The sequence below is a fragment of the Amycolatopsis ruanii genome, assembly GCF_003385175.1.
In the GTDB taxonomy this organism is placed as follows: domain Bacteria; phylum Actinomycetota; class Actinomycetes; order Mycobacteriales; family Pseudonocardiaceae; genus Amycolatopsis_E; species Amycolatopsis_E thermalba.
Window position 1 is genome coordinate 1 of the sequence record NZ_PQHY01000018.1, and the last position, 108,335, is coordinate 108,335.

Annotated in this window: 102 protein-coding genes and 1 tRNA gene; 53 read left to right on the top strand and 50 right to left on the bottom strand. The window is 71.4% G+C overall.

Features of this window, described 5'->3' with window-relative positions; all coding sequences use genetic code 11:
* Together D0D28_RS12420 and D0D28_RS12425 are read left to right on the top strand one after the other, a co-directional pair.
* The coding region (locus D0D28_RS12420; protein WP_430732385.1) for an LCP family protein at nt 1-1,641 on the top strand (1,641 nt) is incomplete at its 5' end.
* Between the two features lie 190 nt (nt 1,642-1,831).
* On the top strand, nt 1,832-2,305 hold the full coding sequence (locus tag D0D28_RS12425) for a helix-turn-helix domain-containing protein (RefSeq protein WP_094006079.1): 474 nt from the start codon (nt 1,832-1,834) through the stop codon (nt 2,303-2,305).
* Nucleotides 2,306-2,670: 365 nt separating this feature from the next.
* On the opposite strand, the gene D0D28_RS12430 is transcribed toward D0D28_RS12425, so the two are convergent.
* On the bottom strand, nt 2,671-4,146 hold the full coding sequence (locus tag D0D28_RS12430) for a flavin-containing monooxygenase (RefSeq protein ID WP_094006078.1): 1,476 nt from the start codon (nt 4,144-4,146) through the stop codon (nt 2,671-2,673).
* 136 nt (nt 4,147-4,282) lie between these two features.
* Here D0D28_RS12430 and D0D28_RS12435 point away from each other — a divergent pair, with 136 nt between their 5' ends.
* Nucleotides 4,283-4,837 (top strand): TetR/AcrR family transcriptional regulator, encoded by a 555-nt coding sequence (locus D0D28_RS12435; protein WP_094006192.1) that lies wholly within the window; start codon nt 4,283-4,285, stop codon nt 4,835-4,837.
* 230 nt (nt 4,838-5,067) lie between these two features.
* Nucleotides 5,068-5,547 carry a hypothetical protein gene (locus tag D0D28_RS12440; protein WP_094006077.1) on the top strand — a complete coding sequence of 160 codons (480 nt, stop codon included), beginning with the start codon at nt 5,068-5,070 and terminating at the stop codon, nt 5,545-5,547.
* Between the two features lie 273 nt (nt 5,548-5,820).
* On the opposite strand, the gene D0D28_RS36725 is transcribed toward D0D28_RS12440, so the two are convergent.
* Both D0D28_RS36725 and D0D28_RS12455 read right to left on the bottom strand, forming a co-directional pair.
* Nucleotides 5,821-6,057, bottom strand: coding sequence for a hypothetical protein (locus tag D0D28_RS36725; protein ID WP_240323188.1), 237 nt, complete (start codon nt 6,055-6,057; stop codon nt 5,821-5,823).
* A gap of 33 nt (nt 6,058-6,090) precedes the next feature.
* The gene (locus D0D28_RS12455; protein ID WP_094006076.1) at nt 6,091-6,312 is read right to left on the bottom strand and encodes a DUF3618 domain-containing protein; all 222 of its coding nucleotides are present in this window, start codon (nt 6,310-6,312) and stop codon (nt 6,091-6,093) included.
* Between the two features lie 101 nt (nt 6,313-6,413).
* Here D0D28_RS12455 and D0D28_RS12460 point away from each other — a divergent pair.
* Nucleotides 6,414-6,487: transfer RNA gene (locus D0D28_RS12460), tRNA-Leu, on the top strand.
* A 22-nt stretch (nt 6,488-6,509) separates the two neighbouring features.
* On the opposite strand, the gene D0D28_RS12465 is transcribed toward D0D28_RS12460, so the two are convergent.
* From D0D28_RS12465 to D0D28_RS12490, 6 genes are all read right to left on the bottom strand, one after another.
* Nucleotides 6,510-6,707 (bottom strand): nuclear transport factor 2 family protein, encoded by a 198-nt coding sequence (locus tag D0D28_RS12465; RefSeq protein WP_240323189.1) that lies wholly within the window; start codon nt 6,705-6,707, stop codon nt 6,510-6,512.
* A gap of 261 nt (nt 6,708-6,968) precedes the next feature.
* The gene (locus D0D28_RS12470; RefSeq protein WP_116110688.1) at nt 6,969-7,760 is read right to left on the bottom strand and encodes an aminotransferase class IV family protein; all 792 of its coding nucleotides are present in this window, start codon (nt 7,758-7,760) and stop codon (nt 6,969-6,971) included.
* 39 nt (nt 7,761-7,799) lie between these two features.
* On the bottom strand, nt 7,800-9,182 hold the full coding sequence (locus tag D0D28_RS12475) for an alkaline phosphatase PhoX (RefSeq protein ID WP_116110689.1): 1,383 nt from the start codon (nt 9,180-9,182) through the stop codon (nt 7,800-7,802).
* 101 nt (nt 9,183-9,283) lie between these two features.
* The gene (locus D0D28_RS12480; RefSeq protein WP_094006072.1) at nt 9,284-9,496 is read right to left on the bottom strand and encodes a KTSC domain-containing protein; all 213 of its coding nucleotides are present in this window, start codon (nt 9,494-9,496) and stop codon (nt 9,284-9,286) included.
* Nucleotides 9,496-9,942 (bottom strand): SRPBCC family protein, encoded by a 447-nt coding sequence (locus tag D0D28_RS12485; RefSeq protein WP_116110690.1) that lies wholly within the window; start codon nt 9,940-9,942, stop codon nt 9,496-9,498. Before D0D28_RS12485 ends, D0D28_RS12480 begins: the two co-directional genes overlap by 1 nt.
* A 15-nt stretch (nt 9,943-9,957) precedes the next feature.
* Nucleotides 9,958-10,446, bottom strand: coding sequence for a GNAT family N-acetyltransferase (locus tag D0D28_RS12490; RefSeq protein ID WP_116110691.1), 489 nt, complete (start codon nt 10,444-10,446; stop codon nt 9,958-9,960).
* Between D0D28_RS12490 and D0D28_RS12495 the strand changes: the two genes are divergently transcribed.
* Nucleotides 10,439-10,858 carry a nuclear transport factor 2 family protein gene (locus D0D28_RS12495; protein ID WP_240323190.1) on the top strand — a complete coding sequence of 140 codons (420 nt, stop codon included), beginning with the start codon at nt 10,439-10,441 and terminating at the stop codon, nt 10,856-10,858. The two genes, D0D28_RS12490 and D0D28_RS12495, sit on opposite strands and share 8 nt — an antisense overlap.
* A gap of 37 nt (nt 10,859-10,895) precedes the next feature.
* Here D0D28_RS12495 and D0D28_RS12500 read toward each other — a convergent pair whose 3' ends face one another.
* On the bottom strand, nt 10,896-11,618 hold the full coding sequence (locus D0D28_RS12500) for an anti-sigma factor (RefSeq protein WP_116110692.1): 723 nt from the start codon (nt 11,616-11,618) through the stop codon (nt 10,896-10,898).
* Nucleotides 11,615-12,208 (bottom strand): ECF RNA polymerase sigma factor SigK, encoded by a 594-nt coding sequence (gene sigK, locus D0D28_RS12505; protein WP_116110693.1) that lies wholly within the window; start codon nt 12,206-12,208, stop codon nt 11,615-11,617. The genes D0D28_RS12500 and sigK overlap by 4 nt, the downstream gene beginning before the upstream one ends.
* Before the next feature lie 83 nt (nt 12,209-12,291).
* On the opposite strand from sigK, the gene D0D28_RS12510 reads away from it, so the two are divergent.
* Entirely contained in the window at nt 12,292-12,633 is a 342-nt protein-coding gene (locus D0D28_RS12510; protein ID WP_116110694.1) for an antibiotic biosynthesis monooxygenase family protein, read from the top strand.
* Here the strand turns inward: D0D28_RS12510 and D0D28_RS12515 are convergent.
* Nucleotides 12,621-14,408, bottom strand: a complete 1,788-nt coding sequence (locus D0D28_RS12515) for a bifunctional sugar phosphate isomerase/epimerase/4-hydroxyphenylpyruvate dioxygenase family protein (protein ID WP_116110695.1) — start codon at nt 14,406-14,408, stop codon at nt 12,621-12,623. The two genes, D0D28_RS12510 and D0D28_RS12515, sit on opposite strands and share 13 nt — an antisense overlap.
* 65 nt (nt 14,409-14,473) lie before the next feature.
* Here D0D28_RS12515 and D0D28_RS12520 point away from each other — a divergent pair, with 65 nt between their 5' ends.
* Nucleotides 14,474-15,112: a TetR/AcrR family transcriptional regulator gene (locus D0D28_RS12520; RefSeq protein ID WP_094006064.1), complete on the top strand. Its 639-nt coding sequence runs from the start codon at nt 14,474-14,476 to the stop codon at nt 15,110-15,112.
* A 112-nt stretch (nt 15,113-15,224) separates the two neighbouring features.
* The gene (locus tag D0D28_RS12525) at nt 15,225-16,562 is read left to right on the top strand and encodes an MFS transporter (protein WP_094006191.1); all 1,338 of its coding nucleotides are present in this window, start codon (nt 15,225-15,227) and stop codon (nt 16,560-16,562) included.
* On the opposite strand, the gene D0D28_RS36730 is transcribed toward D0D28_RS12525, so the two are convergent.
* Nucleotides 16,559-16,837, bottom strand: a complete 279-nt coding sequence (locus D0D28_RS36730) for a hypothetical protein (RefSeq protein ID WP_240323191.1) — start codon at nt 16,835-16,837, stop codon at nt 16,559-16,561. The two genes, D0D28_RS12525 and D0D28_RS36730, sit on opposite strands and share 4 nt — an antisense overlap.
* A gap of 111 nt (nt 16,838-16,948) precedes the next feature.
* On the opposite strand from D0D28_RS36730, the gene D0D28_RS12535 reads away from it, so the two are divergent.
* Together D0D28_RS12535 and D0D28_RS12545 are read left to right on the top strand one after the other, a co-directional pair.
* Nucleotides 16,949-17,131, top strand: coding sequence for a hypothetical protein (locus tag D0D28_RS12535; protein WP_240323192.1), 183 nt, complete (start codon nt 16,949-16,951; stop codon nt 17,129-17,131).
* Nucleotides 17,132-17,384: 253 nt separating this feature from the next.
* Entirely contained in the window at nt 17,385-17,777 is a 393-nt protein-coding gene (locus tag D0D28_RS12545) for a DUF2237 family protein (RefSeq protein WP_094006063.1), read from the top strand.
* On the opposite strand, the gene D0D28_RS12550 is transcribed toward D0D28_RS12545, so the two are convergent.
* Nucleotides 17,761-18,333 (bottom strand): hypothetical protein, encoded by a 573-nt coding sequence (locus D0D28_RS12550; RefSeq protein WP_116110696.1) that lies wholly within the window; start codon nt 18,331-18,333, stop codon nt 17,761-17,763. The two genes, D0D28_RS12545 and D0D28_RS12550, sit on opposite strands and share 17 nt — an antisense overlap.
* Nucleotides 18,334-18,387: 54 nt before the next feature.
* Here D0D28_RS12550 and D0D28_RS12555 point away from each other — a divergent pair, with 54 nt between their 5' ends.
* A complete protein-coding gene (locus tag D0D28_RS12555) occupies nt 18,388-19,443 on the top strand; it encodes a J domain-containing protein (RefSeq protein WP_116110697.1) in 1,056 nt (351 codons plus the stop codon).
* Here D0D28_RS12555 and D0D28_RS12560 read toward each other — a convergent pair whose 3' ends face one another.
* Entirely contained in the window at nt 19,444-19,731 is a 288-nt protein-coding gene (locus D0D28_RS12560; RefSeq protein ID WP_094006060.1) for a winged helix-turn-helix domain-containing protein, read from the bottom strand.
* A 72-nt stretch (nt 19,732-19,803) separates the two neighbouring features.
* Here D0D28_RS12560 and D0D28_RS12565 point away from each other — a divergent pair, with 72 nt between their 5' ends.
* A complete protein-coding gene (locus D0D28_RS12565; RefSeq protein ID WP_094006059.1) occupies nt 19,804-20,061 on the top strand; it encodes a helix-turn-helix domain-containing protein in 258 nt (85 codons plus the stop codon).
* Between the two features lie 753 nt (nt 20,062-20,814).
* On the opposite strand, the gene D0D28_RS12570 is transcribed toward D0D28_RS12565, so the two are convergent.
* The gene (locus tag D0D28_RS12570; protein ID WP_116110698.1) at nt 20,815-21,246 is read right to left on the bottom strand and encodes a TIGR03667 family PPOX class F420-dependent oxidoreductase; all 432 of its coding nucleotides are present in this window, start codon (nt 21,244-21,246) and stop codon (nt 20,815-20,817) included.
* Nucleotides 21,247-21,339: 93 nt separating this feature from the next.
* Between D0D28_RS12570 and pepE the strand changes: the two genes are divergently transcribed.
* Nucleotides 21,340-22,050 carry a dipeptidase PepE gene (gene pepE / locus D0D28_RS12575; protein ID WP_094006055.1) on the top strand — a complete coding sequence of 237 codons (711 nt, stop codon included), beginning with the start codon at nt 21,340-21,342 and terminating at the stop codon, nt 22,048-22,050.
* Here pepE and def read toward each other — a convergent pair.
* Nucleotides 22,019-22,666 (bottom strand): peptide deformylase, encoded by a 648-nt coding sequence (gene def, locus D0D28_RS12580; RefSeq protein WP_205413245.1) that lies wholly within the window; start codon nt 22,664-22,666, stop codon nt 22,019-22,021. The genes pepE and def overlap by 32 nt on opposite strands.
* 46 nt (nt 22,667-22,712) lie before the next feature.
* On the opposite strand from def, the gene D0D28_RS12585 reads away from it, so the two are divergent.
* From D0D28_RS12585 to D0D28_RS36735, 4 genes are all read left to right on the top strand, one after another.
* Entirely contained in the window at nt 22,713-23,120 is a 408-nt protein-coding gene (locus D0D28_RS12585) for a winged helix-turn-helix domain-containing protein (RefSeq protein ID WP_116110699.1), read from the top strand.
* Between the two features lie 135 nt (nt 23,121-23,255).
* Nucleotides 23,256-23,483 (top strand): hypothetical protein, encoded by a 228-nt coding sequence (locus D0D28_RS12590; RefSeq protein ID WP_094006053.1) that lies wholly within the window; start codon nt 23,256-23,258, stop codon nt 23,481-23,483.
* Between the two features lie 50 nt (nt 23,484-23,533).
* A complete protein-coding gene (locus D0D28_RS12595) occupies nt 23,534-24,427 on the top strand; it encodes a PaaX family transcriptional regulator (RefSeq protein WP_094006052.1) in 894 nt (297 codons plus the stop codon).
* A gap of 195 nt (nt 24,428-24,622) precedes the next feature.
* Nucleotides 24,623-24,790, top strand: a complete 168-nt coding sequence (locus tag D0D28_RS36735; RefSeq protein WP_240323193.1) for a hypothetical protein — start codon at nt 24,623-24,625, stop codon at nt 24,788-24,790.
* A gap of 43 nt (nt 24,791-24,833) precedes the next feature.
* Here the strand turns inward: D0D28_RS36735 and D0D28_RS12610 are convergent, their stop codons facing one another.
* Entirely contained in the window at nt 24,834-25,403 is a 570-nt protein-coding gene (locus tag D0D28_RS12610) for a TetR/AcrR family transcriptional regulator (RefSeq protein WP_167481481.1), read from the bottom strand.
* A 154-nt stretch (nt 25,404-25,557) separates the two neighbouring features.
* Between D0D28_RS12610 and D0D28_RS12615 the strand changes: the two genes are divergently transcribed.
* On the top strand, nt 25,558-26,343 hold the full coding sequence (locus D0D28_RS12615) for an SDR family NAD(P)-dependent oxidoreductase (protein ID WP_094006057.1): 786 nt from the start codon (nt 25,558-25,560) through the stop codon (nt 26,341-26,343).
* A gap of 56 nt (nt 26,344-26,399) precedes the next feature.
* On the opposite strand, the gene D0D28_RS12620 is transcribed toward D0D28_RS12615, so the two are convergent.
* Nucleotides 26,400-26,609: a hypothetical protein gene (locus D0D28_RS12620; protein WP_116110701.1), complete on the bottom strand. Its 210-nt coding sequence runs from the start codon at nt 26,607-26,609 to the stop codon at nt 26,400-26,402.
* A gap of 88 nt (nt 26,610-26,697) precedes the next feature.
* Here D0D28_RS12620 and D0D28_RS12625 point away from each other — a divergent pair, with 88 nt between their 5' ends.
* Nucleotides 26,698-27,528, top strand: a complete 831-nt coding sequence (locus D0D28_RS12625; RefSeq protein ID WP_094006050.1) for an alpha/beta fold hydrolase — start codon at nt 26,698-26,700, stop codon at nt 27,526-27,528.
* A gap of 32 nt (nt 27,529-27,560) precedes the next feature.
* On the opposite strand, the gene D0D28_RS12630 is transcribed toward D0D28_RS12625, so the two are convergent.
* A complete protein-coding gene (locus tag D0D28_RS12630; RefSeq protein WP_158224440.1) occupies nt 27,561-28,244 on the bottom strand; it encodes a TetR/AcrR family transcriptional regulator C-terminal domain-containing protein in 684 nt (227 codons plus the stop codon).
* An 82-nt stretch (nt 28,245-28,326) separates the two neighbouring features.
* Between D0D28_RS12630 and D0D28_RS12635 the strand changes: the two genes are divergently transcribed.
* Nucleotides 28,327-29,709: an MFS transporter gene (locus D0D28_RS12635; protein WP_116110702.1), complete on the top strand. Its 1,383-nt coding sequence runs from the start codon at nt 28,327-28,329 to the stop codon at nt 29,707-29,709.
* Between the two features lie 54 nt (nt 29,710-29,763).
* On the opposite strand, the gene D0D28_RS12640 is transcribed toward D0D28_RS12635, so the two are convergent.
* Nucleotides 29,764-29,955: a DUF2795 domain-containing protein gene (locus tag D0D28_RS12640; protein ID WP_094006047.1), complete on the bottom strand. Its 192-nt coding sequence runs from the start codon at nt 29,953-29,955 to the stop codon at nt 29,764-29,766.
* 104 nt (nt 29,956-30,059) lie between these two features.
* Between D0D28_RS12640 and D0D28_RS12645 the strand changes: the two genes are divergently transcribed.
* Nucleotides 30,060-30,677, top strand: a complete 618-nt coding sequence (locus tag D0D28_RS12645) for a flavodoxin family protein (protein ID WP_116110703.1) — start codon at nt 30,060-30,062, stop codon at nt 30,675-30,677.
* A gap of 146 nt (nt 30,678-30,823) precedes the next feature.
* Nucleotides 30,824-31,795 (top strand): zinc-binding dehydrogenase, encoded by a 972-nt coding sequence (locus tag D0D28_RS12650; RefSeq protein WP_162831049.1) that lies wholly within the window; start codon nt 30,824-30,826, stop codon nt 31,793-31,795.
* Between the two features lie 523 nt (nt 31,796-32,318).
* Here D0D28_RS12650 and D0D28_RS12655 read toward each other — a convergent pair.
* Entirely contained in the window at nt 32,319-33,962 is a 1,644-nt protein-coding gene (locus D0D28_RS12655) for a thiamine pyrophosphate-binding protein (protein ID WP_116110705.1), read from the bottom strand.
* 22 nt (nt 33,963-33,984) lie between these two features.
* Nucleotides 33,985-34,986, bottom strand: coding sequence for a glutathione S-transferase family protein (locus tag D0D28_RS12660; protein ID WP_094008642.1), 1,002 nt, complete (start codon nt 34,984-34,986; stop codon nt 33,985-33,987).
* 95 nt (nt 34,987-35,081) lie between these two features.
* Here D0D28_RS12660 and D0D28_RS12665 point away from each other — a divergent pair, with 95 nt between their 5' ends.
* Nucleotides 35,082-36,446 carry a WS/DGAT/MGAT family O-acyltransferase gene (locus D0D28_RS12665; protein ID WP_116110706.1) on the top strand — a complete coding sequence of 455 codons (1,365 nt, stop codon included), beginning with the start codon at nt 35,082-35,084 and terminating at the stop codon, nt 36,444-36,446.
* A gap of 38 nt (nt 36,447-36,484) precedes the next feature.
* Here the strand turns inward: D0D28_RS12665 and D0D28_RS12670 are convergent, their stop codons facing one another.
* The 3 genes from D0D28_RS12670 to D0D28_RS12680 form a co-directional block, all read right to left on the bottom strand.
* On the bottom strand, nt 36,485-37,459 hold the full coding sequence (locus D0D28_RS12670) for an aldo/keto reductase (protein ID WP_116110707.1): 975 nt from the start codon (nt 37,457-37,459) through the stop codon (nt 36,485-36,487).
* A 396-nt stretch (nt 37,460-37,855) separates the two neighbouring features.
* Entirely contained in the window at nt 37,856-39,247 is a 1,392-nt protein-coding gene (locus tag D0D28_RS12675; RefSeq protein WP_116110708.1) for an amidase, read from the bottom strand.
* A gap of 9 nt (nt 39,248-39,256) precedes the next feature.
* Complete coding sequence (locus tag D0D28_RS12680) at nt 39,257-40,243, bottom strand: D-2-hydroxyacid dehydrogenase (protein ID WP_116110739.1); 987 nt, start codon at nt 40,241-40,243, stop codon at nt 39,257-39,259.
* 99 nt (nt 40,244-40,342) lie between these two features.
* Here D0D28_RS12680 and D0D28_RS12685 point away from each other — a divergent pair, with 99 nt between their 5' ends.
* The 4 genes from D0D28_RS12685 (at nt 40,343) to D0D28_RS12700 (ending at nt 43,255) form a co-directional block, all read left to right on the top strand.
* Nucleotides 40,343-41,083 carry a maleate cis-trans isomerase family protein gene (locus D0D28_RS12685; protein WP_116110709.1) on the top strand — a complete coding sequence of 247 codons (741 nt, stop codon included), beginning with the start codon at nt 40,343-40,345 and terminating at the stop codon, nt 41,081-41,083.
* 42 nt (nt 41,084-41,125) lie between these two features.
* Nucleotides 41,126-41,842 (top strand): maleate cis-trans isomerase family protein, encoded by a 717-nt coding sequence (locus D0D28_RS12690; protein WP_094008637.1) that lies wholly within the window; start codon nt 41,126-41,128, stop codon nt 41,840-41,842.
* 3 nt (nt 41,843-41,845) lie between these two features.
* Entirely contained in the window at nt 41,846-42,511 is a 666-nt protein-coding gene (locus tag D0D28_RS12695; protein ID WP_094008636.1) for a GntR family transcriptional regulator, read from the top strand.
* Between the two features lie 81 nt (nt 42,512-42,592).
* Nucleotides 42,593-43,255, top strand: a complete 663-nt coding sequence (locus D0D28_RS12700) for a hypothetical protein (protein ID WP_094008635.1) — start codon at nt 42,593-42,595, stop codon at nt 43,253-43,255.
* Between the two features lie 28 nt (nt 43,256-43,283).
* Here D0D28_RS12700 and D0D28_RS12705 read toward each other — a convergent pair whose 3' ends face one another.
* The 3 genes from D0D28_RS12705 to D0D28_RS12720 all read right to left on the bottom strand — a co-directional run bounded on the left by D0D28_RS12705 (nt 43,284) and on the right by D0D28_RS12720 (nt 50,862).
* Entirely contained in the window at nt 43,284-47,585 is a 4,302-nt protein-coding gene (locus tag D0D28_RS12705; protein ID WP_205413246.1) for an HAD-IC family P-type ATPase, read from the bottom strand.
* A 758-nt stretch (nt 47,586-48,343) separates the two neighbouring features.
* Nucleotides 48,344-49,402 (bottom strand): tartrate dehydrogenase, encoded by a 1,059-nt coding sequence (locus D0D28_RS12715; protein WP_094008633.1) that lies wholly within the window; start codon nt 49,400-49,402, stop codon nt 48,344-48,346.
* Entirely contained in the window at nt 49,399-50,862 is a 1,464-nt protein-coding gene (locus D0D28_RS12720) for an NAD-dependent succinate-semialdehyde dehydrogenase (protein WP_094008632.1), read from the bottom strand. The genes D0D28_RS12715 and D0D28_RS12720 overlap by 4 nt, the downstream gene beginning before the upstream one ends.
* A gap of 95 nt (nt 50,863-50,957) precedes the next feature.
* Between D0D28_RS12720 and D0D28_RS12725 the strand changes: the two genes are divergently transcribed.
* The 4 genes from D0D28_RS12725 (at nt 50,958) to D0D28_RS12740 (ending at nt 56,383) form a co-directional block, all read left to right on the top strand.
* Entirely contained in the window at nt 50,958-52,217 is a 1,260-nt protein-coding gene (locus D0D28_RS12725) for an aspartate aminotransferase family protein (RefSeq protein ID WP_094008631.1), read from the top strand.
* Between the two features lie 12 nt (nt 52,218-52,229).
* Nucleotides 52,230-52,730, top strand: coding sequence for a DUF3830 family protein (locus D0D28_RS12730; protein ID WP_094008630.1), 501 nt, complete (start codon nt 52,230-52,232; stop codon nt 52,728-52,730).
* A 717-nt stretch (nt 52,731-53,447) separates the two neighbouring features.
* Nucleotides 53,448-54,821 (top strand): FAD-binding oxidoreductase, encoded by a 1,374-nt coding sequence (locus tag D0D28_RS12735; protein WP_116110712.1) that lies wholly within the window; start codon nt 53,448-53,450, stop codon nt 54,819-54,821.
* 8 nt (nt 54,822-54,829) lie between these two features.
* On the top strand, nt 54,830-56,383 hold the full coding sequence (locus D0D28_RS12740) for an acetolactate synthase large subunit (RefSeq protein ID WP_116110713.1): 1,554 nt from the start codon (nt 54,830-54,832) through the stop codon (nt 56,381-56,383).
* Nucleotides 56,384-57,010: 627 nt separating this feature from the next.
* On the opposite strand, the gene D0D28_RS12745 is transcribed toward D0D28_RS12740, so the two are convergent.
* Both D0D28_RS12745 and D0D28_RS12750 read right to left on the bottom strand, forming a co-directional pair.
* Nucleotides 57,011-59,173, bottom strand: a complete 2,163-nt coding sequence (locus tag D0D28_RS12745; RefSeq protein WP_162831051.1) for a 3-hydroxyacyl-CoA dehydrogenase NAD-binding domain-containing protein — start codon at nt 59,171-59,173, stop codon at nt 57,011-57,013.
* 2 nt (nt 59,174-59,175) lie between these two features.
* On the bottom strand, nt 59,176-60,387 hold the full coding sequence (locus D0D28_RS12750) for an acetyl-CoA C-acetyltransferase (RefSeq protein ID WP_116110715.1): 1,212 nt from the start codon (nt 60,385-60,387) through the stop codon (nt 59,176-59,178).
* Between the two features lie 127 nt (nt 60,388-60,514).
* Here D0D28_RS12750 and D0D28_RS12755 point away from each other — a divergent pair, with 127 nt between their 5' ends.
* The gene (locus D0D28_RS12755; protein ID WP_094008620.1) at nt 60,515-61,690 is read left to right on the top strand and encodes a TetR/AcrR family transcriptional regulator; all 1,176 of its coding nucleotides are present in this window, start codon (nt 60,515-60,517) and stop codon (nt 61,688-61,690) included.
* 6 nt (nt 61,691-61,696) lie between these two features.
* On the opposite strand, the gene D0D28_RS12760 is transcribed toward D0D28_RS12755, so the two are convergent.
* A complete protein-coding gene (locus D0D28_RS12760) occupies nt 61,697-62,335 on the bottom strand; it encodes a TetR/AcrR family transcriptional regulator (RefSeq protein ID WP_240323194.1) in 639 nt (212 codons plus the stop codon).
* 81 nt (nt 62,336-62,416) lie between these two features.
* Here D0D28_RS12760 and D0D28_RS12765 point away from each other — a divergent pair, with 81 nt between their 5' ends.
* The 6 genes from D0D28_RS12765 (at nt 62,417) to D0D28_RS12790 (ending at nt 70,867) form a co-directional block, all read left to right on the top strand.
* Nucleotides 62,417-63,796 (top strand): MFS transporter, encoded by a 1,380-nt coding sequence (locus D0D28_RS12765; RefSeq protein ID WP_116110716.1) that lies wholly within the window; start codon nt 62,417-62,419, stop codon nt 63,794-63,796.
* Complete coding sequence (locus tag D0D28_RS12770; RefSeq protein WP_116110717.1) at nt 63,793-65,913, top strand: MMPL family transporter; 2,121 nt, start codon at nt 63,793-63,795, stop codon at nt 65,911-65,913. The genes D0D28_RS12765 and D0D28_RS12770 overlap by 4 nt, the downstream gene beginning before the upstream one ends.
* 115 nt (nt 65,914-66,028) lie before the next feature.
* The gene (locus D0D28_RS12775; RefSeq protein ID WP_116110741.1) at nt 66,029-67,327 is read left to right on the top strand and encodes an acyl-CoA dehydrogenase family protein; all 1,299 of its coding nucleotides are present in this window, start codon (nt 66,029-66,031) and stop codon (nt 67,325-67,327) included.
* 19 nt (nt 67,328-67,346) lie between these two features.
* A complete protein-coding gene (locus D0D28_RS12780) occupies nt 67,347-68,555 on the top strand; it encodes an acyl-CoA dehydrogenase family protein (RefSeq protein ID WP_094008617.1) in 1,209 nt (402 codons plus the stop codon).
* Between the two features lie 95 nt (nt 68,556-68,650).
* On the top strand, nt 68,651-69,424 hold the full coding sequence (locus D0D28_RS12785; RefSeq protein WP_116110718.1) for a sulfite exporter TauE/SafE family protein: 774 nt from the start codon (nt 68,651-68,653) through the stop codon (nt 69,422-69,424).
* Between the two features lie 63 nt (nt 69,425-69,487).
* On the top strand, nt 69,488-70,867 hold the full coding sequence (locus tag D0D28_RS12790; RefSeq protein ID WP_116110719.1) for an FAD-binding oxidoreductase: 1,380 nt from the start codon (nt 69,488-69,490) through the stop codon (nt 70,865-70,867).
* Here D0D28_RS12790 and D0D28_RS12795 read toward each other — a convergent pair.
* Together D0D28_RS12795 and D0D28_RS12800 are read right to left on the bottom strand one after the other, a co-directional pair.
* Nucleotides 70,854-71,711: an alpha/beta fold hydrolase gene (locus D0D28_RS12795; RefSeq protein ID WP_116110720.1), complete on the bottom strand. Its 858-nt coding sequence runs from the start codon at nt 71,709-71,711 to the stop codon at nt 70,854-70,856. The genes D0D28_RS12790 and D0D28_RS12795 overlap by 14 nt on opposite strands.
* 17 nt (nt 71,712-71,728) lie before the next feature.
* Nucleotides 71,729-72,301: a TetR/AcrR family transcriptional regulator gene (locus D0D28_RS12800; protein ID WP_116110721.1), complete on the bottom strand. Its 573-nt coding sequence runs from the start codon at nt 72,299-72,301 to the stop codon at nt 71,729-71,731.
* 88 nt (nt 72,302-72,389) lie between these two features.
* On the opposite strand from D0D28_RS12800, the gene D0D28_RS12805 reads away from it, so the two are divergent.
* Nucleotides 72,390-72,671, top strand: a complete 282-nt coding sequence (locus D0D28_RS12805) for an ArsR/SmtB family transcription factor (RefSeq protein ID WP_116110722.1) — start codon at nt 72,390-72,392, stop codon at nt 72,669-72,671.
* Entirely contained in the window at nt 72,668-73,057 is a 390-nt protein-coding gene (locus D0D28_RS12810; RefSeq protein WP_094008612.1) for a VOC family protein, read from the top strand. Before D0D28_RS12805 ends, D0D28_RS12810 begins: the two co-directional genes overlap by 4 nt.
* A gap of 629 nt (nt 73,058-73,686) precedes the next feature.
* Here the strand turns inward: D0D28_RS12810 and D0D28_RS12815 are convergent.
* The 8 genes from D0D28_RS12815 to D0D28_RS12850 all read right to left on the bottom strand — a co-directional run bounded on the left by D0D28_RS12815 (nt 73,687) and on the right by D0D28_RS12850 (nt 82,552).
* A complete protein-coding gene (locus D0D28_RS12815; RefSeq protein WP_116110723.1) occupies nt 73,687-74,727 on the bottom strand; it encodes an alpha/beta fold hydrolase in 1,041 nt (346 codons plus the stop codon).
* A gap of 53 nt (nt 74,728-74,780) precedes the next feature.
* Complete coding sequence (locus D0D28_RS12820; protein ID WP_116110724.1) at nt 74,781-75,614, bottom strand: SDR family oxidoreductase; 834 nt, start codon at nt 75,612-75,614, stop codon at nt 74,781-74,783.
* A 33-nt stretch (nt 75,615-75,647) separates the two neighbouring features.
* Nucleotides 75,648-76,142, bottom strand: coding sequence for a GNAT family N-acetyltransferase (locus tag D0D28_RS12825; RefSeq protein ID WP_116110742.1), 495 nt, complete (start codon nt 76,140-76,142; stop codon nt 75,648-75,650).
* A 283-nt stretch (nt 76,143-76,425) separates the two neighbouring features.
* Nucleotides 76,426-77,247, bottom strand: coding sequence for a hypothetical protein (locus tag D0D28_RS12830; RefSeq protein WP_240323195.1), 822 nt, complete (start codon nt 77,245-77,247; stop codon nt 76,426-76,428).
* Nucleotides 77,244-77,735: a SigE family RNA polymerase sigma factor gene (locus D0D28_RS12835; RefSeq protein ID WP_094008608.1), complete on the bottom strand. Its 492-nt coding sequence runs from the start codon at nt 77,733-77,735 to the stop codon at nt 77,244-77,246. Before D0D28_RS12835 ends, D0D28_RS12830 begins: the two co-directional genes overlap by 4 nt.
* A gap of 85 nt (nt 77,736-77,820) precedes the next feature.
* The gene (locus D0D28_RS12840) at nt 77,821-78,975 is read right to left on the bottom strand and encodes an acyl-CoA dehydrogenase family protein (RefSeq protein ID WP_116110726.1); all 1,155 of its coding nucleotides are present in this window, start codon (nt 78,973-78,975) and stop codon (nt 77,821-77,823) included.
* Nucleotides 78,972-80,933: an acetyl-CoA carboxylase biotin carboxylase subunit gene (locus D0D28_RS12845; protein ID WP_116110727.1), complete on the bottom strand. Its 1,962-nt coding sequence runs from the start codon at nt 80,931-80,933 to the stop codon at nt 78,972-78,974. The genes D0D28_RS12840 and D0D28_RS12845 overlap by 4 nt, the downstream gene beginning before the upstream one ends.
* Before the next feature lie 5 nt (nt 80,934-80,938).
* Nucleotides 80,939-82,552 carry a carboxyl transferase domain-containing protein gene (locus D0D28_RS12850; protein WP_116110728.1) on the bottom strand — a complete coding sequence of 538 codons (1,614 nt, stop codon included), beginning with the start codon at nt 82,550-82,552 and terminating at the stop codon, nt 80,939-80,941.
* A gap of 155 nt (nt 82,553-82,707) precedes the next feature.
* Between D0D28_RS12850 and D0D28_RS12855 the strand changes: the two genes are divergently transcribed.
* On the top strand, nt 82,708-83,286 hold the full coding sequence (locus tag D0D28_RS12855) for a dihydrofolate reductase family protein (RefSeq protein WP_094008604.1): 579 nt from the start codon (nt 82,708-82,710) through the stop codon (nt 83,284-83,286).
* 37 nt (nt 83,287-83,323) lie between these two features.
* On the opposite strand, the gene D0D28_RS12860 is transcribed toward D0D28_RS12855, so the two are convergent.
* Nucleotides 83,324-84,103, bottom strand: a complete 780-nt coding sequence (locus tag D0D28_RS12860) for an SGNH/GDSL hydrolase family protein (RefSeq protein ID WP_094008603.1) — start codon at nt 84,101-84,103, stop codon at nt 83,324-83,326.
* A 153-nt stretch (nt 84,104-84,256) separates the two neighbouring features.
* Between D0D28_RS12860 and D0D28_RS12865 the strand changes: the two genes are divergently transcribed.
* Entirely contained in the window at nt 84,257-84,847 is a 591-nt protein-coding gene (locus D0D28_RS12865; RefSeq protein WP_094008602.1) for an SACE_7040 family transcriptional regulator, read from the top strand.
* A gap of 116 nt (nt 84,848-84,963) precedes the next feature.
* Nucleotides 84,964-85,374, top strand: coding sequence for a hypothetical protein (locus D0D28_RS12870; protein ID WP_369806848.1), 411 nt, complete (start codon nt 84,964-84,966; stop codon nt 85,372-85,374).
* Between the two features lie 4 nt (nt 85,375-85,378).
* Here D0D28_RS12870 and D0D28_RS12875 read toward each other — a convergent pair whose 3' ends face one another.
* Nucleotides 85,379-85,801, bottom strand: coding sequence for a pyridoxamine 5'-phosphate oxidase family protein (locus D0D28_RS12875; protein WP_094008600.1), 423 nt, complete (start codon nt 85,799-85,801; stop codon nt 85,379-85,381).
* Nucleotides 85,802-85,883: 82 nt separating this feature from the next.
* On the opposite strand from D0D28_RS12875, the gene D0D28_RS12880 reads away from it, so the two are divergent.
* A complete protein-coding gene (locus D0D28_RS12880) occupies nt 85,884-86,888 on the top strand; it encodes an AraC family transcriptional regulator (RefSeq protein WP_116110729.1) in 1,005 nt (334 codons plus the stop codon).
* Here the strand turns inward: D0D28_RS12880 and metX are convergent.
* Both metX and D0D28_RS12890 read right to left on the bottom strand, forming a co-directional pair.
* Complete coding sequence (gene metX, locus D0D28_RS12885; protein WP_116110730.1) at nt 86,809-87,930, bottom strand: homoserine O-acetyltransferase MetX; 1,122 nt, start codon at nt 87,928-87,930, stop codon at nt 86,809-86,811. The genes D0D28_RS12880 and metX overlap by 80 nt on opposite strands.
* Nucleotides 87,931-87,944: 14 nt before the next feature.
* Entirely contained in the window at nt 87,945-89,249 is a 1,305-nt protein-coding gene (locus D0D28_RS12890; RefSeq protein ID WP_094008597.1) for a bifunctional o-acetylhomoserine/o-acetylserine sulfhydrylase, read from the bottom strand.
* A gap of 167 nt (nt 89,250-89,416) precedes the next feature.
* On the opposite strand from D0D28_RS12890, the gene rdmE reads away from it, so the two are divergent.
* The 3 genes from rdmE to D0D28_RS12905 all read left to right on the top strand — a co-directional run bounded on the left by rdmE (nt 89,417) and on the right by D0D28_RS12905 (nt 93,298).
* Entirely contained in the window at nt 89,417-90,946 is a 1,530-nt protein-coding gene (gene rdmE / locus D0D28_RS12895) for an aklavinone 12-hydroxylase RdmE (RefSeq protein WP_116110731.1), read from the top strand.
* Nucleotides 90,947-91,045: 99 nt separating this feature from the next.
* Complete coding sequence (locus tag D0D28_RS12900) at nt 91,046-92,563, top strand: PucR family transcriptional regulator (RefSeq protein ID WP_116110732.1); 1,518 nt, start codon at nt 91,046-91,048, stop codon at nt 92,561-92,563.
* Nucleotides 92,564-92,572: 9 nt separating this feature from the next.
* Nucleotides 92,573-93,298, top strand: coding sequence for an MOSC domain-containing protein (locus tag D0D28_RS12905; protein WP_116110733.1), 726 nt, complete (start codon nt 92,573-92,575; stop codon nt 93,296-93,298).
* Between the two features lie 222 nt (nt 93,299-93,520).
* Here the strand turns inward: D0D28_RS12905 and D0D28_RS12910 are convergent, their stop codons facing one another.
* The gene (locus tag D0D28_RS12910; RefSeq protein ID WP_116110743.1) at nt 93,521-94,453 is read right to left on the bottom strand and encodes a zinc-binding dehydrogenase; all 933 of its coding nucleotides are present in this window, start codon (nt 94,451-94,453) and stop codon (nt 93,521-93,523) included.
* A gap of 156 nt (nt 94,454-94,609) precedes the next feature.
* Here D0D28_RS12910 and ald point away from each other — a divergent pair, with 156 nt between their 5' ends.
* The 4 genes from ald to D0D28_RS12930 all read left to right on the top strand — a co-directional run bounded on the left by ald (nt 94,610) and on the right by D0D28_RS12930 (nt 101,700).
* A complete protein-coding gene (gene ald, locus D0D28_RS12915; protein WP_116110734.1) occupies nt 94,610-95,725 on the top strand; it encodes an alanine dehydrogenase in 1,116 nt (371 codons plus the stop codon).
* Between the two features lie 274 nt (nt 95,726-95,999).
* The gene (locus tag D0D28_RS12920) at nt 96,000-97,055 is read left to right on the top strand and encodes an ABC transporter ATP-binding protein (protein ID WP_116110744.1); all 1,056 of its coding nucleotides are present in this window, start codon (nt 96,000-96,002) and stop codon (nt 97,053-97,055) included.
* The gene (locus D0D28_RS12925; protein WP_094008591.1) at nt 97,055-97,936 is read left to right on the top strand and encodes an ABC transporter permease subunit; all 882 of its coding nucleotides are present in this window, start codon (nt 97,055-97,057) and stop codon (nt 97,934-97,936) included. Before D0D28_RS12920 ends, D0D28_RS12925 begins: the two co-directional genes overlap by 1 nt.
* A gap of 20 nt (nt 97,937-97,956) precedes the next feature.
* Nucleotides 97,957-101,700 carry an ABC transporter ATP-binding protein gene (locus tag D0D28_RS12930; RefSeq protein WP_162831052.1) on the top strand — a complete coding sequence of 1,248 codons (3,744 nt, stop codon included), beginning with the start codon at nt 97,957-97,959 and terminating at the stop codon, nt 101,698-101,700.
* 598 nt (nt 101,701-102,298) lie between these two features.
* Here D0D28_RS12930 and D0D28_RS12935 read toward each other — a convergent pair.
* The 3 genes from D0D28_RS12935 to D0D28_RS12945 form a co-directional block, all read right to left on the bottom strand.
* Nucleotides 102,299-103,678, bottom strand: a complete 1,380-nt coding sequence (locus D0D28_RS12935; protein WP_116110735.1) for an FAD-binding oxidoreductase — start codon at nt 103,676-103,678, stop codon at nt 102,299-102,301.
* Nucleotides 103,679-103,751: 73 nt separating this feature from the next.
* On the bottom strand, nt 103,752-104,228 hold the full coding sequence (locus D0D28_RS12940; RefSeq protein WP_116110736.1) for a hypothetical protein: 477 nt from the start codon (nt 104,226-104,228) through the stop codon (nt 103,752-103,754).
* Nucleotides 104,229-104,231: 3 nt separating this feature from the next.
* Nucleotides 104,232-108,008 carry a DUF6531 domain-containing protein gene (locus tag D0D28_RS12945; RefSeq protein ID WP_240323197.1) on the bottom strand — a complete coding sequence of 1,259 codons (3,777 nt, stop codon included), beginning with the start codon at nt 108,006-108,008 and terminating at the stop codon, nt 104,232-104,234.
* Between D0D28_RS12945 and D0D28_RS36740 the strand changes: the two genes are divergently transcribed.
* A complete protein-coding gene (locus D0D28_RS36740) occupies nt 107,983-108,300 on the top strand; it encodes a hypothetical protein (protein WP_240323084.1) in 318 nt (105 codons plus the stop codon). The two genes, D0D28_RS12945 and D0D28_RS36740, sit on opposite strands and share 26 nt — an antisense overlap.
* Nucleotides 108,301-108,335: the final 35 nt, after the last annotated feature.

The window sequence follows — 108,335 nt, forward strand, 5'->3', positions numbered from 1 at the left end:
AAGGCCCCGGCCGGCCCCACCCCCCCGGACCGGGCCGCCCGCCCCCCCGCCGGCCGCCCGCCAGTGGACCGCGCTGGGAAACCGGTCGGCGACCGGCCGTCGGCGGGGCGCCCGCCGGCAGGCCGGGCCGCACGGCCGCCCGCCGCCCGCGACCGCGCCGCACCGGCCCAGGTCCGACCGCGCCCGCCGCCACCGCGCCGCCACCAGTCGCACCGGGGCGCGAAGGTCGCGGTCGGGCTGGTGTCCCTGCTGGTCATGAGCCTCACCGGCTACGCGTGGGCGGCCATGCAGGGCCTGGTCAACGGGCTCACCACCACGGACGTAATCGACGCGAACCAGCCGGCCGACGGCGCCCGCGACATCCTCCTGGTCGGCATGGACAGCCGGACCGACGCGCAGGGCAACCCGCTGCCGGAGGACCTGCTCCCGCAGCTCCGCGCCGGGGTCGCGGACGGTGAGGAGAACACCGACACGCTGATCATGGTCCACATCCCCAACGACGGCAGCAAAGCGGTCGCGATCTCGCTGCCGCGCGACTCCTACGTCACCATCCCCGGCTTCGGCAAGCACAAGATCAACTCCGCCTACGCCAGGGCGAAGGCCGCGGAGCGCAAGAAGCTGCAGGACGAGGGCGAGACCGACGCCAAGTCCATCGAGGTGCAGAGCAACCAGGCCGGGGCGAAGACCCTCATCAAGACCGTCGAGCAGCTGACCGGCTCGACGATCGACAACTACGCCTCGGTCAACCTGCTCGGCTTCTCCGAGATCACGCAGGCGATCGGCGGCGTGGACGTGTGCCTCAAGGAGAACGTCAACGACCCGTACTCGGGCGCGAAGTTCACCAAGGGCCAGCACACGATCTCCGGTGTCGAGGCGCTGGAGTTCGTCCGCCAGCGGCACGGCCTGCCGCGCGGCGACCTGGACCGGGTCGTCCGCCAGCAGGTGTTCATGGCCGGCATGGCGCGCAAGGTGCTCTCCGCGGGCACCCTCGCCGACCCGGGCAAGCTGAACGGCCTCACCGAGGCGATCAAGAAGTCCGTCGTGCTCAACCAGGGCTGGGACATCATCGGCTTCGCCCAGCAGATGAAGGGCCTCACCGGCGGGCAGCTGGAGTTCCGCACCATTCCGGTGGTCAACATGGACTACAGCACCCCGGAGGACGGGCAGGCGATCCAGGTCGACCCGGACGAGATCCGCGAGTTCGTCCAGGGCCTCACCGCGCCGGCCGGGTCCACCCAGCCCGCCGAGACCGGGGCGGCGAAGTCGGCGATCACTGTGGACGTCCGAAACGGAACCGGCCGCGCGGGGCTCGCCTCGACGGTCCTGCAGAGCCTGACCGGCAAGGGCTTCACCGGCGGCCAGACGTCGAACACCACCTCGCGCAAGTCCACCGTGGTCCGCTACCCGGCAGGCGGCCAGGAGGCGGCCCAGCAGGTCGCCGACGCACTCGGCTCGGGCGCGACGATCGAACCGGACCCGACGGTCACCAGCGGGCACGTCGTCGTGCTGATCGGCAGCGACTACTCGACCACCCCGTCACGGGTCGTCCAGCAGGCGGCCGCGGCGCAGCCCACGACCCAGGCCCCGGCGCCGGGCAGCGACGAGCCGATCACCGCCGACGGCGTCACCTGCGTCAACTGACCACACCGTCCAGCCCACCCCGGGTTAGCCCGATCGGCCTAATAACGGCGGTCAAACGAAACGGTCTGGGCAAAGTCGCGTAAGGAACCCGCACTCAGCGACTTACATACCCGTGAACACCGCTGGAGTTCGACCGGACGTGCCAGAGCAGGGGTGCGGCACGACGCGTGGTCAAGGCAGGGGACGGGGAGTGCGCATCGACAATGACCTCTACCAGCGAATCCTGGGGGAGGAACTTCGCAAGCTGCGTCGGCGACGGGGCTGGACGCGCAAGGAACTGAACCAGCACCTGCAGAGCGACATCTCGCTGCAGACGCTGGCGACCTACGAACTGGGCACGCGGCAGTGCTCGGTGGTGCGGCTCGTGGAGCTGTGCATCGCGATGGACGAGCTGCCGCAGGACCTGCTCGCCCGCGTGCACCGCCGCGTGTTCGCCGACGAGCCGGGCAAGGTGCGGCTGGACCTGACGCGCATCGTCGCCGACGAGCGGGCCGAGCTGCTGCCGCTGCGCCGGTGGGCGGAAGACCGACTGCGCCAGCCCGGCGCCCCGGGCGAGGTGCGCCTCGACCGGTCGGCGATGTCGTGGATGGCGCAGCTGTGCGGCCTGACGGTCCCCGAGCTGCTGGACCGCCTGCGCGCAATCTCCGGCGTGGAGGACGACTGACCACGAAGGAGCGGCACACGATGCCACCTCGCCGGCGAGCGGAAGCCACGGACCGGGAGTGGTTGCTACGACGGAGATCCCGGGCAAGCGCCCCGGAGGAGATGGCCGCTCCCGCCGGGGCGGCAACGCCGCCGGGGTGACAAGCCGCCGGACCGGCAACCCGCCGGCCAGCCAACCGCCGGGGCGGCGAGTCGCCGGGGCGGCGCGTCGCCGGGCGATCCGGTGGCGATGAACCGTCACCGGCGCAGCCGGTGGCCTCCCGCCTCCGGCGCGGCCAAGCGTCGCGAAGCGCGGCCACACGCGGCGAACCGTGGCCAAACGCGACGAGGCGCGGCGCCCATCGGCACGCCGCGCCTCGCCACGAATCAGTGGTGTCCGACCAGCTCGAAGTCGGACGGGCGGAGCTTGCGCGTGTTCAGCCAGTACCGCCACGTGAAGCCGGGCCAGATGGTCCGGTTCACGCCCTTCGCGTCGAGGTACCAGCTCTTGCAGCCGCCCTGCGTCCACACGCCCTTGGCCAGCTTGTGCTGGATCTCGGCGTTGAACCGCTCCTGCACCTCCGCCCGCGGCTCCAGCGCACCGGCCCCGGTCCGCTCGACCAGCCGGATCGCCTCGGCGACGTACCGGATCTGCGACTCGATCATGAACACGACCGAGTTGTGCCCCAGCCCGGTGTTCGGCCCGAGCAGGAAGAACATGTTCGGGAACCCGTTCACCGTGATCCCCAGGTGCGTCCGCATGCCCTCGCTCGCCCACTCCTTGTTGAGCTTGCGGCCCTCCACCCCGATGATGTCGAGGTTGTCGAACGCGTCGGTGACGTGGAAGCCGGTGCCGAAGATGATCGCGTCGACCTCGTGCTCCACGCCGGCCGTGTCGATCACCCCGGTCTCGGTGACCTCGGCGACGCCGTCGGTGATCACGTCGACGTTGTCCCGGTTCAGCGCCGGGTAGTAGTCGTTGGAGATCAGGACCCGCTTGCAGCCCATCACGTAGTCCGGCGTCAGCTTCGCGCGCAGCGCCGGGTCGTCGATGTGCCGGTCGATGTTGGACTTCGCGAGCTTCTGCGCGACTTTCATCAGGCCCTGGTGCCCGTTGAACCCGATCGCGCGGGCCTCCAGCATCCAGTACAGGAGGTTGCGGTAGGCGCGCTGCGTGCCGGGGATCTTCGCGAACACCGCCTTGGCCCAGTCCGGCATCGCGTGGTCCGGCTTCGGCATGACCCAGGCCGGCGTGCGCTGGAAGACGTGCAGCCGCTCGACCTCGGGCGCGATGGCCGGGATGAACTGGATCGCGCTGGCACCCGTGCCGACGACCGCGACGCGCTTGCCGCGCAGGTCGTAGTCGTGGTCCCACTGCGCCGAGTGGAAGGTCCTGCCCCGGAACCGCTCGATGCCCTTGAGGTCGGGGATCTGCGGCAGGTGCAGCGCGCCGACGCCGTTGACCAGGAACTGGCCGCTGAACGTGTCACCGTTCTTCGTCGTAACGTGCCATCGGTTCTCGTCGGGGTCCCAGCGGGCGCCGGTCATCTCCTGGCCGAACCGGGTGCGGGCGTAGAGGTCGTACTTGCGGGCCACGCCGCGCAGGTAGTCCCAGATCTCCGGCTGCGGCGAGAACGAGCGGCTCCAGTTCGGGTTCTGCTCGAAGGAGAACGAGTACATGTGCGACTGGATGTCGCACGCGCAGCCCGGGTAGGTGTTGTCGCGCCAGGTGCCGCCGACGTCGTCCGCCTTCTCCAGGATGACGAAGTCCTCGCGGCCCTCCTTGCGCAGCTGGATCGCCATGCCCAGGCCGGAGAACCCGGTGCCGACGATGATCACGCCCGTTCGCGTGTGCTCTGCCATGTACCTTCCTCCACACTGAGCATTAGGTGTTACCGCGAGTCCATCTTACTCGGAGTAGGTTACCTCCGGTAGAGTCAGTTTCATGACCGGGCCGACCCGCCGCAAACGCATGCCGAGAGCCCAGCGCGAACGGCAGATGCTCGAGGTCGCGGAGGCGGTGTTCGCCGAGCGCGGGTTCGCCGCGGCGTCGATGGACGAGATCGCCGAGCGCGTCGGCGTGTCCAAGCCGATGCTCTACGAGTACTTCAACTCCAAGGAAGGCCTGCTGCTGGCGTGCGTCGCGCAGGCCAGGGCCGAGCTGCGCGAGGTGACCGAACGCGCGGTGGCCGGCGAAACGGACGCCCGCGAGGCGCTGCGCAGCGGGCTGCGGGCGTTCTTCGTGTTCGCCCGGGAACGCCGGCAGGGCTGGTCGCTGCTGCGCCACGAGCTGGCCCTGATCGGCACGTCGGCCTCCGACGCGCTGGAGGACACGAGGCGGCAGCAGACCGACCTCATCGCCAAGCTCATGGCGCAGTACTTCGACGCGGGCGAGACGGGGCACCTGCTGCTCGAGGCGACGGCGGAGCTGGTGGTCGGGGCGAGCGAGCGGCTGGCCATCTGGTGCGAGCAGCACGATGAGGTGACACCCGATATGGCTACCGACCTCGCCATGGAGGTGCTGTGGGCCGGACTGGGCCTTCGCGCTCAGTGATCGGACGTACTCGCAGCTCGTTGCTCCATATGGCCGTCACGCATCGCACATTTCCGCCCAGAACTTGTCACGCAGAGTTCTGTTGATGTATCGATAGAAGCTGACAGAGCGTTAAGCAAATGGCGGCAGAAGCACGCCCGATCGGATGAATGCGATCGGCGTCATGAAGAGGCTTCGGATTGCTCCCTCAGTGTGGAGTTGCAGCCGAGAGCGGCAGGGGTGTGAGACTCATGGCGGTACCGATCACGGCGATCTACGTGCCGGAGGACGACGACTGGGCGGTGACCGTGACCGGTCAGGGCAAGAGCCTGACGGCGCGGGCGCCCGGGATCATCGCGGCGCGGGACCGGGTCGACCAGTTCGTCGAGGAGCTGGGCGCGGAGGCGAAGGGGGCCACCGTCGTCCACCTGCTCAACGGGAGTGCGCTGGAGTTCACGGCGGCGTACATGACCGCGCGGCTGTCCCGGCCGGAGCCGGCGCCGATCGAGGTCCCGGAGCCGGCCGCGCCAGCGGAGGGGGCGGCGACGGCGGAGGCACCGGCTGAAGTACCAGAGCAGCCGGCGCCCAAGCCGGACAAGAAGCCGAAGGCGAAGCTGACGGCGAACATCGGGGACGCGCTGACGACCGCGAAGCCGGCGGCGCCGCAGCCCGCGGCCGCCTCGGCGATCAAGGTGACCGCGGCCGCGAGCACACCGGCCGCGCGGGCCTGAGCCCTCAGCGGAAGAGCTCGCGCACCAACGCGCCGCGAGGAGCACGCCAGCCGCGATCAGCGGAAACTTGACCTTGGGGTCGTCGAGCTCGGCGCGCAGGGTCGTCTTACGGCGCCGCGGCCCCTCGGCGTGACCGTGGCCGCGACAAGCACACCGGCCGCGATCAACGGCAACTTGACCCTGACCTTCGCTCACCGGGTCGTCGCGCGGTGCCGGAGCCGCGGCCACCTCGTCGAACAAGGTGACCGCGGCCGGTCGCCCGGGCCTGAGCCCTCAGCAGAACAGCTTGCGCACCAGCAGCGCCGCAACGAGCACGCCGGCCGCGATCAACGGAAACTTGACCTTGGGGTCGTCGAGCTCGGCGCGCAGGGTCGTCTTACGGCGCCGCGGCCCCTCGGCGTGACCGTGGCCGCGACAAGCACACCGGCCGCGATCAGCGGAAACTTGACCCTGACCTTCGCTCACCGGGTCGTCGCGCGGTGCCGGAGCCGCGGCCACCTCGTCGAACAAGGTGACCGCGGCCGGCCGCGCGGGCCTGAGCCCTCAGCGGAACAGCTTGCGCACCAGCAGCGCCGCAACGAGCACGCCGGCCCCGATCAGCGGAAACTTGACCTTGGGGTCGTCGAGCTTGGCGCGCAGGGTCGTCTTGGCGTTGTCGGCCAGCCGCTTGGGGCTGGCCTTCTCGCCCAGCTGGTCCAGCGTCGACGCGAGCGCTTCGCGGGCCTTCACGATCTCCCGCTCGATGGTGTCCGGGTCGCGAGCCACAGGTCCTCCTCACCTTCGCAGGGCACAACCGTAGATCACCGCCCCCGGCGGGCGGCACCGGCCACGCCGTACCGGGCCCGGGCGCTAGGCTGGGGGCGTCGGGGCCCGTAGCCCAATTGGCAGAGGCACATGGTTTAGGTCCATGCCAGTGAGAGTTCGAGTCTCTCCGGGCCCACTCACCGGCACCATCGCGCAGGTCACTCGTCCCCGGCGAGGGCTTGCGCGACGCTGAGGCTGTCCTCGTAGACGTGGTACCGGGTGATCAGCCCGTCCTCCACCGTGAGGTGCACGGCGCACCGCGCGGTGTAGGGCTGGTCCGTGGCCCGCACGGTGTGCTGGATCTCGCCCAGCACGACCGCGTCCCGCCCCTCGACGAGGACCTGGAACTCCGCCACCGCCGCACGGGTGCCCGCGTCGCCACCGGTGAACTGGTAGTCCCGCCGGATGCCGCCGTTCTCGCCCAGAACGAGGAAGACCAGACCGGATCACCGCCGTCCGCGGGCACCATGTGCGTGGGAACGTGACGGCGTCGTGGTGGGCCACCGCGTTCCGGGCGTGGACGAAGACGAACCCGCCCCCGGCGACGAACTGTTCGTGGGCGTCGGGGCCCGGAGCGCGGCAACGGCCGCGCGCCGCCGTCCGGGGTCGGACTCGTTCTACGGCGCGACGAGCGGCTCCGCCGCGTAAGCGCGGTGCAGTAGCTCCACAAAGGACTCCGGCGTGCCCAGCTCCACGTCCTCGATGCGGCTCACCGCCACGCCCGGTGTCCACGAGTTCATCACCACCGCTCCCCGCAGCGACGACAAATCAGGAACTGTCACGACCTGCGAGCGCTGCGCCACGCCGAGCCGGTCCAGCTGGCGTCGCAGGATTCCCATCGTGACGCCGCCCAACATCGGCCCCTCCGGCCACACCACCGCTTCCCCGTCCCAGAACGCCAGGTTCCAGATCGACGCCTCGGTGAGCCGGCCGTGGCGGTCGACGAACGCCGCGTCGTCGAAGCCGCGCTTGGTGGCCTGCTTCGGGTAGTACGTCTTGGCCACCTCGCCGACGTGCTTGATCGCCGGCAGGACCCGCTCGTACTCGAACGTCGCCAGGCTCAGCGGGCCCGCGGGGCCGTCGGTGGCCGGTCCGGTGCGGACCAGCACCCCGGGCTCGGCGTCGGCCGTCGAGAACTCCGGCGAGTACACCGTGGCGACCAGGGAGACGTCCGCCGGCCCCTCCGTCAACGCCGCCCGCAGGTAGGCGGTCACCGCCTCGTCGGGCAGTGCGGTGCCGAACATCTCGACTGAAGCGTTGCGCAGCCGGGCCAGGTGCAGGTCGAGGCCGCGGATCCGGCCGCCCCGCACCTGCATCGCGGTGAAGTGCGCGTATCCGGCGAAGGCGAGCGGCGCCAGGTCCTCGCTGGTCGCCGCTCGCCCGTTGCGATGAACGACGAAAGTGCTCATGCACCGCACGTTAGGCCTTCACACCGGTGTGAAGGTCAACTACCGGTCCCAGGGCCCGGTGATCGCGAACACGTGGCCGGGGCTCTGGATGCAGGCGAACAGGATCCGCCCGTCCTGGCTGAACACCGGACCGGTGAACTCGCTGTCGTTGAGGTCGTTGCGCGCCATCGGGTACGACTTGCCGTCCTTCGTGACACCCACCAGGTGGCTCAGCCCCTCGCCGTCCTCGGCGAGGATCAGGCCACCGTGCGGGGACACGGTGATGTTGTCCGGCCCGTCGTAGTTCGTGTCGGCCTCCGGGTCGGGGTTCACGCCGTAGATCGTCTTCAGCTCGATCGTCTCGGAGCGCGGGTCGTAGAACCACACCTGGCCGTCGTGCTCGTTGACGCTGCCGTCGCTGATCCGCGCGTAGCTGGCGACGAAGTACGCCCCGCCGTCGCCCCAGTAGGCGCCCTCCAGCTTGCGGCTGTGCGTCACCTGGCCGGGCGCGAACTGCTTGCGCACCGACACGGTCCGGGCGTCGCGATCGGGCACGTCGACCCACCGCACCTTGTACCGGGTGCCCGGCGTGGTCGCCTCGGACAGGTCGCCGATGTGCCTGCTGCCCTTGAACGCGCTCATCGCCTGCAGCTTGCCCGCCGTGTCGCCGCCCGCGGACAGCCCCTGCGCCCGCAGCGCGCCCTTGCCGCCGCGGAAGCCCTTCGGCGGCAGCCACCGGAAGTACAGGCCGTTCGGGCCGCTCGCGTCCTCGGTCAGGTAGATCTCGCTGGTCTTCGGGTCGACGGCGACGGCCTCGTGCGAGTAGCGGCCGAGGAACTTCAGCGGGACCGGTTCGAGGTTCGCGTCGCGGTCGAAGGCGTCCACCTCGAACACGTAACCGTGGTCCTTCTGGAACACGCCACCGGCGCGCTGCTCGGTCTCCTCGCAGGTCAGCCAGGTTCCCCAGGGGGTCTCGCCGCCGGCGCAGTTGTTGTGCGTGCCGGCCAGGCTGACGTACTCGCTCTTCCGGTTGCCCTCGTGGTCCACGACGATGGTCGTGGTGCCGCCGCCTGCGCCGGGGTCGTAGGTGAGGCCGGGCAGCGCGGGTGTGCGGTGCGGCTCGCTGCCGCCGATCTCGTGGTTGTTGATCAGCACGAAGTCCCGGCCGCGGCGGAAGCACGCCATGCCGTCGGGATCGCTCGGGGTGAACTGGCCGGTTTCCAGCTTGGTCACGCCGGACTGGGCGATCACCTGGTACCGGAAGCCCTCCGGCAGCGCCAGCAGGCCGGCCGGATCGTCGACGAGCGGGCCGTAGCCGGCGCCGCGGGTGACCTGCGCGGCCGCGGCAGGCGCCGCGATCGCGTCGACGCTGCCCGCGACGATGATGCCCAGACCGCTCGCCGCGCCGGTGCGCAGCAGATCACGCCGGGAAAGTGAAGCCATGCCGACCTCCTGTGGTGGGAACCGTGCCAAGGATCAAAACCGCCGATTCCGACCCCGGCGGGGCCCGCGGACGACACCCAGGCGAACGGAGGGCGAACGGTTCAGGCGAGCCGCTCGTGCGGGTAACGGTCGCGGATGCACGCCTGGAAGTAGCGGCCCTTGCTCTCCGCGGCCAGCAACGCGCGGTAGATAGCGCTTTCCACGCCCAGGTACCGGTAAATGCCGTGGTGCAGGAATTCCACCTCGAGAATGCGCCGCGCCGCGTCGTACCCGACCGACGCGAGCGCGCTCGAGGAAACCGGATGGCGGCGCACTAGGGGCGACCCGTTTCGAGCAGGTCCTTCAACCGGCGCAGATCGTGGCGGTTCGCGCGTGCCATCGCCGCGCGCAGCACGCGGGCGCCGGCTTTCGCGAAGCCGCTCGGCTCACCGCGGTTGCGCAGGACCATGCGCGTGTGGTCCTCGTCCACGGATTCCCAGGTGTAGGTGGTTTCCATCGGGAACGGGCCCTGCGCGGTGCGCATCACGAGCCGTTCGCCGGGCGCGAGTTCGACCACCTCGTAGGTGTACCGCAGGGTGCGGCCGAGAAACCGCGCCACGAAACCGATCCGGGAGCCCTCGTGCAGCGGCGGCCGGGTCTCCCATTCGATGTCCAGGATGTTGGCGTACCACTCGGGCGCGTTCGACGGATCGCCCGCGTAGGCAGCCACCGTTTCCCGCGGGCGCGCGATGACGATTTCAGTGCGCACGTCGACCGGCACGAATTCGAGGGTAGGTCATCCGAGCCGTTTTTCGAACCACAGACCGCTGTGCGGATCGTCGCCGTAGTGGGGAATTTCCGAGTAACCGCTCGTACGGTACATCTGGATGGCCTCGGACAGCTCGGGGTGCGTGCCGAGCCGGACCGCGGACATCCCACGGGCCAGCGCCGCGCCCTCGAGTTCGGCGAGCAGGCGGCGGCCGAGGCCGAGACAACGGACGTCGCGGTCGAGCCAGACGTGCCGGATCTCGCCGATCCCCGGTTCGAACGTACGCAGCGCGCCGCACCCCACGGCGCGGCCGTCCTCGCGGGCGAGGAGCAGGACTCCCCGGTCGCCGCGGATCTCGCCGGGCGCAACCAGATCCGCGGTGTCGAACCCCTCCGGGAACCGGGCGTCGAGTTCGGCCGCGTAGGCGTGCAGGCAGCGCCGGCCGTCCGAGGACTCCGGATCGGCCGGGCCGATCGTGATCGCGGCCAGGCGGAGCAGGCGGTCGGCGGTGCCCATCGCGTCGATCAGGCGCCGGCGCTGGTCGCCGTGGGACGCCCTGCTCGCCGAGGACGTCGAGCTGAACCAGCCGATGGTGCCGCCGACGCGAGGCAGGCGGGCGTGGGGACGGGAGGCCGAGCGGCTGCTGGGCTTCCTGCCGGACCTGCGCGGCGAGGTGCTGTCCTGGGCGGGCCGGGAGGACCGGCTGTTCATCGAGCTGCGGCTGAGCGGCACGCTGCGCGGCAAGCCGCTGGCCTTCCGCGCCGTCGACGAGCTGTGGCTGAACGCCGACGGCTGGGTGACCCGGCGGGACTCCTTCTTCGACTCGATGCCCGTCGCGCGGGCCGTCGCCGCGAGTCCCGGCGCGTGGCTCGCCTGGTGGCGCTCCGGGCTCGGCCCGCTCACCGGCCGGCGGCGGTTCCAGCGGTGATCCCGGTGGCCGGAGCACCCCGGCCACCGGGAACCCGTTACGCCGGCACCGTGAAGACCACCACCGGCGCCGACGTCGGCCGCTCGGAGCCGCCGGCCGGTTCGACGGTCACCGCGACCGTGCGCACCCCCGCCAGGCCGGTGAACATCAGCGGCGCCCCGGTGGTCCCGGCGTGCCCCATCACACCGGCCGAGCGCGGACCCGACGCGTCGATCGTCCACGCCTGGTAGGTCACGTCCGCCGGCTGGTCCGGCATGCCGGACATGGTCAGCATCGCCCGGTCCCGGCTGGGCGACACGACCAGCCGCGCCTCGCCGGCGATGCCCGCGTCCGTGCCGGACACCGTCCGCACGTCCGGCGCCGACAGCAGCTCCGTCAGCGCCGCGTACTGCGCCTGGGCGGTGTCGAGCTGCCGCTCGGCCCGCACCGCGAGGACTCCGCTGACCGCGGCGACCGCGATCGCGATCACGGCGGCCGCGGCGAGCAGGCGTGTCGTCCAGTTCCGGGAACGCGTCGCCGTCCGGCGGGCCGGTGGTTCCTGCCGGACCTGGCGCACCTGCTTCAGCACGCGATCCCGCAGCGCCGGGGGCGGTGTCTCGGACACCGCGGCACCCAGCCGCGCCGTCGTCGCGCGCAGCTCGGCCACCTCGCGCTCGCAGTCCGGGCACTCGGCCAGGTGCTCCTCGAACCGGCGCCGCTCCAGCTCGTCGAGCGCGTCGAGGGCGTAGGCGCCGGTCAGCATGTGGACGTCCGGGTTCACCGCGTCACCCCCAGGCAGTCGCGCAGGCGGATCAGGCCGTCCCGCATCCTCGTCTTGATCGTCCCCAGTGGACTCTGCAGCAGGTCCGCGACCTCGGGGTAGGTGTGGCCGCCGTAGTAGGCGAGCATGATCGACTCGCGCTGCAGCTCGGTGAGGCCGTCCAGGCAGCGGCGCACCTGCTCCCGCTCCAGGCGGGCGGTGACCGCCTCCAGCACCTCGTCGAACTCGCGTCCCGGCGCCGTCGCCCCGGCCCGCTGCTCGCGGTCGGTGCGCGCCTGGGCCGACCGCACCCGGTCGACCGCGCGGCGGTGCGCGAGGGTCAGCGCCCAGTTCAGCACGCTGCCCTGCGCGCTGTCGTAGCGCGCCGCGGTCCGCCACAACTCGACCAGGACCTCCTGCGCGACCTCCTCGGACTGGGCGACGTCGCGCACCACGCGCCGCACCACGCCGAAGACCGGGCCGGCGACCACCTCGTAGAGCTGCTCGAACGCGGCCTCACTCCCCCGCACGACCTGGGCCATCAGGTCCTCGGGCGACGGGCCCGCGGGGCCCTGGGCGGCCGGGCGTATCGCCCGGACCGAGTCGTCCATCCCGTCATCCTCCCTCACGCCGACAGATCGTGTTCGGAGCGAACGCGGGACCGGATGGGTCGGATCACTGGTTGGATGCGGGGATGAGCTTCTACGTGCGCGCCCGCTTCGAGGTCCACGACCAGCAGGAGTTCGAGGAGGTCGCCCGCGCGCTGCGCGACCAGGCCGCGACCGAACCGGGCACGCTCACCTACCGGTGGTTCTCCGGGGCGCCGGGCAGCTACGTCGTCATCGAGGAGTACACCGACGTGGACGCCGCCTTCGCGCACAACGACCGCGGGGCGGCCCTGCTCGCACGGGGCGGCGAGTGCGCGGACATGGTGGAAGCCGAGATCTACGGCGACATCACCGGTGAGCTGTGGGACTGGGTGGCGGCGAACCCGGTGTTCACCGCCTACGCCGAGGTCTTCGCTCAGCCGGACTGACGCGCGAGCCGCAACCGGCGGTGGGCGGCCATGCGCACCGGCGCGTTCGCCGCGCCGTAGCCGCGGTAGCCGCCGATCCGCTGGACCACCTCGAAGAACACCCGCGCCCCCAGCACCTCGGTGTAGAAGTGCAGGAACTCGCCGTGCTCGTCGCGGTCGTAGAGCACCGAATACTCGCGCAGGGCGGTGAGCAGATCCGGCGGCGGGGCCAGCCGGGCGTCCAGGTCGTCGTAGTAGTTGTCCGGGATCGCCAACAGGGGCGCGCCGGCCGCGTGCATCGCCTTGGCGGTGGCCAGCACGTCGTCGCTGGTGAAGGCGATGTGCTGCGGGTCGGGCACGCCGGGCGCCCACTCGCCGCGGCGCAGCAGCGCGACGTTCAGCGCGATCCGCACGGTGTTCGAGGGGTTGGTCACGGCGCGGCTGCGGATCAGGCCGAACGGCGCGGCGAACTCGGTCGGCATCTCCGGGTGCAGCCCGAGCACCGTGCGGTAGAACAACGCGGCCTCGTCGAAGTTGTCGAACGGCTGGCTCAGCGAGACGTGGTCGGTGCCCAGCAACCCGGCGCCCGTGGCGGTGTCGCCGGTCGGCGTGAAGTCCGACAGCCAGCCGTCGCGGCAGAAGAACACCGCCGTGCCGTCCGGGGCGGCCACCGCCGACAGGCCGGCCGCCACGGCGCGGTGCTCCCGCGGCAGCACCGGCGCGTGGAAGGACTCCGCCCGCCGCGCCGAGCGCGCCGGGTCCGCGCTCGCCACGGCCAGTGCGCTGATCTCGGCCGGCCCGCCGGTCGCGTTCAGCAGGACCCGCGCCTCGCCCTGGGTCCACAGCTGCACCGGCTTCGACCGGTGCTGCCCGGTGTGCGCGAACCCCATCGCGCTCAGCGCCGCGGCCAGCCGCGGCCCGGTGGCCTCGTCCACGGCCAGTTCGGTGAACGCGTGCCCGGTCAGTTCCGGCGCGGCGATCGCGGGCTCGCCCAGCGACTCCTCCAGCCCGAGCAGCGACCGCATCGCGTCGACCGCCGCGCGGCCCGGATCGGCCTGCCGGAACACGTCGTTGAAGACCTCCAGCGACAGCGGCCCGGAGTAGCCGGTCGCCAGCACGTGCCCGACGAACGCGGTCAGGTCGAACGCGCCCTGCCCGGGGAACAGCCGGTGGTGCCGGCTCCACTGCAGGACGTCCATGTGCAGCCGGGGCGCGTCGGCCAGCTGGAGGAAGAAGATCTTCTCGCCCGGGATCGTCCGGATCAGCGCGAGGTCGCTGCCGCGGGAGAGCACGTGGAAGCTGTCCAGGCACAGCCCCACTGCCGGGTGATCGGCCCGCCGCACGATGCGCCACGAGTGGTCGTAGGTGTCGACGAACCGGCCCCACGCCAGCGCCTCGTATGCGATGCGCATACCGCGCCGAGCTGCACGTACACCGAGTGTATGCAATTGTTCAGCGGCCAGGTCGTCGTCGTCCACGGCGTCCGGCGACACCGACGAGCACACCAGCATGGTGTCGGCGCCGAGCTGCTCCATCACGTCGAACTTGCGCTCGGCGCGGCGCAGGTTCGCCTCGAACACCGGCGGCGGCACCGCCTCGAAATCCCGGAACGGCTGGTACAGGTCCACCGACAGCCCGAGGTCGTCGCAGCGGCGCCGCACCTCGGCCGGCGACAGCGGCGAGACGATCAGGTCGTTCTCGAAGATCTCGACCCCGTCGAAGCCGGCGGCGGCCGCCGCGGTCAGCTTGTCCTCCAGCGTGCCGGACAGGCACACGGTCGCGATCCCTCGCCTCATGGCCGGGACTCCTCTCGCACGGACCGGTGTTGGTTGAACCAGTCGGTGAGTCCTACGGTGCGCATATGCCGACCGAAAGCGCCGAACGCCTGCGCGACGCCGAGCGCACCCGCGCCGAAATCCTCGACGTGGCGACCCGCGAGTTCGCCGACCAGGGCTACGCCGGGGCGCGCGTCAACGAGATCGCCGCGAAGACCCGCACCACCAAGCGGATGCTCTACTACTACTTCGGCAGCAAGGAAGGCCTCTACGTCGCGGTGCTCGAACGCGCCTACGCCGGCATCCGCGCCCGCGAGCAGGAACTCGACGTCGACCACCTCGACCCGGTCGAGGCCCTGCGGCAGCTGGCCGAGCTGACCTTCGACCACCACGAGTCCCACCCGGACTTCATCCGGCTGGTCAGCATCGAGAACATCCACAACGCCGAGCACATCGGCCGCTCCGAGGTGCTGTCGACGCTCGCGAACCCCGCGCTGGACGTGCTGACCCGCATCCTCCAGCGCGGCCGGGCCGCCGGGACGTTCCGCGCGGACGTGGACGCGCTGGACGTGCACATGATGATCAGCGCGTTCTGCGTCTTCCGCACCGCCAACCGGCACACGTTCAACGCCATCTTCAAGCGCGACATGCTCGACCCCGGCCGGCGCGAGCACTACCGCACGATGCTCGGCGACCTGCTGGTCGAGTACCTGACCGCGCACTGAGCGTTTCGTCCCCTTCTCCGGGTTGACAAGCCGTGGACCACTAACTCACCATCTGGTACGTAACCAAACGGTACATTAATCCGGCACGCAACGGAGCGACAGGAGCGTGGACGTGGTCGAGCACGGAAAGCCCCGGAAGGCCGCGGTGGCTGCCTGGGTGGGCAGCGCACTGGAGTACTACGACTTCTTCATCTACGGCACCGCCGCGGCACTCGTCTTCGGCAAGATCTTCTTCCCCAGTTCGGACCCGGCGGCGGGCACGCTGCTGGCGCTGGCCACGTTCGGCGTCGGCTACGTCGCCCGCCCGATCGGCGCGTTCATCCTGGGCCACGTCGGTGACCGGTTCGGCCGCAAGAAGGTCCTGGTCTTCACCGTGCTGCTGATGGGTGTCTCGACGTTCCTGGTCGGCTGCCTGCCGACCTACGAGCAGGTCGGCGTGCTCGCCCCGGTGCTGCTGGTGATCCTGCGCCTGCTGCAGGGCCTGTCCGCGGCCGGTGAGCAGGCCGGCGCCAACTCGATGTCGCTGGAGCACGCGCCGGAGCACCGCCGCTCGTACTACACGAGCTGGACGCTGTCCGGCACGCAGGCCGGGCAGATCCTGGCGACCGCGGTGTTCCTGCCGGTCGCGGCGATGCCGACGGCCGCGCTGCAGAGCTGGGGCTGGCGGATGCCGTTCTGGGCCAGCGCGCTGGTCGTCGTCGCCGCGTTCGTCATCCGGCGCAAGCTGGACGAGACCCCGGTGTTCGAGCGCGAGGTCGCCGGCCAGGAGCAGGCGAAGCTGCCGGTCGCGGTGCTGTTCCGGGACCACTGGGCCGACGTGCTGCGGGTCGTGTTCGCGGCCGTGATCGCCGCGGTCAGCACGATCTTCACGGTGTACGCGCTGTCCTACGCGGTCAACTCCGCCGGGCTCGCGCGCACTCCGATGCTGTGGGTCGGCGTGCTCGCCAACATCGTCGCGCTGGGCGCCATCCCGCTGTGGGCGATGCTGGCGGACCGGGTCGGGCGCAAGCCGGTGTTCATCGGCGGGTCGCTGGGCTGCGCCCTGTTGATCTTCGCCTACCTGGGCGCGATCTCGGCTGGCAACTACGTGCTCGTGTTCGTCGTGGGAATCCTGATGTTCGGTGTCGTCTACAGCGCGACCAACGCGGTGTGGCCGGCGTTCTACGGCGAGATGTTCCCCGCGCGGGTGCGGCTGTCCGGTATGGCGATCGGCACGCAGATCGGGTTCGCGATCGCCGGGTTCACGCCGAGCATCGCCGCCGCGATCGCCGGTGACAAGAGCGCGAACTGGGTCGGCGTCGCGATCTTCACCGCGGGCCTGTGCCTGGTCAACGTGATCGCGGTGCTCACCGGCCGGGACAACTACCGGGTCCCGACCGCCGACCTGGGCCGCAAGGACCTGGACGGCGGCCGGGTGCCGATGACCTCCGCGGGCGGGGCGACCGCCTAGGACTTCGCGGCTTCGGCGGAGCGGCTCGGAAAACCGGCGCGGTGCGGGCCGCCTCCGTCGACCGGCAGGACCGCGCCCGACACCCATCGCTGGACGTCCTGTTTGGACATCCCGTTCTTCGCCAGCAGCTGGGTGTGCTCCGGGCCGAGCACCAGGCCGTAGGAGGCTTCGCGGAAGATCAGCGCGCCGGTGCGGGACATCGTGTCGGCCAGGTCCCACAGCACCTGCTCGTGGTCGTGGGTGTGCCGGTTGTCGACGTACTCGACGGTGCGCAACAGCACGACGGTGACCGCGCTGTTGTCCGGCGCCAGGCCCGCGGAGACCGACAGCGGCTCGCCCGCGCGAGCGGCGGTTCGCTGGCGGGCGGGCTCGGGCAGACCGGCGGGGTGCTGCAGTCGGTGGTGCTGGTGGCGGTCGCCGCGGCGGGCCCGCACGTGTCGATGCTGGTGCTCGCCGCCGGGTACGTGTTCGCCGCGCTGATCATCTTCTACCTGGCCATCCCCACCACCGGCCGCTCGCTGACGGCGATCAGCGCCGGCCACGACGCCGTCGAGCGGGTACGGGCATGATCGGGGTGTGTGCGTTCAGCGGCCGAGCGAGCGGTGCGGCGACGCACAGCTTCGGTCGGGTGGCCGTGATGCCAGAGCACCGGCGGAGCCAGGAGCCTAGTTGCAAGTCGCCTCCAACGGCGCGGGACTCGACCAGCCCGACCTACCCGAACCACCCCTGACAGCGTCGAGCGGGTCGAGGCATCGGCGCCGAACACGGTGACGTCGAGTACGCTCTGTGCGAGGACGATTGGAAACGACAGCACGGACTGCCATGACGACCGATCGCAATGTTCTGGGCGGCGAACTCGAGCCCTGCGGCACCGATCCGATGACCGGGTACTACCGGGACGGGTGCTGCACCACCGGTGACGACGACCTCGGCAGCCACACCGTGTGCACCGTGGTGACCAAGGAGTTCCTGGAGTACCAGCGCGGGGTCGGCAACGACCTGTCCACGCCCCGCCCCGAGTACGGCTTCCCCGGGTTGCGGCCCGGCGACCGCTGGTGCGTCGTGGCCGCCCGGTGGCTGCAGGCCTACGAGGCGGGTGTGGCCGCGCCGGTGGTGCTGGCCTCGACGCACGAGCGGGCGCTGGACGTCGTCCCGTTGGAGGCCCTGCAGCGGCACGCGGTGGACGTGCCCGCGGACCCTAGCTCGCTGACCTGACCGAGCGCCGCACGAGCACGACGGTCAGGGCGATTGACCCGAGCACGGCGGGCACCTCGAACAGGAGCGGGTGCCGGTCGGCGAAGTCCGGTTCGAGGACGTCGCTGGTCAGGATCGTCACCGCGGTCCCGACCGGCACGCGGTCGCCCGGGTCGGTGCGGATGGTGAGGGTTTCGCCGCCGCAGGCGAGGGTGTGCACGAAGCCGTAGTGGTGGTAGCGGGCGCCGGTCTCGATCATGACCCGGTCGGTGACCGTGCAGGTCTCGGTGTGGCCGAAGGCGTGCAGCGCGACGACGCGGCCGGCGACCGTGAGCGCCGCGAAGAGCAGGGCCGCGCTGATGAGCCCGGCGACGAGCGCCCACCAGCGGCCGTGCGCGCGGCGGGCGGTGCCCAGTGCGAAGGCCGCCCCGCCCGCGAGTCCGAGCGCGATCGCGGCGAGGGTGCTGTGCGGTGGGAGGACGAAGAGGGCGGCCCCGAGGACGATCGCCGCGAGCCCGGCGGGCGCGACGTAGCGGCCGGTGCGGATGCCCAGCCTGTCCGTGATGTCGAGGACCATCGGCTGACTCTAGCCACATGTGGCGCGAAAACGGAGACCACATAAAGTAACCGCGTGCGCGGCGAGGGCTACTACGACCTGCTCGGGGTGGACCGGCATGCCTCGACGGCGGAGATCAAGTCCGCCTACCGCCAGAAGGCGCGGACCGTGCACCCGGACGCCGGTGGTTCCCCCGACGAGTTCCAGGCGTTGCGGCAGGCCTACGAGGTGCTGGTCGACCCGTTGCAGCGCGCGGCGTACGACCGGGCGCTGGACCGCGCGGCGGCGACCGCCACCCCGGTCCGGGCGCGGCGGCCGGGGCGGAAGCTGGGTGAGGACCCGAGTTTCACGGCCGAGTTGCCGGTGCTGGACCCGGACGCGCTGGAGTGGTGGGACGCGGCGCGGGAGAAGGCGCGGACGGCGGACCGGGCCGCGCCCGGGCACGCTCCGGCGGTGTTGCTGCTGGCGTGGTTGCTGCTGGTGGTGCTGCCGATCATGGCGGGTGCGCTGGCGGTCGCGGTGTGGCTGGTCCTGGCGTCGGCGGTGGCGATCTGGCTGGTGTGCCAGCATCTGGAGGTGGCGCGGGCCGAGCGCGCGGTGGACGACGAGTTCGGCGGCACGGTCGTGTTCGGCTCGCCGGGCTCGGAGCCGGACCAGTGGGGCGAGCGGCTGACGGCCGAGTTGCTGGAGCGGTACCTGACGCGTCTGCCGGGGGCGCGGATCTTCCACGGGTTGGCGTGGCCGGGTTCGGTGTTCGCCGACATCGACCACGCGGTGCTCGCCGGGCGGCGGCTGGTGCTGATCGAGTCGAAGACGTGGCTGCCCGGGCACTACGCGGCGGACGAGCACGGCGAGCTGTGGCGGGACGAGCGTCGTTTCCGCGGCGGCGCGACACAGCTGCCGGAGGCGATCGAGGCCTTCCGCGCGCTGCTGCCCGGGGCGGAGATCCGCGGCGCGCTGATCGTGTACCCGAGCCGCACGGGCGAGATCACCACCGACGAGGACTTCGACGTGCCCGCCCCGCCGATGACGCCGGACCAGTTCGTGCAGGTGATCGGCGACTGGCTGGCCGCGGAGGCCGCGCGCGTGGACGTGCGGCTGCTGCGGAAGGTGCGCGCGCAGGTCGTCTAGTCAGGCCACGTCCAGGAACGGTTCGAGGCAGTAGATCGCCACGCGATCGGGCCGCCCGGCGACGAACGTCCCCTTCGAGGGGATGGTCCGCACCAGCCCACGGTCGCGGAGGACTTTCGTGGCGTGGCGGCACGTGCCCAGCGAGACGCCGTACTGCCGGGCCAGCGTCTGCTCCGCGGGAAGCGGCGTGTTGACCGCGAGCTCACCCGACTCGATGCGCCGGGCGAGATCGTCGGCGACGAGGTCGTAGAGGTAGGCGGGACCGGTGGCGGGAAGTTCTCTGCTCACCCCTCCAAGGTAGCATAGAAAAGACAAAAAGTAGGGCACGAGCGACCATTGGTAGGCTGCGCAGTTGTGACGATGGAGGAGGTCCTGGACGCCCGGCTGCGCGCCCTGGCAACCCGCGTGCGGCGGCTGCGGCGGGACCGGGACCTGAGCCAGGCCGACCTGGCGGACCGGGCCGGGGTGTCCCGATCGGTGGTCGCCGAACTGGAACGATCACGACTCGCACAAGGCGCGCCACGGCCCACACGCAACATCACGCTGGACACGCTGTTCCGCCTCGCCGAGGCGATGGGGGTGCACCCAGCGGAGCTGCTGGATGAGGGGAAGGGTTAGACGGGGAGGCGGCGGTCGGCAAGGCGAGTGGGGCGGCAGCGGCGGGCCGTGCGGCAACCCTGCAACCGGCGGCCGGCAACGCAAGCGGCCCGGCAATCAACCGGACCGCGCGGCAGCCCAACAAGCCGCAAGCCGGCAACGCAAGCGGCCCGGCACTCGGCTGACCGCGCGGCAGCCCTGCGAACCGGCGCCCGGCAACGCAAGCGGCCCGGCACTCGGCTGACCGCGCGGCAGCCCTGCGAACCGGCGCCCGGCAACGCAAGTGGACCGACTACCCCAACCAGACCTCCCCCGCCCCCGATCCACAGCCGATCTTTGGTCGCCGATCAGGCGTGTCAAGGTACTCTTTCCCGCCTTGACACGCCTGCTCGGCGACCGAAACACAATCAGGCATCGGGGGCGGGGGAGGTCGGAAGGTGACCTTTTGGCGCCGTGAGGCGCTTTCCGCCCGTAGGGCGGGCTCTCCGCCTGCCCAACGTCACCTCTAAAGATCAAAAGATGTCCTCGCCGGACGGGCAGGCTCCGGGATGACGGGGGAATGCAGGCACCTCACCTCGGGCAGGTGGTCGCCGGGTGGTCATCCCGTCGCCTTCCGGTTTGTGCATATCACCTTGAGCCAGGGCCGCAAGGTTGCGTAGCTCGGCCGCCGGTTGGCGGCCCGGGTTGCGGCCCTGGCTCAAGGTGATCGTTGCATGTCAGGCGACGGGATGACCACCCAGCTACCTTGGGTGCAAAGCACGGCGCTGCGCGCCGTCAGTATCCCCGTACCGCGTTGATCCTCACCCGCAATACCTGGGGATACTGCTCCGAAAACCCCGCCAGGCTTCCGCTTACCCGCTCCATCGCCTTGCCGTACTTCGCCACGTACGAGGCGTCCTCGTGTGCCGGGGGTTGTGTGTCGGCCGGTCGGGCCAGTCCGCGGAACACCACGACGTCCGAACCCTGCCCGTCGCTGTTGAAGTGGAGCGCCACCTGCGGCCGGTCCCGGATGTGGTCCAGCCGCTTGGCGCGCGCGGCGTTGTACACCAGGAACTCGCCGTCCCGCCACACGAACCACACCGGGTTCGGCTGCGGGGTGCCGTCCGCGCCCGTCGTGGTGAGCCAGACGACCTGCTCGGTCTCGAGCCGTTCGCGGACCCGCCGTCCGAACGGGCTCGACGGGTCGGGGAGCACGTCGCCTGCCATGCCGCCAGCGTAGTGGCCGGGCTCACTTCCGGCGCAACTTCACCGACCGCCCGTGATAGGCATTCGGGGATCGAGCGCCGGAAAGGATCATCGATGCGTCTGCTGCTGCTGTCCAACTCGACCGCGCCCGGACGCGGCTACCTGGAGCACGCTACCGACGCGCTGGGCGAAGTGCTCCAGGACGTGCGCCGCCTGGTGTTCGTGCCGTTCGCGCTCGCCGATCACGACGGTTACACGGCGATCGTCGCCAAGGCGCTCGCCCCGTTCGGCATCGAGGTCGCCGGCGCCCACCAGGATGACCCGATCAGGTTGCTCAACTCCGCGCAGGCCGTGTTCACCGGCGGCGGCAACACCTTCCGGCTCCTGCGCGAGCTCTACCGCCGCGAGCTCCTCGCCCCGATCCGCGACCGCGTCGCGCACGGGACCGTCTACATCGGATCGAGCGCGGGCACGAACGTCGCCTGCCCCACCATCCGCACCACCAACGACATGCCGATCGTGCAGCCGCCCGCGTTCGACGCGGCCGGGTTCGTGCCGTTCCAGATCAACCCGCACTACCTCGACCCGCAGCCGGAATCCACCCACATGGGCGAAACCCGCGAGGAGCGGATCGACCAGTTCCTGGAGGAGAACGACGTGCCGGTGCTGGGGATGCGCGAAGGCACCTGGCTGCGCCGCGAGGACGACACCCTCACCCTCGGCGGTGACGAAGCCGGCGCCCGCCTGTTCCGCCGCGGCGCCGGCCCGGCGGAGCTGCGGCCGGGCGCGGACCTCAGCGACCTTCTGGCGAGCGAGATCGCCTGAGCTCGTCCGCCAGCTCGGCGTGTCGGGCCAGAACCTCGTCCCGCGACCTGGCCATGTCGCGCAGCACCGACTTGCGCTTGCGCAGTGGCAACCGGTCCACGTACAGGCCGCCGCCGAGGTGGTCGGTCTCGTGCTGCAGGCACCGCGCGAAGTAGCCCCGCCCCTCGACGACCAGCGGCTCCCCGAACTGGTCCACCCCGCGCACCACAGCGTGGTCGGCGCGCGGCAGCTTCGCGTACGGGCCGGGGACGGACAGGCAGCCTTCCGGCGCCTCGATCAGCCGCCGGTCGCCGACCGGCTCCTCGTCGAGCACCGGGTTGAGGATGTGGCCGATGTGCCGGTCGCCGTACTCGTCCCAGCAGTCCCACACGAACAACCGCAGGTCGACGTCCACCTGGTTGGCCGCCAGTCCGGCGCCCTCGGCCACGTACAGGGTGGCGAACATGTCGTCGATCAGGGCCGACAGCTCCGGCGTGCCGAACTCGGCCGCCGGGCGGCACGGACGAGCGAGGATCTCCTCGCCGATCTCGGTGATCCGCCGCGGCGAGCCACGGCGCGCTTCCGGCAGCACCCGCGGGCAGTCCCCGACCGGCTGCCCCTGCACGTAGACGGCCATTCCGCCTCCCTTGCCAACGACTTTGCAAACTAGCACACTTTGCAAAGTGGAGAACCGACCCGAGTCGAAGCTGCCCGACCACCCCGTCCGCCTCGCGCTGCTGGACCTGCTCGCCGAACTGGGCACCGTGACCGCGAACGAGGCGAGCCGCCGCCTCGGGTACAGCTCCGGCCTGTGTTCGTTCCACCTGCGACAGCTGGCGCGGGCGGGCCTGATCGAAGAGGCGCCGCGCGGCCGGGGGCGAATCAAACCGTGGCGGCTGCGGTGGGATTCCGCGGAATCCCACGCGCCAGATGATCAAACCTTTTCGGCCGTCCTGCACCTGACTCCGCGCGAGCTGGCCGAACTCACCGCATCCGTGCGGGAATTGATCAAGCGTTTTCCCGAACGGGCATCCGGACACGCCGAATCCCGGCCGGTCGAAGTCAATTTCTCCGCGTTTCCGCACCCGTGAACCACGCCGGCCAATAACCGGTTCAACGGAGTTTCAGCAGCCGAGACACACGTTTGCTACGTTCGGATGACGACGCTTCATGACCGCTCCGACCCGTGCCTACCATGGTTCAACTGCGACCCACGGGATGCGATCATGACAACGCACATGGATTTCCGCCCCGCGGACAGCTGCTTCGGCTGCCTGGTCCCCCACGAGCAGACCCCCGCCGACGAGGAATGGTGTTTCGACGCGCAGGGCCACCCGCTTTGCGGGCAATGCGCCCGCGACGAGCAGATCATTCACGAACCGTGGACCGGCCCGCCGGACGGGCATCGCGCCGAATGGGATTTGGTGCAGGACCTGTCCTATTTCCTCCATTGACCCGCCGCGCACGGCACGCGACTCCGCGTGGGCTAACCTGAGCAACGCCAATGGCGTCGAGGTCAGCTTCGCGGGAGGTGAGCGCGATCGCGGACACCACGGCCCGCCCCACCGTGAGCAGGCGGCGCGAGGTGAGCCACACGAGCGCGCGGTCGGTCCTGATGACCGTGCTCGGTGAGTTCGTGCTGCCCCGTGACCGGCCGGTGTGGACCTCCACCCTCGTCGACGTCCTCGCGATGTTCGGCATCGAGGAGAAGTCGGCGCGCCAGGCGCTGGCCCGCACCGCCGCCGAGGGCTGGCTGGTGTCGCAACGCCACGGCCGTCGCGTGCGGTGGTCGCTGACCACGCCGGGCCGGCGGCTGCTGAGCGAGGGCGCGGAACGCATCTACGGTTTCGGCCGCGACCACACGCCGTGGGACGGCACGTGGCTGATGCTGCTGGTGTCGGTGCCGGAGACGAAGCGGGACCTGCGGCACAGCCTGCGCACGCGGCTGACCTGGGCCGGGTTCGGTTCGCCGACGCCCGGTGTGTGGATCTGCCCGGACCCCAGCCGTCACGACGAGGCGAACTCGATCGTGCGCGAACTGGGGCTGGACGCCGAAGCGATGTCGTTCGTCGCCTCGTACGGCCGGATCGGCGACGAGGACGCGATGGTCGCGCGGGCCTGGGATCTGACCGCGCTGGAAGAGCGCTACGAGGACTTCATCGACGAGTTCGCCGCGCTGGCGCCCGCTTCGGGCGAGGCGGTGCTGCACGCACAGACCCGCCTCGTGCACGAGTGGCGCCGCTTCCCGTTCCTCGACCCGCGCCTGCCGGGCCGCCTGCTGCCCGACGGCTGGAGCGGCGCCAAGGCGGCGGAGCTGTTCCACCGCCGGCACGTCGAGTGGCGCCCGGTCGCGCAGCGGCACTGGGACCAGCTGGTCGGCGCGGAGGAAGCGGCCTAGGTGTACTAGGCGCTGTTTCGGTGCTGGCAGCGGGCTGGTGTCCGGCAGCGGATCCGCACCGCGCTGCAAACCGTCGCCGACGCGGCCGGGCCGGCCACCTGGGATGTCAGCGTGGACTCCACCATCGCCAGAGCGCACCTCTTCCGGGCCGGGTGATCACGCGTGGGTTCGTCCCGGTCTTGGCGGGTATCCGGGGTGCCCCGGCTGACTGGGGGCCGGCCCAGAACCCGGCCTGACCCGGATCAAGGCGGCGATCCCAGCAACCGGCACAAACGCAACCGGGCCGTGGCCACGCGCTACGACGAGCTGGCCGTGCGCTACGAAGCCACCGGCCAGATCGCCGCGATCAACGAATGGCTCTGACCGGCTTCGATACAGGCCCTGGCGGGCCGGCAGGTTGTCTTTTCTAGACGCTGGGCTTCAGCGACTGCTGGCCGACGCCGGTCAGCAGTGTGTCCACGACGAGCGTCGCCAGTTCGTCCACGTCTCGGGCGTCGGCGGGCTGGGGCTGCGCGGCTTCGTGGATCAGCGCGTAGTAAGTGCGCCGAGCCCAGGTCAGGTCGGTGTCGGGCCGTAGGACACCTGTGTGCTGGAGCCTCCGGAAGAGGCGGTCGCACTGGTCGAGCACGTCCGCATGTACGCGTGCAGTCTCGGAATCCTCGGGCTTGACGGCGTTCATGGCGAACCCCCAGCCGATCTTGACTCGAAGCACGTTCGCGGTCACCTGATACAGCGCGACCAACGGCGGGGCAGTCTCAGGCCGAGCACTGGTGACGGCGTCGTGGAACTGCTGAGTGGCCCAGGCTGTCATGGCATCGACGAGGGCCTCGCGGCTGGTGAACCGGCGATGCACCGTCGTCCGGGCGACACCCGCGGCTTCCGCGATCTGTTCCATGGTGGCCGCGGGATTGGCGCTCAGCACGCGTTCCGCGGCCTCGAGGATCGCCTTCGCTGTCCGTTCGGCGTCTGCGCGCATCGGCCGTCCTCGCCTCTCCTGCTCCACGTGATCTTCTCGTACCCCGCCCCCAGGCTACAGGACAGTCGCCATTCATCCACAACTTGCAACATCTGTGTTGCATGTACTAGCCTAGTCGCATCACTGATGACGTCAATCGAACGTGGAGGACCTCATGGATTTGCAGCTGGACGGCAAGGTCGCTGTCGTGACCGGCGCAAGCCGAGGAATCGGATTGGCCACGGTTTCGGCCTTGCTCCGCGAAGGAATGCGGGTGCTGGCAGCAGCACGGACCATCACACCCGAGCTCCAGGCCACAGGGGCGCTCAGCATGTCCGTCGACCTGTCCACCCCCGACGGCCCTGCTCAGCTCATCGAACGGGCAGAGGCCGAGCTTGGGCGGCTCGACGTGCTGGTCAACAACGTCGGGGGCGGTGACGGCGGTGGCCAGACCGGCGGGTTCCTCACCTTCACCGATGAGCAGTGGAGCAGCGCGTTCGACTTGAACTTCCTGGCGGCAGTCCGCACCACGCGGGCCGCGCTCCCTCATCTTTCGAAGAGCCGCGGCGCGATCGTCAACATCTCCTCCAACGGTGCGCGAATCCCGCATGCCGGTCCGATCACCTATACCACCGCCAAAGCTGCGCTCACCGCCTTCGGGAAGGCGGTAGCGGAAGAGTTCGGCCCGCGAGGAGTGCGCGTCAACACCGTCTCACCCGGCCCGGTCCGGACCCACATGTGGGAATCCCCGGACGGCTATGGAGCTGAGCTCGCCGAATCCCTGGGCCTGAGCCGGGAGCAACTGATGGACAACCTCCCCGCGACCATGGGGATGGTCACCGGCAGGCTCGTGAATCCCGCGGAGGTCGCCGACCTTGTTGCGTACCTCGCTTCACCGCTCGCGGGCAGCACCACCGGGGCGGACCACCTCATCGACGGGGGCGCGATCAAGTCCGTGTGACGCGCCGACGTCTCCCATCCAGCCGTCCGCCCGATGCTGTGCGTGGCCTCCGGCACCTAGTCCGGCAGGTTCCCGTCGCCACCGAGGCTCGCCACCATGCGGCGCAAGACGTTGACGGTGGTCACGAAGTCGGCGGGGTCACCCCTGGTGCGTCCGCTCGTGGACCCGCGCGTTGCGCGTCCACTCGCCCGGCGCCGGTACGCCTCACCGCTGCCCGCGCCGATCGGCTGGGCGGCCAGTTCCACGTCGGGGTACTCCTCGATCATGAGCCGACGGTAGAAACTCCAGCAAACTTGAGGTCGACGCACGGGATGTGCGGCGGGATTGTCGGTGGCGGGTCGTAGGGTTTCGGGCGTGATGGATTACCTGAGCATCCCGACCGCGAACGGCACGTTCGACGCGATCGCGGCCGGGCCGGCCGACGGCAGGCCCGTGCTGCTGCTGCACGGTTTCCCGGAGGCGGCGATCTCGTGGGAGTACCAGGTCGCGGTGCTGGGCGACCGGGGTTTCCGCGCGGTGGCGCCGGACCAGCGCGGTTACTCGCCCGGGGTGCGGCCGGAGCAGGCGGCCGAGTACGGCGTGGACGAGCTGGTGGGGGACGTCCTGGCGATCGCCGGGGCGCTGGAGTGGTCCCGGTTCGACCTGGTGGGCCACGACTGGGGCGGCGCGGTGGCGTGGTGGACGGCGTCGGAGCACCCGGAGCGCCTGCGGACGCTGACGGCGGTGTCGACGCCGCACCCCGGGGCGTTGAGCCACGCCATGCGCACGGACGAGGACCAGCAGATGCGGTCGCAGTACATGCGGGACTGGCGGTCGAGTTCCACGGAACGCCAGATGCTGGCCAACAACGCCGAGGCGTTGCGGCGGATGTTCGAGTGGAAGGTGCCACCGAGCCGCGTCGACGAGTACATCCGGCGGCTGTCCGAGCCGGGCGCCCTGACCGCGGCGCTGAACTGGTACCGCGCGAGCCGCCCGAGGGCCACCATCGAGAAGGTGTCGGTGCCGACGCTGTACGTGTGGAGCACGGAGGACGTCGCGTTCGGCTCGACGCCCGCCCTGGAGACCGAGAACTGGGTCACCGGGCCGTACTCGTTCCAGATGCTGGAGGACGTGACGCACTGGATCCCGGAGGAGGTGCCCGAGGTGCTGACGGCGTTGCTGCTGGAGCACCTGAACGCCTTCTGACCGGTCCACCCGCCCCGGGGCGAACAGCGTGGTCAGCCGGCTTCCCGCTCGGTGTCCAGCCGGTCCAGGATGGCGCCGAGCCCGAGGTCGAACCGGGACGTGAACCGCCCGGCGGTGAGTTCGCCCGCCACCGCCACCAGGTCCGGGTACTGGTCCGCGGGCAAACCGGCCAAAAACGCGTCCACCTGGTCCAGCCGCTCGCGCCCACCGGGCCCCTTGCCGAACGCGGTCTCCTGGATGGCGAAGCCGACGACGTAGTTGAGGAAGACGATGTAGCCGTGGCTCGCGAGCCGGTCGCCGAAGCCGTGGTCGCGCAGCGCGCCGATGACGTGGTCGGCGAGCCGCAGCCCGTTCGGGCCGAACAGCGGCTGACCCAACAGCAGCCGCGGGGCCGCCGGATGCGTGACCAGGGCGCTGCGCAGCCCGTGGCCGATGTCCTCGAGCTGCTGGCGCCACCCAGCCCGGCGGGACGGCAACCGGCATTCGCCCACCACGTGGTCGACGACGAGCGCGAACAGCTCCTCCTTGCCCTTCACGTGCCAGTACAGCGACGGTGACTTGATCCCCAGCCGGGCCGCCAGCTTGCGCGTGCTGAACTGCTCCACGCCGTCGGTGTCCAGGAGTTCCAGCGCTGCCCGGACTATCCCGGCCCGGTCCAGACGTCCCTCACCGGTGGCGTGCTCCGGCCACGGATAGTGCCAACCCTGCGCGGTCATCATCCCTCCTCGCCGGAGCCTACCATTGCAAGACCACGTCTATCAGTGATAGATAGTCCCTATCGGCGATAGGGAGGGTCTCGTGGTGGAACGACAAGCGGAACGGACGGACGGGCGGGTTGACTGGCTGCCGCTGGCCGGGATCGTGCTCGCGGTGTTCATGCTCATGCTGGACGCGACCGTGGTGACGGTCGCCCTCCCGGCGATGGGCCGGGACCTGGACGGCGGGCTCGGTGACCTGCAATGGGTGGTGAACGCGTACACGATCGCCATGGCCGCCGTGCAGCTCACCGCGGGAGCGCTCGCGGACCGCTACGGGCGGCGCAGGCTGTTCCTGCTCTCGGTGACCGCTTTCGCCGTGGCGTCACTGGCCTGCGGACTCGCGCCCACGGTCGGGGTCCTCGTCGCCGCGCGCGTCACGCAGGGACTGGCCGGCGCGGTCATCTTCGCGACCACGCTCGCCCTGATCGGGCAGTGCTACACGGGCGCGGCACGCGGCACGGCCTTCGCGGTCCGCGGCACGGCCGCCGGCGTCGCCGTCGTGCTCGGTCCCGTTGCCGGGGGCCTGCTGACCGAAGGGCTGGGCTGGCGGTGGATCTTCTTCCTCAACCTGCCGGTCGCGCTCGCCGCCGTGGTCATCGGCTGGATCCGCTTGCCGAGCGTGGAAGAACTCGCCCGGGGACGCCGGATCGACGTCCGCGGACCCGTGCTGTGGGCCGTCTCGCTGGTCTCGCTGGTCTACGCCCTGCTGCACGCCGGTGAACGGGGCTGGGCCGACCCGGAGGTGCTGATCTGCCTCACGGTCGCCGCCGTCAGCCTGGCGGTGTTCCTCGCCGTCGAGCACCGGCATGCCCACCCGATGCTCGACCTGAGCCTGTTCGGCAGCCGCCGGTTCGTGGGCACCCAGATCGGGCCCTTCGCGGTCCAGGGCAGCGTGTTCGCCCTGTTCGTCTACTTCTCCGTCTACTTCACGGATCAGCTGGGCTACAGCGTCGTCGAGACGGGCCTGGCGTTCCTGCCCGTCGTGGCCCCGATCATGGTCGCCGGAGCGGTCGTCGGGGCGGTTCTGGAGCGCATCCCGCCGTGGCTCGGCGTCGGCGGCGCACTCGGGCTCATCGGCCTCGGTTTGCTGCTCATGCTGGGGATCACACGGGACACCGGGTCGGCACACCTGGTCGCCGGCATGATCGTCGCCGGGTTCGGTTGCGGCGTCGCACTTCCCGCGCTCGGCTCGCTGGCGGTCGACGTGCCGCCGAGGCGGATCGGCGTCGCCGCCGGTGTCAACAACACCGCGCTCCAGCTCGGGTTCGCCCTCGGGGTCGCGGTGTACGGCGCGGTGCTGGGTGCCTTCCCGGCCACCGCCTTCGCCGACGGTCTCGACCACCTCATCACCCTCGGCGCCGCGGTCGCGCTGGCCGGAGCCGCCACCACCGCGGCCCTGCTCCGGCGGCCGCGCGCGGCATGAGAGCGGCAGTGCGGCGCCGCGGGTGTGCACGGCGCCGCATCGACACGTCCGGCGTCAGGTCTTGGAGAACTCCGCACTCACGGCGTTCGGGCCGTCGTACTCGCGGTCCGGCAACTGCCGCAGGTGGTCCAGCACGTCGTCCGGCGCACCCTGGCTCTGCGCGTGGTCGACCAGCGCGTCGCGCGTGCACGGGTAGTCCACGCCCGACAGGAACTTCTGCATCTGAATCGGATTCGGGGCCGACACGGTCGAACTCCTTCCTCTGGTGGTTCGTTCGCCCCGGGGGCTACCCACACGCCGGGCCGTCAGTCGTCCTGTTTCGCGGATCGACCGGACGGGAAGCCCGTCCCATGCGCGCGACCATCCTGAACTGCACGTTGAAGCCCTCGCCGGAGCCGTCGAACACCGACGCGCTGGCCGAGGTCGTGGCCGCCGGCCTGCGTGAGCTGGGCACCGACGTCCGGAGCATCCGCCTGGTCGACCACGACATCAAGCCCGGCGTCAGCAGCGACATGGGCGACGGCGACGAGTGGCCCCGCATCCGCGAGGAGATCCTGCGCTCGGAGATCCTCATCATGGCCTCGCCGACCTGGGTCGGGCACCCCTCGTCCCTCGCGCAGCGCGCGATCGAGCGCATGGACGCGATGCTGTCCGAGACGGGCGAGGACGGTACACCGGTTGCATACAATCGCGTCGCGGGCGTGGTCGTGACCGGTAACGAGGACGGCGCGCACCACGTCATCAGCGAGATCAACGGCGCGCTCGGCGACATCGGCTTCACCATCCCCGGCCAGGCCTGGGTGTACTGGAACATGGGTCCCGGACCGGGCCCGAGCTACAGCGACACCGACCACGGCCACCAGTACGTCCACCAGGTGGCCGGCCTGATGGCGAAGAACCTCTACGCGGTGGCCGTCGCCCTGCGCGAGCGTCCGATCCCGGCGGAGATCTCCCGCGGCGAAGACTGACGGCCGCTCTCCCCACACCGTCCAAACGGGACGAATAGTCCGTGACGCAGCTCGCGCGTTACGCCGCTCGGGTGAACGCCGTTCGTGACGCCCCCGGAATTGTCGGACCCCCTGATTAACGTGGCGTTGTCTGAAGGGGGACGAACATGCGAGCAGTCGTGGTGGACGGTCCGGGCGGACCGGAGGTGTTGCGGGTACGGGAGATTCCCACGCCCGAGGTGCGGGACGGCTGGGCCCTGGTGCGGGTCGAGGGGTTCGGGCTGAACCGGTCGGAGCTGATGACCCGGCAGGGGCTTTCGCCGAACGTGCGGTTCCCGCGGGTCCTGGGCATCGAGTGCGTCGGCGTCGTCGTGGACTCCGTGCGGCTGGCGCCGGGAACCACGGTGGCCGCGGTGATGGGCGAGATGGGCCGGGAGTTCGATGGCGGGTACGCGGAATACGCGCTGCTGCCGGAGGATCTGCTGATCCCGGTGGAGACCGATCTGCCGTGGGACGTCTTCGCCGCGCTGCCGGAGACCTACCTGACGGCGTGGGGATCGCTGGCCACGTTCGGCGCGACTTCGCCGGGGCAGAGCCTGTTGGTCCGCGGTGGCACGTCGTCGGTGGGGATGGCGATGTTGTCGCTGGCGCGGGAGCGCGGGCTGGTGACGATCGCGACCACGCGCAACCGGGAGAAGGTGGCGGCACTGGAGAAGGCCGGGGCGTCACACGTCGTGGTGGACGGCGGGGACATCGCCGCCGGTGTTCGCGCACTGTGCCCGGAGGGCCCGGACTACGTGCTGGACCTGATCGGAGCGCCGACGGTGGCGGACTCGCTGCGGCTCGCCGCGCGCGGCGGAACGGTGTGCGTCACCGGCATGCTGAGCGGCGAGTGGTCGATCCCGGACTTCCAGCCGACGGCCGTGATCCCCTCCGGCACGAAGCTGACGGCGTTCCAGAGCAACGACATCCAGGGCAAATCCGGCGGCGAGGCACTACAGGCCATCGTCGACGGCGTGGCGCGCGGCGTGTACCAGCCGAACCTCGACCGGGTCTTCCGGCTGGACGAGATCGTCGAGGCCCACACCTACATGGAGAACAACCAGGCCACCGGCAAGGTGGTGGTCCGCAATGCCTGACCGGACACGCACCGCACGAAACCACCTCCACCGATGGCCCCGGTGGCGAGATTGCTTCCGCCTGCCCGGATCCACGACCAGCGGGGCCCGGCGACCCTCACCGCGACCGCATCGCCCGATACCACCGCGGCGACGTATTCACCGGTGGCTTCAACGACGCCCGCACCACCAGCACATTCGGCTCATCACTGCGCACGAACTCCCCCAGCAACCGCCAACGCCCACACCCAACGGAGAACAACCAGACCACCGGAAAGGTGGCGGTCCCCGGCAGCCCGGATCCACGACCAACCGGGCCCAGCAACCACCCTCACCGCGACCGCATCGCCCGATACCACCGCGGCGACGTATTCACCGGTGGCTTCAACGACGCCCGCACCACCAACACATTCGGCTCATCACTGCGCACGAACTCCCCCAGCAACCGCCAACGCCCACACCCAACGGAGAACAACCAGACCACCGGAAAGGTGGCGGACCGCGGCAGCCCGGATCCACGACCAACCGGGCCCAGCAACCACCCTCACCGCGACCGCATCGCCCGATACCACCGCGGCGACGTATTCACCGGTGGCTTCAACGACGCCCGCACCACCAACACATTCGGCTCATCACTGCGCACGAACTCCCCCAGCAACCGCCGGAACGCACGGCCGAAACCCTCCACCCGGCCGGCGTCCACGCCGAACGACCGCGCCAGACCGACGAAGTCCGGCGTGTGCAGGTTGACCCCGCGGTGCGGCAGGCCCTCCCGGTCCTGGTCGAACCGCAGCATGCCGTAACCACCGTCGTCGACGATGATGACCGTCACCGGCAGCGACTCCTGCGCCAGCGTGGCCAGATCGCCGCACCCGTACAGGAACCCGCCGTCGCCGCTGATGCACACCACCCGGCCCGCCCCGGTGGCCGCCGCACCCAGCGCGGCCGGGAAGCCGAACCCGAGCGTGCCCCAGCCCATGGGGTAGGCGAACCGGTGCGGCGCCGCCACGCGGTGGAACCCGCCCGCCCAGTAGCCGGCGATGCACATGTCAGCCACCAGCATCGCGCGGTCGGGCAGGGTCTCTTCCAGCGTGCGCAGGAAATCCGCGGCCTGCGGCTCCTCGCTGCGGATCCGACGGCGCACCTGGTCCGACACCCGCTGCAGTCGCTCGGTCAGCTCCGCCAGCCCGGGCCGCGCCGGCAGGCCCTGCAGCAACTGGGGCACCACGTCTCGTGCGTCGCCGACCAGGGTGATGTCGGGCGGGTAGTTCTTGGCCGCGTCCTTGGGGTCGACGTTGATCACGATGAGCTTCGGCGGCTTGGGCATCAGCCAGTTCTGCGTCATCAGGCCGTCGAAATCCGTGCCGATGCCGAGCACCACGTCGGCCTCGTCCCACAGCGCGCCCACCTCCGGGGCGTGCACGGGGGTCGGCGCGGCACAAGGGTGCGCCGGCGGCAGCAACCCGCGCGCGGCGAACGCGGCCAGCACCGGCGCGGCGAGCTTCTCCGCCAGCTGCCCGATCACGGCGCCGGCCTCGGCTCGCACCGCGCCGCCACCGGCCCAGATCAGCGGCCTCGACGCCATCGCCAGCATGCGCCGGGCAGCGTCCAGATCCGCCAGTGCCAGCGCCGGGAAAGCGTCCGTCGGCTCCGGGTCGGCGCCGCGGGAACCGTTGTGCCGCAGGAAATCCGTGGGGATCCCGACGTACACCGGACCGCTCTGCGGCCGCATCGCCAGCCGGGCGGCGCGCAGGACCGTGGGCGCCAGGTCCTCGGGTGTCTCGACGGTGACCGCCGCCTTGGTGACCGGCGCGAACAGCGCGGCCTGGTCGCTGGTCTCGTGCAGCACACCGCGCACCATGCCGGGCCGCCGCAGTCCCGCCGGGATGTCGGTGGCGATCACCAGCACCGGCGAACCCGAGGCCATCGCCTCCCCGACCGCGGCGATCGTGTTCGCCGCGCCCGGCCCGGTCGTCACGATCGCGACGCCGAGCTTGCCGGTCGCCCGCGCGAACCCGTCCGCGGCGTACCCGGCGGTCTGTTCGTGCCGGACGCCGATCAGCCGGAGCGGGCTGTCGGCCAGCGCCTCCCAGATCGGCAGGTTGTGCACGCCCGGAAGACCGAACGCGACCTCGGCCCCGAGCTCGAGCAGCGCGTCCACGAGGTGCTGGGCGCCGGTCTTCGTCACGCCGTCAGAGTATGGCACCCCGTCACCACTGCGGGGGCACGACCTCGTCCTGGGGCGGTGGCCCCGGTGGTGTGCCGTCGCCGAACGGCCGTCCGCCCAGGTCGGCGCGCCCGTGCGGCTCGGCCCACGCGGAAAGGTCCGGACCACCGGGCACGATCCGCGTCGGGTTGACCTGCTCGTGCACCTGGTAATAGTGCCGCTTGATGTGGTCGAAGTCCACGGTGTCGCCGAAACCGGGGGTGGTGAACAGATCCCGCGCATACGCCCACAACACCGGCATCTCGGTCAGCTTGTGCCGGTTGCACTTGAAGTGCCCGTGGTAGACCGGGTCGAACCGGACGAGGGTGGTGAACAGCCGGATGTCGGCCTCGGTGATCGTGTCCCCGACCAGATAACGCTGCCGCGACAACCGGTCCGACAGCTCGTCGAGCCGGGCGAACAGCCGCCGGTAGGCGTCGTCGTAGGCGGGCTGCTTCGTGGCGAAGCCCGCCTCGTACACGGCGGCGTTGACGTCCCGGTGCACCGCGCGGTTGATCTCGTCGATCTCGTCGCGCAGCTTCTCCGGGTACAGATCGGGCGCGCCGTCGCGGTAGTGGGCGACCCACTCGGTGTCCAGGTCGAGCGTGATCTGCGGGTAGTCGTTGGTCACCAGCTTGCCGCTGGGGATGTCCACGATCGCCGGCACGCTGATACCGCCGTCGTAGTCCGGGTCGGCGGCGCGGTAGGCCTCGCCGAGGAACTCGATGCCCAGCACGGGATCGCGCCCACCGGGGTCGAGCGTGAACCGCCAGCTGCGCTCGTCCTGGATCGGGTCGGCGATCGCGACGGACAGCGCTTCCTCCAGTCCCATCAACCGGCGCACGATCAGTGCGCGGCTGGCCCACGGGCACGCGCGGCTGACGACCAGCCGGTAGCGGCCCGCCTCGACGGGCCAGCCATCCGCGCCGTCGGCCGTGATCCGTGCCGTGAAGCGGTTCGGCGATCGCTTGAACTCGCCCCTTTCCGGGTCCGTCGGGATGGTCATTCCCTCAGCGTAGATTGTGCTCCGGGCCGTAGCAGTGCGCGTAGACTCCATGACCCTGGGCACGCAAGCGCCCCGGACCGGAGAGGTGGTCACCGATGCCGTTGATGCCCTTCACCGACTCGATGTTCCTGCTGGTGGAAAGCCGCGAGCACCCGATGCACGTCGGTGGCCTGCAGCTGTTCCAGACCCCCGACGGCGCCGACCACACCTATCTGCGCAGCCTGCGTGAGGACCTGGTCAAGAACACCGACGTCCGCCCGCTGTTCCGGCAGCGGGTGGCCCGCCCGGTGAACACGCTCGGTTACGCGGCCTGGGCGCGCGACGACGATCTCGACCTCGACTACCACTTCCGGCATTCCGCGCTGCCGTATCCGGGCCGGGTCCGCGAGTTGCTGGAGCTGACCTCGCGCTGGCACAGCACGCTGCTCGACCGGCACCGTCCGCTGTGGGAGATCCACCTGGTCGAAGGCCTGCAGGACGGCCGGTTCGCGATGTACAGCAAGGTGCACCACGCGCTGATGGACGGCGTTTCGGCGCTGCGGCACCTGCAGGGCACGTTGTCCGACGATCCGGACGACCGCAGCTGCCCGCCGCCGTGGGGCTCGCGTCAGATGCCGCGCGGCAAGCCGCCGCGTAACGCACGGTCACTGCTGCGCATGGGCACCGGCTCGCTGAAGCAGATCGCGGGAATCGCGCCGGCGGCGGCGAAGGTGGCGCGGGAGGCGTTCCGCGAGCACACGCTGCTGCTGCCGATGCAGGCCCCGAAGACGATCTTCAACGTCCCGATCGGCGGCGCACGCCGGTTCGCCGCGCAGTCGTGGCCGCTCAAGCGGGTGCGCGCGATCGCCACCGCCACCGGGACCTCCCGCAACGACGTGGTGCTCGCGATGTGCTCCGGCGCGCTGCGGGACTACCTCATCGAACAGCGCGCGCTGCCGTACGCGCCGCTGATCGCGATGGTGCCGGTGTCGATGCGCAAGCCGACCGACACCGGTGAGGCGGCGGGCAACCAGATCGGCGCGGTGCTGTGCAACCTCGGCACGGACAAGCCGGATCCGGCGTCGCGGCTGATGACGATCCACCAGTCGATGCGCGAGGCGAAGCGGATCTTCAAGGAGCTGACGCCGCTGCAGGCGCTGCTGCTGTCCGGCATCAACGTGGCGCAGCTGGGCATTTCGCCGGTGCCCGGGGTCGTGACCAACACGCGACCGCCGTTCAACCTGGTGATCTCGAACGTGCCCGGGCCGCGCAAGCAGATGTACTGGAACGGCGCGAAGCTCGACGGCATCTACCCGGCGTCGGTGCTGCTGGACGGGCAGGCGCTCAACATCACGCTGACCAACAACGGGGACAACCTGGATTTCGGGATCACCGGTTGCCGCCGGTCGGTGCCGCACCTGCAGCGGATCCTGACGCACCTGGACACCGCGCTGGAGGAACTGGAGTTCGCCGCGCGCTGACGGTGGCGGGGGCCGTGGGCCGGCCCCCGCCTCTCGCGTCAGGCGACGCCCTCCGGGCTGGCGCCCTCGACCTGGACGCCGCGCGAGGTGATCTCCTCGATGCGGGCGAGGTCGTCACGGGTGAGGTCGAGGTCCGCCGCGGCGACGCTGTCCTCGATGTTGCGGGCCCGCCGCGCGCCGACGATCGCCACGTGGACGCCCGGCTGGTGCAGGGTCCACGCGATGGCGAGCTGGCTGACGGTGGCGCCCTTCTCGGCCGCGAGGTTCTTCAGCTGCTCGACGACCTCGAGGTTCTTCTGGAGGTTCGCGCCCTGGAACGCACCGGACTTGGCGCGCCAGTCGCCGGGCTCGAACGTGGTGTGCGGCGTGAGGGCGCCGGTGAGGAGGCCGCTGCCGAGCGGGCTGTAGACGAGGACGCCGATGTTGTGTTCGCGGCAGTACGGGAGCGGGTCGTCCTCGATGGCTCGGCGGAACAGGTGGTAGGGCGGCTGCAGGGTCTCGACCGGGCGGGTGCGGTCGAACGCGGCCAGTTGTTCGGTGTCGTAGTTGGACACGCCGACGTGGCGGATCTTGCCCTGGTCGACGAGTTCCTGCAGGGCCGAGGCGGTTTCGTCGGCCGGGGTGTCCGGGTCGGGCCAGTGGACCTGGTACAGGTCGATGTGGTCGAGGGCGAGGTGGCGCAGGCTTTCCTCGACGCCCTTGCGCAGCCAGTCGCGGCGGGCGTCGCGGGGCCGGTCGCTGCCCGGGTTGATGCCGCCCTTGGTGGCGATGACCAGGTTGTCGCGGTCGCGCTTCAGCTCGTCGCGCAGGGCACGGCCGAGGAGGGCTTCCGACTTGCCGAAGCCGTACGCCTGGGCGGTGTCGAAGAAGTTGACGCCCAGCTCGCGGGCGTGCTGGATGGCCTGGACGGCCGCGTCCTCGTCGAAGGAGCCCCAGTCGCCGCCGAGCTGCCAGGTCCCGAAGGCGATCCGGGAGACGTCGAGTCCGCTCTTGCCCAAAGTCGTTCTCCGCATGGGTCCAGCACAACACACGGCGAACGAAGCCGCATCGCGGAGCGGGGGAGGTCCTTTGTGGAGCGGGTGGCGGCGGTGGGTGGATGACGGGACCGTTCATCACCCAGCGAGGTTCCCACTCACGCAGGCCCTCCCCAAGCCGGCCGAAGCACCCACCTCACGCGGCGGTGAATGGAGCATTCATCGCCGCGCGAGGTGCACGTCTCATCGGGTTGTTAGTGGCGTGCCAGAGTGGGCTTCTCGTCGGTGGTCCGTTCACTCGACACCGACTGGAACACCCGCCAACACACCGCGAAGGATCGGCCCCCCTCATCCCGAAGCAGCAACGCCCACCTCACCGCGAAGCAGCAACAGACGCCCCACCCCGGAGCACCAAGCCAGCCCACGCGGCAAACCTCAACGCCCCGCCGGCCGATCCGTCGGCCACGGGCGAACCTCCTCGACCAGCCGCGCGACCGCAAGTACCAGATCATCCGAGTGCCGCGGCCCCACGATCTGCAACCCCACCGGCAGCCCGTCCGCCGTGAAACCCGCCGGTACGCTGATCGCCGGTTGTTGGGTCATGTTGAACGGGTACGTGAACGGCGTCCAGTCCGGCCAGCCGCTCATCCCGCTCCCCGGCGGCACCTCGAAACCCGCCTCGAAGGGCGGGATCGCGACCGTCGGGGTGATCAGCACGTCGAACCGGCTGTGGAACTCGCCCATCAGGATTCCCAGCGACGCCCGCTCCGCGTTGGCCGCCAGGTAGTCCGCCGCCGAGTACGTCTTCCCCTGCTCCCACACCCGCCGCAGGCCCGGGTCCACCTTCGCCTCGGAACCGGGCGGGAACGTGTCCAGCCACTGCGCCGCGCCGGTCGACCAGAGCACGTCGAACGCCTCCCGCGGGTCGGCGAAGCCCGGGTCCGTCTCCTCGACCCGCAACCCGGCCTCGTCCAGCGTCGCGACCGCCGACGTGACGATCCGCCGCACCTCCGGATCCACCGAAGCCCACCCCAGCGTCGGCGAGAAAGCCGCGAACAACCCCCGCACGTCCCGCCGCACCGCCTCCCGGTACGCGCCCGCCGGCGGCTCCAGCGCGTTCGGGTCCCGGTGGTCCGGCAACGCGAGCACGTCCAGCAACAACGCCACGTCCGACACCGACCGCGCCATCGGCCCGGCGTGCGACAACGCCCCGAACGGGCTCGCCGGCCACAACGGGATACGACCGTATGTCGGCTTCAGCCCGACGATCCCGCAGAACGACGCCGGGATCCGCACCGACCCGCCACCGTCGGTGCCCACCGACAGCTCACCCATCCCGGCCGCCACCGCCGCGCCGCTGGCGCCACTCGACCCGCCGGGGGTCTTCGCCGGGTTCCACGGGTTGCGGGTCACGCCGGTCAGCGGGTTGTCGGTCACGCCCTTCCACGCCAGCTCCGGCGTGGTCGTCTTGCCGAGCAGGACCAGCCCGTTCTCCCGCAGCCGCGCGGTGACCGGGCTGTCCACGTCCCACGGCTGGTCCGGATCGATGCACGTCGAACCGCGCAGGGTCGGCCAGCCCTGGGTCAGGAACATGTCCTTGATCGAGGTCGGCACCCCGTCCAGCGAGCCGATCGGATTGCCCTCGCGCCACCGCGCCTCCGACGCCTTGGCGCCCTCGCGGGCCACCTCCGGGTCGACCAGGCAGAACGCGTTGCACTCCCTGTCCCGCTCCTCGATCGAGCGCAGCGCGGCCTCGGTCGCTTCGACCGGGCTGATCTCGCCGGTCGAATACGCGGCGACCAGCTCACTCGCCGTCAACAGGGTCATCGGAACTCCTCACCGATCGGACGGCACGTACCCCAGCTGCTTGTCCACGACATTACGAAGAGGGGCGCCAGTCTGCCAGCGGTGGAAGTTGTCCGCGAACACCTCGACCAGCGTGTCCCGCCACCCGATGAAGTCACCGGACATGTGCGGCGAGACCAGCACGTTCCGCATCGTCCACAGCGGACTGTCCACCGGCAGCGGCTCGGTGTCGAACACGTCCGGCGCGGCACCGGCGATCCCGCCGGTCCGCAGCGCCTCGACCAGGTCAGCGGTGACGACCAGCTCACCCCGGCCGACGTTGACGAACCGCGCGGACGGCTTCATCGCGGCGAACGCGGCCGCGTCGAACAGGCCCTTCGTCTGCTCGGTCAGCGGCGCCACGGCGGCGACGTAGTCGTACCCGGGCAGGTGGTCCACCAGCCGGCCGGAGGCGTGCACGTCGCCGAAGTCGGGGTCTCCCGAGCGCGCCCGCCGTCCGGCACCCGCGACGCGCATCCCGACCGCGCGCAGCATCCGCGCGATCGCCCTGCCGATCGGCCCGGTGCCCACGACCAGCACCGACCGCCCGGCGATCCGCTCGGTCTCGCGGTGCTGCCAGCGGCTCGCGCGCTGCAGGTCGAGCGAGGTGTGCAGGTCCTTGGCGAAGGTGAGGATCACCCCCAGCACGTACTCGGCGATCGAATCGTCGAAGACGCCCCGCGAGTTGGTGAGCACGACGTCGCTGTCCCGCATCCCGGGGAACATCACCGGGTCGACCCCCGCGCTGGCGATGTGCAGCCACCGCAGCCGGTTCGCGGCGTGCCACGCGTCGGGCACCGCACGGGAGAGGAAGTCGTAGACGAACAGGGCGTCGGCGTCCCGCAGCGCGTCGGCCAGGCCGGCCTCGCCGGTGTAACGCACCACGGCCGCGGATTCGATGGGCTGCATGGCTGGCGATTCGGTGAGGTTCCGGGCCTGGTCGTCACCGCACAGCACCGCCAGCACCGGTTTCTCCATGCCGATCACCGTTGACACGGTAAGAGCCGGTCGTATGATTGTCAACAATCCGAGGAGCCACCCCGGAGGCTTCCTTCAGAACGTCCCGGAGGCTGAGCCTTGGATTTCGACTTCCCTGTCTTCGACGGGCCACTGGCGCAGCGAGGCATCGGAGTCATCGCACCCTTCGACCTGGCCCTCGAGCGCGAGCTCTGGCGCTGGATCCCGATGGAGGTGTCGCTGCACCTCGCCCGCACCCCGTACGAGCCGGTGCCGGTCAGCATGGAGATGGCGCAGCTGGTCAGCAACCACCAGCACCTGGCCGCCGCGACCCGCGACGTCCTGCACGTCGAGCCGGAGGTGGTCGCCTACCTGTGCACGTCGGGCAGCTTCGTCAACGGCCTCGACTACGAGCGGTCGTTATGCAAGGCGATCTGCGACGCCGGCGCCCCGGACTCGGTCACCACGTCGGGCGCGCTGGCCGAGGTGCTGCACCTGCTGGACGTCCACCGCGTCGCGGTCATCACCCCGTACGACGCGGACCTGACGCAGAGCCTGCACGACTTCCTCGCCGAGCTGAACGTGGACACCGTCTCCAGCGACCACCTCGGGCTCGGCGGCGGGATCTGGAAGGTCAGCTACCGCACGATCGCCGAGCGGATCCTGGGCGCCGACCACCCGGACGCCGAGGCGATCTTCGTGAGCTGCACGAACCTCCCGACGTACGACGTGATCGAACCGCTGGAGGTGGCCCTGGGCAAGCCCGTGCTGACCGCGAACCAGCTGACGATGTGGGCCTGCCTGAGACGCATGGAGCTGCCGATCGTCGGACCCGGCAAGTGGCTGCGCGAAGTGTCCTGAACCCGCTACCGTAGGATTGTCGACAATACTGGAGGTTTGTGCATGGCGACCGTCGGCTTCATCTACCCGGACCACGCCGCGGAGGACGACTACCCGTTCGCCGAGCGGCTGCTGGGCTACCGGATCTCGCTGCCGGTCGAGCACATCTACGGCACCGACCTGCACGCCGTGCCCGAGCTGCTCGACCTGGGCAGCGAGACGCGGTTGGCCGAGGGCGCCGCGCTGCTCGCCAAGCACGAGCCGGACGCGGTGGTGTGGGCCTGCACCAGCGGCAGCTTCGTCTACCGCTGGCAGGGCGCGCACGAGCAGGTGGAGAAGCTGTCGGCGGCCGCGGGCAAGCCGGCGTCGAGCACGTCCTTCGCGTTCGTGCGGGCCGCGCAGGCGCTCGGGCTGACGCGGGTGTCGGTGGCCGCGAGCTACCCGGACGACGTGGCGAAGCTGTTCGTCGAGTTCCTCGGCGCGGGCGGGATCGAGGTCGTCGCGATGTCGAGCGAGGACATCGACACGGCCGCCGAGGTGGGCCGGCTGAGCCCCGAGGCCGTCGTCGAACTGGCGGTGGCGCATGATCACCCGGCGGCCGACGCCGTCCTGGTCCCGGACACGGCGATGCGCACGCTGGGTGTGCTGGGCGCGATCGAGGAGCGGCTGGGCAAGCCGGTGCTCACCGCGAACCAGGTGACGATCTGGGAAGGGCTCCGGCTGACCGGCCAGGTGCCCCGGTGCGAGCAGCTGGGCAGACTGTTCGCAGAAGGCAGGTGAACGATGGCCCTGACCGACATCGAACCGGTGAGCCGGGAGTCGACCGCGGCGATCATCGCGCGGCAGCTCCGCGAGGCGATCATGAACGGCACGTTCGCGCCGGGCACGCAGCTCGGGGAGACCGAGCTGGCCGGCCGGTTCCAGGTGTCCCGCGGCCCGCTGCGCGAGGCCATGCAGCGGCTGGTGTCGGAGGGCCTGCTGCGCAGCGAGCGGCACCGCGGGCTGTTCGTGATCGACCTCGAACCGGAGGACGTGCACGACATCTACTCGGCGCGGTTCGCGATCGAGCGGGCGGCGCTGATCCGGGTGCTGCGGCACGGTGATCGCGAGGGCCTGGCCGTCCGGCTGATGGACGCGGTCGAGGACATGGCATCGGCCACCGACGGGGACGAGGTCTCGGCGGCGGACGTCCGGTTCCACGAAGAGCTGGTGGCGGCGTCGGGGTCCAAGCGGCTCGGCCGGATGGCGCGCACGCTGCTGATCGAGACGCGGATGTGCCTGTCCGCACTGCACCGCACCTACGCGACGAACGAGGAGCGGGTGACCGAGCACAAGCGCATCGCGGAGGCGATCGGCGCCGGCGACGAGGAGCTGGCGGTGTCGCTGCTGGAGGCGCACATGGAGGACGCGGTGCGACGCCTCGCCCCGGGCACGAGCCTGCACGCCTGATTCGTGCCGCCGTAACGGAAAGCCACCGGTCGGCGATCTTCGTTCCGTCCGCGCGCGACGCGGCGTTACGAGGAGGTTCGCGTGCGCGGGTGGCTGTTGGTTGCGCTGTTGGCCTTGTCGGCGTGCACGGTGACACCGCCGCCGGAGCAGCCGGAGGACGCGGCTCCTACAGCGCCGGGGTCCGCGCGACCGCTGCCCACACCCGAGGACCAGCAGCGGTTGGTGTCGGTGATGCTCACCGACGACGACGGGGCACTGCTGGATCTCGATCGCGCCTCCGGGGCGGTGCCGTTCGCCGAGCCGGATGACAAGGGCTACGCGCTCGTCGAGAAGTGCGCCGACACCCTGACCTCCGACGCGAACATCGTCGCGGCCGAGCGCGCACAGTGGCAGAACGAGGACTACGCCGTCACCGAGCTGGCTGTCCGTTACGAAGTGATCGAGGCGTCGGCGGCGGTGTGGGAGGTGCGGATGACTTCCGGGTGCCGGGGCGACGTCGGGCCCGGCCGGATCGTCACCGTGCAGGTCCCGCCCTTCTCGGACATCGACGCCGGGGTCGCGTTCTGCACCATCGGCGAGGACGACCTGTCCCAGTGCGTCGTGGTCGAGGCCGTGGGTGATCTGGCCGTCGCCGCCGAGGTCAAGCAGCTGGGCAACACCAACCGCGCTCGCCTGGGCTCCGCCCAGGTCTTCGTGCAACGGCTGGCCATCGAGCTGGGCCAGCGCCTGGAACGGGCCACGTGAACCGGCCCGCGCCCACCCGGGCCTGACCTCACTCCTCGATCGTCCGGCCGACCACCGCGCCCAGCGCCGTCGCCGCGCCCGCACTGCCCAGCGCCATCCCCCAGCCGATCGGGCCGAGCGGGGTGCAGCCGAAGAACTGGCTCACGCCCGGCGTCTGGATGACCGCCGCGAGCAGCGCCACCGAACCGAGCGACGTCGCCAGCACCGACCGGTTCCAGCCGCCCGTCAGCAGGGTCTGCCCGAGCTGCGTGCCGACCAGCCCGGCCAGCGCGACCGTGCTCGCCCGGCGGCCGCGGCCCGTCGCGCGCGCCAGCATCCACGCGGTCGTCGCGCCGAGGGTCGTCACCCCGGCCCGCACGCCGATGTCCTTCTGCAAGCGCTTCCCGAGCGAGCTCTCCGGCCCTTCCCGCAGCAGGTCGGCGCCGTCCTCGGGCCGCCGCAGCGCGATCGCCAGCGCCGGCGCCAGGTCGGTCAGCAGGTTGACCAGCAGGAACTGCCGCGCCCCGAGCGGGGAACGGCCGGTCAGGGTCGCGCCCAGCACGCTGAACCCGATCTCGCCGAGGTTCCCGCCGAGCAGGATCGCCAGCGCCTCCCGCACCGATGCCCACATCGCCCGGCCCTCGACGAGCGCCGAGATGATGGTTTCCAGCCGGTCATCGGTCACCACCAGGTCGGCCGCGGCCCGCGCGGCCGGGGCGCCGTGCCCGCCGAGCGCGATACCGACGTCCGCGAGCCGGATCGCGGGCGCGTCGTTCGCGCCGTCGCCGGTCATCGCGACCGTGTGGCCGTGTTTCTGGTACGCCTTGATGATCCGCACCTTCTGCGCCGGGCTGCACCGCGCCACCACGTCCACGGTCTCCAAAGTGGACGCCAGCTGCTCGTCGTCCATCGCGTCCAGCTCGGCGCCGGTCACCACGTGCAGGTCGGCGCCGTCCTCGCTGACCTTGCCCGCGATCGCCTCGCCGGTGTCCGGGTGGTCCCCGGTGATCATCACGATCTGCACGCCGGCCGCGCGCAGGTCCGCCGCCGCGGCCGCGGCGCTCCCCCGCACCGGGTCGGCGATCGCCACGAAACCCTTGAACCGCAGGTCCCGCACCGCGTCCTCGTCGAGGTTCGCACTGTCCGGTGTGGACTCCGCGACCGCGAGCACCCGCTGCCCCGCCTTGGCCAGCTTCTTCATCCGCCCGGCGAGCTTCTTCCGCTGCGCCTCGCCCAGATCGCACCGCGGCAGCACCGACTCCGGCGCGCCCTTGACGCTCAGCACCAGCCCGCCGTCGCCCCGCATCAGCGAGGCGTGGTAGCCGCGCGAGGGCTCGAACGGCACCGCGTCGACCAGCTCCCAGCCGTTCGTCTGCACGGAAACCCGTTGCGCGCCTTCGACGATCGCCCGGTCCGTCGCGTGCGGCAGGTCGGACGGGTCGTCGGCGTGCGGGGTCGCCCGCAACGCGGCGAGCAGCACCGACTCGGTCGCCTCGTCCAGGTCCTCGATCTTGCGACGCTGGTGGCCGTCGTCGACCTCGTGGACGGTCAGCGTGCCCTCGGTCAGCGTCCCGGTCTTGTCGAAGCACAGCACGTCGACCCGGCCCAGCGCCTCGATGCTGCGTGGGTTGCGGACCAGCGCGTTGTGCTCGGCGAGCCGGCGCGCGGCGGCCAGCTGCGCGGCGCTGACCAGGAACGGCAGCCCCTCCGGCACCGATGCGACGGCCAGGTTCACCGCCGCGGACAGGCTCTGCCGGAGCGGCACCCGGCGCAGCAGACCGGCCCAGCCGCCCGCGACCGCCGACCCGATCGCCAGCGGCATCGCCTTCGACGTCAGCTCGGCCAGCCGGGTCTCGACACCGGTGACCGGCGCGTTCTCGCGCGCCATCGCCATGCTGCGGCCGGCCTCGGTGTCCGCGCCGGTCGCGACGACGACGCCGATGGCCTCCCCGACCGCGATCGTCGTGCCCTCGTAGAGCATCGACGCGCGCTCGGCGACGTCCCCGGCGATCACCGGCGCCGGGTCCTTGGACACCGGCAGGGACTCACCGGTCAGCGACGACTCGTCCGCCTCGACGCCGTCGGCTTCGAGCAGGCGGCAGTCGGCGGGCACGACGTCGCCGGAGGTCAGCTTGATGACGTCGCCGGGCACCAGGTCGTCGGCGCTGACCACACGCTCCCGGCCGTCCCGGATCACGGTCGTGCTGATCGCCGACCGGCTCAGCAGCTCGGCCAGCTGCTTCTCGGTGTGCACCTGCTGGACGCTGCCGACCAGCGCGGACACGCCGGTGATTCCGGCGACGAGCGCGGCGTCCACCGGCGACCCGACCGACGCGGACAGCGCGGCGCCGCCGATCAGGACCGGGGTGAGCGGGTTGGACAGCTCGTTGATGAACGCCTGCATCAGGCTGGTCCGGCCGCCGCTGCCGGTGCCGCGGGCCCTGGCGCGCTTCTGGGCGGCGTCGTCGCTGAGGCCGTCCGGATCGGTGTCGAGGCGGTCCAGCACGACGTCGACCGGCATCAGGTGCCAGGGCGCGGCGTCCCCGGCGAGGCTGGTGTCGCGGTCGGCGAGCCGCTTCGCGCGGCGGTGCGCGTTGGTCAGGGCGACGGCCGCGCCCAGGTTCACCGCCCGCATCGCGCGGTTGGCCGGGCTGCGGCGCCCGGGCTGCAGCGCGGCGACCGCGCCGACGCCGGTCGCGCCCTGCGAGAGCCAGATGCTGTCGCGGTTGACCTCGCGGGCGGCGGCGATCGCGTCGACGACCAGGGCCGCCACGCCGATCTCCTCGCCGATCAGCAGGTGCGCGCCCCACGGCGGCGGGTCGCCGGGGCGCTGCGTGCCGATGCCGCAGTCGGCGGCGCCGAGCGCGCGGCGGTCGTCGGACACCAGCATCACCACGTGCTCGTCGCCCTGCAGCTCGCGCACGGTCGAGACGAGACGGTCGCCGCCGGGCATCAGCCGATCGGCTTCGAACGCGGCGTGGCCGCCGTTGGCGCTGATCACCTCGATGTTCGAGCGGCGCGCGGCGGCGATCACCGCCGCCACGCCCGGCGGCACCTGCCTGCCGAGCCCGATGACCGCGGCGAGCTGCTGGTCGTGCACCAGGCCGAGGACCGCGGCCGCGCCGCGCTTCTCCAGCTGCTCGCGCTCGTGGGCGCCCTGGTCGACGCCCAGCTCGTCGAGCGGGCCGAGGCGCCAGCCGTTGTCTTCGTGGACCTTGCCCGGGGTGTGCGCGTCGAACAGCTGCCACGCGCGTTCGACCAGCTCGCGGGAGTCGCCGTCGCCGAGCGGGATGAGGTCGTTGAGAACCATCCGGCCGGTGTCGAAGGCCTGCTCGTCGAGGACCAGGGTGTCGATGGTGTCCAGGTGGCGGAGCACGCCGCGGTCCATGACCAGCACGCCCTCGGTCGCCAGCACGCGGCCCAGGCGCGCGCCGAACGCGGTGCGCCCGGCCTCGGCGGCCTTGGGCAGCGCGGCCAGGCCGATGCCGATCGCGCGGCGCGGGCGCGTGAACGGCAGGGACACGGCGGCCGCGGCGGCGCCGAGGTTGAGAATGCGCTGCTCGTACTGTTCGACCGGGCCGTCCGGGATCTCGCGCGGGCGCTCGACGACGACCGGGCCGGCGGCGGCGTCCTCCGGGCCGTGGATCAGGCGGCTCTCGGCCTGGCACCACAGCCGTTCGTGCGCGCGGGCCTCGCGCCACTGCTCGGCGCGCTGGATGATGTCGACGATCGTGCCCTCGCCACCGGAGGCCAGGCCCTGCGCGAACGCGCCGAAGGCCGAGGTCGCGGTGTCGGCCTTCTCGCGGCTGCCCACGCGCTCGGCGGCGATCTCGCGCAGGCGCGGGTGCAGGTCGACGACGGTGGGCAGCGCGGCGATCTCGGTCGGGATCGGCGCCCACGGCGCGAGGCGGGTGATGAGGGACAGCCCCAGGCCGAGGGCGTCCGCCGCCAGGGTCGGCAGGAGGCGCGTGCCGCGCAGGCCGTCGGCCGGGTGGTGCAGCTCGTCTTCTTTGATCTCCTCGCCGACGCCGTTGGGGGCGCTCTCGGCCTCGGCGACGACGCGGATCAGCTCGTCGCTGTCCGGGGCGGGGTCGGTCACGCCGATGATCACCCGGGAGGAGGGCGCGTTGACCCGGGCCCACGCGACGCCCGGCTGACGCTGCACGGCCTGCTCGATGCGCTGCGCCACGGCTTCACCGCCCGGCCCGTGCACCCCGTGCGCCTCGATGTGCAGCCGGCCTGGGCAGGACCACACCCGGCGGCGGGGCCTGCTCAGCGGGGACAACACCACCCCGGCGAGGCCCTTCACCGCCGACACCGGACCGGGCACCCGGACACCCAGCAACTCCATGAACCACTCCCGCACCTCGACTTCTCAGGTGCCTGGGTTGCCCATTCCGGGTGAAGATATGCCTGCCGCCGCAGGTCGGCCCCGGGTTCCCCGGCCAGGCCGGGAGGCGCTGCCGACTCGCGCCCAGGCGGCGAGTTGCCCACTCAGGAGCGCGAGTTCCACGTTCGAGACGGCGAGTTGCCCGCTCGGGGCGGCGAGTTCCACGTTCGGGACGGCGAGTTGCTCACTCGGGGTGGCGAGTCCGCCGACGCGGCACCGCCCGGCCCGGCCGGTGGCGGGCGGGCCCGGCAGACCGAGCAGCGCCGGACGGCAGGCCGGACCGCGCCTACCGCCGCGCGGCGGCGGGTGGCAGAGCAGGCAGCGCCGGCCGCCGCGCAACGTTCGGTGGCCAACAGCACCTACCGCCGCGCAGCGCCACGTGCAGACCAGCCAGCACTACCGCCGCACAGCGGCGGCGGGCCGCGCCGCGCGGGTCCCAGGCCGGAGAGCGCCTACCGCCGCGCAGCGGCGGTGGCAGGCCGGGCAGCGCGAGTCACAGGCCGGGCAGCGCGAGTCACAGGCCGGGCAGCGCGAGTCACAGGCCGGGCAGCGCGAGTCACAGGCCGGGCAGCGCGGGTCACAGGCCGGGCAGCGCGGGTCGCAGGCCGGGCAGCGCGGGTCGCAGGCCGGGCAGCGCCTACCGCCGCGCGGTGTCGGCCACCTGCCCCGCCGTGCGGCGGGTGCCGCCTGCCATCGGGGGCGACAGGCGGCACCCGCGATCAGGCGAGCGCCGCCGTGATGGCGGTTCCCAGTTCGGTCGTCGTCGACTTGCCGCCCAGGTCCGGGGTGGCCACCTCGCCGGCCGACAGAACCTCCTCGACCGCCCTGTGCACCGCCGCCGCGGCTGTCTTCTCGCCGAGGTGCTCCAGCATCATCGCGCCCGCCAGGATCTGCGCCACCGGGTTCGCGATGCCCTGCCCGGCGATGTCCGGGGCACTGCCGTGCACCGCCTCGAACATCGACGGGAACTCGCCCTCCGGGTTGACGTTGCCGGACGGCGCCATGCCCAGCCCGCCCGTCACCGCCGCCGCCAGGTCGCTCAGGATGTCGCCGAACAGGTTCGACCCGACGACCACGTCCAGCCGATCCGGGTGCTGCACCATGCGCGCCGCCAGCGCATCGATGTGCGTCTGTTCGCTGTGGACGTCCGGGTACTCCGCCGCGATCTCGGCGAAGATCTCGTCCCAGAACGGCATCGTGTGGATGATCCCGTTCGACTTGGTTGCCGAACACACCCGCCCGCTGCGGGTCCGGGCCAGCTCGAACGCGAACCGGATGATCCGCGACACCCCGGCCCGCGTGAAGATCGACTCCTGCACGACGAACTCGCCCGGCTGCCCCGGGTTGTGCCGCCCGCCGATCTGGGAGTATTCGCCCTCGGTGTTCTCCCGGACGATCACCATCTCCAGCTCGTCGGCCTCCCGGCCGGCCAGCACCGACGTCGTCCCGGGCAGCAGCCGCACCGGCCGCAGGTTCACGTACTGCGCGAACGCCCGCCGGATGGGGATCAGCAGCCCCCACAGCGACACGTGGTCCGGCACCCCGGGGAACCCGACCGCGCCGAGCAGGATCCCGTCGAACGGCCGCAACTGGTCGATGCCGTCCTCCGGCATCATCCGGCCGGTCTTGGTGAACCGCTCGCAGCTCCAGTCGAACTCCGTCCACTCCAGACGGAACCCGTGCAGCTCACCCGCGCGGTCGAGGACCTGGCGCGCCTCGGCGGTGACGTCGACCCCGATGCCGTCACCGGGGATGCTCGCGATCCGGTAGGTGCTCACAGGCTCACCGCGATGTACTTGGTCTCCAGGAACTCGTCGATGCCGACGGTGCCGCCCTCGCGGCCGAGGCCGGACTGCTTGACCCCGCCGAACGGCGCCGCCGGGTTGGACACGATGCCCTGGTTCAAGCCGATCATGCCGGCCTCCAGCGCCTCCGACACGCGCAGCGCCCGCTTCAGGTCATTGGTGTAGACGTAGCTGACCAGGCCGTACTCGGTGTCGTTCGCGGCCGCGACGGCCTCGTCCTCGTCGTCGAACACGCTGATCGGCGCGACCGGGCCGAAGATCTCCTCGCTCGCCATCCGCGCGTCCCGCGGCACCTCGGTCAGCACCGTGGCCTGGTAGAAGTTCCCCGGACCGTCCACAGTGGTCCCGCCGGTGAGCACCTTCGCGCCGCGCGAAGTGGCGTCGGCGACCAGCTCGGTCACCTTCGCCACCGCGTCGGAGTCGATGAGCGGGCCGACCACCACGCCCGGCTCGGTGCCGCGGCCCAGCGGCAGCGCGGACATCCGCTCGGTCAGGCGCCGGGCGAACTCGTCGGCGACCCCGCGCTGCACGTAGAACCGGTTGGCCGCGGTGCACGCCTCGCCGATGTTGCGCATCTTGGCCTGCATCGCACCCTCGACCGCCGCGTCCAGGTCGGCGTCGTCGAAGACCAGGAACGGCGCGTTGCCGCCCAGCTCCATCGACGTGCGCAGCACCTTGTCCGCGCACTGTTCGAGCAGCTTGCGGCCGACCGCGGTGGACCCGGTGAACGACAGCTTGCGCGCCCGGCCGTCCTTGATCATCGGCTCCATCACGCCGCCCGGGTCGCTGGTGGTGACGACGTTGAGCACGCCCGCGGGCAGACCGGCCTCGGTCAGGATCGCGGCCAGCGCGAGCATCGACAGCGGCGTCTGCTCGGCCGGCTTGATCACCATCGTGCAGCCGGCGGCGATCGCCGGACCGATCTTGCGGCCGCCCATCGCCATCGGGAAGTTCCACGGCGTGATCAGCAGGCACGGCCCGACCGGCTGCTTGGTGACCAGGAACCGGCCGGACCCGTTCGGCGCGACCTGGTAGCCGCCGTCGATGCGCACGGCCTCCTCGGCGAACCAGCGGAAGAACTCGGCGGCGTAGGCGACCTCGCCCTTCGCCTCGGCCAGCGGCTTGCCCATCTCCAGGGTCATCAGCAGCGCCAGCTCGTCGACCCGCGAGTTGAGCAGTTCGTAGGCGCGGCGCAGGATTTCGCTGCGCTCGCGCGGCGCCGTCTTCGCCCAGTCGGCCTGGGCGGCGACCGCGGCGTCGAGGGCGGCCTTCCCGTCCTCGGGCGAGGCGTCGGCGACCTCGCAGAGGACCCGGCCGGTCGCGGGATCCTCGACGGCGAAGGTCCGTCCACCGCTCGACGGGACCCACTTCCCGCCGATGAACAGCTCCTTGCCGACGGCGTCCACGACACCCGATTCGGTCAGCTCGCCCATCAGTCCTCCTGATCAACCTTGCGCCTGTCCACGGGCCATGCTAGACAGATTGTCAACAATCTACAAGCTCACTCCGCGTTAGGAGTTCCGCCGTCATGGCCCAGCTCTCCCCCCTGCTCAAGCAGGCCACTCCGGTCGTCGTCGAGCACGGCGAAGGCGCTTACCTCTACGACACCGACGGCAACCGCCACCTCGACTTCACCGCCGGGATCGGCGTGACCAGCACCGGCCACTGCCACCCGAAGGTGGTCAAGGCGGCGCAGGAGCAGGTCGGCAAGCTGATCCACGGCCAGTACACGACCGTGATGCACCAGCCGCTGCTCAAGCTGGTCGAGCGGCTCGGCGACGTGCTGCCCACCGGCCTGGACTCGCTGTTCTTCGCCAACTCGGGCAGCGAGGCCGTCGAGGCGGCGCTGCGCCTGTCCCGGCAGGCCACGAAGCGGCCGAACGTCATCGTCTTCCAGGGCGGGTTCCACGGCCGCACGGTCGCCGCCGCCTCCATGACCACCTCCGGCACCCGGTTCAGCGCGGGCATCTCCCCGCTGATGGGCGGCGTGCACGTCGCCCCCTTCCCCTACGCCTACCACTACGGCTGGGACGAGCAGACCGCGACGAAGTTCGCGCTGCGCGAACTGGACTACCTCTTCCAGACGATCAGCGCCCCGAACGAGACCGCCGCGTTCTTCGTCGAGCCGATGCTCGGCGAAGGCGGGTACGTGCCGGCGAACCCGGAGTTCATGGCCGGGCTGCGCGAGCGCGCGGACCAGCACGGGATCCTGCTGGTGATCGACGAGATCCAGACCGGTTTCGGGCGCACCGGCCGGTTCTGGGGCCACGACCACTTCGGCGTGCGGCCGGACGTGGTGCTGATCGCGAAGGGCCTGGCGAGCGGTTTCCCGCTGTCCGGCATCGCGGCTTCGCAGGAGCTGATGTCCAAGGCGTTCCCCGGTTCGCAGGGCGGCACCTACGGCGGCAACGCGGTGTCCTGCGCGGCCGCGCTGGCCACCCTCGACGTGATCGAGGAGGAGAACCTGGTCGAGAACGCGGCGGCGCGCGGCAAGCAGCTGCTGGAGGGCGCGCGGCTGATCGGCGACAAGACGCCGGAGATCGGCGAGGTGCGCGGGCTCGGCCTGCTCGTCGGGTCGGAGTTCACCAAGGCCGACGGCACCCCGGACACCGCGACCGCGGCGGCGGCGCAGCAGGAGGCGGCGCGGCGCGGGCTGCTGCTGCTCACCTGCGGCGCGTACTCCAACGTCGTGCGGATGATCCCGCCGCTCGTGGTCACCGCCGAGCAGATCGACGACGCGCTCGCGATCTGGGCCGAGACCGTCGCGGCCGTCACCGGTTCCAAGTAGGGAGAAGGCACGTTGGCCCGCTACATCACCATTTCGCTCGACAAGCGCGGCGTGTCCTGCCGTGCCGTGCTGCTGGACGCGGAGGCGCCGCGGACCTGCCAGGCGGTGTGGGACGCGTTGCCGCAAAGCGGTTCGGCCTACCACGCGAAGTACGCCCGCAACGAGGTCTACACGCTGGTTCCGCCGTTCGCCGACCCGAAGCCGGGCCGGGAGAACCCGACGGTGACACCCATTCCCGGCGATGTCGTCTATTTCGGATTCGAGGCGTGGGAAATCGGAAATCCCGCCTACGGGTACGAGGACAGCAGCGAGGCGCACAGCGATCGGGGCGCAACCGATCTGGCCATCTTCTACGGCCGGAACAACCTGCTCATCAACGGGGACGCCGGCTGGGTTCCGGGCAACGTGTTCGCCACGATCGTGGAGGGGCTGCCGGAAATGGCGGCGGCCGCCCAGGACCTCTGGCTGCGCGGCGTCGAGGGCGAAACCCTCTCCTTCGCCCGCGCGGAGTGACCCTCGACCTGCGGTCGTTAGGGGCAGAACCCTGGTCCCCCGTCACTCGTTAGCGTGATCATAGGGGGATCACCTTACGTGGCAATGTCTTCACCCGTTCGGGCGGGCATCACCCGGGTGTGGCGAATCAAGATCGTCATCACCCCAGGTGGGCCCGCCCGGCGGGGCTACGAGGGCGTCCTGACACCCCCGGTCGCGAACCCGAAAGTGTTACGTGTTTAGGCTGGGCGGATTTTCCACCCCGCTATTCGCGAGGCACCACGCTTTCCGGAGCGGTTTGACACCTCCCGGCGGAACTGAAAATCTTCCCCTGCTTTCGAAAGCAACCAGGGAAAAAGAAGATTTGATTCCGCAAAGGAGCCCCTCTCCAATGTTCGCTGCGCACTTCCACCACGGCCACGACATCGTTTCCAACATCCTGGCCGGTCTCGCGCACGTCCTCGGCTGGCTGGTCTGACCCGCTCGACTGAGAACGCGGGGCCGGTACGTTGGCGCGGACCGGCCCCGCACCCTTTCCGGCACCGGTAAGCGGTTCTCCTCAGCAATGCACGTCTGCTCGTTGTTCGGCGAAACCCACCTACCGGCGAGGACCTCACCGGTAGGCGGCTCGCGTGACCTCGATCCTCCGCCAAACATGAATCGCCTTCACTTCCTGCCCTCCGCCCTCCCGTACTAGGCTTCCGTCAACGGCAGGCGCAGGAAAGGACGGGGTACGTCATGGGCGACGTCACCGCGCGGATCGCCGAGATCGTCGGCGAGCGCAACCTCCTCACCGGGGACTCCATCCCGGACGACTACGCGAAGGACGAGTCTCTGACGGTCGCCGCCGCGAAACCGGCCTACGTCGTCAAACCCGGCACCGCCGAGGAGGTCGCCGCGCTGCTGGCCCTCGCCGCCGAGAACGACCTCCCGGTCACCGCGCGCGGCTCGGGCAGCGGGTTGTCCGGCGCGGCCCGGCCGCGGGAGGACGGCCTGCTCGTGTCGTTCGAGCGGATGAACGCGGTCCTGGAGATCGACACCGCGAACCAGGTCGCCGTCGTCCAGCCGGGCGTCACGCTCAGCGAGCTGGACGAGGCGACCCAGGACGCCGGCCTCGCCTACACGGTCTACCCGGGCGAACTGAGCGCGAGCGTCGGCGGCAACGTGGGCACCAACGCCGGCGGCATGCGCGCGGTCAAGTACGGCGTCGCGCGGCACAACATCGTGGGCCTGCAGGCGGTCCTGCCGACCGGCGAGATCATCCGCACCGGCGGCAAGACGTCCAAGATCTCCAGCGGTTACGACCTGACCCAGCTGATCATCGGCTCGGAGGGCACGCTCGCGCTGGTCACCGAGGTGATCGTCAAGCTCCACCCGCGCCTGGCGCACGCCGCGACACTGCTCGCCCCGTTCGGCGACCTCGACCAGGTGATGCGGGCGGTCCCGGAGATCATCGCCAGCGGCCTGACGCCGAACATCCTGGAATACATCGACAACCTCACGATGGCGGCGATCACCTACAACGAGAAGCTGGAGCTGGGCGTCCCGGAGGAGGTCCGCAACGCCACGCAGGCGTATCTGGTGGTGGGGCTGGAGAACCGCGACGGCGACCGGCTGGACGGCGACGTCGAGCGTGCCGGCGAGCTGCTCGGCGAGCTGGGCGCGTCCGAGGTGTACGTGCTCAACGGCGGTTCGGCCCGCAAGCTCATCGAGGCGCGGGAAAAGGCGTTCTGGACGGCGAAGGCCGCCGGCGCGGACGACGTGATCGACGTCGTGGTGCCGCGGTCGGAGATGCCCGGCTTCCTGGCGAAGGTCCGGGAACTGGCCGCGGCGGCCGAGGCCGGCGCGATCGGCTGCGGGCACGCCGGGGACGGCAACGTCCACTTGGGAATCTTCTGCAAGGACCCGGAGAAGCGGCACCGGCTGCTGCACGACATCTTCGCCGCGGGGATCGCGGCGGGCGGCGCCATCTCCGGCGAGCACGGCATCGGGCAGGCGAAGAAGGACCACTTCCTCGCGCTCGAGGACCCGGCCAAGATCGCGTTGCTGCGCCGGATCAAGCAGGCCTTCGACCCGAAGGGCATCCTGAACCCGGATGTCCTGTTCGACTGAGGAGTGAGATGAACGGCGCGCAGTCCCTGATCCGCACGCTCGTCGACGCGGGTGTCGACGTGTGCTTCGCCAACCCGGGCACGTCGGAGATGCACTTCGTCGCGGCGCTCGATTCGGTGCCCGAGATGCACGGTGTGCTGGCCCTGTTCGAGGGTGTGGTGACCGGCGCGGCCGACGGTTACGCGCGGATCGCGGACAAGCCGGCCGCGACGCTCCTGCACCTGGGGCCGGGGCTGGGCAACGGCCTGGCGAACCTGCACAACGCCCGCCGCGGGCACGTGCCGGTGGTGAACGTGATCGGTGACCACGCGACCTACCACAAGAAGTACGACGCGCCGCTGGAGTCGGACATCGAGGCGATCGCCGGTTCGCTCAACGGCTGGGTGCGCCGGTCGGCGAACAGCGCGGAGGTCGGCGCGGACGCCGCGTTCGCCGTCGCCGCCGCGCAGGAGGCGCCGGGCAAGGTGGCGACGCTGATCCTGCCCGCGGACGTGTCCTGGGGTGACGGTGGTGTCGCGGTGCAGCCGGTGCCGCCGCGCACACCGCAGACCGTCGCCGAAACCACGGTGAAGGCCGTGGCGGAGGTGTTGCGCACCGGCGAGCCGGTCGCGTTGCTGGTGGGCGGCCCCGCCTGCCGCGAAGCCGGCCTGCGGGCGGTCAGCCGGATCGCGACCGCCACCGGCGCGAAGCCGTTCGTGGAAACCTTCCCGGCCCGGTTGGAGCGCGGCGCCGGACTGCCCACGATCGAGCGGCTGGCGTACCTGGCCGAGCAGGTGCAGTGGCAGCTGGAGGGCATCAAGCACGTCATCGTGGCGGGGACCAAGGCGCCGGTGTCGTTCTTCGCCTACCCCGGCAAGCCCAGTGATCTGGTGCCGGACGGCGCCCAGGTGCACACGTTGGCGGAGCTGGACCAGGACGTGGTCGCCGCACTGGAAGCCCTGGCCGACGAGGTCGCGCCCGAGGTGGACCCGGTGCTGCAGGAGCCGGCTCGCCCCGCGCTGCCGAGCGGCCCGCTCACGGTGCAGAACTGGGTCGAGGTGATCGGCGCCCTGCTCCCCGAAGGCGCGATCATTTCGGATGAGGCCAACACGTCGGGCCTGCTGCTCCCCGGCGCCACCGCGGGCGCCCCCCGCCACGACGTGCTCACCCTGACCGGCGGCGCGATCGGCCAGGGACTCCCGGTGGCGGTGGGTGCCGCGGTCGCCGCCCCGGACCGCCCGGTGATCGCACTGCAGGCGGACGGCAGCGCGCTGTACACCATTTCGGCGCTGTGGACGATGGCGCGGGAAAACCTGAACGTGACGACGGTGATCCTGAACAACCACGCCTATGCCATCCTGCGTATGGAACTACAGCGGGTGGGAGCCGAGGCATCCGGCCCGAAGGCGAAGGACCTGCTGGACCTGGCCCGCCCCGACATCGACTTCGTGAAGATCGCCGAAGGCATGGGCGTCCCAGCAACAAGGGCGACGACGGCGGAGGAACTGGCCGACCAGTTCCGCAACGCACTCAACAAGCCAGGACCGCACCTCATCGACGCGGCGGTGCCACCCCTGCTTTGACGGCAAAGCCGGAGCTTTGAACACAGTGAAGCTGGGTGGTCATCCCGTCGCCTGACACGCAACGATCACCTTGAGCCAGGGCCGCAACCCGGGCTCTCTCCGGCGGCCGACGGTGCCAACCTTGCGGCCCTGGCTCAAGGTGATACGCACAAACCGGAAGGCGACGGGATGACCACCCGGCGACCACCTGCCCGAGGTGAGACGACAACGGTCCCCCGTCATCCCGGAGCCTGCCCGTCCGGCGAGGACATCTTTTGATCTTTAGAGGTAACGTTGGGCAGGCGAAGAGTCCGCCCTTCGGGCGGTTAAAGCGCCTCACGGCGCCGAACGGTCACCTTCCGACCACCCCCGCCCCCGATGCCTGATTGTGTTTCAGTCGCCGAGCAGGCGTGTCAAGGCGGGAAAGAGTACCTTGACACGCCTGATCGGCGACCAAAGCAGGCTGTGGATCGGGGGCGGGGGAGGTCTGGTTGGGGTAGTCGGTGCTGCTGCGTTGCCGGGCGCCGGTTGTGCAGGGCTGCCGCGCGGCCCTGGGGGTGGTCGGTGCTGCTGCGTTGCCGGGCGCCGGTTGGGTTCAAAGAAAAAAGCGCCCTCCCCTGTTGGGAAGGGCGCCTTTCCTTCTCAGTCCTACTCGAACTTTTCGCCTGCTTCGGCCTTCTTCACCAGCGACTCCGGCGGCTGGAAGTGCTCACCGTACTTCTCCGCCAGCTCCTTCGCCCGCGCCACGAAACCGGGCAGGCCACCCTCGTACTGGTTGATGTACTGGATGACACCACCGGTCCACGCCGGGAACCCGATGCCGAAGATCGAGCCGATGTTGGCGTCCTGCACCGACAGCAGCACGCCCTCGTCGAAGCAGCGGACCGTTTCCAGTGCCTCGGCGAACAGCATGCGCTCCTGCAGGTCCTTGAACGGCACGTTGGCGCCGCCGGACTTGAACGCTTCCCGCAGGCCCGGCCACAAGCCGATGCGCTTGCCGTTCTCGTCGTAGGAGTAGAAGCCCGCACCGCTGGAGCGGCCCTTGCGGTCGAACTCGTCGATCATCCGGTCGATGACCGCCTCGGAGGCGTGTCCCTGCCAGGTGCCGCCCGACGCCTCGATCGCCGCCTTCGTTTCCTCGCGGATCTTCCGCGGCAGGGTCAGCGTCAGCTCGTCCATCAGCTGCAGCGGCGGCGCCGGGTAGCCGGCCTGCGAACCGGCCTGCTCGATCGACGCGGGCTCCACACCCTCGCCCAATGCCGCGACCGCCTCGTTGATGAACGTGCCGATCACCCGGCTGGTGAAGAAGCCGCGGCTGTCGTTGACCACGATCGGTGTCTTCTTGATCTGCAGGGTGTAGTCGAAGACCTTCGCCAGGGTGGCGTCCGACGTCTTCTCGCCGCGGATGATCTCCACCAGCGGCATCTTGTCCACCGGCGAGAAGAAGTGGATGCCGATGAAGTCCTCCTGCCGCTGCACGCCCTGCGCGAGGCCGGTGATGGGCAGCGTGGAGGTGTTCGAGCCGAGCACGGCGTCCGGGTTGACGATGTTCTCGATCTCGCCGAAGACCTTGTGCTTGAGCTCCTGGCTCTCGAACACGGCCTCGATCACGAAGTCCACCCCGGCGAAGTCCGCCGGGTCGGCCGTCGGCTTGATGCGCGCCAGCAGCGCGTCCGACTTCTCCTTGGTGGTCTTGCCCCGCGACAGCGCCTTCTCTTCGAGCTTGACCGCGTAGCCCTTGCCCTTCTCGGCCGCCTCCAGCGAGACGTCCTTGAGCACGACCTCGATCCCGGCCTTCGCCGACACGTACGCGATCGCGGCCCCCATCATGCCCGCGCCGAGCACGCCGACCTTCCGCGCCTGGTACTTCTCGTACCCGTCGGGGCGGGAGCCGCCGGAGTTGATGTGCTGCAGGTCGAAGAAGAACGCCTTGGTCATGTTCTTCGCGACCTGACCGGTGACCAGGCTGACGAAGTAGCGGGTCTCGATCTGCGTCGCGGTCTCGACGTCGACCTGCGCACCCTCGACCGCCGCGGCCAGGATGGCACGCGGGGCGGGCATCGGCGCGCCCTTGAGCTGCTTGCGCAGGTTGGCCGGGAACGCGGGCAGGTTCGCCGCGAACTTCGGGTTCGACGGGGAGCCGCCGGGAATCTTGTAGCCCTTGACGTCCCACGGCTGCTGCGCCTCGGGATTGGCCTTGATCCACTCCTTGGCCTTGGGCAGCAGCTCGTCCACACTGGACACGACCTCGTGCACGAGGCCGAGCTCCAGCGCCTTGGCCGGCTTGTGCCGCTGGCCCTGCACCAGCACGTTCAGCACGGCGCTCTGGATGCCGAGCAGCCGCACGGTGCGCACGATGCCGCCACCGCCGGGCAGCAGGCCCAGGGTCACCTCGGGCAGGCCGACGACCGTGCCCGGCACGTCCGCGACGATCCGGTGGTGCGTGGCGAGCGCGATCTCCAGGCCACCGCCGAGCGCGGCGCCGTTGATGGCGGCCACGACCGGCTTGCCGAGGGTCTCCAGCTTGCGCAGCTGGGCCTTCATGGCGTTGGTGCTCGCGGTGATCTCGGCCGCGTGCTCCGGCGTGGCCTGGATCAGGTCACGCAGGTCACCGCCCGCGAAGAACGTCTTCTTCGCCGACGTGATCACGACCCCGGTGATCGAGTCCTTTTCGGACTCCAGCCGCTCGACCGTGTTCTTGAAGGACTCGCGGAAGTCGGCGTTCATCGTGTTGGCCGACTGGTTGGGGTCGTCCAGGGTGAGCACGACGACGCCGTCGGAATCCTGGTCCCAGCGAATAGTGTTGGTCATGATCACACCCGCTCGATGATCGTCGAGATACCCATTCCGCCGCCGATGCACAGCGACAGCAGCGCGCGACGCGCCTGGCGCCGCTCCAGCTCGTCGACCATCGTGCCCAGGATCATGGCACCGGTCGCGCCGAGCGGGTGGCCCATCGCGATCGCCCCGCCGTTGACGTTGACCTTCTCGTCCGGCAGCTTCAGGTCCTTCATCCACTTGAGCACGACCGACGCGAACGCCTCGTTCAGCTCGAACAGGTCGATGTCGTCGGTGGTCATCCCGGCGAGGTCGAGGACCTTCCTGGTGGCCGGCGTCGGCCCGGTCAGCATGATCGTCGGGTCGGACCCGGTGATGGTGGCCGCCACGATGCGGGCCCGCGGGGTCAGGCCCAGGTCCTTGCCGACCTGCTCGTTGCCGATCAGCACCAGCGCGGCGCCGTCGACGATGCCGGAGGAGTTGCCGCCGGTGTGGACGTGGTTGATCTTCTCGACCGAGTGGTACTTCTGCAGCGCCACCGCGTCGAAGCCACCGAACTCGCCGATCGTCTCGAACGCCGGCTTGAGCTTGGCCAGGCTCTCCAGCGTGGTGCCGGGGCGGCGGTGCTCGTCGTGGTCGAGGATCGTGACACCGTTGATGTCCTTGACCGGCACGACCGACTTCGCGAAGTAGCCGCCGGACCAGGCCGCCTCGGCCTTCTCCTGCGAGCGCACCGCGAAGGCGTCGACGTCCTCGCGGCTGAAGCCCTCGATGGTGGCGATCAGGTCCGCGCCGATGCCCTGCGGCACGAAGTACGTGTCGTAGTTCGTGGCCGGGTCGGTGAACATCGGGCCGCCGTCGGAGCCCATCGGCACGCGCGACATCGACTCGACGCCACCGGCGATGATCAGGTTCTCCCAGCCGGAGCGCACCCGGGCGGCGGCCTGGTTGACGGCCTCCAGACCCGAGGAGCAGAAGCGGTTGAGCTGGACACCGGCGACGGTGTCGGGCAGGCCGGCGGCCATCGCCGCGGCGCGCGCGATGTCGGCGCCCTGGTCACCGACCGGCGAGACGACGCCGAGGATGATGTCGTTGATCGCGGCCGGGTCCAGGCCCGGGTGCCGGGCCTGGAGTTCGTGAATCAGTCCGGTCACGAGGTCGATCGGCTTGACCCCGTGCAGGGACCCGCCCTTGTTCTTGCCACGAGGCGTCCGGATCGCCTCGTAGATGTATGCCTCGTTGCTCACACCGACGGTCCTTCCTGCTTACTGCATCCGTCTGGGTCTGACGCTAATTGCCACTAACATACTCCGGCTGATTCCCCTGGTGTCAACCGTTTGCAGGGGGTCTCACTCCGGCTAGAGTGGGATCACCATGTCGAGTACGTCCCGTCGCCCCGACCGCAAGGCCCAGCTGGCCGGCCTGGCCGCCGAGCTGTTCCGCGCCCGCGGCTACCACGGGGTGGGCATCAACGACATCGCCGCGGCGGCCGGCATCACCGGTCCCGCCGTGTACCGGCACTTCGCGGACAAGCAGGCGATCCTGGCGTACGTGCTGCTCGACGGCGTGCGGGAGATGGAGGACGCGACCGCGGCCGCGTTGTCGACCCTGCGCCGGCCGGACGGCGCGCAGGTGGAGCGGCTGCTGCGGGGCATCGCGGAGTCGTCGGTGGAGCGGCGGGACGTGGCGGCGCTGTGGCGGTGGGAGGGGCGGCACCTGTCGCCGGAGGACCAGCGCGAGATCGGCCGCCGGTCGGCGGCGTTGCTCACGTCGTGGGCCAAGGAGCTCATGAACCTGCGCCCCGACCTGGGGCCTGCGGACGCGGAACTGCTGTGCTGGGCGGCGATGAGCGTGTTCGGCAGTGTTTCGGTCCACCGGACGTCGGTGGCGCGGAAGCGGTTCGCCGAGCTGCTGGCTTCGCTGGCCCGCCGGGTGCTGCACGTGCGGCTGCCGGACGATGTCGCCGAGCCGGCGCCCGCACCGGCCGGGGTCGGGGTGGTTTCGCGGCGGGAGCAGATCCTGTCGGCGGCGGCGGAGTTGTTCCAGCGGCGCGGCTTCCACGCGGTGAGCATGGAGGACATCGGCGCGGCGGCCGGTATCGCGGGCCCCAGCGTGTACCGGCACTTTTCGAGCAAGGCGGCGCTGCTGGGGGCGATCGCGCGCCGGGCGGCGGACCGGTTGCTGCTGGACGCGGAACGGGTGCGGCTGAGCAGCGCGGACGAGACGGAGGCGCTGCGCGGGCTGATCGATTCGTACGTGCGGGTGCTGACCGGTTCGGCGGAGCTGGCGGTGTCGTTCTCGGCCGACGCGGTCAACTACGCCGAGGAAGAGGGCGCCGAGCTGCTGCGCATCCAGCGGGACTACGTGGCGCAGTGGGTCAGCCTGCTGGGCGCCGCGCAGCCGTCGCTGAACCCCCGCGAAGCGAAGATCACGGTGCACGCGGCCCTGACGATTGCGAACGACCTGTCGCGCACCCGGAGAGTCAATTCGAGACCGGGACTGGCCGCCGAGCTGCGGGTCCTGATGGCGGCGGTACTGGACCTGGGCTAGCCGGCCTCACGGATCGGGCAGGAACTGACGCACCAGGGCGTCGGCGGCCCAGTCCGTCCACTCCCGCGCGCTCCAGCCCCGCTGGTGCACGAGCAGGTGGTAGACCTCGGGCGAGAGGGTCGCCAGCGCGATGTCGGCCGCCCGCTCCGCGTCGATCCCGCCCCGGAGCTCGGTCTTCGCCACCAGCCGCTCGGCGAACGCGGTCATCACGGTCCGCCGCTGATCCAGGTTGACCTGCCACATCTCGGCGATCTCCGGGTCCACCGCGGCGGCGGACCGGACGACCTCGAGGATGTCCGCGACGCGCGCGAAGATCGTGCCCGCGCCGGCCACCATGAGCCGCAGCTGCTCGGCGCGCGGCGCGGCCATCGCCTCGGCCACCCACGGCCGGTCCAGCGTCGGCACCGGCTCGGTGTCGCCCGCCACGTGGACGTCCAGCAGCTCGCCGAGGATCGCCCGCTTCGTGGCGAACGTGAAGTACAGGGTCTGCACCGCGACGCCGGCCTCCTTCGCGATGGCCTGCATGCTCGTCGCCGCGTAGCCCTGCCGCACGAACAGCGCCTTCGCCGCGTCGAGCATCCGCGCCCGCGTCCGCGCGGCCTTCGCCGCCCGCACCCCGGTCTTCCCCGGTACCCGCTCCGCCACCACGCCTCCTCCTTGACTAGAGCAACACTCTAGCGGAACACTCACTAGAGCAATGCTCTAGTGAAATTGGAGGAGGCACTCGTGGACGGAAGACGCGGGGCCCTGCTGCTCATCACCGTGGTCGAGCTGGTGGTCCTGCTCGACGCGACGGTCGTCAACATCGCGCTGCCCGCCATCGGGGCGAGCCTCGGGCTGGGCGAGGCCGCGCTGAGCTGGGTGACCAACGCGTACCTGCTGGCCTTCGGCGGCTGCATGCTGCTCGGCGGACGGGCGGCCGACCTGCTGGGACCCCGGCGCGTGTTCCGCGCCGGTCTGGCGCTGTTCACCGTGGCGTCGGCCGCGGCCGGTCTCGCGCCGACGGCCACGGTGCTGATCGCGGCCCGCGTCGCGCAGGGCGTCGCGGCGGCCGTCGTCGTGCCGGCGCAGCTGGCCCTGCTCACGGCGACGTTCACCGCGCCGGACGCGCGACGGCGGGCGTTCGGGGTGTGGAGCGCGATGGGCGCCTCGGGCGCGGCGATCGGCACCGCCCTCGGCGGCGTGCTCACCCAGGCCCTGGGCTGGCCGTCGATCTTCCTGATCAACGTGCCGGTCGGCGTCGTGGCGCTGGGGCTCGTCGCGCGGTTGCTGCCGGCGGATCCGGTGGTCACCGGGCCCCGCCGGCTGGACATCCGCGGAGCGGTGACCGGCACGGCGGCGCTGGTGCTGCTCGGCTACGGCCTGCCCGCGCTGCACGGCGACCCGGCCACGGCAGTCGTCACCCTGGTCGCCGGGGCCGTGCTGCTGGTCGTGTTCCTGGTCGTCGAAGCCCGCGCGGCCGAACCGGTGATGCCACTGCGGCTCTACCGGATCCGCGAGGTCAGCGTCACCGCGGTGATCAACGCGCTGGTGGGTGCGGCCCACGTGCCCGCGTTCGCGTTGCTGGCCCTCTACTTGCAGAACACGCAGCAGTACACGCCCGTGCAGTCCGGGCTGGCCGTCCTGCCGGTCGCGGTGGTGGGCATCGTCGCGGCGCGAACGGCGCTGCCTGGCGTGCTCGCCCGGATCGGCGGCCCGGGCGCCCTGGCGCTCGGGCTCGCGCTCCAGACCGTCGCACTGGCCTGGTACGCGCTGCTCCCGCCCGCGGCGGACTACCTGACCGACATCCTGCTCCCGTCGCTGATCTTCGGCGCCGGCCTGCCCACCGCGTTCGCGGGCGCGACGGTGCCCGCCGTCACCGCCGTCGGCCAGTCCGACGCCGGGATCGCGGGCGGGATCGTCGGCACCGCCCAGCGGGCCGGCTCCGGGCTGGGCGTCGCCGTCGTCCTGGTGCTCGCCGAAGCCGTCACCACGAGCCGCGGGTACCTGGCCGGTCTGCACGCCGGTTTCCTGACCACCGCCGCCTTCGCCACGGCCGGATCGGCACTCGCCCTCGCCCTGCTCCGCCCCACCCGCACCCCGCAGCCCGCCGGAGAGGCACCATGACCACGTCCACCACCGCCCCCGGCGGCGCACTGTCCACTTTGGCCCGGCGGCTCCTGCGGCACCGGGTTCGCGCACTGGTCCTCGCCGCGTTCTTCGCGGTACTGGCCGGCGTGTTCGGCAGCGTCGCCGCCGGCGAGCTGTCCAGCGGCGGCTACACGGCCCCCTCGTTCGAGTCGGTGCGGGCGGACCGGATGCTCGCCGACCGGTTCCACGCCGGGGCGCCGGACTTCGTGCTCGTGGTCCGCGCCGGCGACGACGTGTCCGCGCACGCGGCCGCGGGCACCCGCCTCACCGAGCGGCTGGCCACCACCCCCGGCGTGCGGTTCGCCCACTCCTACTGGACGACCGGCGATCCCGCCCTGCGGTCGGCGGACGGCCGGAGCGCGCTCGTCGTGGCGAAGCTGAGCGGGGACGACACCGAGATCAGCCACACCGCCCGCGCACTCGCCAAGGACCTGGGCGGACGTCACGACGGCCTGGACGTACTCGCCACGGGCTCGGCCACCGTCAACGAGGAGGCGGACCGGCAGAGCGCCGCCGACCTGACCCGAGCCGAGCTGATCGCCGCGCCGCTGACACTGCTGATCCTGCTGGTGGCGTTCGGCCTGGCCGCCGCGGCCGCGCTGCCGGTGCTGATCGGGGCCGTCACCGTCGCCGGCACCCTCGCCATCCTGCGGCTGCTCACCACCGTCACCCCGGTCTCGATCTTCGGGCTGAACATCGCCACCGCGCTCGGCTTCGGGCTCGCCGTCGACTACAGCCTGTTCCTCGTCACGCGCTACCGGGAGGAACTGGCAGCCGGGCGCGACACCGCGGAGGCGATCGTCACGATGCTGCGAACCGCCGGGCGGACGGTCCTGTTCTCCGCGGTCACGGTCGGCCTGTCCCTGTCCGCGCTGCTGGTGTTCCCGATCTACTTCCTGCGGTCGCTGGCCTTCGCCGGGATCGCGGTGGTCGCGCTCGCCGCGCTCGCGTCCATCCTGGTGCTGCCACCGGTGCTCGCCCTGCTCGGGCACCGGCTGGACCGGTTCGACCCGTTCGCCCGGCTGCGCCGCCACCGGCTCGGCCTGTGGCGACGGCTCGCGGTGCGGGTGATGCGGCGGCCGGTGCTGGTGGGGGCGTCCGCGGCCACGGTGCTCGTCGCGCTGGCCCTGCCGTTCGGCCAGGCCCAGTTCGGCCTGCTCGACGACCGGGTGCTGCCCCGGGACAGCCCGGCGCAGATCGCCGGCGACGCGGTGCGGACGGAGTTCCCCGGCGGCGGGGCCGCTCCGGTCGTCGTGGTGCTGCCGGACGCGGACCCGCCGGCCGTGGCCGCGTACGCCCAGAGCGTGGCCGGCCTGCCCGGAACGGCACGAGTCGACATCGGGGCGTCTTCGGGGCAGGGCGGATGGCTGTCGGTCGCCTCGACCGCCGAACCCAACTCCGCGGCGGCGGAGGAACACGTCCGTGCCGTGCGCGCCCTGCCCGCCCCCGGTCCCGCCCTGGTCGGCGGGGACGCGGCGGTCCTGACCGACACCAAGGACATGCTGGCCGAACGCATCCCGTGGGCCGCGTTGATCATCGTGGTGAGCATGCTCGTGCTGCTGTTCCTGTTCTCCGGCAGCGTGGTGATCCCGTTGAAGCAGCTCGTGCTCACCGTGCTCAGCCTGACGGCGTCGTTCGGCGCCATGGTGTACGTCTTCCAGGACGGCCACCTCAAGTGGCTGGTCGGCGACTTCGTCCACACCGGACAGCTCGAGGTGACGGTGCCGATCCTGATGTTCTGCATCGCCTTCGGCCTGTCCATGGACTACAGCGTGTTCCTGCTGTCCCGCATCCGGGAGGAGTACCTGGCGCACGGCGACAACACGCGCGCGGTGGCGGCGGGCCTGGAGCGCACGGGACGGCTGGTCTCGGCCGCCGCGCTCGTGGTGGCCGTCGTCCTCGCCGCGGTGGCCACCTCCGGGTTGAGCGTGCTCAAGCTGCTGGGAGTCGGGCTCGCACTGGCCGTGCTGGTGGACGCGACCCTCGTGCGCGGGCTGCTGGTGCCGTCGGCGATGCGGCTGCTGGGAGCGGTGAACTGGTGGGCGCCCGCGCGGCTGCGCCGGTGGCACGACCGCTTCGGCCTGCACGATTGACCGGGGCGGTGGCGTTCACCGGCCTCCATGCGCTAACCTACTCGTGAGTAGGTAACGGCGATGGGAGTGCGACGTGGCGGCGCTCAGGGAGAACGGCGGCCGGAAGCGGGACGTGATGGGCTTCGGCCTGGCCGCCCTCTCCCGGCTCGCGGGCAGCAGGACGCTGGAACGCAGCGGGTTGCGCGAGCCGGTGCAGAACCTGGTTTCGGCGGCGACGAGGAACGGTTTCAAGGTCGCCGGCGCGGCCAGCCGGACGTTCTCCTCCTCGCGCAAGCGGGGCGGTGACGCGACCCGCCCGGCCCCGGCCGAGGACAAGGGTCTGTTCGACCTCACGCCGTCCGAAGACCAGCAGATGATCGTCGAGACGGTCGGTGAGTTCGCGGCCGAGCAGCTGCGCCCGGCGGCCGCCGAGGCGGACGAGAAGCTCAGCCCGCCGGACGGTCTGCTCACCAGGGCCGCCGAACTGGGCGTGACGCTCATCGGCATCCCGGAGGAGCTGGGCGGCGCGGGTGCCGAACGCTCGGTCGTCACCAACGCGCTGGTCGCCGAGGCACTCGCCCACGGCGACCTCGGCCTGGCGGTCGCGGTGCTGGCGCCGTCGGCGGTCAGCAACGCGCTCGTCCTGTGGGGCGACGCGCAGCAGCAGGCCGACTACCTGCCGGAGTTCGTCGGCGAGAACGTGCCGGCCGCGGCGCTGGCCCTGCTGGAGTCCAAGCCGCTGTTCGACCCGTTCAAGCCGGCCACCAAGGCCCGCCGCACGCCCGGCGGCTACCAGCTGGACGGCGTGAAGTCCCTGGTCCCGCGCGCGGCGCAGGCCGAACTGTTCGTCGTGTCCGCCGACCTCGAGGGGCGCGGGCCGGCACTGTTCCTCGTCGAGTCGTCGACGGCGGGCGTGTCGATCGAAGCCGAGCCGGCGATGGGCCTGCGCGGCGCGGCGACCGGGAAGCTGCACCTGGAGAAGGTGTCGCTGCCCGCGGGCGCGCTGCTCGGCGGCGGCTCGCCGGAGGTGTTCACCGAGGCGGTGCGGCTGTCCCGCCTGGGCTGGGCCGCGCTGGCCACCGGCACCGCGAAGGCCGTCCTGGACTACGTGATCCCGTATGTGAACGAGCGCACCGCGTTCGGCGAGCCGATCAGCCACCGCCAGGCGGTCGCGTTCTCGGTCGCGGACATCGCGATCGAGCTGGAGGGCATGCGGCTGGTCATGCTGCGCGCCGCGGCGCGGGCCGAGCAGGGCAAGCCGTTCGCCCGCGAGGTCGCGCTGGCCCGCAAGCTGGCCGTGGACAAGGGCATGCGCATCGGCAGCGCCGGTGTGCAGCTGCTGGGCGGGCACGGGTTCGTGAAGGAGCACCCGGTCGAGCGGTGGTACCGCGACCTGCGTGCGATCGGTGTGCTCGAGGGCGTCGTCCTCCTCTGACAAGCCTGGGAAGGTCATCATGATCAATCTGGAAACCCCGAAGAAGGCCCGGGCGCTGATCAATCAGGCGTACCAGGCGGCGTCGGAAGTGCTGCGGCCGATCTCGCGGAAGTACGACCGCGCCGAGCACGAGTACCCGGTCGAGCTGGACATGTTCGCCGCGGTGCTGGACGGGCTGAACTCCTCCGGCGAGGGCGGCGCGGGCGCGGCGGGCGTGCGGCGCGACGAAAAGGAGAAGGCGACCGGGAACCGCAACGGCGGCAACCTGGCGACGGTGCTCGGCGCGATCGAAATGTGCTGGGGCGACGTCGGTCTGCTGCTGTCGATGCCGCGGCAGGGGCTGGGCAACGCGGCGATCGCGTCGGTGGCGAACGACGAGCAGCTGAAGCGGTTCGCGAAGACGTGGGCCGCGATGGCGATCACCGAGCCGGGCACGGGTTCGGACTCGGCGAACATCACCACGACCGCCACCGAAGACGGCGACAGCTACGTGCTGAACGGCGAGAAGATCTTCGTGACCGCGGGTGACCGCGCGGACGCCGTGGTCGTCTGGGCCACTTTGGACAAGTCGCTCGGGCGCGCGGCGATCAAGTCGTTCGTGGTGGAGAAGGGCACGCCGGGCTTCGAGGTCGTGCGGCTGGAGCACAAGCTCGGGATCCGCGCGTCGGACACGGCGGTGCTGCGGTTCGACAACTGCCGCGTGCCGAAGGAGAACCTGCTCGGCTCGCCGGAGATCAACACGTCCAAGGGGTTCGCGGGGGTCATGCAGACCTTCGACAACACGCGCCCCCTGGTCGCGGCGATGGCGGTCGGCCTGGCGCGGGCGGCGCTGGAGGAGACGGCGAAGATCCTCGCCGAGGCGGGTGTCGTGGTGGACTACGACCGCCCCGCGCACCACCAGCACGCCGCGGCGGCCACGTACCTGGAACTGGAAGCCGACTACGAGGCGGCGTACCTGCTGACGCTGGAGTCGGCGTGGATGGCCGACAACCGCAAGCCGAACTCGCTGCAGGCCTCCATGGCGAAGGCGAAGGCCGGCCGTTCGGTCGTGGAGATCACGCTGAAGTGCGTCGAGCTGATCGGCACGCTCGGCTACACGGAGGACATGCTGCTCGAGAAGTGGGCCCGGGATTCGAAGATCCTGGACATCTTCGAGGGCACGCAGCAGATCCAGCAGCTGATCGTGGCGCGCCGGCTGCTGGGGAAGACGAGCGCGGAGCTGAAGTAGGTTGTGAGACAAGGGAAACCGCCCGTCCGGAAAGCCGGACGGGCGGTTTTCAAGATCGCTCGTGACGGCAGAAGCACGTGGGTTACCGTGCCCGGATGATGACGGCTCGGGTGTTCGCCGCTGGTGGGGGCATTGGGGTTCTCGGCGGGATGGTCGGCCTCGGGGGCGCCGAGTTCCGCCTGCCGCTGCTGATCGCGGTCTTCGGGTTCGCCGCGCTGCACGCGGTGATCCTCAACAAGGCGATGAGCCTGGTGGTCGTCGTCACCGCACTGCCCGTCCGGCTGTTCGCCGTGCCGTTCGCGGAGGCCGGCGCGCGCTGGGACGTCCTCGTCACCCTGTTGCCGGGCAGTGTGGCCGGCGCGTGGCTCGGCGCGACGTGGGCCACCCGGATGCGGGCGGCGCTGCTGTACCGCGTGCTGGCGATCCTGCTGGTGGTGATCGCCGGCGTGCTCCTCGCCACCCACTTCGGCTCGCTCGAACCGTTCGCGCTGCTGCCGGCGGCCCGGACCGTCGCCGGGGTCGCGGCGGGGGTGGCCATCGGGGTGGTCGCCGCGCTCATGGGCGTGGCCGGCGGGGAGCTGCTGATCCCGACGATCGTGTTGCTGTTCGGAGCGGACATCAAGCTCGCGGGCAGCCTCTCGCTGGCGGTCTCCCTGCCGACGATGCTGGTCGCCTTCGTGCGCTACAGCAGGGACCGGAGTTTCGCCGTACTGCGCGAGAACGGCCGTTTCGTCGCGGTGATGGCCGCCGGTTCGATCGCGGGCACGGTGCTCGGCGGACTGCTGCTCGGCGCGGTGCCGGACGGCGTGCTGATCCCGCTGCTGGCCGCGCTGTTGCTCCTGTCGGCGGCCAAGGTGTGGCGGCACTGACTCCGCTGTAACGCGGCCCTCCCGGATACGACTCTCCCTACTACCCCGGAGGGAGGCACTTAGATGACTGGTTACCTGGTCGAGCCGGCCTCGGTGGAGGGTTTGCGCGCCCGCTTCGACGGGCGGGTCGTCACCCCCGCAGACCACGACTTCGACAACGTCCGCGGCGTCTTCAACGCCATGATCACCGCCCGCCCGCAGGTCATCGCGCAGTGCGCGACCGTGCGGGACATCAAGTCGGCCTTGGAATTCGCCCGGGACCGCCACCTCCCGGTCGCCGTGCGGGGTGGCGGGCACAGCGTCGCCGGGGCGTGTCTGGTCGACGGCGGCCTCGTCATCGACTTGCGGCGCCTCAACGCCGTCACCGTCGACCCCGGCGCGAAAACCGCGACGGCCGACGGTGGCGCCACCTGGGGCGACTTCGACCGGGCCTGCCAGCCGCACGGCCTGGCGACCACCGGCGGCCGCGTCTCGACCACCGGCGTCGCCGGCCTGACGCTCGGCGGCGGGTCCGGCTGGCTCGAGCGCAAGTTCGGCCTCGCCTGCGACAACCTGCTCTCCGTCGACCTCGTCACCGCCGCCGGACGCGAGGTCACCGCCAGCGAGCACGAAAACGCGGACCTCTTCTGGGCCCTGCACGGCGGCGGCGGCAACTTCGGCATCGCCACCCGGCTCACCTTCCGCCTGCACGAGCTCCCCGAGTTCTCGATCGCCCTGATGCTGTGGCCCGCCGACCAGGGACGCGCGGTCGCCGGCGTCTACCGCGACCTGATGCACGCCGCGCCGGACGAGATCGGCGGCGGCCTGCTCTTCCTCACCGGCCCGCCCGAGGAGTTCGTGCCCGGCCACCTCGTCGGCAAGCTCTGCTGCGGCGTGCTGGTGACCTGCATCGGCCCGGAAACCCGGCTGCGCGAGCTCATCGGACCGCTCCTGGCCACCGCACCGCAGGGCCGCGTCATCACCGACATCCCCTACGCCGACCTGCAGTGCATGCTCGACGACCCGCCCGGCTTCCGGAACTACTGGTCCGACGAGAACCTGCGCGAACTCCCCGACGAAGCCCTGGACCGGTTCTGCGAACGCGCCGAGGACATGGTGGTGCCGTCACCGTCGCAGCACGCGCTGCTGCCCTGGGGCGGCGCGGTCGCCTCCGGCCAGGAGTGGCCGGGGTTCGACCGCGACACCAAGTGGGCCGTGCACCCGCTGGGCCTGTGGGCCGAACCGGCCGACGACGACCGCGCCATCGCCTGGGCCCGCAACCTGCGCGCCGACATGCGGCCGTGGGCGTGCGGCGACGTCTACCTCAACTTCATCGGCGACGAGGGCGCCGACCGCGTCGTCGCCGGCTACGGGCCGGAGAACTACCAGCGCCTGCAACGGATCAAGGCCGAGTACGACCCGGACAACGTCTTCAACCGCTGGCACAACATCAAACCCGCCTAGCTTCGACGAGCGCGGTGAGCGCCCCGGCGAACTGCGCGGGCCGCTCCACGGACCCGAGGTGGCCGCCGGGGAACTCGGTCAGCGGCAGTCCGAGCCCGGTGGCGAGCGCCGCGGCGGCCCGGTAGGGCAGCTGCCCCCGCGAGTCGATTCCGGCCGCGGGCACCAGCCGCCGGCCCACCGCGCCGAGCGCGGCCAGGTCGACCTCCGTGCTGGTGAACGGAACCAGGACGTGCTCCAGGAACAGCGGCTGGAGTTCGCGGAGATGGGCGAACAACTCCAGCAGCTCCGGCGTGGGCGGTTCCGGGCTGGTCCCGGCGTAGCCGTCGAGCCAGTCACCGGGGTGGCGCAGCTCCGGCGAGTCTCCGCCGGGCGCCGGCGTGGTCATCGCTTCGGTCATGAGCCGGCCCGCTTCGTCCATCTCCCCGGCACGCGCGGCCGTCCGGACCGCTTCGAGCGCGTCGCGGTGGCGTGCGGCGTCGGGCAGCAGGCGGAGCACCGGGGGCTCGTGGACGATCGCGAGGCGGAGGCGGTCGGGATGGCGGGTCAGCAGTTCGAGGGTGGTGATCGCGCCGGCGCTGAAGGCGAACACGACCGGCGGCTCGTCGAAGAGCGCCTCGATGAGACCGAGGACGTCCTCGGCGTAGTCCTTCGGGTGCTGGTCGCCGTCCGGGCGCGCGGAGACCAGGCGGCTGGACATCGCGACGACGCGGTAGTGGGCGGCCAGGTGCGCGGTGAGCGCGTCGAGGACGCCGGCGTGGCCGGAGCCGCCGGGCAGGAGCAGCAGCGGTGGGCCGTCGCCGCGCTCGTAGTAGTCGATGGGGGTGCCGTCGAGCGTGATGCGCATGGGTTTCTCCTGTCGGATCACTGGATCTTCGTCCAGTTGTCGAGGGTGTGGTGGAGCATGTCGACCGCGCGCCGCCACGAGACGTCGACGCCGTGGTCGGCGGTGAAGCCGCCGGTGGCCTCCAGGTCGCTGAAGCCGTGCAGGGTGCTGCGCAGGAACCGGACCGCGTCGGTGGCGTCCGGTTCGGACAGGTCGTAGCCGCGCAGCAGCGCGTAGCAGACCTCGATGATGCGGGCCACGCCCGGCGTCGCGGCGGCCCGCTCGGGCGACACGGGGTACCGGGTCGCCGCGTAGCGGCCGGGGTGCCCCGTCGCCAGAGCCCGGTAGGTGTCGGCGAAGGCGGTCAGCGCTTCCCGGCGGGAGCGTCCCGCCACGGCCACGCCGAGTGCGTCCGCCCATTCGGTGAGCGCCCGCAGCGCCACGCGTTCCCGCAGGTCGGCCAGGCTCCGGATGTGGGTGTAGAGGCTGGCGTCGCGAACGCCGAAGCGCTTCGCGAGCGCCGCCAGCGTGACGTTCTCGAAGCCGATCTCGTCGGCCAGGTCGGCGGCGGCGGACACCAGGGCGTCCGGGGTGATCCTCCCACGTGGCATTTTTCCTAACCTTCCTAGGATGAATCCTAATATACACAGGAGACGGTCGGCTTGACAGGCAAGTATCCACTTGCCTATCGTTTCGGCTGTGGGTGACGTCTTCAAAGCCCTGGCCGATCCCACGCGCCGGACGATCCTCGACGAACTGACCAGCCGCGACGGGCAGACGCTGTTCGAGCTGTGCGCGCGGCTGGTGTCGATCCACGGGTTGAGTTCGTCCCGGCAGGCGGTGTCGCAGCACCTCGACGTGCTCGAGTCCGCCGGTCTGGTCGAGACCCGGCGCGAGGGCCGGTACAAGTTCCACTACATCAACACCGAACCGCTCGAACCGATCGTCGAGCGGTGGCTCAGGAAGCGGGGACAGACGTGAGGATCAACCTGGCGAGCGTGCTCGTCGACGACCAGGAGAAGGCGCTGCGGTTCTACACCGACGTGCTGGGTTTCGTGACGAAGCACGACATCCCGATGGGCGCGGACCGGTGGCTGACCGTGGTGTCGCCGGAGGACCCGGAGGGCACCGAGCTGCTGCTGGAACCGAGCGGCCACCCGGCGGTGAAGCCGTTCAAGGACGCGCTCGTCGCCGACGGCATCCCGTGGACGATGTTCGCGGTCGAGGACGTGCAGGCCGAGTACGAGCGCATGCGCGGCCTGGGCGTGCGGTTCACGCAGGAGCCGACCGACATGGGCACGGTGATCACCGCGGTGTTCGACGACACGTGCGGCAACCTGATCCAGATCGGGCAGATGAAGTCCTAGCGGGCCGCCGCGCAGCCGCGTGTGAAACCTACGCGGCTCGCACCGCCGGCCGGATACGCGGCCGTGAGGCTTGACGGTCGGCCGGCGAGTGGGCAGTTTCTCGCGAGGACGGCGCCCGCGCGGCCGGGGGCGCTGCCGCGGAGCGCGTCCCTCAGAGGTGGCGGTCGGGCCGACGGGCGGGAGTTCTGGAGGAGGCGATCCCACGGCGAGGAGCCACCGGAGTACGGCCCGCCAGGCAAAGCGCGCCCACAGAGGGCGACGGCAGGGCTGGCAAGCCGGCGGTTCCACGACAGCGCCAACGGGTAGGGAGCGCAGCCGCGCGGAGCGCGGCCGCGAGGCATGGCGGTCAACCGGCGAGTGGGCAGTTTCTCGCGAGGACGGCGCCCGCGCGGCCGGGGGCGCTGCTGCGGAGCACGGCCGTCAGAGGTGGCGGTCGGGCCGACGGGCGGGAGTTCCGGAGGAGCGATCGCACGGCGAGGAGCCACCGGAGTACGGCCCGCCTGGGCCGGCGAGGGGGCGGTTCCTCGCGAGGGCGGCGCCGACGTGGCCCTGCCGAGCGGAGCGCCTCGGTCAGGGGCAGCGTCGCGCCGCTGTCCGCACCACCACGTGAGCCACCTCTCGACGAAGTCCTAACCGGACAGTTGCGCGTCCAGGAAGTCGTCGATGTGGCGCCACGTCGTGGCCCGGGCGCCGCGGCCGGTCAGCACGCCGAGGTGCCCGCCCGGCGCCGTCTCGAACCGCACCTCCGGTGCGTTCTCCAGCAACGGCACCAGCCGCTCCACGGCGCGCCTCGGGGCGATCGTGTCGGCCTGCCCGGCGATCACCAGCGTCGGCACCTTCACCCCGGCCAGCGAGATGATCCGCCCGTTCAGGTCCAGCCCGCCCTCGACGAGGTCGTTGGCGCGGAAGAACCGGTGGTACATCTGCCCGAACGTGCGCCCGGGATAGGCGATCATGTTGTCCATGAAGTGGTCGACCGCCTCGATCTGGGCCAGGTAGTCCCGGTCGCCGAGGTTCTGCAGGATCGCCAGCGGCTTCGTCAGCTGCTTGTTGATGCCCGTCGCCCAGAACACCCGCTCGACCACATAGGACGGTGCGCCGCCGAGCATCCGGTACAGCGGGGTGAGCAGGTAGCCGCCGGTGAGGTCCACCAGCGGCCGGAACGGCGCGACCAGCGGGATGGCGGTGAAGTCGACCGGCGAAGCCACCGTGGTGATCGACCGCACCGGCAGGTCGGGCCGGTCCGCCGTGGTCAGCAGGGAGAACAGCCCGCCCAGGCACCACGCGACCAGGTGCACGCCGCGCCCGCCGGAGTCCTCGCTGACCTTGCGGATGGCACGCGGCAGCACCTCGTCGATCCAGTGCTCGATGCCCAGCCGCCGGTCGGAGAACGCGACCGTGCCGTAGTCCACGAGGTAGGTGCGGCGGCCCCGCTCGACGAGGTGCTCGGCGACGCTGCAGCCGCGCCGCAGGTCGAAGCACAGCGCCGGGGCGGCCAGCGGCGGCACGAGCAGCACCGGATCACCCTCCGGCGACGGCGTCATCCGGTACAGCGACCGGTTCGGGCCCTGGTCGACCAGCACGCGCGGCACCGGCCGCAGATCGGCGAGACCGCCGCGCAGGACGCCGAGCGCGTTGGCCGCCATCGCGGTCACTGCGGGTACCACCATCTACCTCGAAACTCCGTTCACGCCGCGGATCCTTCTCCCGGACCGACGGTACTTCACGGTCGCCGCACCCTCGCCTCGTACTCCGCCCGCGCGCCCGCGTGCGCCTGCGTGAAGACCTTGTCGGCGCCGATCGCGCGCATGAACCACTCCGCGACCGCGCGCGGCAGCAGCCGGCTCACCCGGCCGGTGACGTCCAGCGACTTCGGCACGAACACGTCGAACCGCGGCTTGTGCAGCGTCGTCACGATCGCCTTGGCGACGTCCTCCGGCCGCAGCGACGGGAAGAGCTTCGTCTCCGGCAACCCGTCGGCGAGGTGGGTGCGCACGACCGCGGGCATCACGCACGAAATGTCCACCCCGGACCCACGCAGCTCCTGCCGCACCGCCTCGGACAGCCCGACGACGGCGTGCTTGGTGGCGCAGTAGGTCGCCGCGCCCGGGAAGCCGGCCTTGCCCGCCATGGAGGCGACGTTGACGATGTGGCCGCGACCGCGCGGCCGCATGCGGCGGATCGCCTCGCGGGTGCCGTGGATGACCGCGTGCAGGTTGACGTCGAGCTGCTTCGCGGTCGCCACGTCGTCCTCGTCGGCCAGGGGCGACAGCAGCATGACGCCGGCATTGTTGATCAGCACGTCGATCGGCCCGAGACGGCGTTCGACCTCGTCCAGGAACTCGGTGAAGCCGCGGTGGTCGGTGACGTCCAGTGGCAGGGCGATCGTGTCGCCGCCCAGCTCACCGGCGGTCTTCTCGGCGAGGACCGGGTCGAGGTCGCCGATCGCGACCTTCGCGCCCAGCCGCACCAGGGCGGCGGCCGTGGTGGCGCCGATCCCCTGCGCGCCTCCGGTGATCACGATGACCTTGCCGTGCAACGTTGCCATGGCGGACATACTGCCCGGTAACTGACATTCGCACCAGAGGTGTCACACTCGCTGTTCGAAGATCTGCACCCACACGTCGTCGCGCACGCGCACCCGCTCCGTCGGGGTGAACCCCTGGCTCTCGTAGTAGCGGACGAGCTTGCCGTCACCGCCGGCCCAGCAGTCCACGCGCAGCAGGCCGATGCCGCGGGCACGGGCGTCCTGGCGGGCGAACTCCAGCAGCCGGGCGCCCACGCCGCGGTGCTCGCGGGAGGCCAGCAGCAGCGTCACGTACACCTCGGGCTCGTCGACCGGCGGCGTGTACGGCAGCGGGTGGTCGAGGATCAGGGCGCCGACCGGGGCACCGTCCGAAGTGGCCAGGAACGGGCGGCCCTCGCGCAACATGGTGCGGACCCGCTCGACCTTCGCCGGGTCCGCCGACCAGGGTTCGGTGCCCCACTGGTCAGCACTGCCCCGGGCGACGAGCCACGCGACGGCCGCGTCGAACAGCCCCAGGACGGCGGCCAGATCGTCCGGACCGGACTCGCGGATCTCCATCACGGCACCGTCCGGACGCACGGGCGGCTCGCTACGGCTGTTCAGTTCGACCACTTCCCACCTCGGTATAGTTATAACGGTCACGCGGCCAGCGCCAGGTGGTCGCCTTGGGTGCCGACCTCCCCCGCCCCCGATTCCGGATTGTGTTTCGGTCGCCGAGCAGGCGTGTCAAGGCGGGAAAGAGTACCTTGACACGCCTGGTCGGCGACCAAAGATCGGCTGTGGATCGGGGGCGGGGGAGGTCTGGGGCGTAGTCGGCCCGCTTCCGTGGCCGGGTTGCGGTTCAGCAGTGGTGGCTCGCCAGTTCCAGCCGCAGGCTGAAGATCTTCTGCGACGGGTCCGTGTTGAACAGGTACACCGCGTCCGGGTTGCCCGGCACCGGTGCCGTGATGAGGTAGTTGGCCGTCGTGGCGTTGGGGTACGCCGCCATCACCTCGGCGTCCGTCGAGCCGACTCCGACTCCCTCCGGGGTGGTCACCCCGGGCTTCGCCGAGATGCGGGCCACCCCGTAGGTGGGCGATATGTCGACCGGGGAGCCGCCGCCCTTCAGCCAGTACCGGTGGCACGGGCTGCCCGAGTAGCCCTCCGTCATGTCGAACTCGTCCGACGCCACCGCGTCCGCCTCGCTCATCCCCAGCGCCAGGCGGCCCCAGCCACTGGGGCCGATCGTCGGGTCGGTGGAGCCCGGGCGCTGCGCCGGGCCCGCCGGCACGCTCGAACTCCGGGGCGTGCTGCGAGAGGCGCTGTGCGAACCCGGCACGCTCGGCACGCTCGTCACCCCCGTCGACGACGATTGCGGCGGCGCGCTGGAACTGGTCGGCGGCAGCGGCGCGCCGGACTCCGGACCGGGCGTCGACGCGATGGTGGTCACCGGCAGGTTCGTCGCGGGCAGTGTGTCCGTCCGGCCCCCGCCGATGCCGGACAGCGTGATGCCCACCGCGATGAGCGCGACCATCGTCAGCGCGCCGCCGGTCGCCACCGCCGCGTTGCGCCGGTACCGCCGCCGCCGGGCGCCGGCCACCACCAGCAGCTCCGCGCCGGGCCGGACGGGCACGTCGAGGCGCTCGTCGGAGAACAGCCGGCTCAGTTCGTCCTCGAGGTTCACCACTCGTCACCCGCCCCCACCAGGGTCCCCAACTTTCCCCGCAGGCTGGCCAGCGCCTTGCTGGCCTGGCTCTTCACCGTCCCGGGGCTGATCCGCATCGCGGCCGCGATCTCGGCTTCGGACAACCCCTCGTAGTACCGGAGCACGACGACGGTCCGCTGCCGCGGCGGCAAGGCCGCGAGCGCCTGCCACAACGGCTCGTTCTCGAGCCGGTCGGGCGGGGTGCAGGGGGGCGGTTCCGGGATGTCGGCCACCAGGCTCTCCCGCCGCCTGCTGCGCCACCGGCTGACGTGCGTGTTCGCCATGGCGCGCTTCACGTAGGGCAGCGGGCTCTCCGCACCGCGCAACGTCCCCCAGCGGACGCCGATCTTCTCCAGGACGATCTGCACCAGGTCGGCGGCGTCGTGGGGGTTGCCGGTGAGCAGGTGCCCGTAGCGGAGCAGCCCGGGCAACGCCACCCGCACGAACTCCGCGAAATCCTCGTCCACCGCGCCCCCCTGAACCCCAGCCGTCCCGGCTCGTCCGGGGGGTACACGCGCGGGGGGCGCGGCAGGTTGCCTCAGTTCACCGGATTCAGCGAAGTCCCAGCTCACGGGCGATGAGCATGCGCTGCACCTCGCTGGTGCCCTCCCCCACCTCGAGGATCTTCGCGTCCCGGTAGAACCGGCCGACCGGGAACTCGTTCATGAACCCGTAGCCGCCGAAGATCTGCGTCGCGTCGCGGGCGTTGTCCATCGCCGCGTTCGAAGCGACCAGCTTCGCGATCGAGGCCTCCTTCTTGAACGGCTCGCCACGCAGCATCTTCGAGGCGGCCGCGTAGTAGGCCAGCCGGGCGGTGTGCGCGCGGACCTCCATGTCGGCGATCTTGAACTGGATCGCCTGGTACTCGCCGATGCGGTGGCCGAACGCCTCCCGCTCCCCGGCGTAACGCAGGCACTCGTCGACGCAGCCCTGCGCGAGCCCGACGCTCAGCGCGGCGATCGCCACCCGGCCCTCGTCCAGGATGGACAGGAACTGGGCGTACCCGCGGCCGCGCTCGCCGAGCAGGTTCTCGGCGGGCACCCGGCAGTCGGTGAAGGACAGCTCGTGGGTGTCCGAGGCGTTCCAGCCGACCTTCGAGTACTTCGGCGCCACCGTGAACCCGGGCATGCCGGACGGGACGATGATCGTCGAGATCTCCTTGCCACCACCCGGCTTTTCGCCGGTCACCGCGGTGACGGTGACGAGCCGGGTGATGTCGGTGCCGGAGTTGGTGATGAACGACTTGCTGCCGTTGATCACCCACTCGTCGCCGTCCAGCTTCGCGGTGGTGCGGGTCGCGCCGGCGTCGGAACCACCACCGGGCTCGGTCAGGCCGAACGCGCCCAGCGCCTCCCCCGAACACAGCGACGGCAGCCACTTCTCCTTCTGGTCCGCGGAGCCGAACCGGAACAGCGGCATCGCACCCAGCGACACGCCCGCCTCGAGCGTGATCGCCACCGACGAGTCCACCCGGGCCAGCTCCTCCAGCGCCAGGCACAGCGCGAAGTAGTCGCCGCCCATGCCGCCGTACTCCTCCGGGAACGGCAGCCCGAACAGGCCCATCCGCGCCATGCCCCGCACGATCTCGTACGGGAACTCCTCGCGCTCGTAGAAGCCGCCGATGACGGGCGCGACCTCCTTCTGCGCGAAGTCGTGCACGCTCTTGCGCAGCGCCTCGTACTCTTCACCGAGCCGGAAGTCGATCATTTCTGCTCCTTGACGACCGCGAGCGTCTCGTCGAGGGCCACCTGCTGGCCCACCTGGACGCGGAGTTCGGAGACCACGCCGTCCACGGGGGCGACCAGCGTGTGTTCCATCTTCATCGCCTCGACGACCAGCAGCGGCGCGCCCGCGCTCACCACGTCGCCCTGCGCGACCTTGACCACCAGCACCGTGCCGGGCATCGGGCTGACCACCGGGCCGGCCTCGCTCGCGTCGCCGTGCGTGGCGAGCAGGTTGGGCCGCTCACCGACGACCACACCGTGCCCGTCGCGGCCGAGCCACACGCGGTCCCGCGGCGCGTCGGCACGCAGGTACCGGCGGAACTCGCCGTCGTAGTGCACTTCGAGCCGGTTTCCGGTGCGCCGCGCGGAAACCGCGACCGGCACGCCGCCGTCCACAGTGACCCGTGCGGCGTCCGGTGCGCCCTCGATCGTGACGAGCGCTTCGGCGTCCCCGGCGCGCAGCCGGAACGTGACGCCGCCCGGGCCGCCCAGCCGCCAGCCGCTGGGCACCGACCAGGGGTCGGAGCTGTCCGCGGGCACCAGCCCGAGCAGCCGGTCCATCGCGGCGGCGACGAAGAACTCCTCCGGCACCACGGACTCGACCAGCTCGTCCAGCCGCCGCTCGACGAGACCGGTGTCCAGCCGCCCCGCCTGCACGTCGGGGTCGGCGAGCAGGGCCCGCAGGAACGTCACGTTGGTCGGCACCCCCAGCACGGACGTCCCGGCCAGCGCCCGGTCCAGCCGGTGCAGCGCCGACGCCCGGTCCGGGCCCCACGCGATCACCTTGGCGAGCATCGGGTCGTAGTTCGAGCCGACCACGGAGCCCTCGGTGAGCGAGGAGTCGACGCGGACACCCTGCCCACGCGGCTCGTCCAGCGCCCGCCCCGTCCCGCCGGTCGGCACGAACCCGCGTGCCGGGTCCTCGGCGTAGACGCGGGCCTCGACGGCGTGCCCGTTCAGCCGGATGTCGTCCTGGGTCAGGGACAGCGGCTCGCCCGCGGCGACGCGCACCTGCCATTCGACCAGGTCGAGGCCGGTCACCATCTCCGTCACCGGGTGCTCGACCTGCAGGCGGGTGTTCATCTCCATGAAGAAGAACTCGTCCGGCTTGCGGGCGGAGACGATGAACTCGACGGTGCCCGCGCCCACGTAGCCGACCGAGCGGGCAGCTTCGACGGCGGCGGCGCCCATGCGGGCCCGGGTCTCCTCGTCGAGCAGCACCGACGGCGCCTCCTCGACGATCTTCTGGTGCCGCCGCTGCAGGCTGCACTCGCGCTCACCGAGGTGCAGGACCGTGCCGTGGGTGTCGGCCAGCACCTGGATCTCGATGTGCCGGGGCGTGGTGACGAACCGTTCCAGCAGCAGCCGGTCGTCCCCGAACGCGGCGCGGGCCTCGCGCTGGGCGGACTCGACCGCCGCTTCCAGCTCACCGGGCTCGGTGACCAGCCGCATGCCCTTGCCGCCACCGCCCGCGGACGGCTTGAGCAGCAACGGGTAGCCGACCTCGTCGGCGGCCTTCGCGAAGTCGTCCACATCGGACAGGCCGGGGACGACCGGGACGCCGGCGGCGGACACCGTGGCCTTGGCCCGGATCTTGTCGCCCATCGCGTCGATCGCGCCAGCCGGCGGTCCGATGAAGACCAGCCCGGCCTTCTCGCACGCGGCGGCGAACTCGGCGTTCTCCGACAGGAAGCCGTAACCCGGGTGGACGGCCTGCGCGCCGGAATCCACCGCGGCCCGGACGATGTCCGGAATGGACAGGTAGCTGCGGGCCGCCTCGGCCGGGCCGATGCGGATCGCGGTGTCGGCCTCGTGCACGTGCCGCGCGTCCGCGTCGGCGTCGCTGTAGACCGCGACCGAGCGGATGCCCAGGCGCCGCAGGGTGCTGATGACGCGAACCGCGATCTCGCCGCGGTTGGCGATGAGGACTGTGTCGAACATGCCCCTCACATCCGGAAGACGCCGTAGCTGACCGGTTCCAGCGGCGCGTTCGCCGCGACCGACAACGCGAGCCCGAGCACCATGCGGGTGTCCGCCGGGTCGATCACGCCGTCGTCCCACAGCCGCGCGGTCGAGTAGTAGGGGCTGCCCTGCTCCTCGTACTGGCGGCGGATGGGTTCCTTGAACGCCTCTTCCTCCTCGGCGGGCCACTCGCCGCCGCGGCCCTCGGTCGAGTCGCGGCGGACGGTCGCCAGCACCGACGCGGCCTGCTCGCCGCCCATCACGGAGATCCGCGCGTTCGGCCACATCCACAGGAAGCGGGGCGAGTACGCCCGCCCGCACATCGAGTAGTTGCCCGCCCCGAACGAGCCGCCGATGATCACGGTGAACTTGGGCACGCGGGCGCACGCCACGGCGGTGACCATCTTGGCGCCGTGCTTGGCGATGCCGCCCGCCTCGTAGTCGCGGCCGACCATGAAACCGCTGATGTTCTGCAGGAAGACCAGCGGGATCGAGCGCTTGTCGCACAGCTCGATGAAGTGCGCGCCCTTCATGGCCGACTCGGCGAACAGCACGCCGTTGTTGGCGATGATGCCGACCGGGTGGCCGTGGATGTGCGCGAAGCCGGTGACCAGGGTGGCGCCGTACTCCTTCTTGAACTCGGCGAAGCGGCTGCCGTCGACGACGCGCCCGATGACCTCACGCACGTCGTAGGGGGTGCGCGAGTCGGTGGGCACCACGCCGTAGAGCTGCAGCGGGTCGACCGCGGGGGCCTCGACCTGGCGGGTCTCCCACGGGCGCGGGCTGCGCGGGCCGAGCGTGGCCACGATGTTCCGGACGATCGACAGGGCGTGCGCGTCGTCGTTGGCGAGGTGGTCGGTGACGCCGGACTGGCGGGCGTGCACGTCGCCGCCGCCCAGTTCCTCGGCCGTGACGACCTCGCCGGTCGCGGCCTTCACCAGCGGCGGGCCGCCGAGGAAGATCGTGCCCTGGTTGCGGACGATGACGGCCTCGTCGCTCATCGCCGGGACGTACGCGCCACCGGCGGTGCAGGAACCGAGGACGGCCGCGATCTGCGGGATGCCGCGCGCGGACATGGTCGCCTGGTTGTAGAAGATGCGGCCGAAGTGCTCGCGGTCCGGGAACACGTCGTCCTGCTTGGGCAGGAAGGCGCCGCCGGAGTCGACCAGGTAGATGCACGGCAGGTTGTTGTGCAGGGCGACCTCCTGCGCGCGGAGGTGCTTCTTGACCGTCATCGGGTAGTACGTGCCGCCCTTGACGGTCGCGTCGTTGGCGACGATGACGCACTCGCGGCCGGAGACCCGCCCGATGCCGGTGATGATGCCGGCGGCGGGGGCCTCGTCGTCGTAGAGCCCGTTCGCGGCCAGCGGCGACAGCTCGAGGAACGGCGAGCCCGGGTCGAGGAGGGCGTCCACGCGGTCCCGCGGCAGGAGCTTGCCGCGTTCCACATGCCGGGCACGCGCCTTCTCGGGGCCACCCGTCCGAGCGGTCGCCAAGCGCTTGCGCAGATCCTCGACGAGCTCCGCGTGGGCGGTCGCGTTACGGGCGTACTGCTCACTTCGCGGGTCCGCCGAGGTGCCGAGCACCGGGAAGTCCATGACCCTCCTCATCCGACGCCGAACCTGGTTAGTAGTCGTTAACGTTCGGGTCGATGTTAACCACTACTAACGTGCGATGTCCAGGTTCGGGAACACGAGGGTGTCGAATCGTGGTGAGCTCGTCCGACGTGGCAGTGAGAGACGAGGAGGACACCATGACCGCGACCTACACATTCGACGTCTTCACCAGCCTCGACGGCTTCGGCGCGGCCGGTGGCGACTGGACCGGCTACTGGGGCAAACAGGGTCCCGAGCTGCTGGAACGCCGTCTCGCCCTGTACGAGGAGGAACCGCGGATCGTCTTCGGCGCGAACACGTACCGGGTGTTCACGCAGATGCTGGCCGAGAGCACCGAGGATTCCGACGTCCGCGACCCGTGGGTGACCCGGATGCGGAACCTGCCGGCGACCATCGTGTCGTCCACGCTGCGGGAACCGCTCGACTGGCCGGACGCGAGCGTGGTGAGCGGCGACGCCGTCGACGTCATCAGGCGGCTCAAGGAGGAGTCGGAGGTGCCGTTGCGCTCGCACGGCAGCCTCTCGCTGAACCGCGCGCTGATGGCCGCCGGCCTGGTCGACCGCGTCCACGTGACGCTCTTCCCGGTGATCACCGCGAAGACCGGGCTGGACCCGATCTTCGCGGGCGGGGCCGACTTCGACCTGGAGCTGCTCGAGAGCCGGACGCTCGACGGCCACATCCAGGAGCTGATCTACCGGCCCGCGCTGCACGCCTGAGCGCGCGGCAGGGGCGGCCGCGCCACCCCTGCCCAGCTCAGCCCAGCGCCGCCACCAGCGAGGGGTAGTAGCCCTGCGCCTGCCCGGTCGCCGTCGGGTGGTAGGACTCGTCGATCGGGTAGGTCAGGCTGTGCAGCCAGGCGGCTCCGGAGCAGATCTCGTGCCCGGTGAACGCCGGGCGCACGTCCGCGAAGGTGAAACCGGCCTCCGACGCCTCCTTCTGGATCACCGAATCCAGCGCGTCGGCCCCGCTGTTGATGTACCCGCGGGAAGTGTCGGACAGCCCGACCGAGCAGGACCCGCCGATCTGGTAGAAGTGCGGGTACCCGAGCACGACCACCGTCGCCTCGGGGGCGCGGGACCGGATCTCCCCGTAGGTCTTCTCCAGCAGCCCGGGCAGGGTGCCGTTGACGAACGCCTTCGCGTTGTCGATCGCCGTCTTGCAGCCGGAATCGCCGCCGAGGATGCAGTCCTGCATGACACCCGCGAAGCCGGCGTCGTTGCCGCCGACGCTGATCGTCACCAGGTCGGTCGACTCCGACAGCGCGCTGACCTGGTTGTTCAGCACGTCCGAGGTCTTCGCGCCGGAACAGGCCCGGAAGTCCAGCGACGCCGAGGTCTGCCCGGCGTACAGCGCGGGGTAGGCGTTCGAGCTGCGCTTGCAGCTGGACGAGTCCAGGTAGTTCCCGGCGCCCACCCCGGAGGAGTAGGAGTCGCCGAGCGCGACGTAGTCGAGAGTGGCCGCGCCGGCCACCCCTGAGGTCAGGCCGATCGCGGCGAGGGCCGCGACGACGGTGGTTGCAAGCGATCTCAGCACAGCGGGGACCACCTTCCGTGAGCAATCAACTCAATGAACGATTACCAGGTGCATTGCTCACAAGGGAGCCCCTTTTAGTAGGCATTTCGGCTACCAACAGGTGACGACGGGCGGACGTTAGCGCTCGCTAACCTGACTCGATAAGATGTTCACGTGTCGACGAGTCCCACGCCGCTGGTCACCGGCGAGAAGGCCACCCGCCGCGAGGAGATCCTGAGCGCGGCCGCGGAGCTGTTCGCCCGGCACGGTTTCCACGGCGTCGGCATCGACGACATCGGCGCGGCCGTCGGCATCTCCGGCCCCGCCCTGTACCGGCACTTCCGCAGCAAGGACGCGATGCTCGGGGAGATGCTGAACTCGATCAGCCACTACCTGCTGGACGGCGGCACCGCGCGCGTGGACGCGACCGCCGATCCGGAGCAGGCGCTGGCGGAGCTGGTCGAGTTCCACGTCGACTTCGCGCTCACGCACCCGTCGCTGATCACGGTCCAGGAACGCAACCTCGCCAACCTCACCGACGCCGACCGCAAACAGGTGCGGGCCCTGCAGCGTCGTTACGTAGAGATATGGGTGAAGGTCATTCGCGACGCCGTCCCCGGAGTGGGGGAACGCCAGGCGCGCTCGGCAGCACACGCCGTGTTCGGGTTGATCAACTCGACGCCGTACAACCGCCATCTGGACGACGACGAACTGGCCGTCCTGCTGCGGCGCCTCGCCCTCGGCGCGCTGCAGGCCGCGGCGTGATCACCACGTCACTCGTTTTTCCCACTACCGTTGAACGCCTTTCCCCGGCTTTGATAGATCCCGTGACCTCCGACCGGCAGCAGCTGATCTCGCGGGCGCAGCGCGCCCTCGTCGCGATGCAGCTCGGCCGCGACGACGACGCGCTCGACGAGGTGGCCCCGTCGAGCCGGGACGAGACGCGCGAGCTGATGCTGCTCCTGTTCGAGGAGTGCAGCACGATGGTGAGCACGCTCGGTGACGGCGGCAGCGCCCCGGTGAAGGTCCAGGTGTTCGACGAGTCCGGCGAAGAGGTCTCGATCGACCAGGCCGACCCGCCGGTGCGCACCGCGGTCCGCACGCTGCTGGCGGAGGTGCACGGCAACGCCGAAGCGGCCGCGGAACAGGTGGAGATCGCGCTGGCCAGCGCCAACCGCGCGGAGGTGGACAGCCTGACGCTGCAGGCGCTGCGCTGGACGGTGCGGCTGTCGGCGGAATGCCTGGACCGGGACCTCCCGGTCACCGAGTGGATCTCCGAGGCGCTGACCTGATCCGTCAGTAGTGGTAGCGGCGCACGGTCTCCGGGTGGATGACGAGGCGGACCATGTCCTCGGCCGTGATCCCGGCGAGGTCCGCGGCGCGGGCCGGGTCGCCGAGGTCCCAGTAGCGGGCGGCCAGGCGGGCGCTCAGCTCCCCCGCGCCGTCCGGTTCCACCGTGACCCGGCCGGCGACCGACACCCAGCGCTCGCGTTCACCGACCGGCGCGGCGACCACGATCGAGGCGCGCGGATCGCGGCGCAGCTGCCGCATCTTGGGTGAGTCCGGGGTGGTGAACAGCTGGATCGTGCCGTCCTCGGTGGCCTCGAACCACACGGGCCGCGGCTGCGGCGGGACCGGGCCCGCGGCCACGGTCAGGAACCCGTGCAGGGGACGGCGGAGGAACTCGAGGTCGTCGGGGGTCAGCGAAGCGTCGCTCATGATCTCGAGTGAACACCGCGGGACCGGACGAGCACATGGCTGAGAGGCCGGATCACCTGTGTGATCGTCTAACCTCGTCGGCGTGGACGTGTTCAGCGATCTGATCCGCGGGGTGCGCGCCCACGGCTCGCTGTTCGGCAGCACGACCCTGTCCCCGCCCTGGAACCTGCACTTCGTGGACGGCGCGCCGCTCACCCTGTGCACCGTGCTCACCGGGGAGGGCTGGATCGTGCCGGAACACCACCGGCCCGAGCGCCTGCGCGCCCGCGAGACGATCATCGTGCGCGGGCCCGGGACCTTCACCTTCGTCGACGAGCCGGGCACCCGGGCCGAACCGGTCGCGTGCGGCGAGTTCTGCGCGACGCCCGAGCAGGGCGGGACCCGGTACCGGCGCGGCTGGCACGACCACGGCGACGGCGCGACGACGCTGATCGTCGGCGCCTACCCGGTCCGCGGCGAGATCAGCCGCCGGTTGCTGGACGCGCTGCCCGTCGTGCTGCGCGTGGGCGATGCCGGGGACACCGCCGACCCCGTGCTGGACCACCTCGCCGCCGAGGTCGCCGTCGACGCGCCGGGCCAGCAGGCCGCGCTCGACCGGCTGCTGGACTGGCTGCTGGTCTGCACGCTGCGCGAGTGGTTCGACCGGCCCGGCGGCGAGCCCCCGGCGTGGTGGGCCGCCCAGCGCGATCCGGTGGTCGGCCGCGCGCTGCGCCTGCTGCACGCCCAGCCCGCGGCGCCGTGGACGGTCGCCGCGCTGGCGGAGCGCACCGGCGTGTCGCGGTCGACCCTGGCCAAGCGGTTCGCCGGCCTGGTGGGCGAACCGCCGCTGACCTACCTGACCCGCTGGCGCATGACACTCGCGGCGGACCGGCTGGTGGCGCGGGAGGCGGCGACCATCGGCGAGATCGCCCGCTCCGTCGGCTACGCCGACCCCTTCGGGTTCAGCGCGGCGTTCAAACGGGTCCGGGGCGTCAATCCGAGCGAGTTCCGGCGCAGCCGGACCGCAGTCAGTGCAGCAGCGCCTTCACCAGCGCCGCCACCTGGGCCGTCTCGATCAGGAACGAGTCGTGCCCGTACGGCGAGGTGATCTCGGCCGCTTCCCCCGCGCCCGGGATGCCCGCCGCCAGCTCGTGCGCCTGCCGCATCGGGTAGAGGCGGTCGGAATCGACGCCCGCGATCACGCTGCGCGCGGTCACCCGGGACAGCGCGGCGCCGATCCCACCGCGGTCGCGGCCCACGTCGTGCGTGTTCATCGACCGGGTGAGCAGCACGTAGGACGCGGCGTCGAAGCGGCGCACCAGCTTGTCCGCGTGGTGGTCCAGGTAGGACTCGACCGCGTACCGGCCGTCGCCCAGCGGGTCCTCGGCGCCCTGCGGCAGCCGGCCGAACCGCTGGTCCAGTTCGAGCGAGCTGCGGTAGGTCACGTGCGCGATCCGCCGCGCCACGCCCAGCCCGCGGTGCGGCCCCTCGCCCGGTGGCGCGTCGTGGTAGTCGCCGCCGCGCCAGCCCGGGTCCGCCGTGATCGCGTGCAGCTGCGGCGCGGCCCAGGCGATCTGCTCGGCCGAGGACGCGGCCGGCGCCGCCAGCACCTGCTGCGCCGCGACCCGCGCCGGGAACGTCGCCGCCCACTCCAGCGCCCGCATCCCGCCCATCGACCCGCCGAGCACCGCCGCCCACCGCTCCACGCCGAGCTGATCGGCCACCACGGCCTCGGCCCGGACCTGGTCGCGGATCGTGATCCGCGGGAACCGGCTGCCCCACGTCCGCCCGTCCGGATCGGGCGACGACGGTCCGGTCGAGCCCTGGCAGCCGCCGAGCACGTTGGGCACGACGACGAACAGCTCGTCGGTGTCCAGCGCGCGGCCCGGCCCGATCAGGCCGTCCCACCAGCCGGGCGTGGGGTGGCCCGGCTCCGCCGCACCGGCGGCGTGACTGTCCCCGGTGAGGGCGTGCGCGATCAGGACCGCGTTGGAGCCGTCGGAGTTCAGCCGTCCCCACGTCTCGTACGCGATCCGGTACTCCGGCAGCGTGCCGCCGGCGTCCAGCCGCAGCTGTCGACCGGCGGCCCACTGCCGCCGTCCCGGTGGATCCCCCTCCCGCCACGCACCGGTCGCCGGCGGGAGATCCACAGTGGACGGATCCGTCACAGGGCCGCCTTGGCCGCCCGGAACCCGGCCTCCAGGTCGGCCTTGAGGTCCTCCACGCCCTCCAGCCCGACGGCCAGCCGCACCAGGCCCGGCGTGACGCCGCTGGCGAGCTGCTCCTCGGGGGTGAGCTGGCTGTGGGTGGTGCTGGCGGGGTGGACGATGAGGCTGCGCACGTCACCGATGTTAACCAGCTGGCTGTGCAGCTCGGTGCCGTCGACGAACTTCCGGCCCGCCTCGACACCGCCGCGCAGCTCGAACGACAGCACCGCCCCGGCGCCCCGCGGCAGGTACTTCTGCGCCAGGCGGTAGTGCGGGCTGGACGGCAGGCTCGCGTAGTAGACGCGCTCGACCTCGTCGCGCTGCTCCAGCCACTCGGCCAGGGCCTTGGCGTTGCCGACGTGCCGCTCCACGCGCAGCGACAGCGTTTCGATGCCCTGCAGGATCAGGAAGCTGTTGAGCGGCGCGATGGCCGCGCCGGTGTCGCGCAGGAGCTGGACGCGGGCCTTCGCCGCGTACGCGCCGGGCCCGAGGGCCTCCCAGTACTTGAGGCCGTGGTAGCTGGGGTCCGGCTCGGTGAAGCCGGGGAAGCGCTCGGGGTGCGCGCCGAAGTCGAAGGTGCCGCCGTCGACGAGCACGCCGGCGACGGTGGTGCCGTGGCCGCCGAGGTACTTGGTCGCGGAGTGCACGACGACGTCGGCGCCGTGCTCGATCGGGCGCAGCAGGTACGGCGTCGGGATGGTGTTGTCGACGATCAGCGGCACGCCCACCTCGTGCGCCAGGTCCGCGATCGTCCGGATGTCCAGGACGTCGCTGCCCGGGTTGGCGAGCGTCTCGCCGAAGAAGGCCTTGGTGTTCGGGCGGACGGCGGCCCGCCACTGCTCCGGGTCGTCCTGCTGCTCGACGAACGAAACCTCGACGCCCAGCTTCGGCAGCGTGTAGCGGAAGAGGTTGTAGGTGCCGCCGTAGAGCTTCGCTCCGGACACGATGTGGTCGCCCGCGTTGGCGACGTTCAGGATCGCCGCCGTGGTGGCCGCGGAACCCGACGCGAACGCCAGCGCCGCCACGCCGCCCTCGAGCGCCGCGACGCGCTGCTCCAGCACGTCCTGGGTCGGGTTCATGATGCGCGTGTAGATGTTGCCGGGCTCGGCGAGGCTGAACAGGTCGGCGCCGTGCTGGCTGTCCCGGAAGACGTACGACGTGGTCTGGTAGATCGGGGTCGCTCGCGCGCCGGTGGCCGGATCGGGGCTCGCGCCGGCGTGGATCTGCTTGGTCTCGAAGGACCAGGCCTGCGACTCGGTCATCGTCGTTCTCCTTGGTGCGTGGGCTGATCAGGGGCGCCGCGATCGAAGCTAGCCAGACCCGGCCAGGGCGCCCAACGGGTTCCACGGTGTGGATTCCTCTCGTTTGACAAATCTCTTAGTTGCTGAGATACTTTTTCCACGGGGATATTCACAGTGAAGGAGGAACCATGGAACGAGTCGACGTCCTGGTCGTGGGGGCCGGGCTGGGTGGCCTGTCCGCGAGCATGTTCCTGGCGCTCGAAGGCGTGAACGTGCTGACGGTGGAGCGACACCCGGGCACGTCGCTGCACCCGCGGGCGTCCGGGCAGACGCCACGGACGATGGAGCTGTACCGGTTCGCCGGGATCGACCAGAAGGTGCTCGGCGTCAGCGAGCGGGCTTCGCGGGGGTTGCGGATCACGGTGGCGTCCAGCCTGAACGGAACGGTGTTCCACCGGATCGTCGATGATCTCGACGAGTTCGACCTGAGCGCGGCGACCGCGGCGCCGTGGGGCATGGCGGGACAGGACGTGGTCGAGCCGATCCTGCTGGAGCGGGCGCGCGAGGCGGGCGCGCAGGTGCGGTTCTCCACCGAGCTGGTGTCGTTCTCGCAGGACGACGACGGGGTGACCGCGGTGCTGCGCTCGCGGGACAGCGGCGAGGAGACCAGCGTGCGGGCGTCGTACCTGGTGGCCGCGGACGGCGGGCGGGGGCGGATCCGGGAGGCGCTCGGGATCGGGACTTCCGGCGTCGGCACGATCTCGCGGTCGATCGGGATCGTGTTCGACGCCGATCTGGGTGACCGGCTGCTGCCCGGGGTGACGGACCTGTTCTACCTGCAGGGGCCGGAGTTCACCGGGGCGCTGGTCAACACCGACATCCCGGGGCGGTACGTGTGCTCGGTGGACGTGCCGGAGGGCGTGGACGCTCTCCCGGAGGAGCGGCTGGTCCAGTTGATCCGGGCGGCGACCGATCTGCCGGATCTGGAGCCGAAGATCCAGTGGACGGGCATGTGGGAGATGGCGGCGCGGATCGCCGACCGGTTCGCCGCCGGACGCGTGTTCCTGGTGGGTGACGCCGCGAAGGTCACCCCGCCGACCGGCGGGATGGGCGGGAACACCGCCGTGGGCGACGGGCACGACATCGCGTGGAAGCTGGCAGCCGTGCTCCGCGGCGACGCCGGGCCCGGCCTGCTGGACAGCTACGAGGCCGAACGCAAGCCGATCGCGGAGATGGTGGTGAACACGTCACTGCACAACGCCAAGGAGCGGTTGGTGCCGGACCTCGATCTGACCGGACTGGCCGAGCCGGTCGACCAGGTCGCGCTGACGCTCGGTTTCCGCTACCGCTCCGGCGCCGTGCTGGCCGAGGACGACGACGTCGTGGAGAACCCGGTGGAGCCGTCCGGGCGACCCGGGTTCCGCGCCCCGCACGTGCCCGTCGGAACGGGGTCCACGTGGGACTTCCTCGGGCACAGCTGGGTCCTGTTCAGCCCTGGCGGCTGGCGCGACGCGGTCTCGCAGGTGCGGGCGGAGACCGGGATCGCCCTGGAGTACCAGGAAATCGACGACCCGCTGTTCCGCGGCCGGTTCGGCTTGGGCGACGGTGGCGCCACCCTGGTCCGCCCGGACGGGATCGTGGCGTGGCGGTGCCCCGACGGCGCCGCCGACCCGGCCGGCACCCTGTGGGACGTCCTGGCCCGGGTGCTGAGCCGGTAGGGGGTCGCGTGCGGCCACGGCTCGTCCCCCGCCGGGACCAGCCGTGGCCGCCGCGGCTTGGCGATGGCTCGGCCCACCACCGAGCCGTATCCTGCGGAGGTGGTGTCCGTCCGCAGCGTGGTCGACCGGGTGGGGCCGACGTTGCTGCACGCGGTCCAGCTACCCGACCCCTGCCCGGCCGTCGCGGACGTGGTCATCGCCGAGCCGGGAGCATCCGCCCAGCTCGCGGCGGGCGATCTGGTCCTCGGTGTCGCCACCGGCGATCCGGACGCGGCGGTCGAGCTGATCGACCACAGTGCCGCCGCCGGGGCCGCCGCGGTGCTGCTGAAACCTCCGGTCGCCCGCAAACCGCAGGTGCGGCGGGCGGCGAAGGCGGCGGGAATCGCGCTCATCGAGGTTCGCGCGGCCACCGCCTGGGCGCAGCTGGTGTGGCTGCTGCGCACCGTGCTGGACGCGGCGGCCGAGGAACCCGAGTCCCTCGAAGGCGATCCCGGCTCCGGTGACCTGTTCCGGCTCGCGATCGCCGTCGCCGCGGTCGTCGACGCCCCGGTGACCATCGAGGACACCAACTCACGCGTGCTCGCCTACTCGGCGCGCCAGGACATCACCGACCCGGCCCGCGTGTCCACCATCATGGGCCGCCGGATCCCCGACGACGTGCTCGCGAAGTTCCGCTCCCGCGGTGTCTTCCGCGAACTGTCCCGCGGTCGCCAGACGATTTTCGTTCCCGCGCAACGGGATGGCACGCTGCCCCGGCTCATCGTGCCGATCCGGATGGGCGGCGAACTGCTCGGCTCGATGTGGGCGGTCGTGCGTGGCCCGGTGTCCGACGAGCGCGCCGCCGCGTTCGCCGACACCGCACCGGTCGTCGCGCTCCACCTCCTGCGCCGCCGGGCCCACGCGGACGCCCAGCGGCGCGCGTCGGCCGAACTGCTGCGTGCCGTGCTGGAAGGAAAAGCCGGGCCGCGCGCCGCGATCGCCGAGCTGGAGCTGACCGACGAACCGCACCGCGTGGTCGTCGTCGACACCCCGGGCGACGACGAAGGCCTGCGGCTGGCGCTGATGGAGCGGATGTCGCTGGGCATCGGCCGCCGTCCAATCGCGACAGAGCTCGGCGGGCTGCTGTACACCGTCGTGCCCGACGGCGCGGACTGGCCGTCGCTGGCCGATGCGTCCCGCGGCGCACCACGCGTGGCGGCCGGGAGCGCGGTGAAGATCGGCGAGCTGCCGCGGTCGCGCGCCGAGGCGGAGGAGACGCTGAGCCTGCTGCGCGCCGGTGTGATCGAGGGACCGTCCGGCAGCTTCGACGGCCTGTGGACGGCGCTCGCGTTGCACCGCACGGCCACCGCGGCGTCGGCGGCCGGCGTCGCCGGGCTCGGACCGCTGGAGCAGCTGCGCGAGTACGACCGGATCAACCGCACGGACTACGTCGAGACGCTCTACGAGTGGCTGCGCCATCCCGGCGACCCGCGGTCGGCCGCCCAGGCGTTGCGGATCCACCCCAACACGTTCCGGTACCGGATGCGGCGCGTGCTCGAACTCGTCCCGCTGGACCTGGACGACCCGGATGTCCGGTTAGCATTGCTGGTCCAGCTGGTCGCCGTGCGCTGGTCGTAGGAGGGGTTCGTGTTCGAGGGATCGGTTGCCGTGCTGCACCGCTGGCCGGTGAAGTCGTTGCGGGGCGAGGAGGTTCGCGCCGCGCGCTTCGACGAGCGGGGCATGGCGGGCGACCGGGCGCACGCGCTGGTCGACGGGCGGGAGAAGCGCCGGGGGAAGGTGCTGACGGTGCGCCAGAACCCGGCGATGCTCACCTGGGGTGCGGAGTACGGCGCCGACGTGATCGACCCGCCGAAGCCGCCGGTGCTGCGCGCGCCGGAGGGCCGGTCGTGGTCCTGGGAGGAGCCGGGGCTGGCGGAGGCGCTCGCCGCGTCGTTCGGCATGACCGTGGACCTGCGCGCGGCCGACGGGCAGCAGGACCGCGGCCCCACGGTGCTGGTCACGTTCGAGGCGTCGCTGACGGCGCTCGCGGCGGAGCTCGGCCGGCCGGTCGAACTCCACCGCTTCCGCCCGAACATCCACCTCATCGCGGACGCCCCGGCCTTCGCCGAGGAGGACTGGGCCGCCGGCAGCACGCTCGACGTCGGCGGCGTGTCGCTGGAGGTGACCGGCGAGCACGCGGGCCCGTGCATCCGCTGCGCGGTGCCGAGCTGGGACCCGTCGGGGCAACGGCGGTGGCCGGAGCTGCAGACCCACCTGATCGACCGGCACGCGAACAAGTTCGGCGTGATCATGCGCGTGACCCGCGCCGGGGTGGTCACTGTGGGGGACACCGCCTGGGCCCGCCCCACCTGACGACTGCGGAACCCACGCCCCGGAACGCGGAACTCGCGCGCCCGAACGCAGGACTCGCGCCCCCAAACGCGGAACTCGCGCGCCGAAACGTGGGACTCGCGCCCTGGAAGACCCACGCCCCGCAACGCGGAACCCACGCCCCGTAACGCTGAACTCGCAGCCCGGAACGCAGAACTCACGCGCCCGAACGTGGGACTCGCGCGGCGGAGCGTGGGACTCGCGTCAGACCTCCAGCAGCGTCTTGCCGATCGTCGCGCGGGATTCGATCGCTCGGTGCGCGTCGGCGGCTCGGTGCAGCGGGAAGCGTTGTCCCACAAGCGGTTTCACCCGGCCCGCGGCGGCCTCCGCCAAGACCCACTCCGTCGCGGCCCGCAGGTCGGCCGGGCTGCCCAGCGGGCCGCGGTGCAGCACGACGCCCCGGGACGAAGCCTCCTCCTCGGACACCGCCGTCCACGCACCGCTCGCCAGGCCGTAGCTGAAGTGCCGCCCACCGCGACGCACCAACCCGAACGCGGCCGCCCCCAGAGCACCGCCGACGCCGTCGAACACCACGTCCACAGGGCCGACCTGCGTGGCCCACTCCGGCCGCGTGTAGTCGACCACCTGGTCCGCCCCCAGATCGCGCGCCACCGCCGTTTTGCGCGAGCCCCCGGCCGCCGCGATCACCGTCGCGCCCGCGTTGCGCGCCAGCTGCACCAGCAGGCTGCCCACCCCGCCCGCGGCGGCCTCCACCAGCACCCGCTCCCCGGCCGACACCCCCGCCGCGCGGATCAGCGCCGTCGCGGTGCGGCCGTCGGCCAGCAGCGCCACCGCGTCGTCCAGCGCCACGCCGTCCGGCACGCGGAACGGCGCCGCCGCGTCCACCACGACCCGCTCGGCGTACCCGCCCGACCCGTTCAGGCTCGTCACCACCCGCGCCCCGACCAGCTCGGACGGCCCGGACAGCACCACCCCGCCGACGCCGTTTCCCGGGATCACCGGCAGCTCCGCGCGGAACGGCCCGGGCATCCCCGCCCGGAACTGCGTCTCGACGAACGTCGTGTTGGCGAACGTCACACCGATGAGCACCTGCCCGGGCCCGGGCACCGGATCCGGCGCCTCCCCCGCGACGAGCACCTCGGGCCCGCCGAACTCCTTCAACCACACCGCTCTCATGACGATCATCCTGCGATCTCCACCAAGGTGGAGGTCAACACCTTGTCCTGCGGGCACCATCCACGCGGCGGAGAATTGTCGGCGAGGCACGATGACACCGCTATCCGGGTGGTTCACCGTGGTCAGCACCACGTTCGCCAGATGCAGGAGGAAGCAGTGCGCATCGCCGTCCCCCGCGAGGTCAAGAAGCACGAATACCGCGTCGCCGTGACCCCGGCCGGGGTGCACGAGCTGACGTCCCGCGGCCACGAGGTCTTCATCGAAACCGGCGCCGGCACCGGATCCGCCATCAGCGACGACGAGTACGTCTCCGCCGGCGCGAAGATCCTGGCCACCGCCGAGGACGTCTGGGCCGAGGGCGAGATGGTCCTCAAGGTCAAGGAGCCGATCGCCGAGGAGTACCCCCGGCTGCGCCGCGACCAGGTGCTGTTCACCTACCTGCACCTCGCCGCGGACCGCCCGCTGACGCAGGCTCTGCTGGACGCGGGCACAACCGCGATCGCCTACGAGACCGTGCAGCAGCCGAGCGGCGCGCTGCCGCTGCTGGCCCCGATGTCCGAGGTCGCCGGACGGCTCGCGCCGCAGGTCGGCGCCCACTCGCTGATGAAGCCCAGCGGCGGGCGCGGCGTACTGCCCGGCGGCGTGCCCGGCGTGCACCCGGCCCGGGTGGTCGTCGATGTCGGCGGTGTCGCGGGCCTCAACGCCGCCCGCATCGCGCTGGGTCTGGGCTCCGACGTCGAGATCCTGGACACCAATGTGGACCGCCTGCGTCAGATCGACCACGACTTCGCCGGCCGCATCCGCACCGTCACCTCGAACGCCTTCGCCGTCGAGCAGGCCGTGCTGGAGGCCGACCTGGTGATCGGCGCGGTGCTGGTGCCCGGCGCGCGGGCGCCGAAGCTCGTCTCCACCGACCTGGTCGCGCGCATGCGGCCGGGCAGCGTGCTGGTGGACATCGCGATCGACCAGGGCGGCTGCTTCGCCGACTCGCACCCGACGACGCACGACGACCCGACCTACACGGTGCACGACTCGGTCTTCTACTGCGTGGCCAACATGCCCGGCGCGGTCCCGCGCACGAGCACCTACGCCCTGACCAACGTCACGCTCCCCTACGCCGTCCAGCTGGCCGACCACGGCTGGCAGGCCGCGCTGCGGGCCAACGGGCCGCTGTCGCTGGGCCTCAACGCGCACGCGGGCGCGCTGACGAACGCGCCGGTCGCGCAGGCCCACGCGCTGCCGCACACGCCGCTGGCCGAGGCCCTCGCCTGACCCGGCGGGCGGTCCCGTCGCCAGGGACCGCCCGCCCCAGGACCCAACACGTGAATAAGTTTTCAGACCAACATGGGCCCCCGCGTAAGCGAAGTCCGGAGATACCACCTAAACTTGTTCGTGGCGGCCCGCTCCCAGTGACCCCCAGGCTGGTTGAGCGGGCCGCCCCTTAGTGCACACCCTCCCCGACACGCGGCACCCGGACGGGTTGGACCGGACCCCGGTAGGGCACTATGTGCCCGCGATCAAGTTCACCGGGCCGGGAGGGGCGCACATGCAACACGACGGCAGCGGCCGGATATTCGTGCAGAACCTGAGCAAACACTTCGGGCCGGTCGCCGCGGTGCAGAACCTGAGCTTCGAGGTCCGCCCCGGCTCGGTCACCGGCTTCCTCGGCCCCAACGGCGCGGGCAAGACGACCACGCTGCGCATGTTGCTGGGCCTGGTCACGCCGTCGGCGGGCGTCGCCACCATCAACGGCCGCCCCTACCAGCAGCTGGGCAACCCGGCGCAGGTCGTGGGCGCGGTCCTGGAGAACGAGGGCTTCCACCCCAAGCGCTCCGCGCGCAACCACCTGAAGGTGTACGCCGCCGCGATCGGCGCGCCGGACCAGCGCGTCGAGGAGGTGCTGGGCCTGGTCGGGCTCTCCGGCGCCGCGGACCGCCGCGCCGGCGGGTTCTCGCTGGGCATGCGGCAGCGGCTCGCCCTGGCGACCGCGCTGCTCGGCAACCCGCAGGTGCTCGTGCTGGACGAGCCGGCCAACGGCCTCGACCCGGAGGGCATCGTGTGGCTGCGCAACTTCCTGCGCGCCTACGCCCGGGAGGGCCGCACCGTGCTGGTGTCGAGCCACCTGCTGTCGGAGGTGGAGCAGACGATCGACCAGGTCGTCATCATCAGCCACGGCGTCACGCGCTACTACGGCCCGCTGGACCAGTTGCGCAGCAGCCAGCAGTCGCGGGTGCTCGTGCAGGCCGCGGACGCGAACGCGCTCGTGAAAGCGCTTCAAGAGGCCGGGTTCACGCAGGTGGAGCCGACGCCGGACGGGCGCGTGGCGGTGATCGGCGCGACCCGCCAGCAGATCGGTGACCTGGTCGCGAAGTCCGGGATCGCGGTCTACGGCATCGAGGAGGAGCGGGCGGACCTGGAGAAGCTGTTCTTCCAGCTGACCAGCCCCCAGTACCCAGGAGCCCAGTACCCGGGAGCGCAGTACGCGGGGATGCCGCCGCAGGGCGGCTGGGGCGGCCCGCCGCCGCCCGGATACCCACCGCAGCAGCAGTACCAGCAAGCACCGCCGCAACAGGGCCACGGCGGCTGGGGAGGACAGGGCTGATGGGCCGGTTGATCAAGGCGGAGTTCCGCAAGACGCTCAGCCTCAACACCTGGTGGATCCTGATCATCCCGCTGGTGCTGGTCGCGTTCTGGATGTCGTACGTCTGGGGCAAGATCACCAACGACTTCGCCGACTACATCGGCAGCGGCACCGCGCGGATCATCGCCGAGCAGGCCGGGCTGCCCGCCGACGCGTTGCCGGTCGGGCTGCTCAGCATCGCCCACGGCGTGAACATCGCGCAGCTGATCCCGGCGATCTTCGGCGTGTTCGCCCTGGCCGGTGAGTACAGCAGCAAGACGATCACGACGACGTTCCTGACGGCGCCGAACCGGGTGTCCGCGCTGACCGCGAAGATGATCACCTACATCCTGTGGGGCGCGCTGTACGGGCTGCTCAGCTTCGCGGTCGCGGCGCTGGCGACCGTCATCACCGTCGACGGCGACCGGCTGCCCAGCGGCGGCGAATGGCTCGCCGCGCTCGGCGGGACCGTGCTGGCCTACGCGCTGGTGACGCTGTTCGGCATCGGCTTCGGCGCGGTGCTGAACAAGGTCGTGCTGGCGGTCATCCTGCTGATCGGCTGGTTCCTGATCGTGGAGAACGTGCTGGTCATCGCGTTGTGGAACACCAGCGACATCTTCGGCGCGATCCTGCCGAACAGCACCGCGAACGGCATCGTCGGCGGCATCGCGGCCGAGGCGTTCGGGATCAGCTCGATCAACCTGCCTGGCGGTGTCGAGCACTGGGACAAGCTGGGCCTGCAGCTGGCCGCCGGCGCGCCGGGCGTCATCTCCTGGTGGGCTGCCGCGCTGGTGTTCCTCGCCTGGACCATGGTGTTCTTCATGGGCGGATGGGCCTCCAACCAGCGCCGCGACATCACGTAGGCGGGCACGCATAACCTGGCGTGGTGACTGCACGACCACCACGCACTGACGAGAACCCCGGGACCGGATGGATTCGCCGGCTGGCCGCGGCCTGCTGGCGGCATCCGGTCCTGGTCGTCTCGTCGATGGCCGCGGCTGTGTTCAGCGTCGGCCTGCAGGCCGCGAGCCCGTTGCTGGTGAAGGTCGCCGTCGACGACGCGGTGGCGTCGCAGACCGGGCGGCTGGGTCTGCTCGTCGGCGGGCTGATCGGGGTCCAGCTGCTCATGTTCGGCACCGCGTTCGTCCGGCGCTACCTGGGCGGGCGGCTCGCGCTGGACGTGCAGCACGACCTGCGCCAGCGGGTGTTCGACTCGGTGTCCCGCCTGGACGGTGGCAAGCAGGACTCGCTGCGCACCGGCCAGGTGGTGTCCCGCGCGATCACCGACCTGCAGCTGGTGGTGTCGCTGCTGTTCGTGGTGCCGCTGTCGGCGGGTTCGGTCGTGTTCGCGGTGTTCTCGGTGGCCGCGATGCTGTGGATGTCGCCCGGCCTGACGGTGATCGCGCTGATCGTGGTGCCCGCGGTGGCGATCGTCGCCGGCCTGGCCCGCAAACGCCTGTTCCCGGCCACCTGGTCGGCGCAGCAGCGCGCGGCGGTCGTCGCGCAGCACGTCGAGGAGACCGTCACCGGTGTCCGCGTCGTGAAGGGCTTCGGGCAGGAGGCCCGGGAGGTCGCGCGGCTGGAGAAGACCGCGCGGCGGCTGTTCGCCGAGCGGCTGCGCGCGGCCCGGCTGGCGGCGGTGCCCACGGCGACGACGTCCGCCGTGCCCGCGGCCGGGCAGGTCGCCGTGCTGGCCTTCGGCGGCATCCTGGCGCTCAACGGGCAGGTCACCCTCGGCACGTTCCTCGCGTTCGCCAGCTACGTCTCCGGCCTGATCGGGCCGGCCCGGATGATGTCGGCGCTGGTGGTGCAGGCCCAGCTGACGCGGGCGGGCGCGGAACGCGTGTACGAGCTGGTGGACGCCCAGCCCGAGGTCACGGACCCGGTGGACCCGGAGCCGCTGCCGGAGGGGCCGCTGAGCATCGAGCTGGACGACGTGCGGTTCGGGTACACGCGCTCGGAACCGGTGCTGGACGGGCTGAGCCTGCGCGCGGAACCCGGCGAGACGCTGGCGCTGGTCGGCACCGCGGGCTCCGGCAAGTCGACGATCTCGCTGCTGCTGCCCCGGTTCTACGACGCGCATTCGGGCAGCGTCCGGCTCGGCGGTTGCGACGTGCGGGACGTGAAGCTGACGGATCTGCGTCAGGCGATCGGCGTGGTGTTCGAGGAGGCGTTCCTGTTCTCCACGTCGATCCGCGACAACATCGCCTACGGCCGCCCGGACGCCAGCGACGAGGAGGTGATCGCCGCGGCGAAGGCGGCCGAGGCGCACGACTTCATCTCCGAGCTGCCCGACGGCTACGCCACCCAGGTCGGTGAACGCGGGCTGACGCTGTCGGGTGGTCAGCGGCAGCGGCTGGGCCTGGCGCGGGCGCTGCTGACCGATCCGCGCGTGCTGATCCTGGACGACGCGACGTCCGCGGTGGACACGGTCACCGAGGCGGCCATCTACGAGACGCTGCGCTCGGTCACCGCGACCCGGACGACGCTGCTGATCGCGCACCGCAAGTCGACGCTGTCGCTGGCCGACCGGATCGCGGTGCTCGACGCGGGCCGTGTGGTCGACGTCGGCACCTACGACGAACTGGCGGCGCGCTGCGAGCTGTTCCGCGAGCTCATCGCCGGGCCCGGCGAGGGCGTGGAGAACGTGCACAAGCGGGACTGCGTGGCCAGCCCGGAGACCGGGACCACGCCCGCGCTGTGGCCGGAGACCGGCGAGCGGGACTCGGTCGACGAGATGGCCGAGTCGGCGCGGCAGCGGAACGCGCCGCCACCGATGCCCGGCGGCGGCATGGGCCCCGGCAGCGCGCTCAACGCGCCGCCTACGGCCGAGCTGCTGGAGGGCGTGCGCAAGCTGCCACCCGCGACGGACGAGCCGGCGCTGGCCCCGGACGCGGTCACCCAGCCGGATCCGCGGTTCCGCCTCGGCTCGGCGTTGCGTCCGGTGCGCGGGCTGCTGATCGCCGCGGTGCTGCTGGTCGGGCTGGACGCGGCGGCGTCGATCGCGTTGCCCACGCTGTACCAGCAGGGCGTCGACCACGGGGTGCGGCCGGGTCTGGCGTGGGTGGTGTGGTTGTGCGCCGGGATCGGCGCGGTGATCATCGCGGTGGACTGGCTCGTGATCGCGGCGCAGACGCGGCTCACCGCGCGGGCCGGTGAGACGGTGCTGTACTCGCTGCGCGTCCGCAGCTACGCGCACCTGCAGCGGCTCGGGCTCGACTACTACGAACGCGAGCTGTCCGGCAAGATCATGACGCGCATGACGACGGACGTGGACGCGTTGTCGACGTTCCTGCAGACCGGTGTCGCGCAGGCGGTGATCAGCGCGCTGACACTGGTCGGGATCACCGGGGCGTTGCTGATCACCGACGTGTCCCTGGCGCTGTACGCGTTGTCCGTGGTGCCGGTGCTGGTGATCGCGACGGTGATCTTCCGGCGGCTGTCCAGCGCGGCCTACACCGAGGCGCGCGAGAAGGTCAGCGTCGTGAACGCCGACATGCAGGAGAACGTGAGCGGTCTGCGGGTCGCGCAGGCGTACAGCCGGGAGGAGCGGTCGGCCGAGGACTTCGCGTCTCGCAGCGACGCGTACCGGCGGTCGCGGCTGCGGGCCCAGCGGTACGTGGCGACGTACTTCCCGTTCGTGACGCTGCTGTCCGGGGTGGCGGAGGCGGTCGTGCTGGTGGCGGGCGCGAGCCTGGTCGCGGACGGCACGCTGTCGGTCGGTGTGCTGCTGGCGTTCCTGCTGTACCTGAACCTGTTCTTCTCGCCGATCCAGCAGTTGTCGTCGGTGTTCGACAGCTACCAGCAGGCGAAGGTCGGCCTGCACCGGATCGGCGACCTGCTGCGGACGCCGACGTCGGTGCCGCCGCCCGCGGATCCGGTGCCGGTGCCCGAGCGGCTGCGCGGCGAGGTCGCGTTCGACGCGGTCGACTTCTCCTACACGGGCACGGAAACCCTGGCCCTGACGGATGTTTCGCTGAAGGTGTCGCCGGGCGAGACGGTCGCCCTGGTCGGCTCGACCGGCGCCGGGAAGTCTACAGTGGTCAAACTGGCGGCGCGCTTCTACGACGCGACGAGTGGCAAGGTGAGCATCGACGGGGTCGACGTCCGGGACTACGACCTGGCCGGCCTGCACCGGCGGATGGGCGTGGTGCCGCAGGAGGCGCACCTGTTCTCCGGCACGGTGGCCGACAACGTCCGGTACGGCGACCCGTCGGCGTCGGACGCGGAGGTCGAGGCCGCGGTGCGCGCGGTGGGCGCGGTCGACGCGATCGCCGCGCTGCCGCAGGGCTTCCACCAGCCGGTGGGCGAACGGGGCCGGTCGTTGTCGGCGGGGCAGCGGCAACTGGTCGCGCTGGCCCGCGCGGAACTGGTGGACCCGGACGTGCTGTTGTTGGACGAGGCAACGGCCGCCCTGGACCCGTCCACGGAGGCGGCGGTCCTGGCGGCAACGGAAACGGTCGCCAAGCGCCGAACGACTTTCGTGGTGGCCCACCGCCTGGCGACGGCGGCCAGATCGGACCGGATCGTGGTGCTGGACCACGGACGCATCGTGGAACAGGGCACGCACGAGGAGTTGTTGGCGGCCAACGGCCACTACGCCCGCCTATGGCAAACAGGCGCGTAGCGCCGCGCGTTGAACCCAAGGTAACTGGGTGGTCATCCCGTCGCCTGACACTGGACGATCACCTTGAGCCAGGGCCGCAACCCGGGCCGCCAACCGGCGGCCGACCATGCCAACCTTGCGGCCCTGGCTCAAGGTGATATGCACAAACCGGAAGGCGACGGGATGACCACCCAGCGGCCACCTGCCCGGGGTGAGCCGACAACGGTCCCCCGTCATCCCGGAGCCTGCCCGTCCGGCGAGGACATCTTTTGATCTTTGGTCTTGCTTTTGGGCAGGCGGAGAGCCCGCCCTACGGGCGGAAAGCGCCTCACGGCGCCGAACGGTCACCTTCCGACCACCCCCGCCCCCGATGCCTGATTGTGTTTCAGTCGCCGAGCAGGCGTGTCAAGGCGGGAAAGAGTACCTTGACACGCCTGCTCGGCGACCAAAGACAGGCTGTGGATCGGGGGCGGGGGAGGTCTGGTTGGGGTAGTCGGTGCTGTTGCGTTGCCGGCTTGCGGTTTGTTGGGCTGCCGCGCGGGCAGCTTTGGGCCGGGGCCAGTCGCGTTGCCGGCTTGCGGTTTGCAGGGCTGCCGCACGGGCAGCCACCGATCCCCTTCTAGACGAAAACCTTCCCCGGGTTCAGGATCCCCAGCGGGTCGAGCGCGCCCTTCACCGCCCGGTGCAGCTCCAGCACCTCGGGGCTCACCTCGCGCCGCAAGCCGCCGCGCTTCAGCAACCCGATTCCGTGCTCCCCCGTCACCGTGCCGCCCAGTTCGACCGCGTCCGCGATGATGTCCTCGAACGCCGCCTGTGCGCGTCGCCGTGCTGCGTCGTCGCCGATGGGGGTTATCAGTAGCGGGTGCAGGTTTCCGTCGCCGGCGTGGGCGATGTTCGCGATCAGCGTGTCGTGTTCGGTGGCTGCCTTCTCGATCCGTGCCAGCATCTCCGGCACCAGCGCTCGCGGCACGCAGACGTCCTCGGTGAGCACCGGGCCGAGCCGCTCCAGCGCGGGGTACGCCAGGCGCCGGGCGTCGAACAGGGCTTCGGCCTCCTGCTCATCCGTGGACAGCGCCGCCCAGCTCGCGCCGGCCTGCTCGAAGCACCGCAGGATCGTGCGGGCCTCCTCCTCGCCCGCGTGACCAGGGGTGTCGACGCGGCCCAGGAGCACCACGTTCGCCTCCGTGGACAGGCCCATGTTCTTCCACGCGTCGACCGCCTCCAGGCAGTGCCGGTCGACCAGCTCCAGCGCGGACGGGATCACCCCGGACGCGGACACCGCGCTGACCGCCTCACCCGCGGCGATCACCGAGTCGAAGTACCCGGCGATCGTGCGCTCGGGCTCGCGCCGCGGCCGCAGCCGCACGGTCACCTCGGTGATCACGCCGAGCGTGCCCTCGGAGCCGACCATCAGCCCGCACAGGTCGTACCCGGCGACGCCCTTCGCGGTGCGCCGGCCCAGGCGGACCACCTCGCCGCGCCCGGTGACGACCTCCAGCGCGAGCACGTAGTCCCGCGTCACGCCGTACTTCACGCAGCACAGCCCACCGGCGTTGGTGGCCACGTTCCCGCCGATCGTCGACCACGGCGCGCTCGCCGGGTCCGGCGGGTACCACAGCCCCTGCTCGGCGCAGATCGCCCGCAGGTCGTCGTTGATCACGCCCGGCTGCACGACCGCGAGCCGCTCGGCGGGGTCGATCTCCAGGACGGAATCCATCGCCTCGAACGAGATCACGATGCAGCCGTCGACGGCGTTCGCCCCGCCGGACAGGCCCGTCCCAGCCCCGCGGGGCACCACCGGGATCCCGTGCTCGCCCGCGAACCGCACGACGTCGCGCACCTCGCCGGTCCCGCGCGGCCGCACCACCGCGGCGGCTTGCCCGTACTCGGCCCACTCCGCGTGGTCCTGCAGGTAGGACTCGACCACGACCGGGTCGTCGACCACGTGCTCAGCAGGCACGACCCGCCGCAGAGCGGCCACCAATGTCGGGGAATCCATCACAACCTCCACCAGGGAGGCTACCGCTGTGACGACGGCCTCCGGACTCGTCGAGCCGCAGGTGAGACTCCCGCTACAGCAGGCGGCCGTCGCCGTCCCGGAGGTGCCCGGGAGCCACCAGGAACGCCTGGTACTCGTACTCCTCCTCGTAGAACACCACGAGACGGTCCTTGTCCGCGCCGATGGCCGTCCAGCCGTACCCCAGCACGGCGCCGATCTCGTCGGCCCACCGATCGTCGCGCGCGGCGCAGTAGAGCCACGGGAAGTCGTCGACGCCGGTGAGCACGTACACCCGGCCGTCCAGCCCGGCCCGGACGGCGAACTCCGACTGCCAGTCCCGGATCTCCCGGTCGTCCGCCGACTCCGGCAGCACCGAATCCGGTTCGGCGGTCGTCCGGCGGGTCTTGACGAACTCGTCCCGGAGCCACTGCGGGAAGTCCGACCACTGCGCGAACTCACCGGTGTCGAAAGCGGACAGACGGTCCTTCAGCTGCTCGGCCTTCTTCGCCTGCAGCAACCGCAGCCGCCGGTCCCGCGCGGACTCGGTCACGGCTCAGTCACCCGCCGGCCAGCTCGGAGCATGATCCCCATAGTAGTAGTGGTGCGGGCCGCCGACCCGGTCGTACTTCTCGCCGATCACCACCCCGTCGTGGCCCGCCTTCGGCTGGTAGGCGTGGAAGTGCGGGTGCGGCGCGCGCGGATCGTTGGTGTGCTCCGCGATCACCCGTGGCCCGTTCGGCGTCTCGTACTCGTAGTAGCGGCCGTGCGCGCCGGGCGCGGGGTCGTAGTGGTAGTTGCCCCTCCCCTGCAGGGCCGGGTTGTCGCCGACGGTCCACTGCCGGACGGGTGACGCGCTGTTGGGGATGCCGGCCCGGTCCCGCGCCGCGTTGAACGCTTCCCGCCGGTGGTCGAACCACCGGTTGTCGCCCTTGGGCAGTTCTTCCTTCTGGGCGTCGCAGTCGCGGCACGGCACGAGCCCCAGCGGGTCGAGCCACGTCATCGGGTTCGGCACGTACGCCTGCGGGTTCGGCCCCGCGACCAGGCCGAGCGGGTCCTGGCTCGCGTACCGCCCGAGTTCGGGCACGTAGTAGCGGTGGTAGTTGTAGTCCAGACCGCTCTCCGGGTCGTGGTACTGCCCGGGGAACCGCAGCGGCGTGTCCGCGACGCCGACCCCGGCGACCTGGCCCCAGACCGTCCGGCTCGCCCGCCAGGCCAGGTTGCCCGCGGGGTCGACCAGCTCCGTCGGGGTGCCGATCAGGTCGGTGACGATGCCGTAGAACTCGCGGTCGACCCAGGCCTGGTCGTGCCAGACCCGCTCGGTCTGGCTCACCGGCTGCAGCGTGTCCGGCAGCCAGTGCCACGACCTGGTCCGTCCCGCGGATTCGATCTGCTCCACCAGGACCGTGTCATCCCAGACGAAATCGGTCCGCTCGGCGACGGTGCGGCCGTCCGCGGCCAGGCGTTGCTTGCTGATGCGCCGCCCCAGCGCGTCGTAGGCGTACCGCCAGCGCGTCCCGTCGGGCGTGACGACACCGACCAGCCGGTCTTCGCCGTCCCAGCTGAAGTGCCAGTTGTCCGGTTTCGCGGACAACCGCTTCCGCTGCCGGAGCACCATGCGCCCCTGCCGGTCGTAGGCGTACCGGACGTTCCCCGCGGCGATCGTCAACGTGCCGCTGACCTGACGCGGCCCGCTCGCCTCGGGGTCGCCCGGGCTGTGCGCGGCCTGGAGGTTGCCGACGCGGTCGTAGTCGTAGTGCTCCGCCCAGCCCGCGCCGCGGACGCCGACGACCCGCCCGGCCGGGTCGAGGTCGAACTCGCGCAGCCCCCCGATCTGCTCCGCGACCGACACCAGCTGGTCGTCCGCGCGGTACCGGTAGGCGCGGTGCTGGATCCGCCGGACCGACGGAACCCCCGCCGACACCGCGGACAGCGTCTGCGTGAGCAGGCGGTTGCCCGCGTCCCACTCCTGCGCCAGGGAAACCCCGGTGTCGAGCAACCGTTCCACTTCCCGGCCCGCGGTGTCGTAGCGGAAGCTCAGGGTCCAGCCTGCGGCGCTCAGGACCGAGGGCCGGCCGCCCGCGTCGTAGCTCCACCGGCTCTCCGCGCCGGTCGGGGTGCGCTGGTACACCGGCCTGCCGAGCAGGTCGTAGCGGGACTCGACGGTGCGGCCGTTGATCGTTTCGGCCACCACCCGCCCGGCCGCGTCGCGCTGGAAGCGCACGTCGGCGTCGGCGTTAACGGCGCGCACCAGCCGCCCGGCCGCGTCGTAGGTGAACCGGGCCGGCGGCGCGTCCCCGGTCTGCCGCTCGACGAGGTTGCCCACGAGGTCGTGGCGGAACCGCGTGGTCTCGCCGGCGCCGTTCGTCCGCGACACCACCTGCCCCGCCGCGTCGTAGGTGTAGACCAGCGTCCGGCCGTTGAAGTCCGTCTCGCGGACGAGGTTGCCGACGGCGTCGTAGACGTACCGCCATTCCGAGCCCGCCGCGTTGCGCACGACGACCGGGCGCATCTTCTCGTCGTAGGTGTACTCCAGGCGGTTCCCGTCCGGGGTCGACACCACCGCGGGCAGGTCGAAATGGGTGCTGACGACGTGCGTCAGCTCGCCCGCGGCGCCCGCCTCGGCGGTCTGGTTGCCCTCGCCGTCGTACTGCCAGCGCTCGACCGTGCCGTCCGGACCGGTGCGCGACAGCAGCAGCCCTTCCACGCTCCAGGTGTAGGTGGTCGTGGCACCCGACGGGTCGGTCCGGGACCGGATCCGGCCGAACTGGTCACGCCCGAACAGGTTCACCGCGCCGTCCGGACCGGTCACGGCGATGGGCAGGCCCGCCTCGTTCGTGTCCACGCGGTACACGCCGCCCAGCGGGTCGACGATCGCCGCCAGGTGGTGGCGTTCGTCGTACCGGTACCGGGTCACCGCGCCCACCGGATCGGTGACCGCGACGAGGTTGCCGGCCTCGTCGTAGTCCCGCCGCGTCACGGCGCCCGTCAGCTCGACCGTGGCGACCAGCTGGTTGTCGCTGTCGTAGCTGAACAGCCGCTGGGTGCCGTCCGGGCGGGTCAGGGTGACCAGGTTGCCGGACTCGTCGTAGGTGTAGGACGTGGTGCGGCCGAGCGGGTCCGTCCGGGACAGCAGCCGGTCGTAGCGGTCCCATTCCGAGCGCGTGCTGCCGCCGAGCGCGTCGACCTCCTCGACGATCTGCCGCAGCTCGTTGAACCGGTAGGTCGTCTCGTGCCCGGCCGCGTCGGTCCAGACCGAGACGAGGGCGTCCTGGTCGATCCGCAGCGTCCCGGTGTGCGCCCCGCCGGAGCCCTCGGTCCGGACGCACCGGCCCAGGCCGTCGTAGTGGAAGCCGTACCACTCGCCGTTGCGGTCCACCCAACGGGTGAGGCGCCCCGCGCGGTCGTAGCTGAAGGTCAGCGGCCGGTTCGACGAGTTGGACACCTCGGTGAGACGGCCCTCGTCGTCGTAGGCGTACCGGAGCAGCGGCACGTCCGGCGCGCCGCCGGTGCCGCGGAGGGTCAGCGCCGTGATCCGGCCGCCTTCCGTGCTGATCGCGATCCGGTAGTTCCCGGAGTGCCGGAGCTCGCGGGGAGCGCCGTTCTCGTACTCGAAGTCCAGCCGTTGCCCGGTCCGGCCCTCGACCGAGCGCAGCGGCAGCAGACCGGCCGGCGCGCCCGCGACGGGCCCGAAGGTGTACCGCTCGCGGTTCTGCCGGTGGGTGACGACGTACTCGTCCCCGGTGCGGACCAGCGGCCAGCGGGCGCCTTCGACCGGGAACACGGGCTGACCGTCGCGCACCGGATGCGGGTAGACCAGGACGCGGCCGTCCTCGGTGACGAAGTAGATGCCGTCGTCCTCGACCTCGAGCCGCTGGTCGAAGGTCGAGGCCCAGGTCCGCCCGAACCAGCGGCCGAGCCGGTACGCCGAGGCGTGCCGCCGCCGCACGGTCAACGGCAGGACCGCCGGGAGGCCGACGTCGGTCTGCGGCAGGATCACCTCGCCGGTGAAGACGTTGATCGGGTCACCGTTCGTGCAGGTCGAGTCCTCGTCCTGGCCGGACCTGCGCGGGTCGTCGGCCGAGTCCCTGGCCGACGACGGACCGTCACCGCCGGCCCGGCTGCCGCCCGGGGTGCCGTCCGCGCCGTCGGGGCTGTTGGGAGCGTCCGGGCTGGTCGGGCCGTCCAGATCCGGCGTGTCGACCTTCCCACCACCGCCGGACGCAGCCGAAGGAGTGGTGCCATCACCGCCGCCGAGTTTGCGGCCGATCTTGCTCAGCTTCTGGATGATCTCATCCAGCTTGCCGATGACCCGGCTGATCCGCGGCGACACGTTCCCGACCGTCTTGACCAGCTTCCGGATGAAATCCGCAATCCGAGTCACCGCCGACGAAATCGCCGCCGTCGCCTGCGCCGCGATCAACGGCGTCGCAAACCCCAACGTGCACGCCGCCTCCAACGCCCACGTGATCAGCTTCCCCACCAGCTCGGCCACGATGTCGCGCACCATCTCGCGCACGAAACCCACCACCGTGCCCATGATCATCACACCGGTGGAGATCCCATCCGCCAACGCCGCCGCACCCGCCAGCGCCTCCGCCTGCTCCGCCCCCGACCGGCGATAGGTATCCGCCCCCTGACCGGCCCACCCCGCCGTACC

What these genes read in the sequence shown, in the direction of transcription:
- D0D28_RS12430 (WP_094006078.1), bottom strand. Translation starts at nt 4,146, where the DNA reads ATGGCAGAGCACACGCGAACGGGCGTGATCATCGTCGGCACCGGGTTC.
- D0D28_RS12435 (WP_094006192.1), top strand. Translation starts at nt 4,283, where the DNA reads ATGCTCGAGGTCGCGGAGGCGGTGTTCGCCGAGCGCGGGTTCGCCGCG.
- D0D28_RS12440 (WP_094006077.1), top strand. Translation starts at nt 5,068, where the DNA reads ATGGCGGTACCGATCACGGCGATCTACGTGCCGGAGGACGACGACTGG.
- D0D28_RS12470 (WP_116110688.1), bottom strand. Translation starts at nt 7,760, where the DNA reads ATGAGCACTTTCGTCGTTCATCGCAACGGGCGAGCGGCGACCAGCGAG.
- D0D28_RS12475 (WP_116110689.1), bottom strand. Translation starts at nt 9,182, where the DNA reads ATGGCTTCACTTTCCCGGCGTGATCTGCTGCGCACCGGCGCGGCGAGC.
- D0D28_RS12490 (WP_116110691.1), bottom strand. Translation starts at nt 10,446, where the DNA reads ATGGGCACCGCCGACCGCCTGCTCCGCCTGGCCGCGATCACGATCGGC.
- sigK (WP_116110693.1), bottom strand. Translation starts at nt 12,208, where the DNA reads ATGGACGACTCGGTCCGGGCGATACGCCCGGCCGCCCAGGGCCCCGCG.
- D0D28_RS12510 (WP_116110694.1), top strand. Translation starts at nt 12,292, where the DNA reads ATGAGCTTCTACGTGCGCGCCCGCTTCGAGGTCCACGACCAGCAGGAG.
- D0D28_RS12515 (WP_116110695.1), bottom strand. Translation starts at nt 14,408, where the DNA reads ATGAGGCGAGGGATCGCGACCGTGTGCCTGTCCGGCACGCTGGAGGAC.
- D0D28_RS12520 (WP_094006064.1), top strand. Translation starts at nt 14,474, where the DNA reads ATGCCGACCGAAAGCGCCGAACGCCTGCGCGACGCCGAGCGCACCCGC.
- D0D28_RS12545 (WP_094006063.1), top strand. Translation starts at nt 17,385, where the DNA reads ATGACGACCGATCGCAATGTTCTGGGCGGCGAACTCGAGCCCTGCGGC.
- D0D28_RS12550 (WP_116110696.1), bottom strand. Translation starts at nt 18,333, where the DNA reads ATGGTCCTCGACATCACGGACAGGCTGGGCATCCGCACCGGCCGCTAC.
- D0D28_RS12565 (WP_094006059.1), top strand. Translation starts at nt 19,804, where the DNA reads ATGGAGGAGGTCCTGGACGCCCGGCTGCGCGCCCTGGCAACCCGCGTG.
- D0D28_RS12570 (WP_116110698.1), bottom strand. Translation starts at nt 21,246, where the DNA reads ATGGCAGGCGACGTGCTCCCCGACCCGTCGAGCCCGTTCGGACGGCGG.
- pepE (WP_094006055.1), top strand. Translation starts at nt 21,340, where the DNA reads ATGCGTCTGCTGCTGCTGTCCAACTCGACCGCGCCCGGACGCGGCTAC.
- def (WP_205413245.1), bottom strand. Translation starts at nt 22,666, where the DNA reads ATGGCCGTCTACGTGCAGGGGCAGCCGGTCGGGGACTGCCCGCGGGTG.
- D0D28_RS12590 (WP_094006053.1), top strand. Translation starts at nt 23,256, where the DNA reads ATGACAACGCACATGGATTTCCGCCCCGCGGACAGCTGCTTCGGCTGC.
- D0D28_RS12595 (WP_094006052.1), top strand. Translation starts at nt 23,534, where the DNA reads ATGGCGTCGAGGTCAGCTTCGCGGGAGGTGAGCGCGATCGCGGACACC.
- D0D28_RS12610 (WP_167481481.1), bottom strand. Translation starts at nt 25,403, where the DNA reads ATGCGCGCAGACGCCGAACGGACAGCGAAGGCGATCCTCGAGGCCGCG.
- D0D28_RS12615 (WP_094006057.1), top strand. Translation starts at nt 25,558, where the DNA reads ATGGATTTGCAGCTGGACGGCAAGGTCGCTGTCGTGACCGGCGCAAGC.
- D0D28_RS12620 (WP_116110701.1), bottom strand. Translation starts at nt 26,609, where the DNA reads ATGATCGAGGAGTACCCCGACGTGGAACTGGCCGCCCAGCCGATCGGC.
- D0D28_RS12630 (WP_158224440.1), bottom strand. Translation starts at nt 28,244, where the DNA reads ATGACCGCGCAGGGTTGGCACTATCCGTGGCCGGAGCACGCCACCGGT.
- D0D28_RS12645 (WP_116110703.1), top strand. Translation starts at nt 30,060, where the DNA reads ATGCGCGCGACCATCCTGAACTGCACGTTGAAGCCCTCGCCGGAGCCG.
- D0D28_RS12650 (WP_162831049.1), top strand. Translation starts at nt 30,824, where the DNA reads ATGCGAGCAGTCGTGGTGGACGGTCCGGGCGGACCGGAGGTGTTGCGG.
- D0D28_RS12660 (WP_094008642.1), bottom strand. Translation starts at nt 34,986, where the DNA reads ATGACCATCCCGACGGACCCGGAAAGGGGCGAGTTCAAGCGATCGCCG.
- D0D28_RS12665 (WP_116110706.1), top strand. Translation starts at nt 35,082, where the DNA reads ATGCCGTTGATGCCCTTCACCGACTCGATGTTCCTGCTGGTGGAAAGC.
- D0D28_RS12670 (WP_116110707.1), bottom strand. Translation starts at nt 37,459, where the DNA reads ATGCGGAGAACGACTTTGGGCAAGAGCGGACTCGACGTCTCCCGGATC.
- D0D28_RS12675 (WP_116110708.1), bottom strand. Translation starts at nt 39,247, where the DNA reads ATGACCCTGTTGACGGCGAGTGAGCTGGTCGCCGCGTATTCGACCGGC.
- D0D28_RS12680 (WP_116110739.1), bottom strand. Translation starts at nt 40,243, where the DNA reads ATGGAGAAACCGGTGCTGGCGGTGCTGTGCGGTGACGACCAGGCCCGG.
- D0D28_RS12690 (WP_094008637.1), top strand. Translation starts at nt 41,126, where the DNA reads ATGGCGACCGTCGGCTTCATCTACCCGGACCACGCCGCGGAGGACGAC.
- D0D28_RS12695 (WP_094008636.1), top strand. Translation starts at nt 41,846, where the DNA reads ATGGCCCTGACCGACATCGAACCGGTGAGCCGGGAGTCGACCGCGGCG.
- D0D28_RS12705 (WP_205413246.1), bottom strand. Translation starts at nt 47,585, where the DNA reads ATGGAGTTGCTGGGTGTCCGGGTGCCCGGTCCGGTGTCGGCGGTGAAG.
- D0D28_RS12720 (WP_094008632.1), bottom strand. Translation starts at nt 50,862, where the DNA reads ATGGGCGAGCTGACCGAATCGGGTGTCGTGGACGCCGTCGGCAAGGAG.
- D0D28_RS12725 (WP_094008631.1), top strand. Translation starts at nt 50,958, where the DNA reads ATGGCCCAGCTCTCCCCCCTGCTCAAGCAGGCCACTCCGGTCGTCGTC.
- D0D28_RS12735 (WP_116110712.1), top strand. Translation starts at nt 53,448, where the DNA reads ATGGGCGACGTCACCGCGCGGATCGCCGAGATCGTCGGCGAGCGCAAC.
- D0D28_RS12740 (WP_116110713.1), top strand. Translation starts at nt 54,830, where the DNA reads ATGAACGGCGCGCAGTCCCTGATCCGCACGCTCGTCGACGCGGGTGTC.
- D0D28_RS12745 (WP_162831051.1), bottom strand. Translation starts at nt 59,173, where the DNA reads ATGACCAACACTATTCGCTGGGACCAGGATTCCGACGGCGTCGTCGTG.
- D0D28_RS12755 (WP_094008620.1), top strand. Translation starts at nt 60,515, where the DNA reads ATGTCGAGTACGTCCCGTCGCCCCGACCGCAAGGCCCAGCTGGCCGGC.
- D0D28_RS12770 (WP_116110717.1), top strand. Translation starts at nt 63,793, where the DNA reads ATGACCACGTCCACCACCGCCCCCGGCGGCGCACTGTCCACTTTGGCC.
- D0D28_RS12775 (WP_116110741.1), top strand. Translation starts at nt 66,029, where the DNA reads ATGGGCTTCGGCCTGGCCGCCCTCTCCCGGCTCGCGGGCAGCAGGACG.
- D0D28_RS12780 (WP_094008617.1), top strand. Translation starts at nt 67,347, where the DNA reads ATGATCAATCTGGAAACCCCGAAGAAGGCCCGGGCGCTGATCAATCAG.
- D0D28_RS12785 (WP_116110718.1), top strand. Translation starts at nt 68,651, where the DNA reads ATGATGACGGCTCGGGTGTTCGCCGCTGGTGGGGGCATTGGGGTTCTC.
- D0D28_RS12790 (WP_116110719.1), top strand. Translation starts at nt 69,488, where the DNA reads ATGACTGGTTACCTGGTCGAGCCGGCCTCGGTGGAGGGTTTGCGCGCC.
- D0D28_RS12795 (WP_116110720.1), bottom strand. Translation starts at nt 71,711, where the DNA reads ATGCGCATCACGCTCGACGGCACCCCCATCGACTACTACGAGCGCGGC.
- D0D28_RS12800 (WP_116110721.1), bottom strand. Translation starts at nt 72,301, where the DNA reads ATGCCACGTGGGAGGATCACCCCGGACGCCCTGGTGTCCGCCGCCGCC.
- D0D28_RS12815 (WP_116110723.1), bottom strand. Translation starts at nt 74,727, where the DNA reads ATGGTGGTACCCGCAGTGACCGCGATGGCGGCCAACGCGCTCGGCGTC.
- D0D28_RS12820 (WP_116110724.1), bottom strand. Translation starts at nt 75,614, where the DNA reads ATGTCCGCCATGGCAACGTTGCACGGCAAGGTCATCGTGATCACCGGA.
- D0D28_RS12825 (WP_116110742.1), bottom strand. Translation starts at nt 76,142, where the DNA reads ATGGAGATCCGCGAGTCCGGTCCGGACGATCTGGCCGCCGTCCTGGGG.
- D0D28_RS12840 (WP_116110726.1), bottom strand. Translation starts at nt 78,975, where the DNA reads ATGATCGACTTCCGGCTCGGTGAAGAGTACGAGGCGCTGCGCAAGAGC.
- D0D28_RS12845 (WP_116110727.1), bottom strand. Translation starts at nt 80,933, where the DNA reads ATGTTCGACACAGTCCTCATCGCCAACCGCGGCGAGATCGCGGTTCGC.
- D0D28_RS12850 (WP_116110728.1), bottom strand. Translation starts at nt 82,552, where the DNA reads ATGGACTTCCCGGTGCTCGGCACCTCGGCGGACCCGCGAAGTGAGCAG.
- D0D28_RS12855 (WP_094008604.1), top strand. Translation starts at nt 82,708, where the DNA reads ATGACCGCGACCTACACATTCGACGTCTTCACCAGCCTCGACGGCTTC.
- D0D28_RS12870 (WP_369806848.1), top strand. Translation starts at nt 84,964, where the DNA reads ATGCAGCTCGGCCGCGACGACGACGCGCTCGACGAGGTGGCCCCGTCG.
- D0D28_RS12875 (WP_094008600.1), bottom strand. Translation starts at nt 85,801, where the DNA reads ATGAGCGACGCTTCGCTGACCCCCGACGACCTCGAGTTCCTCCGCCGT.
- D0D28_RS12890 (WP_094008597.1), bottom strand. Translation starts at nt 89,249, where the DNA reads ATGACCGAGTCGCAGGCCTGGTCCTTCGAGACCAAGCAGATCCACGCC.
- rdmE (WP_116110731.1), top strand. Translation starts at nt 89,417, where the DNA reads ATGGAACGAGTCGACGTCCTGGTCGTGGGGGCCGGGCTGGGTGGCCTG.
- D0D28_RS12910 (WP_116110743.1), bottom strand. Translation starts at nt 94,453, where the DNA reads ATGAGAGCGGTGTGGTTGAAGGAGTTCGGCGGGCCCGAGGTGCTCGTC.
- D0D28_RS12920 (WP_116110744.1), top strand. Translation starts at nt 96,000, where the DNA reads ATGCAACACGACGGCAGCGGCCGGATATTCGTGCAGAACCTGAGCAAA.
- D0D28_RS12925 (WP_094008591.1), top strand. Translation starts at nt 97,055, where the DNA reads ATGGGCCGGTTGATCAAGGCGGAGTTCCGCAAGACGCTCAGCCTCAAC.
- D0D28_RS12935 (WP_116110735.1), bottom strand. Translation starts at nt 103,678, where the DNA reads ATGGATTCCCCGACATTGGTGGCCGCTCTGCGGCGGGTCGTGCCTGCT.
- D0D28_RS36740 (WP_240323084.1), top strand. Translation starts at nt 107,983, where the DNA reads ATGACCCGGCTGATCCGCGGCGACACGTTCCCGACCGTCTTGACCAGC.